Raw genomic sequence first — 109,209 nt, 5'->3', positions numbered from 1 at the left:
ACTCGAATTCGGCGCCGCGGGCGGCCTCGAACTCTACGCCCTGTTCTCCTACGAATCCCAGGACAGGTCGCTCGCTCAAATCCAGATGAACCTCATCGCCATATGCCTCGCGTTGAGCATGATGGTCGGCGTCGTCGTGTGGATGACGCTGCACGGCATCATCCGTCCGGTCGGAGCCGTGGCCGCGGCGGCCGAGACCTTCGCCGCCGGCGACCTCGACGCGCGCGTGCCGGTGACGCGCAAGGATGAGATCGGCTCGTTGCAGGACTCGTTCAACAAGATGGCCGATGCGTTGAACCAGAAGATCGACGAACTGGAGGAGGCGGGAGCCATGCAGCGCCGGTTCGTGTCCGACGTGAGCCATGAGCTGCGCACGCCGGTCACTACGATGCGCATGGCGTCCGATCTGCTGGAAAGCCGCAAGGACGACTATGATCCGATGACGCGGCGCACCGTCGAACTGCTGTCCGGTCAGATCAACCGCTTCCAGGACATGCTCGCCGACCTGCTGGAGATCTCCCGCTACGACGCCGGATACGCCGCGCTCGACCTGGTCGAGTCGGACATCCGCGAGACGATCGACGAAGCCGTCGACCAGGTGGACGGACTCGCCAAGGCCAAAGGCGTGCCCATCCGCACGTACCTGCCGAACATCGGCGTGCTGGCCTATTTCGACACGCGTCGCATCGTGCGTATCATCCGCAATCTGCTCGCCAACGCCATCGACTTCGCCGAGGACGGCCCGATCGAGATACGTCTCGCCGCCAACCGCAAGGCCTTCGTCATCTCCGTGCGCGACTACGGCGTAGGCATGTCGCGCGACCAGGTGCCGCACGTGTTCGACCGGTTCTGGCGCGGCGACCCTTCGCGCGCGCGCACCACCGGCGGCACTGGGCTGGGATTGTCGATCGCGATGACCGACGCGAAACTGCACCAGGGGACGATCCGCGTGCGCTCCGAGGAAGGCGAGGGCACCTGGTTCCTCGTCATGCTGCCGCGCGACCCCTCGCTCGGCGCGGTGCCCGACAACGAGATGCCGGTCGATTTCGAACGCGGCACTAGGGCGCTGCGCATCACCGGAGGATTCGGCATCGCGGACAACCGCAGCGCCGACTACGTCAAACGCGCGACGGATGGCGCGGTTGAATCGGCGGCGGATCCCGTGGCGGATCCCGCGACGACGCGCACGGACCCCACCGAGGGAGGAGACGAATGATGGCCGGTACCACCAGACGGATCCGCCACGTCGCTCGCATCGTCGCCGCCGTGGTGGCAGCGGCCCTCATCTGCGCCACCGGCGCATGTTCCAGTCCGATCGGACTGCCGACGGGCGGCGGCGTGCAGACGCTCTCGCCGGTCGAACAGCAGACGCAGCGCGTATACACGAGTCCGGAAGGCCCGACGGACGATGCCCAGCCGGAAAGCATCGTCGAGGGATTCTTCAACGCGATGCCCGCCGGCGTGCAGTCGGACGGCTACCGCGTGGCACGCCAGTTCCTCACCGCGCAGGCCGTTGACGCCGCCGGCCTCAAGGGCAAGGTCAAGATCATCACCATCGACGGTACCAAGAACGCCCTGCAGGCCCTCGTCGACGGCGATCTCTCCTACGTGATCGAGTACAACCCGATCTTCGGCAAGGAGACCGCGCAGGCCGTCAAGGACTACCTGGACGGCAAGGACGTCAAGTCCGACATCCAGATCGAGTCCAAGACCTTCGACGCCACCAGCGCCAAGGAAGCCCTGGATTCCAACTCCCGCGCCTACTGATTCAGGCTCCACGCCTCCATCAGTGATAATCGACAACCACACATGACCACAAGATGATGGTGTACGAGGAACGTTCCTCGTACACCATCATTCATGTGAGGCCGAAATATCACAAAACGGTAACAATCCCACTGTTCAAAGGCAACGAAATGACAGACAAAACCCCTATCGTCGTGATGAAGGGCATCACGATCGAGTTCCCGGGCGTCAAGGCCCTGGACGGCGTCGACCTGACGCTGTACCCGGGCGAGGTCCACGCTCTCATGGGTGAGAACGGCGCGGGCAAGTCCACGATGATCAAGGCGCTCACCGGCGTCTACAAGATCGACGCGGGCACCATCACCGTCGAAGGCAAGCCGCAGCAGTTCAACGGCACGCTGGACGCGCAGAACGCCGGCATCGCCACCGTGTACCAGGAAGTCAACCTGTGCACCAACCTCTCCGTGGGCGAGAACGTCATGCTCGGCCACGAGAAGCGCGGCCCGTTCGGCATCGACTGGAAGAAGACCCATGAGGCGGCGAAGACGTACCTCAAGCAGATGGGTCTGGAGCACATCGATCCGCACACCCCGCTGAGCTCGATCTCCATCGCCATGCAGCAGCTGGTCGCCATCGCCCGCGCCATGGTCATCAACGCCAAGGTGCTGATTCTCGACGAGCCGACCTCCTCCCTCGACGCCAACGAGGTGCAGGATCTGTTCGCCATCATGCGCAAGGTGCGCGACTCCGGCGTCGCCATCCTGTTCGTCTCCCACTTCCTTGACCAGATCTACGAGATCACCGACCGCCTGACCGTCTTGCGCAACGGCAAGTTCATCAAGGAGGTCATGACCAAGGACACCCCGCGTGACGAGCTCATCGGCATGATGATCGGCAAGTCCGCCGAGGAACTGTCCCAGATCGGTGCCAAGAAGGCGCGTCGCGCCATCGAACCCGGCGAGAAGCCGATCGTCGACGTCAAGGGCCTTGGCAAGAAGGGCACCATCAACCCGGTGGATCTCGACATCTACGCGGGCGAGGTCGTCGGCTTCGCCGGTCTGCTCGGCTCCGGCCGTACCGAACTCGGCCGACTCCTCTACGGCGCCGACAAGCCGGATTCCGGCGAGTACACGCTCAACGGCAAGCAGGTCTCCATCAACGACCCGGCCACCGCCCTGAAGAACAAGATCGCGTACTCCACCGAGAACCGCCGCGACGAGGGCATCATCGGCGACCTGACCGTTCGCCAGAACATCCTCATCGCCCTCCAGGCGACGCGCGGCATGTTCAAGCCGATTCCGAAGAAGGAAGCGGACGCGATCGTCGACAAGTACATGAAGGAAATGAACGTGCGACCGGCCGATCCGGATCGCCCGATCAAGAACCTCTCCGGCGGCAACCAGCAGAAGGTCCTCATCGGCCGTTGGCTGGCCACCCACCCGGAGCTCCTCATCCTCGACGAGCCGACCCGAGGCATCGACATCGGTGCCAAGGCCGAGATCCAGCAGGTCGTCCTCGACCTGGCCTCGAAGGGCATGGGCGTCGTCTTCATCTCCTCGGAGCTCGAAGAGGTCGTGCGTCTGTCCGACGACATCGAGGTCCTCAAGGATCGCCACAAGATCGCTGAAATCGAAAACGGCGACACCGTCTCGCAGTCGACCATCGTCGAGACGATCGCCAACACGAACGTGAAGAACTGAAAGGAGGGATGATGGCTGATAAGAAGCAAGCAGAAGAGAAGAACAACATCTTCAAGAAGCTGCTCTCCTCGAATATCACCGTCGAGGTGATCGCACTCATCCTGCTGGTTTTGCTGTGCACCGCGTTTGACCACGCGTTCCTCGCCCTGAGCTGGAACGACAACACCGGCGGTCTCGCCGGCCCGCTCATCACGATGCTTCAGGAATCCGCCCGATACCTGATGATCGCCACCGGCATGACGCTGGTCATCTCCACCGCAGGCATCGACCTCTCCGTCGGTTCCGTCATGGCGGTCGCCGGCGCCGCGGCCATGCAGGCCCTCACCAACGGCACCAACGTGTGGCTCGCCATCCTGCTGGCCCTCGTCATCGGTCTGGCCGTCGGCTGCGTCAACGGCGCGCTCGTCGCGTTCCTCGGACTCCAGCCGTTCATCACCACGCTGATCATGATGCTCGCCGGCCGTGGCCTCGCGAAGGTCATCACCTCCGGTGAGAACACCGACGCCTCCGCGGTCGCCGGCAACGAGCCGCTCAAGTGGATGGCCAACGGCTTCATCCTCGGCATCCCCGCCAACTTCGTGATCGCCGTCGTCATCGTGATCCTCGTCGGCCTGCTGTGCCGTAAGACCGCCATGGGCATGTTCATCGAGGCCGTCGGCATCAACCCCGAAGCCTCCCGCATGACCGGTATCAAGCCCAAGCAGATCCTCTTCCTCGTCTACGCGATCTCCGGCTTCCTTGCCGCCATCGCCGGCCTGTTCGCCACCGCATCCGTGATGCGCGTCGACGTGGTCAAGACCGGTCAGGATCTCGAAATGTACGCCATCCTGGCGGTCGTCATCGGCGGCACCTCGCTGCTCGGTGGCAAGTTCTCCCTCGCAGGCAGCGCCGTCGGCGCCGTCATCATCGCCATGATCCGCAAGACCATCATCACCCTCGGCATCGATTCCGCCGCAACCCCGGCCTTCTTCGCCGTCGTCGTGATCGTGATCTGCGTGATGCAGGCTCCCAAGGTTCGTAACCTGAGCGCCGAACTCAAGCGTAAGCGCGCGCTCAAGTCCTCTGAAAAGGCGGTGGCAGCATGACAAACGCTACGGCAACCCCGGCCAAGAAGGCCGTGAAGAAGACGCGTCGCATCGACGCGCAGATGATCCCGACGATCGCCGCAGTGGTGATCTTCATCCTGATGATGATCATGGGACAGGCGCTCTTCGGCACCTATCTCCGTCTCGGCTTCATCTCCACCCTGTTCATCGACCACGCCTACCTCATCATCCTGGCCGTGGCCATGACCCTCCCGATCCTCACCGGCGGCATCGACCTGTCGGTCGGCGCCATCGTCGCCATCACCGCCGTCATCGGCATCAAGATGGCCAACGCAGGTGTCCCCGCCTTCGTCGTGATGATCGTCATGCTGCTGATCGGCGCCGTGTTCGGCGTGCTGGCGGCCACCCTGATCGAGGAATTCAACATGCAGCCGTTCATCGCGACGCTGTCCACGATGTTCCTCGCCCGCGGTATCGCCTCCATCATCTCCACCGATTCGCTGACCTTCCCGGACAACAACAACTTCGACGTGCTCTCCAAGAGCATCACGATCATCGACCAGCCGAAGCTGAGCCACGATCTGTACTTCAACCTCGGCGTCGTGATCGCGCTCGTCGTTCTGGTGTTCGGCTACATCCTGCTGCACCACACCCGCATCGGCCGCACCATCTACGCGATCGGTGGCTCCCGCTCCTCCGCTGAGCTCATGGGTCTGCCCGTGAAGCGCGCCCAGTTCACGATCTACATCACCTCCGCGACCCTCGCCGCGCTGGCCTCGATCGTGTACATCGCCAACCTCGGCTCCGCGAAGAACACGGTCGGTGTCGGCTGGGAGCTCGACGCCGTCGCCTCCGTGGTCATCGGCGGCACGATCATCACCGGTGGCTTCGGCTACGTCCTCGGCTCCGCCCTCGGTGCCCTGGTCCGCTCCATCATCGACCCGCTGACCTCCGACTTCGGCGTCCCGGCCGAGTGGACGACCATCGTGGTTGGCCTGATGATTCTGGCCTTCGTGGTCCTCCAGCGTGTGGTGACCGCCGTCGGTTCGAAGAAATAGGCGATGGCCGGTCGGTGAGGCTCCGTTCCTGTGAGTTCGGATTCTCACCGGCCGGTCGGCCACCGGATTGAATCCCATAACCGAATACCGTGATAACTGAACATCGTGATAACTGAACATGGAGGTCGACGGGCGTGCCATCGGTGCCCCCGCAAGGCATTCCTCCTCGCCTCGAAGCAACGAGAGCTTCCAGCGGGGACCGTGCACGGTTCGTCCGTCGACATCCGCCTCTCTTTCTTCTTCTCCTTCCTTTCATCCGCGTGTGGCCCGTTCCGAATTGCTTCGGAACGGGCCACACGTGTTGTTGTCTGTTGTGGTTGTCTAGCCTGTACGGTTGCGATTCGACTCTTCCTCCCGCCGGCGGGAGGTGGCGCGCAGCGTCGGAGGGTGGTCACGGTCTGGAGGTGTTGATCTGGAGGTGTTGGTCGAGAATCAAGCGATTCGATATTCCGACCGAGCGGAATATCCATTGTCGTGCCTCGGTGGTTCACAACACCTCGGATGACGTGAACCCGGTGAGTTATCTCGCTTGGTGGGGCATGTCGCTTGGTGGGGCGTGTCGCTTGGTAGCCGCTGTATTCAGCCAGCGCCCGGCGTCAGAAATCCCGGGAATCGATGGCTTCGTCCGGGATTTCTGACGCTGAGAGGGCGTCAGCGTCAGAAATCCCGGAGAACGAGCCCATCATCCCGACAGCGGGACGCTGAGACGCGGTCAGCGTCACATATCCCGGACGATGGGGATAATCTCCGGGATTTCTGACGCTGGGGCGCTGCCCGCTGGAATGGCGTATCGCTCGCGGCGGGGTATCAGCTTCGGCGGGGTATCAGCCGCGACGGGCGCGGATGCGGAACGCCGCGGCGAGCGAGACCCACCCGATCACGCAGATCACGGTCATCGTGGCGAACACCCACTGGCCGCCCACCGCGGTCGCATGCATGAACTCCGCCGAACCCTCCGTGCCATGACCGGCTTGCGCGACCGCCAGGATCGTCGAGAACAGGGCGGTGCCGGCCGCTCCGCCGAATTGGAGCGCCGTGTTGAAGATGGCGTTGCCGTCCGGCGCGAACTGGCGGGGGATGGAGCTCAGGGCGCTCGTCATCACATTGGAGTTGCCGAGCGCGAAGCAGAATCCGAAGACGAAGTAGAAGCCGGCGAGCATCGCCGGGGTCAGGTGCAGCGCGAACGCGAACAACAGCACGGGGCCGAGCGTCGCCACGCCGAAGGGGATGAGCACGGGGCCGACCGCACCGAACCGGTCATACAGCCAGCCGCCCACGGGCGCGCACACGGCGCCGATCAGAGCGCCCGGCAACACCAGCGAACCGGCGAGGAACGCGTTCGTGCCGAGTCCCAGCTGCGCCACGTTGGTGATCACATAGCCGAATCCGATCGACACGATCGGCATCACCAGATAGGCGACCAGATGCAGCAGCACGACCGGGTCACGCAGGATGCCGAGTCTGAGCAGCGGCGAGAACGCGCGTTTTGTCAGCCAGCAGAATGCGGCCAGCGCGGCGAGACCGACGACGACGCTCACGATGGCGACCACAGCCGCGCGCGTCGAGGAGCGTCCGGCCACGGCGGCGCTCACCGCGACGCCGGCCTGATTCAGTCCCAGCACCATGCCGACGAGCGCCACGACGATCGTCACGACCTGGAACGGGTCGAGGTATGCCGCCTCGGTGGGGGACTTCTGCTCGATGCACAGCATGCCGAGCAGCAGCGCGAGCAGGATGAACGGCACGGCGATCACGAAGATCGCACGCCACGGCAGAATGGTCGTCACCGCGCCGCCGACGGTCGGCCCGATGGCCGGCGCGACCGTGATGACCAGGGAGCCGACGCCCATGAGACGACCGATCTTGGAACGCGGCGACTGTTCGAGGATGATGTTCATCATCAGCGGCGTGGCGACTCCCGAGCCGATGCCTTGGATGATGCGGGCGACGATGAGCAGCGGGAACGCGTGCGCGACGACCATGATGACCGATCCGATGAGCGCCAGCGCGACGGCCGCCACGAAGATTCGCTTCAGCCGGAATCGGCGTTTGAGGAACGACGACATCGGCATCGTCGCCGCCACGGTGAGCAGGTAGATCGTGGTGATCCACTGCACGGTGGCCGTGTCCACGTGGAATTCGCGCATGAGCGCGGGGAACAGCACCGTCATCACCGTCTCGGTGAGGATGCCGATGAACGCGAGCGCGCCGGTCGCGATGATCGCGCCAATCAGCTTGACGGGAATCTTGTCATCCGGTGTATTCGGGCTCGCTGCTACTGCGCGATGCGTGTCCGTTGTCTTCTGTTGTACTGTCATTGGTTCTGCAAATCCCATAGTGATGCCGCATGCGCCCCGATTGCGGGCGCGGATGCGAATGGCCTGACTGTCCAGGAGGATGAAAAGCCGGCCCTGGCCGCACGGATTTGCGGAGAGCTCCCGGCGTGTGCAGTGTAGCGCGTCATGCTGGACAACACCGGGAGCGATGACTAGGGGTGACGCCCCCCTGAACCTGCTTATTCGCGCACGAGGCGGATGTGCTCGACGTCCTTGCGCTTGGAGCGGCGGAACAGGGTGAAGCGGTTGCCGATGGTCTGCACGACTTCGGCGCCGAGCTGGCCGGCCAGGTTCTCGGCGGCCTCCTTGGCGGTCAGTCCGGAACCGTCCTGCACGCTGAACTTGACGAGTTCGCGGTTCTCCAGGGTTTCGCTCGACTGCTTGACGAGCGCGTCGGTCACGTCGTTCTTGCCGATGTTGATGAGCGGCTTGATCGTGTTTGCCATGCCGCGCAGCTGCTTGATCTGCTTCTTGGTCAGTGCCATGTCGTTTCCTTCGTTGTTGTGATTGGTTGATGGGTTTCCTGATTCGCGTCTCTTCGACGCGGCTTCGCCGTCGCCGGTATCGTCGTCGTATCGGATTGTACCGGCAGGGTCAGGCGAGCGCCTTGCGGATGCGGTTCATGCTGGCCGGCTTGGGCGCGCCGAGCTCCTGCGCCCACAGGCTCACGTAGAACTCCTCCAACAGCCATTGCGCGTCCGTGGCCTTGCGCATGAGTTCCTCGTGCCTGGGGCCCGCGGGTTCGGCCTTCGCCTTGGCCATGGCCTTGTCGACGAGCTGTTTCGCCTCGTCCGCCTCCCACGCCCATTTCACGTCGCGGTTCTTGTCCGACTTGGCCTTGTTGAGACGCATGAGGTCGGCGTGCAGGTACCGTTCGATGTGCCGCAGCGAGGCCGGGGGAGCGGCGCCGATGAACCCGGGGTAGACGAGCGTGGCGATGTGTTCGCGGATCGACTGGAGCACGGAGAGCATCGGCAGGTCCGCCTTGCCGGACACCGCCTTGTCCACTTCCGCGTAGCGTTTGAGGATCGCGATCACGTCGTGCGCCACCTGATAGACGGTGTCCTCGTACACTTCGCGCACGTCGAGCACCGCGTTGGCCAGCGCCTCGTCGTCGGGCAGACGGTCCACGTCGGGCAGCAGCCGTTTGACGGCCGCGAGCTGCAGGTCCTCGACGAGCGCCTTCGTCGACTTGTAGGGGGCGGCGGCGAGCATGAGCGCCTCCGTGCCGAGCCAACGCGACGAGACGCGTTCGTCGGGGAGCTTCAGCGCGTCGAGCGCGCCCCGCCACAGCATCGACGCACGCGACTCGGTGGTCGCGCCCGCCTTGTGCAGCAGGTTCGCCTGTTCGACGAGCTTGCCCTGGCCGGCGGCCTGGTCGGCCTTCCGCCGTACGGCCTTGCGCGCGGAGACCTGCGCCTCCTGTGCGAATTTCACCTGCAGTGCCTTCAGATCCTTGCCGGTGCCGAGCGTCTTGACGGCGTTCCTGCTGCGTCTGCGTCCTCGGCGGCCGTCGCCGCGCCCGGAACCGCGCCCGTCGTCCAGCGGCTGTTCGACCGCGAACGTCATCCTGAGGTACGGGGAGAGCCGTTCGACGAGCTCCGGCCCCAGCACTTCGGGGTGGATCTGTGCGCCGACCGTTTCGATCGCGGCGCGCGTGAACACGTGCGCGAGATCCGGCCACGCGGCGCCTCCCGCCGCTCCCGCGATGCCGCCGGTGCCGTCCTCCACCGCGTCCTCCGGCGGCAGGTTCGGCTTGCGCTGCGAGCCGGAGCCGGGCAGGTCCGGGTAATGCTCGTCGATCCACGCGCGGATCTTGCGCGTCGCGTCGGGCGCGGGCACGAACTGGACGCGCAGCTTCTTCGGCAACGCCTTGATCATCGCGAGGATGAGCTCGTCGAGCAGGCCGGGCACGTTCCACGTGAACTGTTCGGGCGTGACGCGCGAGAGCGCCTTCAACGGCACGTGCACGGTGACGCCGTCCGCCTTGTCGGACGGGTCGTACACGTAGCTCAAACGCAGGTCGATCGGCTGGCCGTCGGTGCCGAGCGTATGCCAATGGTCCGGATAGTCGTCGAGGCTCACCGATTCGGCGGACTGGAGACGCTCCACCTTGCTCGGGTCGAAGTCGAGCATCGTCGGATGCGCGTCATGCTCGCCCTTCCACCATTTCGCGAGGGCGGCGACGCTCGTCACGTCGTGCGGGATGACCGCGTTGTAGAAGTCGAACAGGTCCTCATCGGATACGGTCTCGGCGATCTGGCGCGTGCGGTTCGCGTCGTCCGCCGCGTCCTCCAGCTGTTTGAGATTCTTCGTGACGAAGTCGTCGTAGCTGAACCGCTGCTGGATGTCGCCCTCCACGAGTCCCTGACGCAGCAGGAAGTCGCGCGCCTCCAACGGGTTGATGCGGCCCCACTGCACGGTGCGGTCCTGCACGATCGGCAGACCGTAGAGGAGCACGCGCGCGGTCGCCACGGCCGAGCCGCGCGAACCGGACCAGTGCGGCTCCGCGTACGTGGTGCGCGTGAGCGTACCGGCCAGCGGCTCGGCCCACGCCGGGTCGATGACCGCCGAATACCGGGCCCACAGGCGCGACGTCTCCACCAGTTCGGTGGACATCACCCAGCTGGGCGTCGACTTGGCGACCGCGGAGGCGGGGAACAGGGCGAAATGCGTGCCGCGCGCGCCCAGATAGTCGTTCTTCGACATCTTCTGCGCGCGCTTCAGGGCCCTCGCCCTTGCCGCGCCCTTGAGGTGCGCGTAGTCGGAGGCCTTCGGCTCGCGCACCACCTGCATGCCCATCATCGACAGGAGTCCGGCGAGCATCGACTTGTGGATGCCTTCGGCGTCCCACGAGCAGCACATCGAATGTGCGGCCTGCTGGTTGATCGGCAGCTGCCGGATCTCCAGCCCCGCGCGCGAGGCGGGCAGAGGGTCGCCCACCTTGAATTTCATCTCGCGGCACATCTGTGTCAGCTGGGCGACCAGATCCTTCCACTGGCGCATCCTCAGCCAGCTGAAGTACTCGGTCTTGCAGATGCGGCGCAGCGCGTTGTTGCTCGGATTGCCGTCCGCTTGGAACACGCGGTCCCAGATGTTCAGGGCCGTGAGGAAGTCGGAGGTCGGGTCGGCGTAGCGGTTGTGGATGCGGTCCGCCTCCTCGCGCTTCTCGTCCGGGCGTTCGCGCGGGTCCTGCAGGCTCAGGAACGCGACGACGACGAGCACCGCGGCCAGCGTGTTCGGCGACGTGGTGCGCGCCGCCTCGATCACCATGCGTCCGAGCCTCACGTCGATCGGGATGCGCGCCAATTGGCGGCCGATATGCGTGAGCGTCACCTCGCCGCGCTTCCTCGCCACAGCCTTCAACTCGGTGAGCTCGTTGAAGCCGTCGGAGACGGCCTTCACGTCCGGCGGGTCGATGAATCCGAAGCCGGTCACGTCCTCGGCGGTGCGGGCCACGCCCACCGACAGCATGTGCAGCACGACCGCGCCGAGCGAGGTCCTGAGGATCTCCGGCTCGGTGAAGCGCGGGCGAGTCTCGAAGTCCTCGCGCGAGTAGAGGCGGATCGCGATGCCGTCCGCCACACGGCCGCATCGGCCGCTCCTCTGGTTGGCGCTCGCCTGGCTGATCGGCTCGATCGGCAGGCGCTGCACCTTCGCCGTCTTCGAATAGCGGGAGATGCGCGCCGTGCCCGGGTCGACCACGTAGCGGATGCCCGGCACGGTCAGCGACGTCTCCGCCACGTTCGTCGCGATGACGATGCGCTGGTGCGTATGCGCCTCGAACACCTTGTGCTGGTCGGCGGCGGAGAGCCTCGCGAACAGCGGCATGATCTCGATGGCGTCCGCGCGGCGCATGTCCTCGGCGCGCGGGCCGTAATGATGCCGCAGCGCCGCCTCGAATTCGTGGATGTCGCGCTCGCCGGACGCGAACACGAGGATGTCGCGCGGGCCCCGCTCGTGCGAGGAGTGGATGACGAGCTCGGCGCAGGCGCGCGCCACGGCCGTCGGCATGTCGGTGATGCCGTCGTCCTCATACGACGAGTTCGCGTTGCGCCCCGAGCCGCGGCCCCCGCGCGACGGGCCGTCGTCCTCGCCGGCGATCGCGTTCGCCAGCTCCTCGTAGTCGGCGTCTCCGGGCCTGGCGCCCGTCGCGAAGCCCGGCACCTCGCGCATCAGCGCGGGCGCCGTGCCGAGCGGCTCGTAGACGACCTGCACCGGGTAGGTGCGTCCCGACACCTCGATGACCGGCACCTTCTCATGCAGGGCGCGTTCGAAATGCTCCTGGAACTTCTCCGAGTCGATGGTCGCGGACGTGATGACGAGCTTCAGATCGCGGCGCTTGGGCAGCAGGGCCGTCAGGTATCCGAGCAGGAAGTCGATGTTGAGGCTGCGCTCATGCGCCTCGTCGATGACGATCGTGTCGTAGCGGCTCAGCTGCGGGTCACGTTGGATCTGCGCGAGCAGGATGCCGTCGGTCACGACCCTCAGACGCGTTTTCGGCGAGCTTTCGTCGGTGAAACGCACCTGATAGCCGATCTCGTCGCCGAGCCGCACGCCCATCTCGGAGGCGATGCGCTCGGCGACCGTGCGCGCGGCGATGCGGCGCGGCTGCGTGTGCACGATCTGCCTGCCGTGCGTGCCGCGCCCCAATTCCAGCAGGATCTTCGGCAGCTGCGTGGTCTTGCCCGAACCGGTCTGTCCGGAGACGATCACCACCTGGCTGTGACGGACGGCGTCGGCGATCTCGTCGCGCGCCGCCGAGACCGGCAATTCCGCTGGATATTCGAAACGCATGCTGCTGGGCTGACTTCCTACTGGTCGTTACTTTCGCAAAACCTCAATGATACGGAATCCCTTGGAGCTCGCGTATTTGCCCACCGCATAACCCTCGCCGAGCGCGTCTGCCAGCCACGGGATCAGCGAATCCGAGCCGAGGTTGCGCTGCACGACCAGATACGCGGCGCCCGTCCCCGGCTTCAGGCGCGGCAGCCACGCCATCAGCAGCGTGTGCAGCGCCTCCTTGCCGATGCGGATCGGCGGGTTCGACCAGATCGCGTCGAACATGAGATCGTCCGGCAGCGTCTCGCACACGTCGAGCGGCTGGTCGGCGAGCGGCGCGCCATGCGCGTCCGTCGCCGTCACATGCACGTTCGCCGCACCGTTGCGACGCGCGTTCGACGCGGTCAGTTCCAGCGCGCGTTCGTTGACATCCACCGCCCACACGCGCGCCTCGGGCGATTCGGCGGCCAACGCCAGCGCGACCGGGCCCCAGCCGCAGCCGAGATCGAGCAGATCGCCGGTCTCCGGCGGTTCCGGCGCCTGCCTGAGCAGCACCGACGTGCCGAGATCCACGCGCGAACCGGAGAACACGCCGTTCGACGTCTCCACGTCCGCCTCGTGGCCGCGCAGGGTGACGTGCATCGTGCGACGCACGTCCTTCGACGTCGGTTCCGCCGCGAAATACTGTTCCGCCATGATGTCCTTCACACTCCTTACCGCCCCGACGTCCGCGTCGCGCGGCGCCCGGACCATCCGTACGATGGTGCGCATGCCGGCGCATGTCACCTCAATGATGATAATAAGGACCATAACGCAATCGAGGAACCTTCCGACGGACCAGAGGTGACATTGAGCAGCAGCCCCGCAACCCATGAATCATCGCATGACGGACGCATCGACGAGGAAGGCGTCGTGACGGGCGGAGGGGGAGTGCTCGCCGAATCCTCCGAGGTGCTGCTCGACGAGGGGAACGGCGCCGGTTGGGCGGAACGCCACGACGAGGCGTGGGAGGAACGCGAGTCGCGCAACCAGCTGAAGCACGTCGCCGGCTTGGGCGAACTCAAGGACGTCACCGAGGTCGAATACCGCAAGGTGCGCCTCGAACGCGTCGTGCTCGTCGGCGTGTGGTCGAGCGCGAAGACCACGCAGGCCAAGGCCGAGGAGTCGCTGCGCGAGCTCGCCGCGCTCGCCGAGACCGCGGGCGCCGAGGTGTGCGACGGCCTGCTCCAGCATCGTCTCAAGCCGGATGCCGCCACCTACGTGGGTTCCGGCAAGGCGCGCGAGATTGCTGACATCGTCGCGCGCGAGGAGGCGGACACGATCGTCGTCGACGACGATCTGCCGCCGAGCCAGCGCCGCGGACTCGAGGACGCCGCCAAGGTGAAGGTCGTCGACCGCACCGCCGTGATCCTCGACATCTTCGCCCAGCACGCCACCAGCCGTGAGGGCAAGGCGCAGGTGGAGCTCGCCCAGCTCGAATACATGCTGCCGCGACTGCGTGGCTGGGGCGGGTCCCTGTCGCGTCAGGCGGGCGGCCGTGCGGCCGGCGCGGACGGCGGCATCGGCTCGCGAGGCCCGGGCGAGACGAAGATCGAGATGGACCGACGCGTCATCCGCACGCGCATCGCCCGCCTGAAGCGCCAGATCCGCGAGATGGCGCCCGCCCGCGAGGTCAAGCGCGGCTCGCGCCGGCGCTACGGGCTGCCCACCATCGCCGTCGTCGGCTACACGAACGCGGGCAAGTCGTCGCTGACGAACCGGCTCACCGGATCGACGGAACTCGTCGAGAACGCGCTGTTCGCCACGCTCGACACGGCCGTGCGCCGCGCGAAGGCGCGCGACGGCCGCCTCTACGCCTACGTCGACACCGTCGGATTCGTGCGCCGTCTGCCCACGCAGCTCGTCGAGGCGTTCAAATCCACGCTGGAGGAGGTCGCCGAGGCCGACGTGATCCTGCACGTCGTCGACGGCTCCCACCCGGACCCGTTCTCGCAGATCGATGCGGTCAACGAGGTGCTGTCCGGCATCGACGGCGCCGAATCCATCCCGCGCGTCATCGCGTTCAACAAGGCCGACATGTGCGACGAGGCCACGCTGGAACGGCTCGCCGCGCTCGAACCGGACGCGCACATCGTCTCCGCGTTCGACGGCCGCGGCGTCGACGCGCTGCGCGACGCCGTCGAATCGCTGCTGCCCGTGCCCAACGTGCACGTGGACGCGCTCCTGCCGTACACGGCTGGCGCCCTGCTGTCGCAGGTGCGCGAGTACGGCCACGTCGGGAGCGTCGAATGGCGCGACGACGGCGTGAGGGTCGTCGCCGACGTCGACGCGCATCTCGCGGCGCGCATCGTCGCCGTCGCCGTCGACTGACGCGCGGCGCGGCGGCGTGCGGTGTCGCGCCGACGTCCAGTGTCTCCATGACACGCGATGTGACTTTGCCCACATGTGTCGCGCGATGTGCGTGTGAGCGGTAACAACGTTGACGTTGCAAGGAAATCGTCAACCATCGTTCGACGCGTCGTCACGTAATGCGAGTACATTGGTAGCCGTTGGTTGAATGATGCCCGGCAACGGGCATTGACTCTAAGAGAGGTTCATTAACATGGCTGAATTGGTCAACAAGCCCACGAAGCTCGCTGTCATCGGCGCCGGCGCCGTCGGCTCCACCCTCGCGTTCGCCGCCGCCCAGCGCGGCATCGCCCGCGAGATCGTCCTCGAGGACATCGCCAAGGAGCGCGTCGAGGCCGAGGTGCTCGACATGCAGCACGGCTCCAGCTTCTACCCGACCGTCTCCATCGACGGCTCCGACGATCCGGAGATCTGCCGCGACGCCGACATGGTCGTCATCACCGCCGGCCCCCGCCAGAAGCCGGGCCAGTCCCGCCTCGAGCTCGTCGGCGCCACCGTCAAGATCCTCCAGGCCATCATCCCGAACCTGGTCAAGGTCGCCCCGAACGCCATCTACATGCTCATCACCAACCCGGTCGACATCGCCACCCACGTCGCCCAGAAGATCTCCGGCCTGCCCGAGAACCAGGTCTTCGGCTCCGGCACCAACCTCGACTCCGCCCGCCTGCGCTTCCTCATCGCCCAGCAGACCGGCGTCAACGTCAAGAACGTCCACGCCTACATCGCCGGCGAACACGGCGACTCCGAAGTCCCGCTGTGGACCTCCGCCACCATCGGTGGCGTCCCGATGCTCGACTGGAACCCGCTGCCGGGCCACGAGCCGCTCGACGCCGCCACCCGCGAGCAGATCCACCAGGACGTCAAGAACGCCGCCTACAAGATCATCAACGGCAAGGGCGCGACCAACTACGCCATCGGCATGTCCGGCGTCGACATCATCGAAGCCGTCCTCAAGGACTCCAACCGCATCCTGCCGGTGTCCTCCATGCTCAAGGACTTCCACGGCATCTCCGACGTGTGCATGTCCGTCCCGACCCTCATCAACCGCACCGGCGTCAACACCGCCATCAACACCCCGGTCTCCGACAAGGAGCTCGCGGCCCTCAAGCGCTCCGCCGAGACGCTGAAGGAGACCGCCGCCCAGTTCGGCTTCTGATGAAAAACCGTTCTACGGAGCGTTCTCTGCGTTGCGGAGAGTTCGACGTACCTTCGTACGCCTTCACTCTCCGCGCCTTGAGACCGCACGCGTAGAACGTTTTTTCATGAAATAACCCCTGTACGGATGCCTTGTGGCCCGTGCAGGGGTTGTTCTTTTTCGCTCCCGCTGGCGGGAGCTGTCGGCCGGAGGCCGACTGAGGGTGGTTGGCGGTCCGCTACTCGTGAAGGGACTCGTCGGAGGGGGAGTCGTAGCCTTCCGGCTCCAGTTGGAACGTGGTGTGCGGAACCGAGACGGGGAAATGCTCGCGCAGGCAATCCTGCAGCTGTTCGAGGACTCCCGCCGCCTGCTCCATCGTCATGCCCTTCTCCACCACCACATGCGCCATCAGGAACGGCATGCCCGTCGACACGGTGCTCGCATGCAGGTCGTGCACCGCCACCACATGCGGCACCTGTTCCAAGTGTTCGCGCACCTCGTCCAGATCCAGACCCTCCGGCGTCTCCTCCAACAGCACATGCATCGCCTTATGCAGCAGCGAGACGGCACGGGGGATCATCATCAGGGCGATCACGCCGCCCGCCACCGCGTCGAAGCCCATCCAGCCCGTCGACATCATCACCAGGGCGGACAAGACCACCGCCACCGACCCCAACGCGTCGTTCATCACCTCAAGGAACGCCGCCTTCATGTTCATGTTGTCGCCTCGCTGCGAGGCGAGAATGAAGATCGACGCCACATTCGCGGACAAGCCCAGTACGCCCACGAACAGCAGGAGGTTCACGTCGTCGATGCCGTGCGCGGCCCCGCCGAACAGGCGCATGCCCGCCTCCACCAGCGCATACACGCCCACGATGAGCAGCACCACCGCGCCGGCCGCTGCGGTCAGCACCTCAAGCCGCGCCCAACCCCATGTGCGCGTGCTGCTCGGTCTGCGAGCCATCAACACCGCCGTCACCGTCGAGGCGATCAGCACCGACATGTCCGTCAGCATATGGCCGGCGTCCACCAGCAGGGCAAGGGAGCCGGTCAACACCGCGGCCACCACTTCCACGACGAACACCGAAGCCGTCACCGCCAACGTGGCCGTGAGCCTACGACGGTGGGCCGCCGCCTCGCCGCCGGCTTGCCGCACCGCGGCCGAATCCTGCGCATGATCGTGAACCATGACGTGACACCTCGCTTCCATCGGTCCCACGCAGGTGAGACCGTTTCTCACTACCATTCCCGGTAGCGCCCGAAAACACGAGGACCCCGGCGCTCTGCCGGGGTCCATGACGATGACGACTATAGCACGCGATTCCTCACGCAGGCGGGAATCGCCTTGGCGGGGCGCGGCGATGAACGACGGCCGCGTGGGTGTGTCCGCCGCTACAGGCGACGCAGCACCGTGACCACGCGCCCCATGATCGTCGCATGAGTGCCGTCGATCGGCGGATAGGCCGGATTATGCGGCATCAGCCACAGATGACCACCCTCGCTGCGGTACGTCTTCACCGTGGCCTCGCCGTCGAGCAGGGCGGCGACGATGTCGCCGTTCACCGCGTCATGCTGTTCGCGGACCACCACGAAGTCGCCGTCGCAGATGGCGGCGTCGACCATCGAATCGCCATGGACCTCCAGCATGAACAGGTTGCCTCCCGGCCCGGTGAGCCGTTCGGGCAGGCGCATCACGTCCTCGACATGCTGCTCCGCGGTGATCGGCACGCCAGCCGCGATGCGGCCCACCAGCGGCACGTCACGGGATTCACGCACCGAAGCGGGGAACGGCACCACCACCGGAGCGCCCTCGCCATCGACGGCGGACTCGGGTGCGGGTGTCGTGCCGATGCCGCCGGCGGTCGCGCCGGAAGTCGTCGCGGTCGCCGGAGAAAGGATTTCGATGGCGCGGCCCTTGTTCGCATTGAGGCGGATGAAGCCCTTCTCCGCCAAGGTCTGCAGTTGATGTTTGACCGATGACGGGCTCTTCAGGCCGGTCGCCCTGCCGATGTCCCGGAAGGAGGGGGAGAAGCCGCGCTCGTTCTGGTAGTCCCTGATCGCGTCGAGGATCATTCGTTGACGTTCCGTCAGGTCGCGCTCGTCCGGCTGCCCGGCGTCGCGGGGGGTGAACGGGATCGTGCTCATGGCGCACTCCTTTCCATCGTGATGGTGCAAGCATAACGCGGATTCGAACAAACGGCAAAACATATGTTCGACACGGCGGGTTGCGCGAATCGAACATCCGTGCAACAATCAATACAACTGTTCGATAAAACATCTGTTCGAAAGAGGTGGTCGTCATGGTGAGGGCGATGAGGCGAATGGTCGTGCTGGTGATGGCGATGGTCGCGGTATGGGTGGTGGTCGGCGTGTTCTCGTCGCCGAAGCAGGCGACCGGCGCCTCGACGCCGGTGGAGGTGACGAGCTACACGGTGCAGCCGGGCCAGTCGCTGTGGACCTATGCGGAGATGATCACCCCGGAGGGCGGCGACGTGTCGGCGTCGGTCGACGAACTCAAGCGCCTGAACGGCATGGACGGCACGCAGGTGCGGGTCGGGCAGCGCATCATCGTGCCGGAGGAACCCGACGAGACGGGAGGTGAACGGTGACGTGCATGTCCGGTGGCGGGCGGGGCTCCTCGGATGGCGGGCGGGGCTTCGGGGCGGCGGCGCGCGCGACGGTGAGGCGCCGGCCCGTGCCGGAGATGGGTGCCGCGGCGCGTCGAAACCCCGTCCGCACGGCGTGCGGCGTGGGTCACGCTATGGTTGATGGTATGCATTGCCCGTATTGTCACCATGCCGAGACGAAGGTCATCGAGACCCGCGTCAGCGAAGACGGCTATTCGATTCGTCGTAGGCGCATGTGCCTGCATTGCAATAAGCGGTTCACCACATTGGAGACCACCACGCTGCTGGTGGAGAAGCGGTCGGGGAGCCTGGAGCCGTTCAACCGCGACAAGGTCATCTCCGGTGTGCGCAAGGCCTGCCAGGGGCGTCCGGTCAAGGAGGACGACCTGAGGAAGCTCGGCCAGCGCGTCGAGGAGGACCTGCGGTCCACCGGGCAGGCGCAGGTCACGTCCGACGAGGTCGGCAAGGCCATCCTCAAGCCGCTGAAGGAACTCGATCAGGTCGCCTACCTGCGGTTCGCCAGCGTCTACCAGAACTTCGAGAACCTGTCCGACTTCCAGCAGGCGATCGACGCGCTCAAGGAGGAGTAAGAAGAAGGAATTGAGTATCCATCCTCGCGGATGCCCGTAGGGGAATCAATGCCCGTAGGGGAGTCAGGAGGACGGAAACCTGAACGACGATGGCCCGCGGACGGACATACCGTCAGCGGGCCATTCATTATACGGGCGCGGGGATGCCGAGAACCCCCCGCCGGATCAGGAGATCACGCGCATGCGGATCGTGCCCTCGATGGAGCGCAGGGCCTCCAGAGCCTCCTTGGAGGGACGCTGGGACACGTCGGTCACCACGTAGCCGAGTTCGCCTTCGGTGCCGAGCGACTGGGCGGCGATGTTGATGTTCTCCTCGCCGAGCACGCGGTTCACATGGGCGAGCACGCCCGGCAGATTCGCGTGCAGGTGGGCGATGCGCGCCACGCCACGGTTCGCGCCCAGATTGATCTGCGGCAGGTTCACCGACAGCGAGGTCGATCCCTTCTCCCAGTAATCCTCAAGACGCTGCGAGACGAAGTGGCCGATCGCCTCCTGCGCCTCCAGGGTCGAACCGCCGATGTGCGGGGTGAGGATCATGTTGTCCTCGTCGGCCAGCGCCGTCTCGAACGGGTCGCCCGTCTTCTTCGGCTCCACGGGGAACACGTCCACGGCGGCGCCGGACAGGTGCCCGGAATCCAGATGCTGCTTCAACGCGCCCAAATCGGCGACGAAGCCGCGCGAGGCGTTGATGAAGATCGCGTCCTGCTTCATGTGGGCGAACTGGTCCTCGCCGAAGAACCCGGTGTTCGATTTGCGGCCGTCCACGTGAATCGTCACCGCGTCCGACTGTTCGAGCAGCTCGTTGAGCGTGGCGCAACGGTGCGCGTTGCCGAGCGCCAGCTTCTCCTCCAGATCGTAGAACACGACGCGCATGCCCATCGCCTCGGCGAGCACGCTCAGCTGGGAGCCGATGTTGCCGTAGCCGATGATGCCCAGGGTCTTGCCGCGCACCTCATGCGAACCGGTGGCGGTCTTGTCCCACACGCCGTGCTTGAGATGATGCGTGTGGGCGGGGATGCGGCGCATCAGGCAGATGATGTCGCACAGCACGAGCTCCACGACGGATCGCGTGTTCGAATACGGGGCGTTGAACACGGCGATGCCCTGTTCGCCCGCGAAATCGAGGTCGACCTGGTTCGTGCCGATGCAGAAGCAGCCCACCGCGGAGAGGGTCGGGCGCGCCTCGAGCACGCGGCGCGTCACATTCGTCTTGGAGCGCACGCCCACCACGTCGACGCCGTCCAGCGCGTCGATGAGCTCGTCCTCGCTCAAGGCCCCCTTCATCGTCTCCACTTCGAACCCGTGATCGCGCAGCGACTTGGCCGCGTCCGGGTGAATGTTCTCCAGTAACAGTGCTTTAGGCATGCTTCCCACCTTAGAGTTCCAAGTCCTTTTCGTCCAATGAGGTTCGAACGATGGCCAGACGCTGCGTCGGACGCGTCATCGCCACATACAGGTCGGCGGCGGCGACCAGACGGCTCGGTGCCTCCTGATCGATGAGCCCGGGCTCGACGAGCACGACCGCATCGTATTCGAGTCCCTTCACCGTCTCGGTGCCGCATACGTCCACCTGACGATCCCACGGCTCCTGCGCGGCGAGCCGTTCCGCCTCGGCGGCGCCGAGCACGTCGCGCAGGGCGGCATCCATCGCGTCGCGCAGTCCGGGCAGCAGCGCGTCGGCGGCGATCACCGCCACGCGGCCCGTGCCGTCTTGGGCGACGAACCGTTCCGCCAGTCCGGCGGCCTCGCGCGCCGCCGCCGCGCACAGTTCGCCGCGCGAGGCGACCGTCAGGCGGAACACGGAGCCGGGGATGCGGCGCACCGCGTGCACGGTGGAGATGTAGAGCCCCTGCGCCTCGGCGAACCGTCCGGCGAGATCCGACACCTCCTGAGGGTTGCGGTAGTCGATGGTCAGCTCGTTCAAATCCCAGCGGCCGCGGCCGAACAGGCGGTTCATCGTCTTCGCCCACGAACGGGTGCCGCCGAGCGCGCTGGTCTGCGCCACATCGCCCACGATCGTGAACGAGCGCGACGGGCAGCGGCGCATGAGCATGCGCCAGTCCATGGCGGTGAGCTCCTGCGCCTCGTCGACGACGACGTGCCCGTACGTCCATTCGCGGTCGCGGCCGGCGGCCTGCGCGGTCGCCTCGGCGTCCGAGCCGTTGATCTGGTCGAGCAGCATCTGCGAGGTGACGAGGCCCGTGCCGATGCCGTTCTGGGCGAGCGTGTCCTGCGCGAACCGCAGCTGCTCGGCCTGCGCGGCCTCCTCGCGGCGTCGACGCGACGCGAGCTTCGGATCGTCGCCGAGCAGCTCCAGCGCCTCGTCGAGCAGCGGCACGTCCGAGCGGGTGATCGGCGCCCCCTTCGGTCGGGTCAGTTCGGCCACCTCCTCGTCGCTCAGCCATGGGGCGTAGCGGCGTAGTTTCGCCGGCTTGGAGAACATGTCGTCGATGAGCCACATGCCGTTCATCGGCAGCCAGGCGAGGTTGAGCGCGACGCGCACCTTGTCGTTCATGCGCAGCAGGGAGACCACGCGGTTGACCTCGTCCTGGTCGGGCGTGTAGTCGAGCTGCTCCTCGTAGCGGATGCGCATCGCGGAGATCATCGACTTGACGAACGTCTCGCGCGCCTTGTTGTGCGGCTGTCGGGTGCGTTTGGCGTCGGCGATCGCCTGTTCGACGTCCGTGGCGAGCATCGGCACCGGCATACCGTTGATTTGCACGACCGGCAGGTCGGCGGGCACGCGTTCGCGCGCGGCGACGGCGTTGCGCACCGCGTTGGCCATGCGGTGGTCGCCCTTGAGCCATGCGGCGCGCGGCGAATCCACGGCGGTGGCCTCGACGCCGGGGATGAGGTCGCCGATGGTGCGCGAGACCACGCCGGTCTCGCCCAGCGAGGGCAGCACTTGGTCGATGTAGTGCAGGAACGTCGAGCTGGGGCCGACGACGAGCACGCCGGAACGTTCCAGCGTGCGGCGGTGCGTGTACAGCAGGTAGGCGGCGCGGTGCAGCGCCACCGCGGTCTTGCCGGTGCCGGGGCCTCCCTGCACGACGACCGCGCGGTCCATCGCCGAACGGATGATGTGGTCCTGCTCGGCCTGGATGGTGGCGACGATGTCGGTCATCTTGCCGGTGCGCCGGGAGCTCAGCGAGGCGAGCAGGGCGCCCTCGCCGGTCAGCGTGCCCGACTTCGACGCCTCGCCGACCTGATCGGAGTGGATGTCAAGCACCTCGTCCTCCAACGCGACCACGTCGCGGAAGCTCAGCGTGATGTGGCGTCGCATCACGATGTCGCCGTGATGCGACGGCGTTGCCTCGTAGAACGGACGTGCCGCCTCGGCGCGCCAGTCGGTGAGCATCGGCACGTGGCGGTCGTCGGACAGGCCGATGCGGCCGATGTAGCGTCGGCCGCCGGTCCTGTCGTCGAGACGCCCGAACACGAGACGGTCCTCGACGGCGCGCAGCTGCGTGAGCCGGTCCTCGTACATCGTGGCGAACGAGTCGCGTTCGGTGCGCTGCGTCGGCGAACCGTGCGATCCCGCGGCCCGCACGGCGTCGAGACGCTGCCTGGCCTGGGCGCGCAACGCGTCCAGACGGTCGTATGCGCGGCTGACCGCGTGCTGCTCCTCCTCGATCTGCGAGGCGTAACTCGACATGTGTTCCGAATCCCCTGTTCTGGTTCCTGAAAACTTGAGTATTCCAATCTACTCCACACCCCGAACGTGGCCGGCGGGTCGGTCCGGGGACGAGGTGAATTCCGGGTGAATTCGTCCTTGGTGCGTAGCCGGAGCGCCTCGGAGGTCCGTAACCCGCCGAAAAAGCGCGAATTGTGTGAGTGCGTGGGGAAAAATGGGGGAAAGTGGGGTAGAGTGGGGAAGCAGTGTGGTCGGAGTGTGCCCGGATGGTGTGCGAAGGAGGTGGGGCGGATGGCCGGCGAGACCGTGAACGGTATGCAGGAGGAGGGATTCGGCCCCGCCCAGTCGGGCCAGGGATACGCCGGATACCAGGGATACCCCTATCCGGGCTACCCGATGTACCCCGCCATGGGCATGCCCGGCCAGATGCCGATGGGGCAGGGCGCCGCGATGCCGGGGGCTCAGACACCGGCGGAGGGCGCGTCTCCCGTCGCTCCGCCTCCCGCGGCCGCGACGCCGGCGCAGCCCGCGCCGATGGGCCTGCCGCCGCTCATGCTCGGCACCTACACCCCGAAGATTGACGCGAAGGGCCGCATGGCCCTGCCCGCCAAGATGCGCGCGCAGCTCGGCACCGGGCTGGTCATGGCGCGCGGGCAGGAACGCTGCGTGTATCTGCTGCCCGCCATGGAGTTCCGTCGCATCGCGATGCAGATTCAGCGCACGTCGATGGGCGACAAGGCGGCGCGCGACTACCTGCGCGTCTTCCTGTCCGGCGCCGTCGACCAGGATCCCGACAAGCAGGGCCGCGTGCTCGTGCCGCAGATGCTGCGCGACTACGCGAACCTCGGCAGCGACATCGTCGTGATCGGCGTCGGCACGCGCGCCGAGATCTGGAACCGCGAGGCGTGGGAGTCCTATCTCGCCGACAAGGAGCAGGGGTACGCCGACATCGCCGACGACGTCCTGCCGGAGGTGGGACTGTGAGCGCGACGGCGGGCCGGAGCCATACGGATATGGACGAGACCATCGAACGAAACGAACGAACCAACGGAACGGAGACCGCGACGACGGTGAACCACGAACGATCCAAGGAGCAGGACATGGCCGACACGGGCGACATGAACGCCGCGACGGGCGAGACGAGGGATCCGGCCGCGATCCATCAGCCGGTCCTGCTCGACGACTGCGTGCGACTGGTCACCTCCGGCCTCGCCAAGACCGCTCATCCGGTGATCGTCGACTGCACGCTCGGTCTCGCCGGCCACGCCACCGCGTTCCTCAAGGCGGCGCCGAACGCCCGCCTCGTCGGCATCGACCGCGACGCCGAGGCGCTCGCGCTCGCCACCGAACGCATGGGACGCGAGGGGCTCGCCGACCGGTTCATCCCCGTGCACGCGGCCTTCGACGAATTCACCGAGGCGCTCGACGCGCACGGCATCGGCCGTGTCGACGCCGCCTTCATGGACCTCGGCCTGTCGAGCCTGCAGATCGACGAGACCGACCGCGGCTTCTCCTACTCCCACGACGCCCCGCTCGACATGCGCATGGACGTGAGCCAGCCGCTCACCGCCGCCCGCGTGCTCGCCGAATACGACGAACGCGAGCTGACGCGCATCTTCCGCACCTACGGCGAGGAGAAGTTCTCCAAGCCGATCGCCCGCGAGATCGTCAGACGCCGGCAGGAGCACGGCCCGCTGACCACCTCCGCGCAGCTCAACTCGCTCGTCGACGAGGTGATTCCGAAGGCGCACCGTCCCGCCGGGAACCCGGCGAAGCGCGTCTTCCAGGCGTTGCGCATCGAAGTGAACGGCGAACTCGACAAGCTCGCGCGCACCCTGCCACAGATCGCGCTGCGGCTCGGCGCCCACGGCCGGATCGTCGTCGAGTCCTACCACTCGCTGGAGGACAAGACCGTCAAATCCTTCATGGCGCAGGGGCTCAAGGCCGACGTGCCGCCCGACATGCCCGTCGTCCCGCCGGACGCCCGCCCGTTCTTCAGGGAACTGACGCGCGGCGCGCTTAAAGCCGACGAGGCGGAGATCGCGGCGAACCCGCGATCCGCCTCCGTCAGGCTGCGCGCCGTCGAACTGGCGAGACCGCTGCCGGAACGCATCATCGAACGATTCGAACGGGACATGCGCCCCGACGAAACCGCACATGGCGGACGTGGAACGAACGCCCGTCGCAGGCGCGGAGGGAGGAACTGACATGGCCGCATCGGCACGTACCGCGCGCTCCACGAGCGCATCCCGCCGTCCCGAACCGGCGTCCCGTCCCGCGTCCCGTCCCGAACTGCGCGTCGTCGACGGCGGAGCGGACGCCCGAACCGGGTTCGCGGCCGGCTTCGGCCGGTTCATGACCTGGGTGAGGACCCGGTCCGCACCGACCGTGCATATCGTCGTCGCGGTCGCGTTCCTCGCGTCCACGCTGATCGGCGCGCTCATGCTGCGCACGCAGATGGTGTCCAACGCGTTCGAGACCTCCCAGCTGGAGACCTCGATCAGCCGTCTCACCCAGGACGTGCAGGACGACCAGGCGAAGCTCGACCAGTTGGAGGCGTCGCTGCCGCAGAAGGCCAGCGACATGGGCATGGTCCCGCAGTCCGGATCCGTGACCATCGATCTGAACGGATACCAGGAGCCTCAGGAAGGCGGCCAGTGATGAAGAAGCGATTCCAGGCGTTCACCCGCGCCCACGGGCTGGACGGTTTCATGGTCAAGAGCCTCGCCGTGGCCTTGGTGCTCGCCGTGATCGCCGCCATATGCCTCGGCCGTCTCGCCTGCGTGCAGCTGCTTGAGGGCCGCGCCACCGCGCAGGCCGCGACCAACGCGCGCACCGCCAAGATCGTCTCCAGCGCCAACCGCGGCAAGATCCTCGACGCGAACGGCACCGTGCTCGCCCAGAGCGTCGAACGCTACAACATCATCGGCGTGCCCGACTCGGCCACCTCGTTCACCCCGGTCGCCTGCGGCTCCAAGCAGGCGGAATCCCTCGGCTACTGCCATGAGATCGACGGCAAGCCGGTCGGCGCGACCGGCGCGGCCGCCGTCGCGCGCCTGCTCGCCCCCATCCTCAAGATGGACGCGATGGAGCTCGGCGCCATGCTCAACGGCACCGGCCAGTACGTCGTCATCAAGAAGGACGTCACCCCGCAGGTCAAACGCCAGATCGACAAGCTCGGCCTGTACGGCATCGTCTACGGCGAACTCAGCAGCGAACGCGTCTACGCCGAGAACACGCTGCTCGGCTCCCTCCTCGGCGGCGTCAACGACGAGGGACGCGGGGCCGCCGGCCTCGAACAGACCCTCGACAAGACGCTGAGCGGCACCGACGGGTACACCGTCTACCAGCGGGGCAACGGCGGCGAGGTCATCCCCGGCACCGTCACCGAGTCGAAGGACGCGGTCAACGGCAAGGACGTGACCCTGACCATCGACGCCGACGTGGACTGGTATGTGAAGAAGGTGCTCACCGAAGGCGTCAAATCCAGCAACGCGCAGTGGGGCATCGCCGTCGTCCTGGACACGCAGACCGGCGGCATCGTCGCCCTGGAGGACTCCGACCAGATCAAGGCCGGCTCCGACGAGGCGAAACTGTCCGTCTCGCGCGCCGTCAGCCAGACCTTCGAACCCGGCTCCATCGGCAAGGTGCCGGCGCTCGCCGCGATCCTGCAGAACGGCGCGCACAAGATCACCGACAAGTTCACTGTGCCCTACGAGTACACGAAGAGCAACGGCCAGAAGTTCCACGACGCCGTCGAACACGAGACGAAGCATTGGACGCTCGCCGGCATCCTGCAGAACTCGTCGAACGTGGGCATGGTCATGGCCTCCGAGAACGTGACCTCGCAGCAGCGCTACGACATGCTCACCAAGTTCGGCATCGGACAGCCCACCGGCCTGAACCTGCCCGGCGAGTCGCAGGGCGTGCTCGGCACGCCCGAATCGTGGGACGGCCGCACGAAGGACACGATCCTGTTCGGTCAGGGCTACACGGTCAACGCGCTGCAGCTGACGCGCGCCGTGTCGGTCATCGCGAACGGCGGCGTCATGCGCCAGCCGTCGATCATCAAGTCCGTGACCGACGCGGACGGCCACGTGACCGACGAGACGCACGGCGAGGCGACGCGCGTCATCGACGAGGGCGTGTCGAATGAGATCAAGAACGCGATGGAGTCGGTCGCCGAGGAGTACAAGAACACGGCGAGCGTGAACGGCTACCGCGTCGCGGCGAAGACCGGCACCGCCGAGGTAGTAGGTTCCACGGGCCAGCTCACCTCGATCATCGCCGACTTCTCCGGCATCATCCCCGCCGACAATCCGCGCTACGTCGTGACCGTGGTCATGCTCGACCCGGACGGCATGTATGGTGGTACCACATCCGGCAAGCTGTTCGCGCAGATCGGTGAATTCCTCATGCAGAAGTACGAGGTGCCGACCTCGACGCCGCGCACGGATGCTATTCCGGTTGAGTGGTAGGACACGGGCGAAAGGGAGAATATGAGCGCAGTGAGCGAGTCCATCATGCAGCGCATGACACTCGGGCATCTCGTCGAACACTACGGTTGGGAGCTGGTGCCGCCGTTCGCGAAGTCCGTGACCGTCACCTCGCTCGCCGACGACGTCGACTCGGTCGTCCCCGGCGCGCTGCTGTGGTCCGAACAGGACCTCGACGTGGAGACGCTGCGCCGCGCCCGCCGCAAGGGCGCGTACGCGGCCATCGTGCCCGAGACCACGCGCGCCAACCTCCCCGAAGCGCCCGACATGCCGATCCTGTACGCGACGCCCACCGACGAGGAGCTCGGCACGCTGGCCGCGCAGATGGCCGGCAACCCGTCCAACACGCTCGCCGTGTTCGCCGTGAGCGCCGGCACCCCCTCGGAGAGCGTCGCGGTGGTCGACAAGCTCGCCAAATTCCTGCACATGCTCGGCAACCCCGTGGGCGTGATCAGCGTCGGCGGCTCGTACTCGCTGGAACGCCGTCTCGACCTCGACTATCCGCTCGGCGTGCTCGACCTGCAGCGCACGCTCGCCGTGTGCGCGGAGGACGGCGCCGCGGCCGTGGTCATCGCCATGGACGATCTGACCGTCGCCGCGCACGCGCTCGAATCGGTCAGCGTCGACGTGTTCGGATCCGAGACGCCGGCACCCGCGAACGCGGACCGCGCCGTGATCGAACGCATGCAGGACGAATACGGCTTCCGCGCCGACGAGCAGATGCGCGTGACCAGCCGCACCGAGGAGTCGGACACGCTGGCACGGCTCGCCACCACCGCCGACACGGACGAGGAACGGCGCCGCCTGTCCCTCGCCATCGCCATGGTGCTCGCGGCGGGCGTGCGGCGCAACAACATCAGGAACGCGCTGCGCGTGGCCGGCGACCTCAACTAGCGCGGACGGATACACAGGACCACATGGGAAACAACGAACGACGGAGGATTGAAGGTTTGACGGACAGCACAATGATGCCGATGACCATCGCGCAGATCGCCGAGGCGACCCACGGACGCATCGTCCCGCCCGCGCAGGGCGCGGTGCCGGAAGGCGCGGTCGCGCGTCACACGGTCAGCGATTCCAGGCAGGTCGGCGAGGGCAGCGTGTTCGTCGCCATCAAGGGTGAACGCGTCGACGGCCACGACTACGTGACGCGCGTGGGCGCCCAGGGCGCCGTCGCCGCGATCGTCGACCACGAGATCGCCGGCGCCGACGTCACGCAGATCGTCGTCGACGACACGGTCGCGGCGCTCGGCGCGCTCGCGAAGCGCAACATCGAACTGCGTCGTGCCACCGGCGAGCCGTTCACGCTCATCGGACTGACCGGATCGGTCGGCAAAACCACCACCAAGGACCTGCTCAAGACGCTGCTCGCCACGATGGGCGAGACCGTCGCCCCGGTCGGCTCGTTCAACAACGACATCGGCCTGCCGCTCACTGCGCTCACGGTGGGGGAGACCACCCGCTACTTCGTCGCCGAAATGGGCGCCAACCACGTCGGCGAGATCGCCGGACTCACGCGCATCGCCCCGCCGGACATCGCCATCGTGCTCAAGGTCGGCGTCGCCCACCTCGGCGAATTCGGCTCCGTCGAACGCATCGCGCAGGCGAAATCCGAGATCGTGCACGGCCTCGTGCCCGGCGGCACGGCCGTCCTCAACGCCGACGACGCGCACGTCGCCGCCATGGCCGCCATCGCGCCCGGCGACGTCCTGTGGTTCGGCGTCGACCCGGCCCACGCCGGCGAGGACGCGCTCACCGCGCGCGACGTGACCTGCGACGCGACCGACCGCGCCTCGTTCACGCTCGTCGCCGCCGACGGCCGGGAAGCGCACGTGACGATGGGCATCCCTGGCGCGCACAACGTGATGAACGCGCTCGCCGCCGCCACCGTCGCCAGCCGGCTCGGCATGGACCTCGACGCGATCGCCGCGACGCTCGGCGAGCAGAAGCGCATCAGCCCGCACCGCATGGCCGTCTCCACGGTGCGCAAGGGCGACGCGGAGTTCACGCTCATCGACGACTCGTTCAACGCGAACCCGGATTCGATGAAGGCCGGCATCGACGGCCTCGCCCGCTGGGGCGCCGGCCGCGAAGCCGAACCCTACCGCGTGGCCGTGCTCGGCGCGATGCTCGAACTCGGCGGCGACGAACAGGGCCTGCACCGCGGCATCGGCGAGTACGCCGCACGCGCCGGCGTCGACCGGGTCATCGCCGTCGGCTCGCCGACCGACCCGGAGTTCGACGCGCTCGCCGCCTCGATCGCGCAGGGCGCGACGCAGGCGGGCATGGACGCGGCGGCCGTCGCCCAGGTGCACGACACCGAAGCGGCCGACGCGCTCGTGCGTGCCGCCGCACGGGAGCATGCCGGCACCGTCGTGCTGCTCAAGGGGTCGCACGCCTCCGGACTGAGCGCGCTCGCCGCGCGCTGGACGCCGGACGCGTGACGCCGGCACGGGTCCGGGACATACGGGAGAACGCCGGGATACAGACCCCGGCGAGGGAACAGACAGAACAAAGGAACAGCAAGTGATCGCGCTCATCATTGGAATGCTCGTGTCGTTGGTCGTCATGTTGGCCGGCACGCCGATGCTCATCCGCCTCGTGCACAAACTGCACTACGGCCAGTACATCCGCCAGGACGGCCCGCAGTCTCATCTGGTCAAGCGCGGCACGCCGACGCTCGGCGGCGTCGTCATCAACCTCGCCATCCTGCTCGGCTGGGCCGCCTCCGCGCTCTACCGCTACCTGCACAACGGCGACGCGCCCTCCTGGTCCGCGGTGCTCGTGCTGTTCGCCATGCTCTCCATGGGCCTGCTCGGCTTCATCGACGACTTCGCCAAGGTGCGCAAGAAGCAGAACGAGGGCCTGACCGTGCGCGGCAAGTTCATCGGCCAGTTCATCTTCGCCACCATCTACGCGGTGCTCGCGCTCCTCATCCCCACCAAGAACGGGTTCCCGAGCGCGCAGGCCGGCATGAGCTTCATCGAGAAGCCGTTCCTGAGCTTCGACTTCGCCGGCCGCGCCGTCGCCATCGTCATCTTCGTGATCTGGGTGAACTTCCTCATGGCCGCGTGGACGAACGCGGTGAACCTCACCGACGGCCTCGACGGCCTCGCCGCCGGCTCCTCGATGATCGCGTTCACCGGCTACGGCGTCATCGCGTTCTGGGAGAGCTACCACTTGAAGGGCGCCGGCCACTACGGCTTCGCCTACGGCGTCTCCGACCCGCTCGACCTCACGATCATCGCCGTGTGCGCGGCCGTCGCCTGCATCGGGTTCCTGTGGTACAACACGAACCCGGCCGAGATCTTCATGGGCGACACCGGCTCGCTCGCGCTCGGCGGCCTGTTCGCCGCGCTCTCCATCGCCACGCACACCGAGTTCCTCGCCGTCATCATCGGCGGTCTGTACGTCATCGAGGCGATGAGCGACGTCATCCAGGTCGGCTACTTCAAGGCCACGCACAAGCGCGTGTTCAAGATGGCGCCCATCCACCACCACTTCGAGCTGTGCGGATGGCAGGAGTCGAAGGTCGTCGTGCGCTTCTGGATGATCGAGCTCATGTTCGTGCTCATCGGCCTCGTCGTTTTCTACGGCGACTGGGTGACCCGTTCCGGCCTACTGTTCGGCTGATCCGGGCGCATCCCGGCGTATCCGGAAGGTTTCCCGGACCAGGCCTTCCCGCGTAACATTCGATTGGAATAATGCCGCTGGAACCGAGGCCGCCCGTCGCGGCGCCGCGGACATCATGCGGACATCCTAAGGGGGATCAAGTCATGGACATCACAGGAAAGACCGTCGTCATCGCCGGACTCGGCGTGTCGGGCACGTCGCTGGCCGAGGTGCTGCGGGAGCGCGGCGCGCACGTGATCGGCGTCGACGAGCGCAAGCCGGAGGCGGACCTCCACTCGTTCGACGCGATCGACTGGGATACGGTCGACTACGTCATGTCGTCGCCCGTGTTCAACCCGCGCACGCCGTTCGTGCTCGAGGCGCAGCGCCGTGGCATCCCGGTGATGAGCGAGGTCGAGTTCGCGTGGCGCCTGCGCGTCGACTCCGCGCACACCGGCCGTCCCGCCGGCTGGATCGGCATCACCGGCACCAACGGCAAGACCTCCACCACCGAGATGACCTCCGCGATGCTCACCGCCTGCGGTCTCGACGCGCCGTGCGCCGGCAACATCGCCTCCGGCAACATGGCGATGTCGCTGTCGCGCTGCGCCACCAATCCCGCGCACGACGTGCTGTGCGTCGAACTGAGCTCGTTCCAGCTGCACTTCACCGATTCGCTCGCGCTCGACTGCGCCGCCATCACCAACATCGCCGACGACCATCTCGACTGGCACGGCGGCCGCGAGAACTACGCCGCCGACAAGGCGAAGGTGTTCCACGGCGTCAAACGCGCGCTCGTCTACAACGCGGACGACGCGCTCGTCACCGCCAAGGCCGAGGCCGCCGAACCCGCGGAGGGGTGCCTCAAGGTCGGGTTCACGCTCCACGAGCCCGAGGCCGGCCAGATCGGCGTCGCCGACGGCTGGATCGTCGACAGGAGCGGCGTCGCCGGCGGCGAGCCCGGCGAGACGACGCGCATCGCGCCCATCGCCGAATTCACGCATCTGACCGAACCCGACGGCACCATCTACCCGCATCTGCTCGCCGACGCGCTCACCGCGCTCGCGCTCGTGCTCGGCTACGGCGCCGACAAGGCGAAGGCGCTGGAGGCGCTGAAGGCGTTCCATCCGGGCGGCCACCGCATCGAGACCGTCGCCGCCACCGCCGCCGACGCGCAGGGCCGCACGATCCGCTTCGTCGACGATTCGAAGGCGACGAACGCGCACGCCGCCAACGCCTCGCTCACCAGCTTCGCCGACGGCTCCGTCGTGTGGATCGCCGGCGGTCTCGCCAAGGGCAGCCGGTTCGAGCATCTCGTCGCCGACCGCAAGGCCACGATCAAGGCGGCCGTCATCATCGGCAAGGACCAGCGTCCCATGCTCGACGCGTTCGCCGCCTCCGCGCCCGACACGCCGCTCACCGTCATCGACCCCGAGCCGAACGGCACGGTGATGGATCGCGCGGTCGAAGCCGCCGGCGCCTACGCCGAGCCCGGCGACGTGGTGCTCATGGCGCCCGCCTGCGCGTCGATGGACCAGTTCGTCTCCTACGCCGACCGCGGCAACCGCTTCGCCGACGCCGCCCGCCGCTGGGTGAAGGCGCATGGCGAAGACTGACCGCGACAACCCCGGCATCCGCAGCCTGTTCAACCCGCTGTGGTGCTATCACGGCTTCCGCATGTCCGTGCTGGGACTGAGCGTCTTCGGCGTGATCATGGTGTTCTCGTCGTCCGCCGTCTCCTCGGCGTCGGAGGGCAAATCGCCGTTCACCGATTCGCTCGGCCAGGTCGTCGTGTGCGTCTGCGGCCTGGTGGCCGGCGTGATCGTCAGCATGCTCCCGGTGGAGTTGTACAGGAAGTCCGCGCTCGCCGTCATGGTCGGGGCGCTGGGTCTCCAGGCGCTCACCCTCACGCCGCTCGGCGTCGGCCAGTACGGCAACAACGGCTGGATCGCCGTCCCCGGCACGTCGGCCACCTTCCAGCCGGCGGAGGTCACCAAGCTCGCGTTGTGCGTGTGGATGCCGTCCGCGCTCATCGCCGCGCGCCGCATCCTCGGCGACCACGCCCGTCGTGCCACGTGGAAGGAGGTGGTCTCCGCCTATCGTGGCGTCATCATCGTGTACGGCGCCGCTCTGCTGCTCGTCATCGGAGGCAAGGATCTCGGCACCGCGATGATCGTCATGCTCATCGGCTTCGTCTCCATGCTCGTCTCCGGCTTCCCGGGCGGCAAGCTCGCCGTGATCGCCGGCGTCGGCATCGCCGTCGTGGTCGCATTGGTCGCGTCCAGCCCCAACCGTCGCGAACGCGTGCTCGCCGCATACTCGCAGTGCACGGCCGCCGACGCGCAGGAGATCTGCTACCAGTCGATGCACGCCCGCTACGCGATCGCCTCCGGCGGGTTCCTCGGCGTCGGACTCGGCAACTCGCGCGAGAAATGGAACTACCTTCCCGCCGCGCACAACGACTTCATCTTCGCGATCATCGGCGAGGAGACCGGATTCGTCGGCTGCGCGATGGTGATCCTCATCTTCGTGATTCTCGGCTGGTGTCTCCTGTTCAGCGCCATGCAGGCGAAGGACCGCTACAGCGCGATCGCGCTCATGTGCGTCGCCACATGGTTCGTCGGGCAGGCGCTCGTCAACATCGGCGTCGTCGTCGGCATCTTCCCCGTGTTCGGCGTGCCGCTGCCGTTCGTCTCGTCCGGCGGCTCGTCGATGCTCGCCTGCCTGATAGCCTCCGGATTCGCCGCCGGGCTGATGCGCCAGCAGCCGCAGATCAAAGCGGACACGTCCCGCCTGTAGCCGCCGCCCGCGGCCTCGCCGCGCGATCGGCGCCGGTCGCGCGGGCCGTTTCTCGCGCGTCGCCGTCGGGCGGACCACGCGCATGACTATGCTCGTTACCCATGAAGCATATCGTCCTCGCCGGCGGCGGCACCGCCGGACACGTCAACCCGCTGCTCTCCGTCGCCGACGCGATCCGGGGAATCGAACCGGACGCGAAGGTGACGGTCGTCGGCACGGCCGTCGGGCTTGAGAAGGATCTCGTGCCCGCCGCCGGATTCGAACTCGACACGATTGAGAAGGTGCCGTTCCCACGCCGCCCTAACCTCTACATGCTGCGGTTCCCCGCCAAATGGAAGGCGGAGACGCGCAAGGTGCGAGGCATCCTCGAAGCGCGCGAAGCCGACGTGGTCGCCGGATTCGGCGGATACGCCTCCGCGCCCGTCTACGCGACCGCGCACCGCATGGGCCTGCCCATCGTCATCCACGAGCAGAACGCGCGCGCCGGCATGGCCAACAAGCTGGGCGCCCGCTGGGCGGACTTCATCGGCACCGTGTACGACGGCAGCGGGCTGAAACCCGGCAAGGGCGGAAGCATCGAACGCGTCGGCCTGCCGCTCAGGCCCGCCATCGCCTCGCTCGTGCGCGAACTGGAGAAGGACCGCGCCGGGGCCCGACGCCGCGCGGCCGCCGAACTCGGCGTCGACCCGGATTGTCCGCTCGTGCTCGTCACCGGCGGCTCGCTCGGCGCGGTCAACCTCAACCGCGCGGTCGCCGCCGCCGCGGGCGACATCCTCGCGCACGCGCAGGTCGTGCATCTCACCGGCCGCGGCAAGGCGGACGAGGTGCGCGACCTCGTCGGCGTCAACGCGGGCGAGAACCATCTCGCGGGCCTGCGCTTCAACGACGGCGACGCGGCCGGCGACGGCGACTATCACGTCGCCGAATACCTGGAACGCATCGACCTCGCGTTCGCGTGCGCCGACCTCGTGATCTGCCGTTCCGGCGCGGGCACCGTCGCCGAGCTCACCGCGCTCGGCCTGCCCGCCGTCTACGTGCCGCTGCCCATCGGCAACGGCGAACAGCGGTTCAACGCGCAGCCGGTCGTCGACGCGGAAGGCGGCGTCATGGTCGCCGACGCCGACATGACCCCCGTATGGGTGCGCGAACACGTGCCCGCGTTGCTCGCCGACCCGGAACGCCTCGCCGCGATGGGCGCGAAGGCTTGGGAGTACGGCATCCGCGACGCGGCCGACACGATGGCGCGCCGCATCCTCGCCCTCGCCGGCACCGGACGCGAATAGGTCCGGCTAGGTCCGGCTAGGTTTCGGCTAGATCCGGCCGCAAGTAGTCCGGCCGCCGGTCGCTTGAGTAGACCGGCACGGCATATCCGACCATAATGGAACAGGCCCGTCCCCGCGCGATCGCGGCCGGGCCGGAGATTTTTCCCACAAGGAGCACGTTTCGTGAGCGCAGACAGCACATCGTCCATCATCCTCGACCCCGCACGCGCGGCCTTCTCTCCGGAGGAGACCACCGACGCGTTGGGGGCCACGCACTTCATCGGCATCGGCGGCGCCGGCATGTCCGTCCTCGCGGAGATGCTCCACGAGCGCGGCGTGAAGGTCACCGGCTCCGACCGCGAACGCAGCGCCAAGACCGATCGCCTCACGTCGCTCGGCATCGCCGTCGCGTTCGGCCAGAAGGCCGAGAACGTGGCCGACGCCGACACCATCGTCTATTCGAGCGCCATCAAGCCCGACAATCCGGAGATCGTCGCCGCGCACGGCTCCGACAAGCGCATCGTCCACCGCAGCGACATCCTCGCCCTCCTCATGCACGGCAAGCGCGCCGTCACCGTGGCCGGCGCCCACGGCAAGACCACCACCAGCTCGATGCTCGCGCACATCCTCGAACACTGCGGCGAGGAGCCGAGCTACGCGATCGGCGGCTCCATCCAAGGCCCCGACGGCACCACCATCGACGGCGGCCACGTCGGCGCGGGTGCGGCGCTCGTCGCCGAAGCCGACGAATCCGACGGCAGCTTCGAGAAATACCGTCCCGAAATCGCGATCATCACCAACTGCGAGGCCGACCATCTCGACCATTACGGCGACGAGGCGCACTACCGCGCCGCGTTCGTCGAACACGCGGGGCACGCGACCGGCCACGTCGTCATCTGCGCCGACGACGCCGACGCGCTCGCCGTGTTGCGCGCCCTCGCCCCGACCGTCGCCGCGCGCGCCATCGCCTACGGCACCGCCGACCCGGCCGAGGCCGGCGACCTCAACGGCGCCGCCTACGTGCACATCGAATCGGAGAACGAGACCGCCGGGACCGGCACCGAACACTTCACGCTGCATCTGCCTGAAGCGGTGACCGGCGGCGAGCCGATCGACCAGCCGGTCACGCTCGCCGTGCCCGGACTGCACAACGCGCGCAACGCGGCGGCCGCGCTCTCCGCCGCCGTGCTGCTCGGCGTCGCGCCGACCGACGCGGCCGACGCGATCGCGTCGTTCCGCGGCGCCGCACGACGCTTCCAGGTCCGTGGCGTCGTCAAGCAGGTCACCGTCGTCGACGACTACGCGCATCACCCCACCGAGATCGCCGCGCTGCTCGACGCCGCGCGCCGCCGCTACCCGCAGTCGACGATCCGCGTGCTGTTCCAGCCGCACCTGTTCAGCCGCACGAAGTTCTTCGCGCGCGAGTTCGCCGAGGCGCTCGCCAAGGCCGACGACGTGATCGTCACCGGCGTGTTCCCGGCGCGCGAGAAGCAGGAGGACTTCCCGGGCGTGGGACCGCTCACCATCGTGCGCGAATCGCAGGGCATGACCGGCGTCGAATTCCGCGCCGTCGACGACATGAACCTCGCCGCCCGCATGATGGCCATGCGGGCGCATCACGGCGACGTCGTGTTCACCGTGGGCGCCGGCGACATCACCGAGATGGACGAGGTGATCCTGCACGCGCTCGAAGCCCACCGCGAAAGCTGCGAGTGATGGCGGGACGCGTCGTCAGGTCGGACGGCGACAAGCCGGCCGCCGCCGGGGCCGGCAGGAGCTCCGGGGCCGGCAGGGCCGCCGGGGCCGGTAGAACCGGTAGGGTCGCCGGATCGTCCGCATCCGCGGGTGCCGAATCCTCCGGCAGGTCGCGGCGCGTCGCCGGCACGAGCGTCGAACGCGCGGGCGCGGCGGGACGGCGCAAGACCGTCTTCGGACGCGGCTCCGAATCCGCCGTCGGACGCGGGGGAGAGGCGCCCCGCAAACCGCGGCGCATGGTCGGCGAGGCCGGATCGCGCGAACCGGTGTCCCGCTCCGAACCGGGGCAGTTCGTCGACGCGCGCCGGCTCGCCAGCGAGGATCTCGTCGCACGGACGCTGCAGGAGAACTCCGGCACGCTCGGCCTCGCCACGCGCCCCAAGGTCGTCGACTTCAAGGCGCGCGCCAAGGAACGCAGGCGCGTGGGCGCGCGCATCATCGCGCTGCGCGTGGGCGTCGCGATCCTCGTGACCGCCCTGCTCGTCGGATTGGGGTGGCTGCTGTTCCTCTCGCCGGTGCTGCGGCTCGACGCCTCGCAGGTGACCGTCTCCGGCGCCAACGAGTGGGTGAGCGAACGGCAGGTGCGGCAGATCGTCGACGGACAGACCGGCAAGTCGCTGCTGCTCGTCGACACGAACGCGATGACCGACGAGATGACCGCCATCGCCGGCGTCAGTCGGGCGGAGGCGGTGAAGAAGTACCCGCACGGGCTCGCCGTGACCATCAAGGCGCAGCGTCCCGCGGCCATGCTCAAGGAGAAGGGCTCGGACGCGCTGACCGCCGTCGATGCGAAGGCGCGCGTCCTGAACTCGGTCTCCGCGAATGTGTCCGTGGCAGGCGTGCCGGTGATCGACGTGGGCGACGTGGACGCCGGGCTCAAGAGCCGGGCCGTCAAGGAGACGCTCACGATACTCGACTCGCTGCCCGAATCGCTGCGCAAGCAGATCACCAAGGTGACCGCCAAGACGCAGGATTCCGTGACCACCGAACTGAACGGCGGCGAGCACGTGATCGTGTGGGGCAACTCGTCGGAGCTCAAGCTCAAGAAGGCCGTCGTCGACAAGATCCTGTCCGATCCGAACGTGATCGGCGACAAGACCCAGGTCGACGTGTCCGCGCCGCTGAGGCCGGTGCTGCGCTGACAGCGTAAGCGCCGGATTCGTTTGCGATAGGCGGCGGCCGGGTGTACTCTGAAAAGTCCGGCCGCAAGACCGGAGCTTGATAATTCAAGAATGGGGTCGATCGGTTTCGACGGTGACCTGTTCGTCGCAGGGAAGCGTGCCGAGAACGCCGGGTCCGCTCGTGGATGCCCCCGGCAAAAGAATAAGTGCTAAATCTAACCGCACTGAGTTCGCTCTCGCTGCCTGAGCTTCGCGCCAGGATTAACCAGTGAGCAGCCGCTCCGCTCACTCCTCCTCGTCCTTGGGGGGATGCTGAGCGTCGTTTAGAGGACTTGCTGATGTGATCGAGTCACGGGGTCGCATCGGGACTTTCACTGCGAATATGCCCGCCAACGGTTGTCCGCGACATAGTTGGGAGCAGAAAAACCGCCGCATGGCCAGCGGACTACGCACGTAGAAGACTGAGGGTACGGTCACCGGACCGGGGTTCAATTCCCCGCGACTCCACCACACGAAAGCGCCGCTCCGAAAGGGGCGGCGCTTTTTCGTTGCAATACCAACGTTTTTCCCTGATTTTCCAAGTGTTCCGGGATGGGGAGGGAAAGACGTAACACAGCCTGAAACGTCCATCCGACACCTATCATGTGTGGTAGTTGGTGTGGTAGAAAACCACGCCGCCGGACGCGACGATGGAGGAGCGATGCCGAAACGATTCGGGGCCATCCGATTCAAACCCAACAAGACCACCCCCAAATACATCGAGGCCAGCTACATCACGCCCGCATGGGCGTTCAGCGAATGGCCCGGCCTCAAGGAACGCCAATACGCGAACTTCGACCCGGACGACGAGGACGGCGCACGCGCATGGCTCCGCAAGGCGCGCATCAGCATCGAGGCCGGATCATGGCAGCCCGAAAGCGAGACCAGACGCGACCAAGTCCGCAAATCCATCACCCTCGCCACCTACTTCGACCAATGGATCACGACCCGCCGCACCAAACAGGGCACACCACTGGAGGCCGGCACCCTCTACCGGATCCGCAAGGACGCCGAAAACCACATCCTCCCGTACTTCGGCCGCATGCGCCTGACGGACATCACCACCAGCGACATCGACCGCTGGTGGGCAGGCCTCGACCACACCCAGACCGCCATGTGCATCAACGCGCTCAAAACCCTCAAAGCCATCCTCAACAGCGCCGCCGCACCCGGACGCGACGGCGAAACCCCGCTCATCGCCGAAAACCCCTGCCGCATCACCACGCCCCGCCACCGCCGCGACCACGAGACCATCCCCGCCACCATCGACCAGGTCAAGACCATCCACGACGCCATGCCCGAACGCTACGCGCCCGCCGTCTACCTGAGCCTCTTCTGCAACGGCCTGCGCATCGGCGAGGTATGCGCGCTCCGCCGCCGCGACATCGACCTCAAGAACCTCACCCTCCACATCCGCGCCAGCCGCAAGACCATGGACAAGACCGCCCTCACCGGCAAACCCAAAACCGCCAACAGCGTGCGCGACGAAGCCATCCCACCCCAATTCGCCCCACTCCTCAACGACCTCCTCGACCAAATCCCCGACGACCCCGACGCCTTCGTCTTCCCCGCCATCCGCCACCCCGACCAGCCCCTCCACCCCAACACCCTCCGCAAATGGTTCAAAACCGCCCGCGAAACCGCCGGACGCCCCGACCTGCGCTTCCACGACCTACGCCACACCGCCCTCACCCTCCTCGCCGAACACGGCGCCACCCTCAAGGAACTCATGGCCGCCGCAGGCCACAGCGACCCCGAAACCGCCATGCGCTACCAACACGCCACACAAACCCGCACCCGCGCCCTCGCCCGACAGATCGGCCAACTCATCCCCACCACCGACACCACCCCGACCGACACCGACGACAACGGCGACGAAATCACCCGGCTCAAACGACGACTCGCCGCGCTCGCCGCCGAAAACCAACGCCTCACCCAACAACTCAACCAACAATGACGAGACCTCCCCGGCGCTCGCCGATGCGGGCGCCGGGGAGGTCTTCGCTTATTCCTTGGGGTGCTTGCGTGGCCGTCCGCCGCCGACCCCACGTCCGGGGCGGTTCCGGTTCCACTCGTCGATCGTCTCGGGGAGCCATCCGCGCGTGCGGCCTATCAGCGCGTCCGGCTCGGGCAGCCTGTAGCCGGCGGCGCTCGCGTTCTTCACGCCGATGCGTTCGGCGACCTCGGCGATGCTGAGATATCTAGTCGTCATCCCTGTCCCTTCCCGCCAGCCAGCCGAGCGTGCCGGCGCAGAGGGCGAACACGCCGCCGGCGGCGTCGTGCGACGTGACGGCGATGACGAATCCGACCGCTCCGAAAAGGAGCGAGAACAGTCCTGCCTTGTCTTTCATGGTGGTCCATGGCTAGTCTTGGAGCGGGGGCTTGCGGTCCCGGATAGGTGCGGAATCCGGGACCGGCCCCTCTTCTAGCGCCTCCTTCGCCGTTTGCGCGGCGGTTTCGGCTTCTTCGGCTCGTCATGCCTGCTCATGACGAAGATCGCGACCGTGGCGATGGGCGCGAGGGTCGCGCCAAGTCCCTTGAGGAACTCGCCGATGGCGTTGAGCAGCTCCGTGACCTGTGCCATGCTCACCTCCTTTCCCGTGTTCCGTTGATGATTCTATTATAGAATATCTATATAAGATATGCAAGTCGTGGCGACGGCGACACGCCGAAGACCTCCGCACCCTGCCGCCTACTCTGTCCACGGTTTCGCGAGAATCGAAGATAAGACGTTTTGCGACATCGCGGAATGTCGTGTAAATTGTTCAGATTCCGCCGAACGCAATCGAAAGGAGGCGGCCATGACCATGACCGATGCCGGCGTGAAGCCCATCCCGGTGTACGCGCCGCCCGCCGACGGAAAGCCCCGCAACGCGGTGGACGCGAAATGGATGAAGCTGCACCGCGCCGCCCTGCATTACATGGACCGCCGGGCCGAGGCCAAGGCGAAGGAAGCTGATCCGCATGACGGCGTTGAAGCTCGTCATTGAGCGCGAATGTTCTAGTGATCACCGGTTCGCGCTGAGACGCTTCGTCTGCTGTGAACCGGGAGGCCCGGAATGGGCCATGGATCCGCAACGCTATATCCGTGGCCTCAACGTGCGCAGGCAGCCGTCCGACATCACCCGTACCCTCCTCGTCGTGGCCGGCGCGGACCGGTCGCAGGACGACGTAGTGGGATTCAGTGAATACGGGGTGGCCGTAGAGACGACGCCCGAACATGAAGGCGTCTATCAGATCGCCTACATCGCCACCGCGCTGAAAACACGCGGAACCCACCTCGGCGACCTGATGCTCTCCGCGGTCCTGATGCACATCAGCGACGACGCATGGCGCTTCAACCGCACCCCGCTCGTATTGGCCCAAGTCGACCCGCGCAACAAGCCCAGCATGCAACTGTTCTCCAGATTCGGCTTCACTGACGAAGGCCCGGACCCGGACGACACGGAATACCGCATCCTCGCCCTGGAATTCACCCCGCAGGAACACGGCCCCTACCTGGCAAGCACGTTGGCATACTTCTGACATCCAAGCTCCTTCCCCGCCCCGGCGCTCGCCGACGTGGGCGCCGGGGCGGTTCCGTCTATTCCCTGGGATGTTTGCGCGGCCGTCCGCCGCCGACCCCGCGGCCGGGGCGGTTCCGGTTCCATTCGTCGATCGTCTCGGGCAGCCATCCGCGCGTGCGGCCGATGGTCGCGTCCGGTTCGGGCAGCTTGTAGGCGGAGACCGCGGCGGTGCTGATGCCGAGTCGTCTCGCCACGTCGGTGACGCCGAGGTATTCAGTGGTCATCGCGGCCTCCGTTGTCGAATCCGAGATGAAGACAGTCGAGGCCGGCCGCGACCGCGAACAGCGCGGTGATCCACGGCTGTATGCCGCCCACGGCGCAGGCGGCCGCGATGATGGCGAACGCGAGTCCGCCGATGCCCTGTGTCTTGCGTTTCATGGTGGTTTGCGGGATGATTGTGGGGCCGAAGCCCCGGATTCTAGGCCTATCCGGGACTTCGGTCTGTCACTTCTTGGGCTTGTCGCGTTCGTCGCGCCATTTGATGATGTCGAACGCCAGTTTGGCGGCTTCGACGATCACGGCCCCGATGGCCGCGACGGCGAGAATGAAGTCGTTGCTCATCCCGCTTCCTCCTTTCGCTCTTGAGTTGTGGCGTCGGTCTTCCGTGCCGACATAACTATATTAACATAGATAATAAAGATATGCAAGTCGGGACAACGACGACACGCCGTCGTCTCCACGCCGAAGAGTTGAATGGACGCCAAAAGGAGGAACGATGGCCGAGAAAATCGTCGGAACCGGCATAACACCGACTACGGTCGCCAACAGCATCCTCCGTCGCGCCTTCCGCGATGATGTTCAGGTGACCCCCATGAAGCTCCAGAAGCTCCTCTTCTACGTCACCTGCCTGTACCAGAGAAACACGGGCAAGAGACTGCTCACCGAGTCCTTCCAGCCATGGCGCTACGGCCCCGTATGCCGTAGCGTATACGACGAATTCAAAGGCTTCGGAGGCAAGCCGATCACGCGATACGCACAAGATGCGCTAGGCAACGCCACCGCGGTGGACGAGTCCAGCAGCGAACCGTTCCGCAAGGCGCTGAACCTCGTATGGCTGACATTGGGAGGGAGAAGCGCCGTAGAACTTTCCCGCATGACCCACCGCAACGGTTCCGCATGGTCGCAAGCCATAGCCGCCGAGAAACCATTCATCAGCAACACCGCAATGGCCGAAGACCACACATTCGACGAAGAGCTGGGAATCTGAAACATGAATCAGAACGAAGACATTCCCCTCGACGCATCCGTCGATCTGCCTCCGGAGGGATATGAATCCACCGACGCAGACGACAACATCAAAACGGAACCCATCAACCCCAAAGACAAGCACAACTGGGAAGTCGAGAACTTCAAGAACAGCACGGCCTTCATCATCGTCGCCTTCTGCCTCCTCATGGTCGCGATCTTCACCGGCGTGCAATTCACATGGACGGGCTCCAAATACGGGCATGAAACCATCTCCAGCGCAATCGACGTATTCAAGCTGATCGCCACCACCGCACTCGGCTTCCTATTCGGCCGCAATTCGAAATAGGAACCACCCCGGCGCTCGCCGATGAGCAGCCGGGAGCGGTCTCGTCGTTCGCCTTGGTCAGGCGTCCTGCAGGGCGCTGACGCGTTGGAGGCTGACGCCGGTGACGGTGGCGACGTCGCGCACGGTCAGTCCTTCGCCGCGCAGGGTGGCGACGGTGCTGCGGGCGAGGCGCGAGGCCTCCTCCTGCGCCTTGCGGGCGGCGTCGCGCTTGGCGAACAGGTCGTCGACCATGCGCTGGGTGGTTTCGTCGAGCTGCGGGTCGATGGTGACGTCGCCGACATCGACGCCGAGCAGGTCGGCGGCGTCACGCACCGTGGCCTCGACCTGGTCGAGGCGTCGCGCCTGGGTGAACAGGCCGGGAATCTCGGGCACTTCGACGGCCCACCAGCCGTCCGCGCGCCGGCAGACGGCGGTGGCGTTGACGGGATCGCTCATTTCATGTTCCTTTCGATGTATCGCAGGATGCCCTTGGCGGTGAGCTCGTTGACCTCGCCGGGAGGCGGACTGCAGGTCATGGCTCCGATTCGTCGTATGTCTGTTCCGAGAGAGGGCCGGTGCGTCGGATGTAGTCGGCCATGCCCGGGACGGTGAAGGCGATGAAGCCGCGTTCCGGCGAATACGCGAGACCGGCTTCTATGATTCCCTTGCGTGCGCGCGCCACTTCGGGTACGGGACGGTGCAGCTTCTCGGCGACTTCCGCGGAAGAGCAGGTGTCCTTGCCGACCGACGCCATGGCGCGCATATATTCACGCTCCGATGGACGGGCTCTTTGCCATCGTGACTCGTAGAGCCCGTTGTCCAAGGCGGCGCGGGCGACCGGTTCTCCCGCGCCCACCGCAGAACGGGGTATGGGGGACGAATCCGCGGCCTCGAACGCGGCGGAACCGTATGCCTGGATGAAATAGGGGTACCCCTGCGACAGTTCCACGAGTCGGTCCAACGCCGCGTCCTCGAATCTGCTGACCCTGCTGATCGTCTTCACGTAGCAGTCGCGCGTTTCGTTCTCCGGCAGTCTGCCGATTTTCCGGTACTCGAACAGACGTTCCGCGTAGGAGCGGGATTTCGTGAGCACGCCCGGCAGGTTGGGTAGTCCGGCGGCGATGACGTAGAACGGCAGCCCGTCCTGTCCCATCGCGTGCTGCAGGCCGATGATGGTGCCCATGAGCTCCGCCGGCATCTCTTGGAATTCGTCGATGAAGAGGAACAGGCCGGACCCGTCGTGTTTGAGTTCGGTGCAAAGCTCTTCAACCATCATCTCCAGACGGAACGAGTCCGACGACGGCGTCTCGTCCTCGGCGCCGGGTTTCAGTGTGGCTTGAATGATGCCGATGTTGGCCGAGATGCTGTCGATGTGCCGCAGCACGGCGAGGAGCCTGTCGCGCAATCCTTCGTCGCGTTGTTTGAGGACCGCCTTGGAGATGCCTTCGAAGATGGCCGCGTAGTCATGCCCGGAGTCCGTGGTGGCTTCCATGCGGATGGCGAGGAGCCCGCGATTGATGACCATGTCGCGCATCCTGAGGAGGAGAACCGTCTTGCCCATCCCACGCAGACCGCTGTATACGAGCCCACGGCTGGTGTATCCCGCCTTCGTTCTGGAGATGATGCGGTCCATGATCTCAAGCTCGTGCTCACGGCCGGCGAGATCCTTGGGCGGGCGACCCGCTCCGGGAGCGAACGGGTTCAACCCGTGCATGATGGCCCGAGTTTCGTTGTCCATGAAGACCTCCTCGCACTGTTTATGCAAATTAATGCACGCAACTACACGATAATGCATAAAAATGCATGCGACTACGTTTCGTTCACTCCCTTGATGTGGTCATCTCATTCGGCTTGTCGGAACGGCGCTGCCTCCGGCACGCACCCCATCCTCTTCCCTGATCCTGTCGGCCCACGCGTCGATGTCGATATCCTCGCGCTCGCCGGCGAGCGCGGCTGGGGTGTCGGTGGAATCCACCATGGGCGCTCCCTCGATTAGTTGCGAGGGTTTGAGTGACCATAGCAGGCACATACGTTCGATATCTCCGAGGGCCCATTCCTTTTCGTCGTTGATGCGCTCGCGGACGTAGGTGGGGCCCCTATGTATGGCCTTTGCGAGATCGCGTCCTGACATTCTGCGCATGCCTAGCTGGGCTCGTATGCCTCGGCTGACTTCTAATGCGAATCCGCTTACTCCAATGCTGTTTCTACCCATGCTCTTCATTCTATGGCGTAAATAAGCCGTAACGCGCGTGAATCCGCCTATAAGTCCGATGGGTCAGAAAATTGGGCGTAATTACGACACGCCCGGTGGGCGTATCTGATTGACCTTGAGCGTAATTACGCCCATAATGAGAATCGTCAGACAGCAACGGAAAGGACGGACGGAGATGGACAGCAGGACGGAGACCAAGGCAGGGACCTGGATGGACACGGCGAGGCCGGACGGGATGAGCACCGGCGACTGGGACCGGTACCTGCGGAAGGCGATGCGCGAGACGCAGGAGACGCGCCGGAGGCTCGCCGCCCACTGGCGGGCGCTGACCGGCCTGCCGGTCCCGGTCGTCCCGGCCGGCGTCCTCGCCTGACCCGGCCACGGGCGGCGAGCGCCGCCGCCCGACCCCATCGCGTCTTATCGAAATCTCAACTGGAAGGAAATGTCATGGCAACATCCGCGCTTGAGGAGTGCTTCAGAGAAAGAGCCCGTGCGGTCCTCGCATCTCAGGGGATGACGGTCTCCGCGTATGCGGAGAGGACGGGCCAGACGTTCGACATGGCCCAGAAACGGCTCAGCGGCAAAATCAGGTTCTCTATCACCGACCTTGCTCGATTCGCGGAAGTTACCGGTTACAAGCCATCCGAACTACTCGACGACGCGTTCGTGTTGAAGCCGTCGTCCGCGCTCGCCGGCAAGGGGGTGGAGTGATGACGCTCAATCTTAACCATGAGGACCTTGAATTGATCCGCACGGCGGTCGACGAACTGGAACACTTCGTCGGCCGCCGCACGGACGCCCCTCTCGCGGACGGCGGTGACGAGCCCGTGAGCGTGGACGAGTACACGAAATCCCACTCCCAGCTGTTCGGACTGGTCAAGAGCGCCATGCGCGACGTATTGGCGGAGCATGACGCCTCGGACGAGGAGATGAAGATCATCCTCGAACGCATCGAGAACGCCACGCGCCGCCTGAAAAAGGAAATCGGATCATCGACTCAGCTTGTCGCCAAGCTCCTCGATGGAGAACGCGATGCTCGACGCGGCCCCATCATTCGCATGGAACCCCTCGGCGAGGAACGCGAGACCTTGGCAGAGGCATCGCATCCTTTCGTCCGAGTCGTCGGCCGTGGCGGCGGCGTCGAAACGCTTCTTCGCATCGAGGAACGGATGTGGACTTCCCATATCATCACCTCCCTTCTTTGCGTAGGCGGTGCGCTCATTATCGCACGGCAGCTCGCCGGCAAGGGGGTGGCGTGATGAGTGCGAACGAGGTCATGTTCGGGATTTCGATGGTGCTGTTCCTGCTGGCGGGCGTGCGGACGGTCCACGCGAGGATCCTTGAGCGGAGGACGGAGCGCGACCGGCGGCGAGCAGAGCTTCGGCCCGCTCCTTCACCGTGGTCAGATCCACCGTCTGGCCCTCAGGCAGGTCCTCGTAGTCCCTCGTCAACGCGCGGAGCCTCCATCTCGCTCGGCCCGGAATGTTCGGACCCGCGGGGCGTGTTCCGTCCGCTGCGCGTCTCCACCGGGCGCGGGACGTTCGTGGTCCGCTGCGACCACTGGGCGTTGCGCCGTCTCGCCCTACTGACCGCCCCGTATATGGTCGGCGAGACGGACGAGCAGCTGCGCGAGCTTGACCCGCCAGCCGTGCCCGTCGTGCTCTCCTACAGGCGGTTCCGTCGGCTCGTCCGCTCCGGACGGATCCTCGTCGAACATCGCGTCGATCTCGTCGTCCGTGACGTGGGTGAACGAGATCGTGCCGCGCGCGGTCAGCACGACGGTCATGATGCCGGCGGCGGTGGCGACGACCGTGGCGAGCGCTTCGACGCCGCTCCATCCGGGCCATCGGAACAGCTGGTCGAGGAGTTGGAACACGTGCATGCATCCGACTCTAGCAAGGGGGTGGCGTGATGGTCGACCTGCTGCAGGACACGGCGATCATCTGCCTCGCCGTCTGCCTCATCATCCAATCCCATACCATCCGCCGGCTCGACCGCATGCGCCGCACCCTGTCCGACGCGGTCGACGGACTGCTCGCCGCGGTCCGCGCGGTCAACGACACGGACAGGAAACAGAACGAGGCGCTCGCCGCCCTGACGGACGCCATGAGACGAAAGGAGGCGCGTCATGGACGCGCATGAGTATGGGCGCCATTGCAGCGGCTACCGGAAACCCGATCCTCGCAGGTGGGAACGCTGGCCGTACACGACAAGGGAGACGTTGCTGCTCGCCATTGCCGTGGCCGCGTCGTTCGCGTGGCTGATGACCCACGACGGTCTCCTGCACCCGGTCGCGAACACGGTCGCCCTGGTCGTGTACGCGCTCGCGGGCGGTCTGCTGCTCCTGCCCTGCGCCGTCCGCGCGCTCGCGCTCGCAGGTTTCCCGTCCCGCATGGATGGGGGAGAGGGGGCGGGCGATGAGCGCCGGTGACTTCACGCCCGTGTGGGCCAACCTCGCCGAGGCGTGCAAGCTGCTCGGCATGGGGCCGGCGAGCGTGAAGAAGCTCGGCCGCGAAGGCGTGCTCCGCTTCACCTTCGCCGCAGGCCAGTACCGGTTCAAGGTCGCCGACATCGAACACCTGGACGAGCGGATCGCCCAGCACGCGCGCGACAAGGACGCGGGCCCGCGCCGCCGCAAGGGCCGGTAGGACACCCACAGGGGGCCGTCCGAATCGGCCCCGGCCCACAAGGGCGCGCGTCAACGCCACCCCCATGCCGTCCGCAACCCGCGGCATCGGGGGAACGAAGGCCGGAAAGCGATACGGAGCGGCCGGCCTGCGCGCGCCCCACCACACCACACCAGTCTCACGAGGGAGGAGACCACCCATGGCAGGGGAGACCCTACTGACGATCGTCGGCAACCTGACCGCCGACCCCGAACTACGCACCATCTCGACGGGCGCGACCGTCTGCTCGTTCACGATCGCGTCCACGCCCCGCACCTACGACCGCCAATCCGGCCAATGGCAGGACGGGCAGGCCCTGTTCATGCGCTGCAGCGCGTGGCGCGACCTCGCCGACCATTGCGCGCAGAGCCTCAGGAAGGGCATGCGCGTCATCGCCCGCGGCACGCTCCGCCAGCACTCCTACCAGACGCAGGACGGGCAGAACCGCACCGTCATCGACATGACCATCGACGACATCGGCCCCTCATTGCGCTACGCCACCGCCGCCGTCGCCCGCCAGCAGACCGGCCACGCCGGCCGCACCGGCAACGGATACCAGAACGGCTACCAGAACGGCTACCAGGGCGGGGCCGGCTGGCAGGGCGGGGCCACGCAGACCCCGCCGCAGGACCCGCACAACACGCCCGAAACCGACCCATGGGCCGAAGGCGGCACCACGTTCGGCGCAAGCGACGACTACCCGCCCGCCCAGGACGACCCCGAATTCTAACCGCACCCGCCACACGGAAAGGAACACGCATCATGGCCTCGAAATACACCGACGCGGAACTCAAGGAACTCTACTATCTCGCCCTGTCCGAAGGCCTCGACCAACTCGACCCCGGCGAGAAACGCGCCGTCACCCGCTGGTGCCAACGCACCCACCACCCCCGCCCCGGAATCGAACCCACGGCCACGCCCGCGAGCGCGCCCGCGGATCCCGTCATCGCCGGGGATTCGGGATGGAAGGTGGTCGCCGCCGCGCCCGTGGACTCCGGGCCGCGCGTGGTCGTGGAGCGTCGTGTGGACACGCCGGCTGGCACCTCGTTCGTCGACGCGGCCGAACCCGCGCGGCCTGACCTTGACCCCGAACCTGAACCTGAACCCGCACGACCCGAACCCGCGCCGGTGGACGGCGGGGAGCTGCCGGAGGGGTGCGAGTTCCTGGGCTCGTGGCCCGAGGATGCGGAGGACGGGACGAAGAGGCTGACGCGCTCGCAGCTGATCGCCCGCGTGCTCATGGCGCATCCGGGCATGCCGGCGGTGATCGCGCGCGGCCAGTCGCGCAAGCAGGCGCTCGACATGCGCTCGCGCCTGCACTCCGGCAAGTTCAAGGCGTATCCGGGCGGACGCGCTTGTTGGCGGTGCGGCATCGCCCCCGACCGGGAGCGTGCGGGCCGGTACGTGGTCGTCCTCGAATACCGGACGGACGCGGAGGCGACGCGATGAGCGGCACGGACAACGGGGGACGCGCCCTCGACCTGGTCATCCCCGGCACGCCCATCACCAAGGGATCCGTCACCCCGTACACGGGCGGGCGCGGCAAGGCGCTGAACGTGGACCGTCGGACCGGCGAATGGGAGGAACGGGTGCGTGTGATCGCGCTCGCCGCCCTGCACCGCGCCGGGTTGGAGCCGTATGACTGTCCGGTGGAGATCCGCGGGGAGCTGCGCATGCCGTCCCCGCGCGCGCCCCGGTTCCCGCTGCCGGCCACGCAGGCGGCGAAGCGGGCGGGCGGCGGCGATCTGGACAAGCTGCTGCGCGCCCTGGGCGACGGATTGCAGCGGGTCAACAGCAGGCATCTGGGCAAATGCCGCGACGGGGTGCTCGCGGACGACAGCCGGATCGTGCGCTGGGACGTGGCGAAACTGTACGCCGCGCCCATGCGCCCCGCCGGCGCGTATTTGACCATCATCCCCGTCACCGACCCCGTCCTGTTCGACCTCGACCACATGTGGCGGCCCATGACCCCGGAGGGCGACATGCAGCTTTCGGCCGCGTCCCCCGTGAACGGGGACGGCACGGTCAGCGTCAGCCGTCTCGCCAGCCTCCACCATTTGGACGGAGGCATGCGATGAGACCGATCACGTTGACCCTGACCGCGACGATGCGCGAGATCCTCGCCACGCTCCTCAACCCGTACAGCACGCTCACCGTCGGCTCGAACGATTCGACCGCGTTCCGCCGGCTCGAAGCGCACGGGCTCATCCAACCCGACATGTCCGGCCTGTGGGCGCTCACCGGCCCCGGACGCGCCATCGCCAAGCAACTCAGAAAGGAGCAGGCATGAGCATCGAACTCGTCGCCCGCGCCAAGAAGACCAAGCTCCACGGGGACAGCACCGCCAAACTCCTCCTCATCGTCCTCGCCGACTACGCCAACGACGACGGCATGGCCTGGCCTTCCGTCGCCACCATGGCCCAAGAGGTCGAGAAAAGCGAACGCAGCATCCAACTCCTGCTGCGCAAACTCGAGAAGACCGGGCTGATCCGCAAAGGCGACCAGAAACTCGTCGGCAAATACGCCAAAGGCCGCCGCCCCGTCGTCTACAAGCTCTTCCCCAAGAAAACCAAGAGCGAAAACCCCGACGAAGCGCACCATGACGCGGAAAACAGGGGTGAAACAGACTTCACCCCCGAAACCCGCTTCACCGGTGAAACAGACTTCACCCCACAGGTGAAACCAGCTTCACCCCACGGGCGAAACCCACTTCACCCCACGGGTGAAACCCACTTCGCTTTAGGGGTGAAACCCACTTCACCCAAACCGTCACAGGAACCGTCAATAGAACCGTCAAGGGAGAGTACGCGCGCGAGCCAGACCGAAAACCCGACCAAGACCGACGACCCGCGCACCGGCATCGACGCCAGCGGGTACACGCCCGACACGGACCCCGACGCCACCGCGCTCGCCGCCGAACTCCACCTCGACGTCGAACACGTGTTCGACGACTTCCGGGACTGGGCGCGCGACAAGGGCATGACCAGCGTGGACTGGCCCGCCGCGTTCCGCCGGTGGATGCGCCGCGAGGCCCAGTACCGCGAGCGCGACACCGGCGTGTACGGGGCCCCGGCCACGGACGCCGGCGGCGGCGCGGCGGGGGAGCGGGATGTGCGTTCGCGCGCCCGCCGCATCCTCGACACCAGCACCCGCATCAAAGCCGCGCTCGGCGACCGCCGCCACGCGCCCGAGTGGATCGCCCAGGTCGCCGACATGCTCGCCGACGGCATGGAGCCCGCCCGCATCGTCGAACTCCTGTGCGAGGCGGCCGCGGGCATGCCCCCCGTCGACGACCTCGACACGATCGCATGACCACCCCACGAAAGGAACCACCAATGACCACCACCAATCCGCCCATGCCGAGGCCCGACATGCTCCTGTGGCTCGACCTGGAGGCCACCGGACTCGGCGAAGGCGCGCGCATCCTCGAGACCGGCATGCGATGCACCACCATGGACGCGAGCCGGGAGACCGACCGGCTGTCCGTCGTCCACCACATCGACGGCCGCCAGCTCATCCGCATGGAACTGCCCGCCATGCGCATGCACCTCGACAACGGACTGCTCGCCGAATGCGAGGCCCAAGGCCTCGGCGAGCCTGACGCCGCCGATCTGATCGTCCGCTTCGTGACCGGCCTCGCCGCCCGGTACACGCTCCACCTGGCCGGCACCAACCCCCAGTTCGACCACGTGCGCCTCCTGTCATGGCTCGCCGTCATCGACACCGACATGTACGTCACCGTCGACGACTGCCTCCACTACCGGCGCCTCGACCTCACCGGCCTGCGCCTCGCACTCCAGGCCCGAGGCCACCACCCCTACGCGAGCGGCTACCACGCCCGCCACCGCGTCGACGACTGCCTCGACAGGGACATCCACGACTACCGGCGCTACCTGTCGCTCATCCCACCCGCAAGCCGCCACGACCCCACCGGCACCGACCATGAAACCGAGTAGCCATGCCAGTCCGGATCCTCGGCGAGAAGACCGGCAACTACACGCCCGCCAAACCCGCCACCCATCCCCGCCGCACCGACCCCGCCACACTCCGCCTCATGCTCGCCATGACCGACGACATCAACCGCTACCGGCAAGGCGACCCCCACCGCCAACCACACGAGACCATCAACCACAAGGAGGAAACCGAATGAGCAAGAAGAAGAACCAGAAGAACCGTTGGAACGGCAGGCAGGAACCGCCCGCCGGATTCAAACCGGGCAGCGACATGCCCATCGCGCTGCTCGCGGACGGGCACATGCTCGACCTGTCCCACCCCGACGCCTTCAACCTCGTGGTCAACTTCCTGCCGCCGGGGGCGCTCGGATGCGTCACCGTCGCCTGCCTCCAGATGCGCCCCGGGGAAGGCAACGCGTTCTGCTGCGTGAGCGAGGACATCGACGAGAAAAGCCGCGTCAAATTCGCCGGATTCCTCGAAACCATCGCCAAAGGCCTACGCCACGCGAAACCCGGCGACATCGTCATCGAGGAAACCCCCCGCGCCGAGGAGGACGACGAATGAGCAGCGCGAGGATCTACACGCAGGCCGACCTCGCGGAAGCGCTCCGCCACTGGGCGGACCACGTCACGCTCGCCGCCATCGAAGACACCCCGCCCGAAGCGTGCGCCCGCTACGTGTACGAACACTACGGGCTCGAAACCGACACCACCTTCCTCGACGAACCGGCGCACACGGAACCCGGCCTGTGCGCCCGATGCGGCGACTACGACCCGAAACTCACAGGCGGACTATGCCCCGTATGCCAGGAGACCGGAGGCCGACGGTGAACGTATGGGACCTAATCTGCCTGCTCCTCGCGGTCGCCGTATTCCAATCGACGCTCATGGTCTCCACCGTCGTGTGCATGACCGCCCTCCACCGCGTGTTCGACTGGAACCCGTTCACCACCCGCCGCACACGCGCCGGCAACGAGGGAGAAAAAAGGGAGACCCAGAAGGGAGAAAGTGGGAGAAACCAATGAGCACCGACGTTGACGACATCCGCGAATACCTGAAACGAAGCATCCACCGGATGAGCCTCGTCATCCTCGACGCGGACGACTACACGCCATTGATGAGGTCGGCCCAGGCGAAACGGGACGCATACAGGAACGTCCTCAACTACATCGACAAGAAGCAAAGGAGAACACAATGAACACCGACATCAACGAACTCGTCAAGACCGCGCTCGCCGCCGGCGCGACCCTCACCATCAACCTCACCATCATGCCCGACGGCCAGACCACGGACGACGCCGCGGGCGGGACGGGAGCATCGGCGAGCGCCGGCGGCGAGATGCGCGGCCTGCCGGACAAGCCGGGCCTGTGGCGGGATCGCGAGGGCGACATATGGCTCGTGGCCACGCTTGACGGGCGGCTCGTGCCGTGGCTCATGCGCGCCGGCGGCGCGTGGGACATGCCGCAGACCGCGTGGGACATGGACGACCCCGATTTCGCGCGTACCGCGCCGTTCACGCGCATCCACATGGAAGGAGACAACGAATGAGCATCCGCCACCCGTTCAAGGACTGGAGCGTCGAAAGCACGATCGGCCTCTTGGCCATCATCATCACGATCACGCTCGTCACGGGCGTCGTCGGCATCATCGGCGTCGCGTTCACCACCCTGACCACGCCCGAACCAGCGCAGACCGTCACGCAGGAACGCATCGTGACCGGCGACGTCAAACGACTCTGCCTCGTCATCAAGACCGGAGACCACGTCGACGCCGTCAGCTGCCAGCTCATCGACGACATCACCGGAGGCATGGAATGAGCATGGACCCCGCGCTGGAGGAATACATCGAACTATGCCGCGCATCCGGCCACCACGCACGGTTCGCCTGCGAGCGCTGCCACCGTCGTTTCCCGTGGCTGTGCCGTGACGGCCTGTGCCGCCGCTGCCACCGTCTGGTCCTCGCCGAGGGGCTGGTGTCGGGCGGCACCGTCAAGACGCTCAGGGACGCGGAGCCGCCCATCAGTGTGCGTGGTATGAGCGAGTACTGCGGCAACGGGCACAAGTGGACGCCCAAGACCACGCGGTGGCGCTACCGGGATCGTGGTGGCCGGCACGGGCGCGGCTGGGAGCGCGACTGCCTCCTGTGCAAGGACATGGCCGACAAGGCCCGCATGCACAAACCCGGCAGGCGTGGCAGCAACGTCATGGTCAACGTCACCAAAAACGGTACCGGATGGATCAGCGGCCACTCCGGAGGAAAGGACTACTCATGACCGCCATCGCCTACATCCACAGGCTCCCGACATCCTACAGCGAGCGCAACGTGCGCTGTCCCGAGTGCGGGCGCATCAACAGCGTTCCCACCAACCGCATCGGCACGGGCTGGACGAAACGCTGCTGGGGTTGTGGCACACCATTCCGCGTCGAATACAAGGAGGACGACCAATGACACTCACTTTCGAACCGGACTATTGGGCGATGGCCCGCGAATGGCATTGCCCGCAATGCGGCAGGCCACTGCGCATGACGCACACCCGGCAGAACCACACCGGCCGCGACAGCTACCGGATCCGCTGCACGGACCCGCGCCACTACCTCGGCCCATGGAAAGCCACGGAGCAGGCCGCCTACATGGCGGCGAAGGCGCAATTGGACGGGGAGACGGCATGAACGCGGTTACGCGCTCGCTGATCCTGCGCAAGCACGCGCAAGGCTATAGCGCCACCGAGATCGCCCATGCCACGCGCCTGCCGCTCGACGAGGTGCGCGCCGTGATCGCCGCGGGCGACGGCCGGCCGCGTCCCGCCCGCACGGTCGAGTCCATCCCGCCGCCCCTGTTCGACGACCAGTAAGGCAAAAGAAGGAAAACAAGCGAATCGTTGGAACCACGCCGTTCCCGCCACCATACGGGACGACACGGATCCAACGAGGCAAATAACAACGTATCAAAACGTATCAAAACGTATCAACGCATCAAAAGCGAAACCCCCCACCCCCGGACGGGAGTGAAGGGCGTGCCCTGAACAAGCATCTATAGTACACCTGTTCGACCGGAGGGTTTCGCCTTGACCACCACACCCACCCAACAACTCACCGACCAGCTCACCCGACTACGCGACCTCCGGCAACCCCTCGACCAACTCGCCACCAAAACCATCCACATCGGCGACCACACCAACAGCGGACACACGACAGCGGCGAGCGCGCCCCTGCCCATCAACCTCGGCGCCTTCCAACTCGTCCAGGACATCGACGCCTACACACGCCGGCTCGTCCACCTGCTCCACCTGCACCCCACACGCGACATGGACGGCCACGACCTCATCAAAGGCGCGCTCGCCAACCGCACACGCCTGGACATGCTCGACTCCGACACGTTGACCGCGCTCGCCGGCGGGGCGCGTGATCTTGTGGGGCGGGCGCGGCTGTTGTTGTATCCGCCGGAGGGGACGCGCATGGTCGGCTGGTGCCCGCGGTGCGTGCGCGAGCTGCGCTGCGACGAACAGGAGATCGCGGGCGGCTGGGTGCCGTGCCCCGGATGCGGCGGGACGTGGCGCATCAAGGATCTGCATACGCTGGCCATGCAGCGGTTGCATGCGCGGGGTGTGAAGGGCACGCCCGCCCAGTTGTCCCGGCTGTTGAAGCCGTGGGGGATCGACATCAAGGCGGCGACGATCCGGCAATGGGTCAGGCGCGGCGTCATCACACCGGTCACGCGGGATGGGGGAGCGCCCGTCATCCTCGTCTGGGATGTGTGGGCCGCGCATACGCGCCTCGCCGGATACGAGCGCGCGCGACGCAGGCGGACTTGACAAAACCCGACTGTCACGCAATCATTGCCTATAGTGGTCATTTCCATGCCATGGCATCGGGGATGACGCAGGCGGCCATCGTGCGGGTTTTCTCCGATGCGGTGGCCGCGCGCATATGGGAGGCTCCCCGATCGGGCGGCGCCGGGTCCACACCGGCGTCGAATCATGTCCTCCCGCCAATGGCTTGCGTGCCTGAGGGGACGAAAGGGCCATCGCCGCGAGGCGAGGGAGCGGTACCGCAAATAGACCGGTGAGGTCGGGCCGCCGCGGATTCGAATCCCGCCCAAGCCACCATGCGCCGCGCCGCCGCTTTCGGTTGGCGCTGACGGCGACGCGACGCACCGCAATCGTTATGATTGGCGTATGCCAACCGACAACAAGCATGAAAGCCGACTGCGCGCGGCGAGACAACGCGCCTTCGACTACGTATCCGAACAGATGGAGCGCATCGACGCCTGTCCCGTGTGTCATGGGAACGACTGGGCCATACCGGACTCCACGTATGTGCTCAGGGAGGTCACGGCCGACGGGTACACGGAGAACGTGTTTCCTCTCGTGCTCGCCACCTGCCGTTCATGCGGATACGTGCTGCTGTTCAACGCGTCCATGGCGGGCACCGTCGACGACTGGCATTTCGACAAGGACGCCCGGGATGCCGTCGACTAGAAGAATCTCCCAATACAGGACGAACGTCATCCTGCCGGACAATGAGGAGGCGACGCCCATGCGAGTCATCGACCTCGACCATCTCAGAAGGGATATCCGGCAGATTCCCGACGGGCAAGGCAAATTCGACAACGCGTTCTGGGGGTTCACGGGCCTCGGCGCGCCACTCGTCCTCCAGGACATCCCCGCGATCATCCACGGAGGCCATGCCGGCTTGGACCTGTACGTCGGCATCCTGTGCGTGTGCGTGGCGGTCGTCTTCGCGCTCTTCGGACGGAAGGCGAAAAAAGACCGTGACGCCGCGATCGGGAGGATCGTGCAGAACATCGAGGACTTCAGCAACGGCGCGCTCGACAGCGACCCGGAACCCGCCGCTTCCCCGAACGATTACAGGACGCCATTCTGACACGGATCAGCGGCAAAACCCACTGACCCCACATCCAACGCCCCGCCAGCGTGCGGGGCCTACCCATATCCACGGGAAGGAACGCCATGGACGGACCGACGTTGGATCTGCTCGTCTGCGACCGGCATCACACCATGCTCGCGGAGATGGACGGATTGCCCGTGCCCATGCGCGCCAGCCCGGACGGACACCCCATCGTCCAGAACCTCACCCCCGTCATGCGGCACGCATGCGACGCGTTCATGAAAGCATGGGAGGAGGCGTGCAGTGAGCGGCCGCCACGGCAACCCCAGACGAGGCAAGGGCAAGGCCTACAGGCGTGACCAGCTATGCCGGCGCGTGTACGCCCACTACGACACCTGCTACATCTGCGGCCGCCCCGTCGACAAGACACTCCCATGGCCCGACCCATGGAGCAAGACCGTCGACGAGACCATACCCGTCGCACGAGGCGGCAGCGCACTCGACTGGGACAACGTCAACCTCGCCCACAACTGGTGCAACCGCATCAAAGGAACCCACACGCTCGCATGGGCTCGCCGCGAGGTCGCACGACTCCTCAACGCCGACACGGCGAACACGAACCACACCACGGAACCGCGCATGAAGGCCACATCGATGCCATTGACGACAAGCGGCGACTGGTAGACCCACGGGGAGGCACCCGGCCCCGGCCGTCCATCCGACCCTCGGGCGCAGTCAGAATCTCTCCCCACGATTCGTAACCGTTAACCGTTAACAGCGCCGCCGGCCGTTAACGCCCGTTCCCGGAGGAGGCCGCCATGCCCGTGAGGACCTGCGCGCACTGCGGCAAGCCCCTCGACCCGAACCAGTCCGCGAAGGCGAAGTACTGCTCCGCGTCCTGCCGCGTGCTCGCCTGCCGCGAACGCAGAAAACACGGCACGCCCCCGAAACGGAAGCCGGAACCCAAGCCGGAGCCGGCACCCCAGCTCAACAGCCGCGACTTCGACCGGATGATGGACGGCAGTATCGAGGACGACCTGCGCCACGCGCGCGACCGGCTGAAGCAATACCTGGACGATCCGGCGACCCCGGCGAACGCGATATCGAACATCGTCGCCCGCTACGTCGCCGTGTGCGAGAAGCTCCACGACATGGCCGGCGGCGACGACCTGCTCGCCGACCTGACCGACGACACAAGCGAGGTGAACGCGGATGCCGGAACGTCGATTGTCTGAGATCGCCCAGCACCTCAACCAGCCGAGCGGCATCGTCTCCAGCGACTTCACCCGGTTGAACCGCGTCGCCCTCAAGGCCGGCATCCACTACGACCTGTGGCAGCAGGGACTGCTCTACCTCCTGTTCGCCCGCCGCCAGGATGGCAGATACGCGTGCGGCGAGGGCGGCACCGTCGTCAGCTCATGCCGCCAGATCGGCAAGACGTTCACGCTCGGCACCGCCATGTTCCTCACCTGCATCCTCAAGCCCGGACTCAAGGTCATCTGGACCGCCCACCACACGAGGACCAGCGACGAGACGTTCGCCGACCTGTGCGACCTCGCCAAGAACAAGCTCCTCGGCCGCCGCGTCGAACGCATCCGCCGCGCCAACGGCCAGCAGGAGATCACGTTCCGCAACCACAGCCGCATCATGTTCGGCGCCCGCGAGAACGGCTTCGGCCGAGGCCTCCACAGCGTGGACGTGGAAATCTTCGACGAGGCCCAGATCCTCACCGTCCGCGCCCTCGACAACATGCTCCCCATCGTCAACACATCACCCGACCCGCTCGTCGTGTTCCTCGGCAACCCGCCCAAACCCGGCGACCAAAGCGAAGTGTTCGAGGAGAAACGCCGCGCCGCGCTCGCCGGCACGGACGGCATGGTGTACGTCGAGCTCGCCGCCGACAGGGACGCCGACCCCGACGACCGCGGCCAATGGGCGAAGGCGAACCCGTCGTATCCGAAACGCACGAGCGAGACCGCCATATTGAGGATGCGCAACCTCATGGCCGAAGACAGCTTCCGCCGCGAGGCGCTGGGCATCTGGGACGAGACCGCGGCCCACCGGGCCATCGACCCCACGCAATGGGAGCAGGCCGCCGTCGACGCGGAACACGTCGACAAGACCGGGCTCGTCGGCTACGCGCTCGACATGAGCCCCGACCGGTCGACGCTCGCCATCGGCGGCGCCATCCGCCACCCCGACGGAGGCATCCACGTCGAACTACGCGAGTTCAAGGCCACCAAGCAGGCCGGCAGCATGTGGGCCGTCGACTACATCGCCGACCACTGGCCCAAGACCGCGAGCGTCGTCATCGACGGCCAAAGCCCCGCCATGGCGTTGCTCGCCGACCTCAAGGCCCGCCACGTGCGCCCCATCGTCACCAACGCCAGCGACATGGGCCGCGCCTGCGGCCTGTTCCTCGACCTGCTGCGCGACCACAAGCTCACCCACCTGCCCGACAAGGACGCGCCCGCCCTCGCCCAGGCCGTCGCGAACGCCACCACCCGCAACATCGGCCAATCCGGCGCGGTCGGCTGGAACAAGATGGGCGGCGACATCGACATCAGCCCCCTCGTCGCCGTCACGCTCGCCGCCTACGGCACCACCATCACCAAACGCAACCCCAACAGGAGACAGGAGATGATGATCTGATGGCCAGCGACGAAATCGTGGCCGCCGCCGGCGGCAAACCGTTCCTCGCCTCGAACACGCTGCCCACGGCGCGCTCCATCGCGTCCGTGGACGAATCGGATTGGGACGTCGTCGAAGACCTGCTCAAAACATGGCGCGACAAGATGGGCGGCAACGTGCTGCGCGGCCTCTACTATTCCGCCCACGAGAACCTGAGGAACTTCGGCATCGCGATCCCCGAGAACATCAGCCGCGGATACTGGGCCCCGGTCGGGTGGCCGGCCAAGGCGGTACGCTCCCTCGCCGACCTGAGCGCCTTCGAGGGGTTCAGCGTCGACGGCGGCACGTCGGACGGATTGGCGTCGGACGTGGCCGCCCTGTTCGAAGCGAACTCGCTCGACTCGATGGTCTCCCAGACCATCGTGAGCGCGTACACGCACTCGTGCGCGTTCCTGACCGTCAGCATCGGCGACGACGGGCGCGCCAAGATCACGCCCCGCTCCGCCGACTGGTCGTCGGCCATCTGGGACACGTACAACAACCAGATCAACAGCGCCATGACCATCACCGACGCCGACCGGGACGGCACCATCACCGGGTTCAACGTATGGCTGCCCGACAAGGTGTACATCTGCCGCAAAAAGGCTGCCGGCTGGCGGGCGGAACCCCAGATTACGAACTACGGGCGGCCCAGCGTGGTCGCGTTCTCCTACGACCCGCAGCTCAACAGGCCGTTCGGCCGGAGCCGCATCAGCCGGCCCGTGATGAGCCTGACCGACGCCGCGTTCCGCACCATCCTGCGCATGGAGGGCAACGCCGAATTCTACGCCGCACCCAAACTCTGGTTCCTCGGATTGGACCGGGACGCGCTCGGCAAGGACGTGTGGAAAAGCCTCATATCGTCCATCAACGCGGTGTCCCGCGACGTCGACGACCAGATACCCGAACTCAAGCAGGTGTCCCAGGCGTCGATGCAACCCCACTCCGACATGCTCAAGACCCTCGCCATGATGGTCGCCTCCGAAACGAACCTGCCCGTCAACGACCTCGGCATCACCATGGACAACCCCGCCAGCGCGGAGGCCATGGCCGCCGCCGAACGCAAACTCTCGCGCGAGGCCGACCGGCAGAACCGCCTCTTCTCCCGCGCCCTCAAGGACGTGGCCGGCATGGCCCTCGACCTCGACGACGAGACCATGGCCCGCGTCACGCCCGTCTGGGCGCCCACCCGCGAAGTGTCGGACGCGGCGCGCGCCGACTACTACGCGAAGGTCGCCGGCGTCAACCAGGACTTCGCCGACAGCGACATCGGCCTCATGAAGGCCGGTCTCACGTTCGGCGAGATCCGATCCTTCCGCGCCTACCAGCAAAGGAAACGCGCGCAGGACCATATCGACCAGATCCGGCAGCAGGTAGCCGCAAACAGGCAGGAGGGTCCCGATGGCCAGTCCGAATCTCCCGCCGCTGTCGGACGACAAGCGCCGGGAACTGGAAGCGACGCTGGGACAACTGACCAAGGGCTATCAGGATGACCTCGAAGCGCTCGCCGACGCGGCCTCGTCCGCCATCGAACATGAGCACGGCCGCCCGGACCCGGACCTGACCGGCATCATGCGCGACTACGCGCGCGACGCCAGCCAGTACGCGAACAACTACTACGCCAACGTGCGCAAGGCCTACGAGGACGCGTACGGGTACACGTTCGAGGACTACGCGACCGGCGACGTCTACGACCCCGACCATACGCTCTACCGGATGGTCGGCGGCTTCAACGGCAACGACTACAACGGCCTGAACTACACGCAGCTCAAAAACGGGCAGTCCCGCGCCGGACTGACCGTGGACGACCTGTGGCCGAGCCTTAAAAACGTGGACGACGCGATGCAGTGGGCCGCGGACATGGTGCACGCCTCCGCCCGCTACACCATGGAATACAACCTCGCCCACGACCCGACCGGACCACGCTGGGCGCGAGCCACCGGAGGCGCGAAACCATGCGCGTTCTGCGTCATGCTCGCCGGACGCGGCTTCGTCTACCACAGCAAGGACAAGGCGATCTTCGGCGGGAAACTGCATGACGGACGATGCCATTGCACGGCGATCCCCGGATGGAGGGGCGATGTACTCACGCCGTCGCAGCAGCGATGTCGCGACATGTATAGGGCCGGGGTGAAGAAGACCGGAGGATCCACCGACGAGAACGCCGTCACCGTGGCCATGAACCACCTCTTTCCCGACGAACTCAGCGGAGGCGTCTATGACCTGTCCGCCGAATGGCCCGACGATGTCCGCAACATCAGCAGTCGAATCTGGACGCACATCCTCGAAGGAGACCCCAACGGCAACGGAGGACACGCATCATGGTCGAAGAATCCCGGAAAAACGAAATTCCCCGACGACTGGGATGAAAAGAAGATAAAATGGGCCGTAAAAGAAACCATAGTTGATCCTGATGAGGATAAAGACGGCCAACGTCCAAATAACCGTGAAATGGTGAAGGACATCGAAGGCGTAAGGATTCTTGTCAGATTGACTAAAAAGAAGAACGGGTGGCGCGTTAATACAGCATTCCCGGATGCCAAGGACAAGAAAGGATTGAATACCTGAAAATGCCAACACAGGAACAATATCAGTCCATGTGCCGTGTTTTGTCGCCTATCGTTCATTCATCCATGAAGGAACAGCATTGGGAAAGCGCAAACGCATGTTTCCGTGCCGGAGAATACTACGAGTGCATGCTGGATCTTCTCTGGGTCGCGATCGCTATTAATTCACCACGCGATACGGTGATGGACGCTTTTTCCCTTGTGCTTGACGAAGACAAAGAGCAGTTTCGCCAACCACTGAAAGAACACGCCTACGCATAAAGGTGAACACAATTCCCCAACCACCCGCACGGGTGGTTTTTTTATGCCCGAAACGGGCCCCACATCAACATCCATAGGAGGAAACACATGGCCGAGGAAGCCAACACCGCCGACCAGTCGCAGGACGCGGGCAAGCCGCACGGCGAATCCACGCCCACGGATTGGGAGGCGAAATACCGCGAGGTGCTATCCCACTCGCGCGAGTGGGAGAAACGCGCCAAGGACAACAAGGCCGCGGCCGACGAGCTGCAACAGCTCAAGGAATCGCAGATGAGCGAACAACAGAAGGCCGAAGCCAAGACCGCCAGGCTCCAGAAGGAGCTCGACCAGCTCAAGGCCGAGAAACAGGCCAACGAATGGCGCTCGCAGGTCGCCGCCGAAACCGGGTTGCCGTCGAACCTCATCGTCGGTGATTCGCTCGAAGCGATGCAGGAGCATGCGAAGGCCATCGGCGAGTACGTGGCCTCGCAGTCCGGTCGTAGGCTCCCGCAGGTGTCCGATCCCGGCAGGCAGCCGAACCGTGCGCCGAGCGACCTGCAGCAGTTCGCGTCCAGCGTGTTCTCCAACTGACCATCATCCACATACCATCCACCAACCCCGTAAGGAGACCATATCATGGCTATTTTCGGTACCGGCGGCATCAAGGCGATGCCGACCCAGATCGCGGACGGCATCGTCGACCAGGTGCAGTCCGGCAGCGCCATCGGCGTGCTCTCGCAGCAGAAGGCGATGCGTTTCGGCGAGACCAGCATCGTCACGTTCGAGAACCGCCCCCGCGCCGAGTTCGTCGACGAGGGCGCGCAGAAGTCCTCGACCACCGGCACGTTCGGCGTGGTCAAGACCGTGCCCCACAAGACGCAGGTCACCATGCGCTTCGACCAGGAGGTGCAGTGGGCCGACTCCGACTACCAGCTCGGCATCATCAACAAGCTCGCCACCGAAGGCGCGAAGGCGTTGTCCCGCGCGCTCGACCTCGGCGTGTTCTACCGTCTCAACCCGCTGACCGGTAAGCCGGTCACCGCGTGGACGAACTATCTGGACGCGACCACCAAGCGCGTGACGCGCACCGCCAGCCCTGACGTGGACGTGGAGCAGGCCATCGGCCTGATTCTCAACGACAAGGAAGGCTGGGACGTCAACGGCATCGCCATGAGCCGCGAATTCGCGTTCAGCCTCGCCACCCTCAAGGACACGCAGAAGCGCCCGCTCTATCCGGAGCTCGGCTACGGCGTGACCATGAACAGCTTCAAGGGCATCCCCGCCTCGGTGACCACCACCGTCAACGCGCCCGAGTTCACCGCCCCGGCCGAGGGCGAGAACTACACGGTGCCGAAGGTCGGCGCCATCGTCGGCGATTGGAAGAACGGCATCTACTGGGGCGTGCAGCGCAACCTGCCGCTCGAGACCATCACCTACGGCGACCCGGACGGACAGGGCGACCTGCGCCGCAACAACCAGATCGCCCTCCGCTTGGAGATCCTGTACGCCTGGTACGTCTTCACCGACCGCTTCGCCGTGGTCGAGGGCGACGCGCCCACCGGCAAGGCGGGCAAGTGATGGGTCAGGCAGTCGAATTCCACCACCTGGCAAGCGGCGTCACGAACGACGCGCACCAGGCGGTCATCGAGACGCAGTTCCTCGACGCGGACGGCAATCCCATCGACATCGCCGGCGGTTCCACGCCGGCGGCCGGTTCCATCACCTCGGACATGCTCGCCGCGGGCGCGGTGAACACGGCCGCGATCGCCGACGGCGCGGTCACGGCGGCGAAGCTCGCGAAGGGCGTGGTCCCGGCCGCGTACACGCTGCCGGCCGCCACGGGCGCCGCGCTGGGCGGCGTGAAGCAGGGCGTGGCCGTGCCGAACGTGGCCGCGGACGCGGACGCGGCGGCGCTGGCGTCCGCGTTCAACGGGCTGCTCACCCAGTTGCGTGCGGTCGGCGTGATCGCCCCCAAGTAAGGGAGGCAAGCCATGACGGACGACAATCCCACGCCGGCCCCGCCGTTCGCGCTCGTCTCCGACCTCGAATCCCGGTGGCGCACGCTGTCCGGGGGCGAGCGTGTGACGGCGGGCGTGCTCATCGGGGACGCGTCGGACAAGATCATGACCGACTGCCCTCTGTGGGCGCAGGCGTCCCCGGCGACGTTGAGGCGCGTCACCTGCCAGATGGTCAAACGCGCCATGCTCAACGCCGACCAGGCGGGCGTGTCCCAGGGCACGCAGACCGCGAACGGGTTCAGCGAATCGCTCAGCTACTCGAACCCGGATGGGGACCTGTATCTGACGAAGTCGGAGAAGCGTTCGCTCGGCGTGGGCGTGCAGCGCATGTGGAGCATCGACATGGCCAGCGGGGAGGCGAGCGTATGACGCGCATGCACGGGGAGACCGTCACCGTCACGTACCGCGTCGACACCGGCGAGCGGGACGGGGGCAACAATCCCGTCTGGCGGGAGGAGACCGAACGCGTCGATGATGTGCTCGTCAAACCGGGCGCCGACTCGAACGCGTCGGACTCCACACGCCCCGAAGGCGTGACCGTCGCGCTCACGTGCGCGTTCCCCCGCGCATGGCCGTACCGGCCACTCAGGGGTGCGATCGTCACCGTGCGCGGCCACGACTACCAGGTGGTCGGCGACCCGCTGCCCGCCGACGGCGGGCTCACGCCCACCCGGTGGAACCTGCTCGCCGAACTCACCGACACCAGGGGGTGATCATGTCCGGAACGGTGAAACTCAACCTCGGCCAGTTCACGGCGATGCGCCGCGACGCGCGCACCCTGGGCGCCATCAACGCGGAGGCAGACCGTCTTGCCGCCCGCGCCAACTCCATGGGCGCGGACACGCACGCGGGCACGCCCGTCTACGAGGCCGCGCGCGCCATCCCCTCCCGGGTGGGCGCGGTCGCGCTCGTCTCGACCGCGAACACCGCCGCACGCGTCGACAACGCCGCCCACAACACGCTCGCCAAGGCGCTCGGCACAGGAGGCGGCTGATGGAACCCGTGGAGAAGACCGTCATCGACTGGCTGAACGCCGACCCGGAACTCAAGGACTGGCCCGCGTCGATGGACGTGCCCGCCGCCTCGACCGCCGCCCGCCCCACCCGGTTCATCACCGTCGAACGCACCGGCGGCACGGAGGAATGGTTCCGCAGCCTCCCCCTCGTCGCCGTCCAAGTATGGGGCACCTCATCCTACGAGGTCGCCGACACGGCCACACGCCTCGTCCTGCCCCGCCTCAAACGGCTCGTCGAACTCGACCCGGTCGCCGACGTGGACGTGACAGGCATGACCCATTTCCCCGCCCCCGACGGACGGCCCCGCTACCAGATACTCATCCAACCCACCATCAAGGTGAACCTGTAAGGAAGGAAACCCATCATGGCCGAAACGAACGACGCGACCAACGTCAGCCTCGGCAAGTTCAAGATCGGCGGATACGCGTACTGGGCGCCGTCGACCGCACCCCTGCCCACGGACGCGACCACCCCGCTGCCCGCCGACTACAAGCTGCTCGGCTATTTGAACGAGGACGGCGTCACCCTGTCCACCGACACCGACAACACCGAAGTCAAGGACGCGAACGGCAGCACCGTCCTCAAGGTCATCAGCAGCTACGCGGAATCCGCCCAATTCGTGCTCCTCGAAGTACTCCGCGCCGAAGCCGCCAAACTCCGCTACAACACGGACAACGTCGACGGCGCGGACAAGCAGATGACCATCAAGCACTCCATGCCGTCCGACGAGACGTTCCGCCTCGTGTTCGAACTCGTCAAGACCGGCGGCGTGCTCGACCGCTTCGTGGCCGGCCTCGCCTCCCGCGCCGAATTCGGCGACCGCCAGGAACACGCCGGCGACGCATCCGCCTACGACGTGACCTGCGCGCTCAACGACATGGGCGACGGCGTCACCAGCATCGAATACATCTCGAAGCCCGCCACCGGCGACACCACCGGCGACGGCAAGGAGGGCCAGCAGTGAGCACGCCGAAGCAACCGCAGGACCACAAGCCCAAGAAAGGGCCCCGCACCGTCACCGTGCAGGACGTGACCGTCACCGTCGACCCCGACGTGTTCGACGACCTCGACGTCCTCGAAATGCTCTACCGCATCCAATCCGCCGACGAGGACGGCGGCGACGATTCGGACGCGCTCGCCATCGTCCCGTTCCTCATGCGGATCCTCGGCCCCTCGTACAAGCCGGCCAAGGACGCGCTGCGCGACCCGGACACGGGCCGCATCCCCCTGGAGAAGGTGGGCGCGTTCCTCGGCGACCTCATGGGCAAGCTCGCCCCAAACTCCTGACGCTCGTACACCTGCTGCACGAATGCCCCGACGCGCTCGGGGCGGACATGCGGCGCGTGTACGGGCTCGACCCCGCAACCCTATGGGCGGGCGGCATACGCCCCCTCGACTACGCGGACCTCGCGGCGAACCTGCCCGACGGAAGCATGGTGTGGCGGCGGCTCGACTCGCCGCGCGCCTGGACGACCGCCGAATACCTGCTCGCCGCGCAGGTCGACCAGCTCAACCTGTGGATGTGGGCCAACAACGACCCACGCAAACGCGGCGACAGGCCCGACCCCCTGCCCCGCCCCGGCACCGCCGCACGCCGCGACGCCGCGACGCATGAACCCCGCGACCGCGACGCGGACGGCAGACCGACGCGCACGATACGCCCCGAACCGATGACCGTGGCCGAATTCGAACGGTTCCGCGCCCAACGCTTCGAGGACGTGACCGCGCGAGCCTACCGTCCCCACCCCGCCGGCGACGGCGAATAACCGAAGAGAGGAGCCGACATGGCCTACCAGCTCGCCCAGGCATACGTGCAGATCGTCCCCTCGATGAAGGGCGTCGGCAAGGCCATCGAAAGCGCGTTCGCCGGCCCCGCCAAAAGCACCGGCCAGAAGGCCGGCGACGAGGCTGGCGGCGGCTTCTCCGCCGGCTTCGGCTCCAAGATCAGCTCCGGCCTGGGCACGAAGCTCGGCGTGGTCGCCGGCATCGCCCAATCCGTCGCCTCCACCGCGCTCGACGCGTTCGCCGGCCTCAGCTCCCAGATCGTCGAAGCATCCGACTCGGCGCAGAAGTTCGCCAGCACGCTCGACTTCGCCGGCGTAAGCACCGCGGAAATCAAGAAGCTCACCGCCTCCACGCAGGAATACGCCGACAAGACCGTGTTCGGCCTCGCCGACATCCGCAACACCACCGCCCAACTGGCCGCCAACGGCGTACCCAACTACGACAAGCTCGCCGAAGCGGCCGGCAACCTCACCGCCGTCGCCGGCGGCGGCTCCAACGAATTCAAAAGCGTCGCCATGGCGTTGACGCAGACCGCCGGCGCCGGCAAACTCACCACCGAGAACTGGAACCAGCTCACCGACGCCATCCCCGGCGCGGCCGGACGCCTCCAGGACGCCATGAAGAACGCGGGCGCCTACACCGGCGACTTCCGCGACGCCATGGCCAAAGGCGAGATCACCGCCCAGGAATTCAACGACGCGCTCCTCCAACTCGGCATGAGCGACGTCGCCAAGAACGCGGCCACGTCCGCCACCACCATCGAAGGCGCCACCGGCAACCTCGAAGCCGCCGCCGTCAAACTCGGCAGCACGTTCCTCGACTTCCTCAAACCCGCCATCACCGGCACCATGGGCGCGGCCGCCGACGCGCTGACCTCGGCGACCGACGCGATGGCCGGGGCGCTCCCGTCCATCGGCAACGCCGCGCGGAACATCGGCGACAGCTTCCTGAGCGAGTTCAAGGACGCGTTCAGCCCGGACGGCCTCATGCAGGCGTTCACGGACGCGTTCGCCCCGTTGCGGAACGCGTGGAGCATCATCCAGCCGCTCCTTCCCGACATCGCCGGCAACCTCGGCGAATACTACGGGAACCTCGCCTCCGGATTCTCGGACGCGTTCGGCGGCATCGTGTCCGCCGTGTCCGACATCGTCGGCGCCATCGCCCCGTTCGCCGCCCAGTTCGTGGACATGTGGACGGGAGTGGCCGCGTCGGTCAGCCCCGCGTTCGCCACGATCGGCAAACTGTTCGGCGACGTGTTCTCCCAGATCGGCGACACAGTGTCCGGCCTCGTCAGCGAGGTCGGCCCGCCGGTCATGCAGTTCGTCAACCAGCTGGCCGGCGTCATCCAGGCGAACATGCCGACCATCCAGAGCATCATCGGACAGGTCGCCGACACGGTGCGAGGCCTCCTGCCGACCATCCAGCAGCTGGCCGACATGTTCGTGTCCACGATACTGCCCGCCGTCACGCCCCTGTTCGACGCGGTCTCCCAGTTCGTCTCCTCGGTGCTGCCCCCGCTGCTCTCCGCCATCCAGCAGATACTGCCCATCGTCACGAGCGTCGCCCAGACCATCATGACGAACATGATGCCCGTCATCCAAGGCGTCATGACCACCATCAACGGCATCATCACCGTCCTCACCGGCGTCATCACGTTCATCACCGGCGTGTTCACCGGCAATTGGGGCATGGCATGGCAAGGCATCCAGACCGTGTTCTCCGGCATCTGGGAGTACATCAAGGGCATCGCCTCCACCGCCGTCGCCTACGTCACCGGAGCCATCGACAGCGGCGTCGCCGTCCTGTCCGGCGCATGGAACGCCGCATGGACCGCCATCGGCACGTTCTTCTCCGGCATCTGGGACGGCATCAAATCCGCCGCCTCCACCGGCATCGACAACGTGGTAAACACCGTGTCCGGCATCAAGGACAAGATCACCGGATTCTTCTCCGGCGCCGGCACCTGGCTGAAAGACGCGGGCGCCGCCATCATCAAGGGCCTCGCCGACGGCATCACCAGCATGGCCGGCAAGGCCGGGGACGCGGTCAAGGGCGTGCTCGACAAGATCGCCTCGTTCATCCCGCACTCGCCCGCCAAACAGGGCCCGTTCTCCGGACACGGCTGGACACCCTACTCGGGCCGCGCCATCGTCACCGGCCTCGCCGAAGGCATCACCGCCGCCACACCCACCGCGCTCGACGCGATCGGCGGCAGCATGGCCGCCATCAACGCCCGCCTCACACCCACGCCCACCGACTACTCGCTCACAGGCGGCATGACCGGCGGCGCCGACGGCCTCCGCAACACCGCCATCCAACCCCGCAACACCAACGTGCAGGTCAGCATCGACGCGTCGGGCACCGACCCGGACGTGCTGTTCGCCATGTTCGGCGCGCGCACCGAGGCCGCCGTCAACGCGTGGGGCTGACCCCGGAACCATGGGAAGGAGATGACACGTGCGCATCGACATCACCGCCGACGGCGTCGAACCGCTCGTCCTGACGGCCACGCGCACCGGCGACCGCGGCAACATATGGCTCGTCCAGGACGGTCTCGACGGCTGGTACGGCACCCCCAAACCCAACGAGAGCGCCACCAGCGTCCCCCAACGCGACGGCGGCTACTGGCCCAGCCGCCTCACCAGCGCCAGCCGCACGCTCACCGTCAAGGGGGCCGCCGCCGGCCTGAGCGCCGTCGAGACCGCGCATCTCCGGGACCGCGTGTGCGCGCTCGCCTGCCTGCCGTTGACGGTCACGGTGCACGACGCGGCCGGCGCGCGTTCGGTCACGGGCTTCCTCGCGGACGACCCGGAGCCGAGCATGTTCGCCACGGAGCACGCGTTCCGGTTCACGCTCGTCATCAGCTGCCCGGACCCGTTCAAGTACGGGCGGCCGGTCGTGTGGCGCCAGTACAAGGCGGGGCTCATCCACGTGGCGAACGCGGGCAACGCGCCCTCATGGCCGCTGCTGCGCTCGACGGGGGCGACGAGCTTCGACATCACGTTCCAGGGCAGGCGCGTCTCGTGGAAGGGCGCGGCCGCCCCCTTGGAACTGGACTTCACCGACATGATCCCCTCGCAGGGGACCGTGTCGCACGACGACGCGTTCCAGATACCGCCGGGCGCCTGGGACCTGACGGTCGCGCAGGCGGGCAGCCCGGACATCAGCATGACCGTGAGCCCCGCATGGAGGTGAGAGCATGACGGACCGGCTGGCCGCGCTGACCGTGCACGCGTGGGACATCACCACCGGCAGGCATCTGGCGCGCATCCCCTACACGGCGTGCTCGTGGTCGGACTCCATCTCGGAGCCCGGTTCGATGAGCGTGGACATCGTCTTGAACGAGGTCACGGAGCGCATGGACGAGGCCGGCGTGGGCGTGTACGCCATGCTGCGCCCGTGGCGCGTCATCCTCAGCGTGCAGCGCGGCCCCGGCATGGTCAAGCACGCGGGACCCGTCACCTCCCGCGAATGGGATCCCGTGGCCCGCAGGCTCAGCCTGTCGTGCGGCGGCGGATGGACGCTGCTCGGCCGCCGCCTCGTATTGAACCACAACCTCGACCGGAGCTTCCGGGACGGGGACGTGCTCGTCGACGACGAGCATCCCGCCGGCGACTGGCTCCTCCACCTGACCGGCAGCTACTCGGACATCGCGCGCGGGCTCGTCGCCGAAGCCATGAAATGGGGCGCGCTGCCCATCGCATTGCCCGCCGTGACGGGCGGCACCTACGAACGCAACTACGGCGGCTACGACCTCGCCACCACGGCCGACCGGCTCAGCGACCTCGCCGGACTGGAGGACGGCGACGAGATCCGGTTCACGCCACGCGTCATACAATCGGACGCGGGCGACCGGCTCGAATTCCTCCTCCAATCCGCACGCGAGATCGTGGACCACGAATGGCGGATGAACGCCGCCGCCCCCGGCCAACGCTGCTACTTCACCAAATACGGGGAGGACGGGGCGCCCCTGACGACCGACGTGTGGGCGGCCGGCGGCAAGGACGACGACAAGACCGTCATGGCCCGCCGCAAAGGCTCGACCCTCACCGCCCAGGGCTGGCCCGTCATGCAGACGGCCGACAAAAGCCACACCACCGTCAGCATCCTCGCCACATTGCAGGCATACGCCGCCAGTCAGCTCGCCGCCGGCGACCGGGATTCGGAGTCGTTCGCCCTGAAGGCCGGCGAGGAATGGGACATGCACGTGGGCGACCACATGGACGTGCGCATCAGCGACCTGCTGCTCGGCGACCGGTCGTTCGCGTTGAAGATCACCGACGTGTCCGGCTCCGCCGACTCGGACTGGATCACCCTGCAGGCCAGAAGGAGGACGTGATGGGCTTGTACAAGCCGGGCCGCCTGGACCCGTTCGCGAACCAGCAGCGGCGCGAACGCGAACGCGACGCCGCGAACATGGAGGCCAACCGGCCCACCGGCACCGAACTCGGCCAGATCACCCGCAAACTCCAGGAGATCACCGCCGAACTCAAACGCCAGCAACAGCAGCTGGAGGAGCAGCAGAAGCAGCTCGCGAGCATGCTCGCCACACTCCAATCCCAGCAGAACACGCTCAACGACACCGTCAACCGACTCCAGGACGCGGTCAACAACATCAGATCGATGCAATCCACGCTCCAATCCCAGCAATCCTCCCTACAAGCCCAGCAGAACACGATCAACGCGCAGCAACAATCCATCCAATCCGCGCTCGCCGGCGTCCAGTCGAACTACGGGAAGATCAAGACCGCGCTCAACTACTGCTACCTGCAGTTCGGCTCGATCAGCAGCTACGTGTCCGGCTACAAGCCGATGACGCCTCCGAGCATCTAGACGGAAAGGGGAACACGATGACCACCATCACGCAGAACGTCGGCCGCGGCGACATCCTCCTGCACCGCGGCGTATCCGAACGCGTCGGCGTCCAGTGGACGCAGGACGCGGGCGACGGACAAGGCTACCGGCCGGTCGACATGGACGGCTGGACCGGCGTGTTCCGCATGAGCGGCCCGCTGGGCGACGTGTGGTTCGAGACCGACGACGTGAGCCTCGACTCGCGGGGCGTGGCCGCGGTCATGCTCGCCCCCGGCACGTTCGACGGCGACGAGTGGGCGGGACGCACGGACGGCGAATGGCGGCTCACCGCCCGGAACCCCCTGTCGGGCGGCGTGGAGCTGCTCGGCTGGGGCCACTACCACCTCGAACTCTAGAAAGGAGACTCCCATGGCCGACCAGATCATCGACAGGAAGACCGTCGGCATCCCCGGCCCGCAGGGCAGGCAGGGGCCGCAGGGCGAGAAGGGCGACACCGGCGACCGCGGCCCGCGCGGCGAACAGGGCATCCAGGGCCCCAAAGGCGAGCGTGGCCCGGAAGGCCCGCAGGGCCCGCAGGGCGAAAGCGGCATCGCCACGCAGGTCAACGGCCTGTACATGCTCGCCGTCGACCCTGCCGGGAACCTGTACGCCTACTACGACGACACGAACACGCCGCCCCCGTTCGAGTACGACGCGGCGACCGGCAGCCTCTACTACGACTTCGACGACGCCACCAACACCACGGAAGGAGACTAGCCCATGGCGACCAAACGCATCCTGCTCGGCAACGTGAAGGGCCCGAAGGGCGACGAGGGCCCGCGGGGCATCCAAGGGGAGAAGGGCGAGACCGGGGAAACCGGGCCCGTGCCCGGCCCCACCGACCTGTACAAGGGCGCCCACCCGGTCGGCGACCTCATCGCCAACACCACCGGCACCGATCCCGGCACCCTCTACGGGGGCACGTGGGCGCGTCTGCCGTCCGCCGCCGCCCATGTGTGGCGGCGCACCCAGTGAAAGCGAGGCGGATATGACCACGCTGGGAAGGGCCGCGCTGCTCGCCGCGGACCTCATCATCATCGCCGGCGCGTCCAACCGGTTCCGACTCCAATGGGCGCGCCGCGTCCGCGACGACACCGCCACGGACGACGCCGACTCGGACGATGCCGGCTGCACGCTCACCCCGGTCGACCTGACCGGCTGGACGGCGCGCATGCAATTGCGCCGCGACGACGAGCTCATAGCCGATCTGAGCGACCTCGTCGCATTGGACGCGGCCGGCCACGTGACCGTCGCCATCGACCCGGAACGCTCCACCGCGATGGATCCGGGCACGTGCCGCTACGACCTGCTGCTCGCCGCCCCGGACGGCACGGTCACACGGTTCATGGCGGGCGTCGCGCTCGTCGAACCCGCCGTCAGCAAGGAGGCCGCATGATCCGCACGCTCGACGGATGCTCCTGTTCGGACACGGTGCTCGTCGTCGAGGACACCGTCGCCGGCGGCACGCACATCACCTACGCGATCGACCAAGACATCGACAACCTGTTCCAACCACCCACCACGACAGATAAGGAGGAACACGATGGCTGAATCGAAGGTCATCGACCTCGACCGGCTCGCCCGGTTCAAGGAGAAACAGGATGCGGCCAACGAGGCCAAATTCGCGTTGAAGGGCGAAGGCGGCGGCATCGCGACCGCGGACAAGGCGGGCATAGTCAAGCCCGGCGGCGACTTCGACATCACCGCGGACGGCACGCTCTCGCTCTACTCGAAGATCAACGTCACCGCGTTCACGTGCACGCCGTCGCAGGCGGAACGCGGCGCGACCGTCGCCGACGTGACGCTCGCATGGAGCGTCAACAAGACGCCCGCCACGCTGACGCTCGACAAGGACGCGCAGGACACGGCCAGCAAGGGGACCACCCTGAAGGCCGTGAACCTGACCGCGAACAGGACATGGACGCTGACCGCGACCGACGCGCGCAAGGCCACCGCGTCGCGCACCGCGGGCGTCACGTTCTACGACAAGCGCCACTGGTTCACCGGAGCCTACGACGCGGACGGCGTGACCGACGCGGTCCTCAACGCGGCCACCGGCGAATACGCGACCGCGCGCGCGAAATCGTTCACGCTGACCGCGGGAGAGGGCCAGTACATCTACTACGCGTTCCCCGCCTCGTGGGGCACGCCCACGTTCAAGGTCGGCGGCTTCGAGGGCGGCTTCGGCCTGCTCAAGACGTTCGACCACGTGAACGCGTCCGGCGGCACGGTCTCCTATGCCGTCTGGAGGTCCACGAACGCGAACCTCGGCAAGACCACCGTGGAGGTGAGCTGACATGGCAATCGAACTGATCGACACGCTCGCGCCGAAGAACAACGGCGCGTTCCCCATGGTCAACGCGAAGGACGTGGACGTGGACGGCACCCGACTGCCCCAGAAGCTCGCCGAACTCGCCGCCGGCGCGGGCGTCGAGGCCGCCACCGAGGACGACATCGCGAACCTGTTCAACACCACCGACACCACCAACACCACCAAGTAACCGGAAAGGGACCATCATGGCATCCAAGTTCATCAACCTCGACAACCTCGCGTCCTTCCTCGCGAAGCTCAAGACCCTGTTCACCACCACCGAACAGGCCACCGACATCGCCAACACCGCCGCCGGCACCGCCCGCAACGGCGCCGTCGACGACGTGAAGAAGCTTGGCTACCAGACCGCCGCCGACGTGACCAAGACGCTCGACGGCAAGGGCTACCAGACCGCCGAACAGGTCGACACGGCCATCGCCGCGAAGGGCTACGACACCACGGCGTCCGTCGACAAGAAGGTAGCGGACGCGAAGAGCGAACTGCAGAACTCGATCGGCTCGGCCTTCCATCCGAAGGGCTCCAGCGCGTTCGCCGACCTGCCCACCACGGGCCGCGCCGTCGGCGACGTGTGGAACGTGACCGACGCGTTCACCACCACCGACGACTTCGTGGAGGGCGCGGGCAAGAACTACCCGTCCGGCACGAACATCGTGCTCGTCAACGTCACCACCGGCGAGGGCGCGGACGCGACCACCACCCCCAAGTGGGACGCACTGTCCGGCGTGACCGATTTGAGCGGCTACATGCTCAAATCGGACATGACCCCCGCCACCGACGCCGACATCGACGGCCTGTTCGCCTAAGGGAGCCCCCGGATGGCGAGCACGTTCGTCACGCTCGAAGGGCTCGCACGCGCGGTCGACCGCCTCCTGGGCATGTTCGACACGTCCAAGAGGTTCCTGGCCGCGCACCCGCCCGGCAGCATCCACACCACCACCAGCGGCCTCAACCCGTCCGACCTGTACGGCGGCCGCTGGCGGCACATGCCGTCCACCGGCGAACACCGGTGGCTCCGCCTCGAAGACGACACGGCCACACAGGACGGGGACGGCGACGCGTTCCTCGACGCGTGGCCCGTCGGCTCGATCATGCGCACCACCGGCCTCGACCCCGCCAGCGTGGGCGGCCGGTGGGAGCGCCGCCCCGACATCGACGCGCACGCCTGGCAGCGCGTCGGCTGACCATCCTCCAACCCAAGGGAAGGACACTCATGGCATACAACATCATCAACGGGTTCACCGGCCTGCCCCACGTCGGCGCCGGACACCTCGCCACCCTCGCCAAAGCGCTGCTCGGCGACGCGCACGTGCTCGACTGGGGCGACAGGTTCGCCTGCACCATCTCGACCGACGGACGCACCGCGACCATCGGCACCGGCGCGCTCAACATGGGCGAAGGCTGGCTCCCGTTCAGCGACGAGCCCGTCAAACTCGCGATCGACGCGGGAACCGCCGGACAGAAACGCAACGACCTCATCGTCGCCCGCGTCAGGAAGGACGGCGGCGACCTCAACCTCGGCGGCATCCAATCGTTCGAGCTCGCCGTCGTCAAGGGCGCGAACACGACCGGCACACCCACCGACCCCAAGGACACCGCCACGAACACCGACTCGTACCCGCTGTGGCGCATCCCCCTGGACGGCGTCACCGTCGGCACGCCCGTCGCCCTGTACAAGACACTCGCCACCCTCGCCACCGTGGGGGATTCGCTAACCCAGATCAATACGGCGCAGCTCAAGATGCCGTACAGCGACCGGACGATCGCCCTGACCCGCGTGGGGCGCATGGTCGTCGCGAGCGCGTACATCACGCTCAACAGCAGTTTTTCAAACGCCAGCAACCAGTCCGTCACCGAGACGATCCCCGCAGGCTTCCGGCCGATGCCCGACATTGGAGGACTGCTGCACGGCAGCGACAACACCGGTGCCATCAGCTTCTACCTGTGGGGCAACGAGGACGGCAGCATGCGCCTGAACGGCACCGGGAATGCCGGCCGTTTCGTCGGCATCTCCGGCTGCTGGATCGCCGCGTAGACGAAACCTAAAAACCAGCGGAAAGGGGTCTCATGGACGAGATCATCACCAGCGTGACGGCGAGCCTCATCGTCGCCGCGGTCAGCGTCGTCTGTGGATGGCTCGTCGGCCGGCTCAGACAGGTGAGCCGCGACGTCGCCGCCGAACGCGAACGACGCGAACGCCGCGAGGAGATCGTCGACGGAGCACTGCGCGCCCTCCTGTTCGACAAGCTCGCACGCCTCCACGCCGACACCGTCGAACAAGGCAAACCCGCCGGCGTGGAGGTCAAGCAACGCGCCGACGTCGCCTGGAGCGCCTACCGGGCGTTGAACCCCGACGACACGCTCGACGACGGCACCGCCGCCCACCTCCACGCCGAGATCATCGACGTGCACGCCGCGGGAGACCCCGAATGACACCCGAAACCCAGCCAACGAAAGGAACGACCATGAGCAACACCATCGGAGCCGCCGACCACAAGGCCACGGACACCACCACCACGATTCCGGGTCTGACCGCGGAGCGCACGAAATCGATCATGCTGCTCCTCGTCCAGCTGTTCAGCGTGCTCCAGACCGGCCTGAGCATCGCGGGGGTCGCGGCACTCCCGTTCACCACGGACCAGGTGTCGACCGCGATCACCGGCGTCATCGCCGTCGTCTCGTCCGTCTGGGCGTGGTGGCGCAACAACAACATGACCGGCGCCGCCATGCAGGGCCAGCAGATCGTCGACGCCGTCAAGCTCGCCCAATCCACCGGCAACGCGGCGGACATGCCCGGCGAGGTCGTGCCCATGAGCGAGACGCTCGCCGACCCGGACACCGGAACCTCCACCGTGGAGTAGCCATGGTGCAGATCAAGGAGGAGATCGTCAACCAGGGGCACGGGTACCTCAGCCCGTCCCTGTTCGCCGTCCACAGCACGGCGAACCCCGGCGCCACCGCCCGCAACCACAGGGATCTGTGGAGCCGCGGCTACGACTACGCGGTGCACCTCACGTCCGACTGGACGGAGGCGATCCACTGCGTGCCCTACGACCGGCTGTGCTGGCAGGTCGGCAACGGCAACGGCACATGCGAGGGCATCGAGATCTGCGAGGCCACCAACGCGTCGGACTTCTGGAAAGGTATTGAAATCGCCGCCGACGTGATAGCGCAACGATTGCGCGCCCACGGTTGGGGCGTGGACCGCATGCACCCCCACCAATGGTTCGCCCAGGTGTACGGCGGTTCCGACCACACCGACCCCATCCCGTACTTCACCCGCTACGGCTACACGTGGCAGGCGTTCGTCCAACTCGTCCAACAGAAGCTATCCGGCGTCACGGCCGGGCAGGAGGTAGACATCATGGCAGGCATGATGATCCGCAACGACGACACCGGCGTCATCTGGTACTGCGAGCCCGGCAAGGGCCGCACCGCCCTCACCCACGTCGACCAGGCCAACCTGCTCCAACAGGCAGGCGTGCCGTTAATCCACGCCAACAGCCGAGCCCCATGGTGGGCCCGCTTCGACCAGATCGACGCGCTCGTGCGCACCACCATGAAGAAACTCGGCGTCTAAGCCGAGTGAGCCGACCCGACCCCCGACAGGAACCGCCCCGCCCCCCACCGCGCACCGCGGGTGGAGGCGGGGCGGTTTCGTCGTCTAGAATGGGAAGGGACGACACCCGAGGCGAGACGGGAGCCATCGGGGGAGTCTTCTAAATGCGCACTCCCGACACGCCGGACATGTGGTAAAACATGTGGTAGCAAGACGTGCGAAGCTCTAAAATCGGCGGAATATAGCGGAAAACCCGTGGTCGTTTTCAATTCCCCGCGACTCCACCACACGAAAGCGCCGCTCCGAAAGGGGCGGCGCTTTTTCGTTGTCCGGCGAATCGTCGGAGGACTCGTGCGTCAGGCCTCCTCGTGCCAGTGCGGGTTCTGACCGAACGTGTAGCCTTCCGGATTGTCCATCGCGGCGATGTCGCGCATGTCCTGCTCGTCGAGCGTGAATCCGGTCAGGTCGAGGTTCGCGCGCTGGCGTTCGCGGTGCATCGACTTCGGAATCGCCACGTCGCCCAGCTGGATGTGCCAGCGCAGGATCGCGGCGACGGGGGAGACGCCGTGCTTGGCGGCGATGCGCGTGATCGTCGGATCCTTGAGCATCTGGTTGGCGCGTCCCAGCGGGCTCCACGCCTCGGTGATGATGCCGTGCGCGTCGTCGTAGGCACGCTGCTCGTTCTGCTGGAAGAACGGGTGCAGCTCCACCTGGTTGACCGCGGGCGTCACGCCGGTGGCGCGGATGAGCAGGTCGATGTGACCGGGCAGGAAGTTGCTCACGCCGATATGCTTGACGATGCCCTGCTTCTGCGCGTCGACCAGCGCCTGCCACGCCTCCACGAACTGACCCTGCGACGGGTTCGGCCAGTGGATGAGGTACAGGTCGATGTAGTCGAGGCCCATGCGCGCCACCGACTCCTCGATGGTCGCGCGCGCCTGGTCGTACTGGTGATGGCGTCCGGGCAGCTTCGACGCGACGATGATGTCCTCGCGGGGCACGTCGGATTCGCGGATCGCCTTGCCGACCACGCCCTCGTTCTCGTAGTTGAACGCCGAATCGATGAGACGGTAGCCGACCTCGAGCGCCGACTTGATTGCCTCCACGCCGGCGAAACCGTTCACCTTGTACGTGCCGAAGCCGATGGCCGGCAGTTCCAGCCCGTCATGCGCGCGACGCACGGGGATGGCCGGAGGATCGAGCAGTGTTGCCATGAGGGTTCCCTTCATTGGTCATATGGTCATATGGTGCAGGCGAATCCGCCGCATCTCCACCAACTCTACGCGCGTTCCGCCCGTCCCCGCTCCCGGATTCGCGACACGCCGAAGCCATGTGACATGGGTCTCAAACGGAGTCGGGCATTCGGATGAGCGGTGGCGGATAATGGCGGTATGGATGTCGAAATGCATGGGAATGACGTGCTGAAGATCGCCATCGCGCAGTTCACGGTGACGGAAGAGCCGGCCGCGAACCTTGAGACCATCGAGGGATACGCGCGGCGTGCGGCGGAAGACGGTGCGCGGGTGCTGCTTCTGCCGGAAGGACTGATTGCGCGTGACGACGGGGATTCCTCGTATACGGCGCGCATGGCGCAGCCGCGGGACGGGCCGTTCGTCACCGGATTGCGTCATGTCAGCGAACGGTACGGCGTCACTCTGATGGGCACCGTGCACGTGCCGGCGAAGGGGGCCGCATCGCGCACGATCGACGAGCATATGGCAGTGGAGAGCGGAGTCGGCGCGGATGAGCCGAAGGCTGTGCGACGGCGGGTATCCAACGTGTTCGTCGTCATTCGCGGCGGCGAAATCGCCGCGACCTACCGCAAACTCCACCTGTACGACGCGTTCGCGGAACGTGAATCCGATACGGTCGAGCCGGGCGATGCGCTCCCGCCGATCGTGGATGTCGACGGATGGCGCATCGGCGTGATGACCTGCTACGACCTGCGGTTCCCCGAGACGGCGCGCTCGCTGGCAGTGCGCGGAGCGGACGCGATCGCGGTTTCGGCCGCATGGGTGCGCGGCCCGCGCAAGGAACGCCATTGGGAGCTCATGACCTCCGCCCGCGCGTTGGAGAACACCTGCTATGTGCTCGCATGCAGCGCGACGGGCGCGAGGACCATCGGACTGAGTCGCGTCATCGACCCGCTTGGTGAGGTCGTCGCGGCGGCGGGCCCGCAGCCGTCGCTCATCACCGCCGAACTACGTCGCGATGTGCTCGCCTCCGCGCGTCGCTCGCTCCCTGTCCTCGCCAACCGCCGTTTCACCGATCCGTCACTGGCCTAGTCTCCGGTCCCACGGCAGCCATCCGTGCTTTCAGCTTCTTCCATCCGACGGCATGTCGAGCGCAGCGGCGCGCGGGGCATCATCGACATGCCCATGGAACCAGTCGGCGACGCGGGTCTCGCTCACTGGTTCCAGATTCCACGCGTCGAGGCCCACGTTGAGCGCCTCCGGACGGGCGCCTTCGGGCGAGAGCTGATGCGTGTGCCCGTAGAGGAGCCGATGCCCGTCGAACGGCAGCGCCTTGTCGCGGAACCGCACGGCGTCGTCCGGCCATCCGTAGCCAAGATCCTCACGATACGGGAAATGCGACAGATTCACGGTTTCGACCGCTTCCGGCCGGGCAGTGTCGAGCCCGGCGAGGTCGACCGTGCCGTTCGGTTCGATCGATGCGAATAGGTTGCGGGCGGGACGGTCGTCCAGCCACCAGTCGTCATGATTGCCGATTACCGCGTGCAGGTGCCGGCAGTGCAGCTGCCTCAGGCAATCCTTGAGATGGTTGACGGACGTTCGGAATCCGATGTCGCCGAGAATCCACAGTTCGTCGTCCTCGTCGACCAACCGGTTGATGTTCGCGACGATGGCCTCGTCATGCGCGTCCGTGTCGGCCGCCGTGTGGAACTTGAGCCGTGAATCGTCGAGTACGACGCCCTTCGCCCAATCCTCGGCGGCCTTGCGCCCCTGCTCGGCAAGCAGCGCCGCATAGCGCGTGCGGCCGGGATCGAACCTCGTGAATCCGCGCAGCACGCTCACCAGCGGATGCCCGAAATGCGTGTCGGTGGTGAAATACCTCATATGCGTGTTCCTTCCTTGGAATGGATTATGGTACCGGCATCGGTCATGGGGCGTCCCGGCGAGGAACGCCGGCTTTGAGCAGTTTCATCGTCAACGGTGTCTTCCGCATGACGTCGTCATAGTTGAAATGGACGATTTCGCGTGCGCCTGCGCGCTTCAGGGCCTCATCTCGGCGGCGTTCGTTCGCTACGATCTCCTGAATGCTTCGATTATCGGTCATGTCGGGATCGATGTATTTGCGTGTGCCGTCGTATTCGCCGACGACCGTCGCGCCATCCGCCAGCGTCCATACGAAATCGGCTCGGTATTCCGCTCCGGTCTGCGGGTCCCTCACCGGCACCTGAAGGCGCGGCGTGGAGAATCGTTCCTCGATCATCGTTCCGCGTGCCAACGATTCCCGCCGTTCTCGCTTTTCGCGTTCACATGACGCAGCAGACGCAGGGCCGAGCGTGGATCGGCGTGCATCCGGCCGAGCGCGTCAAGCACGTCCTCGGCGGTGGTCCCCTTGGCGAACGCCGAATCGAAGAACGGCAATGCGAAACGGAACTCATGTGAGCCGGCGCAGTCGAGCAGCGTCATGGCGGGCGGCAACAGGAACAGCCCCGTCTCCTCGTGTTCGATCCGCGTCGTCGCCGTCTTCGGCACATAGACGCGTTTCAGATGACAGTCGGGACGGTGCGTGCCATGATCCGATGTGGCAATCGTCACGGAACCGTCGTGCAGACACCATTGGTGTTCGAATCCGTAGGCCACCGCGGCGACGAGTCCGCCGAACACCCATGTGCGATGGGCCTGCGCGAGCGTGCGGGCGATGTGCATCGTGCGCTCCGGAGGCTTCAGCCCGTTCCAGTACATGGTCTCGGCGTACAGCGACGGAATACCCGGATAGACGCGTGTGAAATCGCCGACTTTCGCGCGTCTGCGCAACGCCGCCTGCTCGGCCTCGTTGCGGGAATACGCGCACCTGCCTGCGCGTTGGGCGTCCGCCATCAGCTTCGTCACCGTTCTATGCGTTCTCATGGTTCGACCGTAGCCGATTCGCGTTCCATGGAAGGGGACCGAGCGCCCCTTGTGGTCGGAGCCCTGTTCCTCGGCGTGTCGGCTACGGGAATCGGCGGAATCAAGCCGATTTGTGCGCAAGGTGTTCGATGTGGATAACCGTGGTGGCGTCGGATTCCGGGAACCCGCATCCCTGCCGTGGCGGTAGCCGGTTACCACTGTCGGTGTGTCGCAGCAGGTGCGCCACACTACATCGGGTGCGCCGCGCTACTGCTGATGTGCCGCAGCTGGTGTGCCGCTGCTGGTGTGTTGCCGGTGCGCTGCTGGCGTGAGCATTGCCGTTGGCATGCGGTACCGTCGCGGTCGCGTCGCATCGTCGCCGGCATGCAGGGTAATGTCGGTGGGACTTACCTTCCCTTCCGTCGGTTCCGTGCCAAGGATGGCACGGCTTCTCTGTTTGAAGACCGCCCTGCGTCGGTTCCGTGCCATGGGTGGCAGAGAGACGACGCTAGGAAGGAAGTGAGCATCGGTTGCGCGCCATCCTTGGCACGGAAACGACGGTGTGGGCTTTCTTAGCGCCGTTTCCGCGCCACGCGTGGCACAGCTCCGACGCTGAGAGGCCTCTCGGCGTCGTTCCCGGCCAGTAGGTGGCACGCATACGACGCCGCTGGCGGGAAGTGACGCGGAAGGGAAGGGTTGCCCGGTGGTGAGCGGGTGAAAGAGGCGTCCGGTGGCGAGTGGGCGAAAGGGGCGTTCAGTGGTGAGTGGGCGAAAGAGGTGCCCAAGTGGTGAGTGGGCGGGGAGGGGCGTCTGAAGATGTGGAGCGGTAGAGCAGCCCCTGTTGCAGGGAGTTAGTGGTGAGTGGGTGAAAGAGGTGCCCAGTGATGAGTGGGCGGGAGGGCTGTCTGGCGATGTGGAGCGGTAGAGCAGCTCCTGTTGAAGGGAGCCAGTGGTGAGTGGGTAAAAGAGGTGCCCGTCGATGAGCGTCCGCCGATGAGCGGCGGCCGTCGATGCGCGGCCGTCGATGCGCGGCCGGTGATGCGCGGCCGGCGAACGGATGGCGCATGACGGCAGGGGGTCGGCTATCATTGTGGGGTTTGGGCATGTGAAGGCCGTACAGTCGGCCCGGACGGGGAAACCACCCGGACAGGGAACCCACCCGGATGAAGAGCTACTTGGACGGGAAGCCCCCGGACGGAGAGCCCTCGTCGGGAGGTTCCCGTCCGGGAGCCCCGGCCGCGGGCGGATCCGACGGCCAGCCGGCCGCGGCACGGCAACGGCACAGAAGAACAAGCAGGAGCAACAGGAACCATGTCATTCGAGCATCCGAACAGGAACAACGAGACCATCCAGGACGTCGAGCTGGACATCATGAGCCGTCCGCCGGAGCACAACACCACGAATCTCGATCTGGACCGCATGAACCTGATGCTCGACGTGCTGGGGCACCCGGAGGAGTCGTTCCGCGTGATCCATGTGACCGGCACCAACGGCAAGGGCTCCACCGCGCGCATGGCCGAGGCCATCTGCCGCGCCTACGGCATGCGCACCGGCCTGTACACGTCGCCGCATCTGGAGAAGATCAACGAGCGCATCGCCATCGACGGCCAGCAGCTCTCCGACGACGATTTCATCGACGCGTGGGATCAGATCAAGGACCTCGTCGCGCTTGTCGACCGGAAGATGGAGGAGCAGGGCAAGCCGCGCATGAGCTTCTTCGAGGTGCTCACCGCCATGGCCATCTGGAAGTTCGCCGACGCCCCGGTCGACGTGGCCATCGTGGAGGTCGGCATGGGCGGCGCATGGGACGCCACCAACGTGCTCGACGCGGACGCGGCGATCATCGGACCGGTCGACATGGACCACATGAAGTGGCTGGGCGACACCGTGGAGGAGATCGCCACCGAGAAGGCCGGCATCATCAAGCCCGGCTGCACCGCCGTCATCGGCCCCCAGCCGCACGAGGAGGCGGTCATGCCGATCATCGAGGCGGCCGCCGAACGCAACCATGCGAAGCTCGTGCGCGACGGCTATGAGATGGAGGTCATCAACCGTATGCCCGCCGTCGGCGGCCAGGTCGCCACCCTGTCCACGCCGCTCGGCACGTACACGGAGGTTCCGATCGCCAAGTTCGGCGAACATCAGGCGCACAACGCGCTTTCCGCGCTCGCCGCCTGCGAGGCCGTGATCCCCGTGTCCGGCGCGTTGGACGGCGACATCGTCGCCGAGGCGCTTTCCAGCGTGAGGATCCCGGGCCGCATCGAGCAGATCCGCACCTCGCCGACGATCATCGTGGACGGCGGACACAACGTGAACGCCGCCGAATCCCTGCGCGCCGCCATCGAGGAGAACTACCACTTCGAACAGCTGGTCGGCGTGGTCGCCATGATGGAGGACAAGCAGGTCGAGGAGTATCTCGGCGTGCTCGAACCGGTCCTGAGCCAGGTGGTCGTCACCGAGAACTCGTGGCGCGACCGCGTCATGTCCGCCGACGACCTGGAGAAGATCGCCGTCGAGGTGTTCGGTCGCGACCGCGTCGTCAAGGAGCCGGAACTGCCGGACGCGATCCAGACCGCCGTCAACATGGTCGACGAGGCGGACGAGCTGGGTGTCGGCTACGGTCACGGTGTGCTCATCTGCGGCAGCTTCGTCACCGCCGGCGACGCCCGCGAGATGCTCGAGGAGCATGCGAGCCCGATCATGAGGAAGGCGATGAGCATCCACCAGCCCGTCGTCGAGCCTGACGACGGCGACACGGACGCATCCGACATGGCCGACTCCGGTGAGGACGCCGGCGACGACGTGCTCGGAGGCCTGTTCGGCGGCGAGGCGCGGCCCTCCGCCGATTCCGCCACCGATACCGACAAGACCGAGTAAAGGACGACCAAGGGGTGTATCTCAAGGAACTGACGCTGCGCGGCTTCAAATCATTCGCCTCGGCGACCACGCTGCGCTTCGAGCCCGGCATCACCGCCGTGGTCGGCCCGAACGGCTCCGGCAAGTCGAACATCGTCGACGCGCTCACCTGGGTGATGGGCGAGCAGGGCGCGCGCAACCTGCGCGGCACGTCGATGGAGGACGTGATCTTCGCGGGCACGTCCTCCCGTCCGGCGCTCGGCCGCGCGCAGGTGAGCCTTACCATCGACAACACCGACCACGCGCTCGACATCGACTACACGGAAGTCACGATCTCGCGCACGATCTTCCGCAACGGCGGCTCCGAATACGCGATCAACGGCTCTCCATGCCGTCTGCTCGACATCCAGGAGCTGTTGAGCGACACCGGTCTCGGCCAGCAGATGCATGTGATCGTCGGCCAGGGCCGTCTCGACCAAATCCTTCGGGCCGATCCGGCCGGGCACCGCGCGTTCATCGAAGAGGCGGCCGGCGTCCTCAAACACCGCAAACGCAAGGAACGTGCGCTGCGCAAGCTCGCCAACACGGACGCGAACCTGCGCCGGCTCGACGACCTGCTCGGCGAAATCCACCGCCAGCTCGGACCGCTCGGCCGCCAGGCCCGCGTCTCCCGCCGCGCCGACGCGATCAAGGTCACGCTGCGCGACGCCCAGTCACGTCTCTACGCCGAGGACGCGGTCAAGGCGATGCGACGACGCGACCGTGCGCACGAGGAGCTTACAGCCGTCCGCGGCGACCTCAACGCCTTGCGCCGCGAACTTGCGCAGGTCAAAGTGCGCATCGAACAGGTGGAGGCGCAGGCCGGCGAAGCCGACCCCGCCATCGAACGGCTCGACCGGTCCTGGCATGAGCTCACGCAGCTGAAGGAACGCTTCGGCTCGCTCGCGGCGCTCGCCGACGAACGAGGCCGCGCGCTGTCCGCGGCCGTCACGCCGGAACGCGGCGAGGATCCGGACATCCTCGACCATCGCGCCGCGGAACTCGACGTGCAGGAGGCCGACGCGCGGGACGCGGAACAGGACGCACGACTCGCACTCGAACAGGCCACCGAGACGCGCGCCGCCGACGAACAACGTCTCGCCGGCATGCGACGCACGATCGCGGAAGTCGACCGCGCCTCACGTGAACGCGATGCGCGCGCCGCACGGATGCGCGAGCTCATCGCACGCGAGGAGGCCGCCGTCGAACTGGGGGAGAGCCGAGGCAAGGACCTCGCGGCGCAACGGGAATCCCTGCTCGCCCAGCAGCATGACGCGCGCACGCGGCTCACACGCCTGCACGAACAGGCCGAAACCGGCGGTGACGACGGGAACGTCGCGTTGGATGAGGCGCGCGCCGCGCTCGCCGAACGCCGTACCGCCCTGGACACGCTGCTCGCCGAACAACGCGACCTCCAGTCCGCGATCATCTCGCTCGACGCCAAATCCGAGGCGTTGAAGGACACGCTCGAATCCCGCGGCGACGCCGGCTCGCTCGAATCCGATCCGGACGTGACCGTGCTCGGGCGGCTCGCCGACCTCATCCACGTCGCCGACGGATGGGAGGAGGCGGTCGCCCATGCGCTCGACGGGTATGCGGGCGCGCTCGTCGTCCCCGACGACACGGCCATGCTCGCCGCCCTGCGCGCCGCCCGCGAACGCCGCATCGGCAAGGCCACGGTCATCAACGCGGGCGCCGCCATTCCGGATGCCGCGGGAGTGCCGGTCGATGCCGCGGGGAACGACGTCACGGAAAACGATGCAGCCGCCGGAACGCCGGCGCTCGCCGCGCTCGTCACCGCGAACCCGCATGCCGCGGATCCGGCGCTCGCCGCCCGCGTCGCCGCGGTGGTGCGCATGCTGCTCGCCGACACGGCCACGGCCGACCGGCTCGAGGACGCGCGGCGAATCCTCGCCGAAGGCAAGGCGACCCGCGCCGTGACGCGCGCCGGCGACATGCTGGTCGCGCATATCGCCGCGTCGGGCGGCTCCGGCTCAGCGCAAAGCGACTTGTCATTGGCCGCGCGCCGCGACAAGGCGCTGCGCCGGGCGAAGGAACTCGCCGCACGGCTCGAACAACTGGAGCCCAAGGTATCGCAGGCCCGTACCGCGCTCGCGCAGGCGTCGGCGAACGTCGAAGCGGAGACCCGGCGTCGCACCGAGGCGCGGATCAAGGCCGAACAGGCGCATCGTGAGACGCGCGACGTCCAGACGCGTCTCGACGGCGTCACGCGCGAGATCGCACGGCTCGACGAGCGGCTCGAAGCCGCACGCGGGGAGCAGGAGAACCATCGCATGCGGCTCGCCGACCTCAACGCCGCGCTCGCCGCGGAATCGGAGGGCGAGGCGGGGCGGCAGGACGCCGCTGGTCTCGCCGAACGCGCGCGCGAGCTCGAGACGGCGCTCGCCACGGCCCGCGACCAGGAGGTCGCTGCGAAGATCGCATGGACGGAGACGAAACGCAGGGCCGAATCGCTGCAACGCCAGTCCGCGCTCCTGCACACGCAGGCGCGGGAGGCGCGCGAACGCCGCGCACGGCTCGACAGGCTCGCCGAGGAACGCCGCGAACGCGCCGCACGAGTCCGGGCGGTCGCGCGGAAGGCCGGAGCGGCGGCCGCGAAGGCGGAACAGGCGGTCGCGAAGGTCGTCGCCGAACGCGACGGGCTCAGGGCCGCGGCCGCCGGGCGCAACGAGACGTTGCGCGAGCTGCGTGAACGCCGCAACGGGCTCGAACCGAAGGTCGGCGGGCTGGCGGAACGCGAGCACGCGCTCGACGTGGACCGCGAACGATACGCGGGCGAATACGCGCAGGTCGAACGCAAGGCGGGCGACGAACTCGGCATGAGCGTCGGGGAACTCGTCGCGGAATACGGTCCGGACCGGCCGGTGCCGGTGCTCGACGAGCACGGCAGACCGGTGCCCGTCGACGAGACCGCCGCAGCCGATGCGGACGGGACGAACGCGGACGGCGGCACCGACGATGCGGATGCTGACGGTGCCCCCGCCGCCATCCGCACCACGCCGTACGTGCGCGAGGAGCAGGAGCGACGCCTCGACAAGGCGAAACGCGACCTCGCCAAGCTCGGCAAGGTGAACCCGCTCGCCACCGAGGAGTACGAGGCGCTGGAGGAGCGCAACAAGTACCTGAACGGTCAGCGCGACGACGTGGCCCGTTCACGCGACGACCTCATGCGGCTCATCCACGACCTCGACGCGACGATGGTCGACGTGTTCCGCACCGCCTTCGACGACACCGCCAAGGCGTTCGAACAGGTCTTCGCGACCCTGTTCCCCGGTGGTACCGGACGTCTGCGGCTCGAACGTCCCGACGACCTGCTGTCGACCGGTGTGATCGTCGAGGCGAGCCCCGCCGGCAAGCGCGTCAAGCAGCTGAGCCTCCTGTCCGGCGGTGAACGTTCGCTGACCGCGCTGGCCCTGCTGTTCGCGATCTTCACCGCACGCCCCAGCCCGTTCTACGTGATGGACGAGGTCGAAGCCGCGCTGGACGACGTGAACCTCACGCGCCTGCTCGACGCGTTGAATGATTTGCGCGAGCACGCCCAGCTCATCGTCATCACGCACCAGCAGCGCACGATGTCGATCGCGGACGCGCTCTACGGCGTGACGATGCGCGCCGACGGCGTCACCGCCGTGGTGAGCCAGAAGCTCGACGGCGGTCTCGCTGTCGCCGACTGAGCGAGTACCGAACGAGTACCGAGCAAAGACGGAACAGCCCCTTCCGTCCGTCGGATGGAAGGGGCTTCGTCGTATCGGTGCCGTCGGAGGAGCCGACCGGCTCACGCCTTGCGTGACTCGCGCAGCGCCTTGGCGCGGGCGATCGTATCGTCTACGAGCACCGCCTGCGCGTCCACGATCGGCAGCTGCGGCATCGGGAACGCCTCGTTCAACACGGAGAGCTCGGTGCAGCCGAGGATCAGCGCGTCGGCGCGCACCGGTCCGGACGGGTCGAGCATGTCGCGCAGCACCGACTCGTAGCGTTCCAGATTCAATCCGCCGGCGCCCTTCACGTCGTCGTAGATGAGCGACGTGATGCGGTCCTGCAGCGCGTCGTCCGGCTCGACGAACTCGTAGCCCGCCTCCTCGACGGCCTGACGGTACACGCCCGCGGCGCGCGAGCCGAGCGTGCCGAGGAAGCCGACGCGCTCGCACGTGCCCGAAGGCGCGTGCGGGTACAGGGCGGCGAGGCGTGCGACCGCCCCGCGCGGCATGTGCAGGATCGGCACGGGGGTGAGCGCCTGGAAATGATCGTAGAAGTAGTGCGCCGTGTTGCAGGTGAGCACGATGAAGCTCGCGCCCATCGCGGTCGCCTTCTCGATGTCGTCGGCGAGCACCGGGAACGGGTCGTCGTCCGACTGGCCGGTGATGAACGCGGTGCGGTCCGGCACGGAGGCGTCGTTGAACACGACGTAGTCGAGGTACTCCTGGTCGCAGCGTGCGTGCGTGCCCTCGTTGACGAGACGCACGTAGCTTTCCGTGGCCAGCGAACCCATGCCTCCCAGCACGGCGAAGAACGGTCTTCTCACTTCAGTGCGCCCTTCTGTCGGAAGTACTTGGCGTAGCTCTTCTTGTAGATCGAGAACATGTGGCGGATCATCAGCCAGCGCAGCGGGTTCATGTCCTTCGCGTACTCGAGCGTGGTGCCCCAGTCGCCGGCCTTCATCATCGCCATGCCACGCGCCTTGTCCTCGCCTTCGGCGACGTAGTCGGTGAAAATCGAACGCGGGATCTCCAGCCACAGCTTCGAGCCGCGGCCGAACACGGTGTTCCCGTCGAACGGCGTGTCCTCGACGAGGTCGTCGACGAAGTACTTCGCCAGATTGAAGCCGTTGAGCGTGACGAAATAGCTGGAGCGGCCCTGGCGCAGGTTGATCTCGAACAGCTTGTACTCGCCGTCGCGCTCGTCGTACTTCATGTCGAAGTTCGCGACGCCCTCGTAGCCGATGTCCTCCAGGAACGCCTTGATGCGGTCGAACACGCCCTGGTTGAAGTCGGGGATGATGGCCGCGTAGTTGCCGGCGGCCACGGGGGAGGGGTCCTCGAGCAGCGGGTGGCCGAGGAACATCATGCGCACGCGGTGGTGGTGGTCCACGTAGGCGTTGAGCACGCGCATGCGCGAGTCGTCGCCGGGGATGAAGTCCTGGATGATCATCTCGGACTTGTAGCCGGCGTCGTAGGCGCGGCGGATCATCACGTCCAGCTCCTCGGGGCGCTCGAAGATGTACGCCTTACGGCGGCCCTCGAAGTCGATGTCGAGCCATTCGACCGAGTTGGCGGGCTTCATGGCCACCGGGTAGGAGAACGGCAGGTCCTTGTACGCGCCGAGCCTCACGTCCTCGGCGGTCACGGTCTTCGTCTTCGGATGCGGCAGGTCGTACTTTTCGCACAGCTTGTAGAACGTGGCCTTGTAGGCGAGCTCGCGCGACAGGCGGATGTCGAGCGTGTTGTAGACGAAGTACTTCCTCAGGTCGTCGCCGCACTGGCTCAGCAGGTTCGCGTACACGTCGCCGCAGGGGATGAGCAGCAGCGCGCGGTCCGGGTCCTCGGCCTTCATGCGCCGGCCGAGGTCGAGCATGAAGTCGCGGAACGTCACGAAGTTGTCGAAGTCGGGCACGATGTGCACGTTGACGATCTTGCTGAACTTGGTGGGGCTCAGCTGGAAGTACGCGTACGCGTCGGAGACGATGCCGTACTCCTCGTGGAACGCGCGGGCCATGCCGTACACGTTGATGTCGCTACCAAGCAGAATCGGTTGGAATCGGGTCATGGTTGCTCACCTTACTCCCTGCGCATGCCGTTCGAGCGCGCGCCGCACGACGTTCGCGTCGCCCGGCCACGCCACCGGCCTGCCGTCGATGATGTTGCGCGTCTCGTGGCCCTTGCCGATGACGAGCACGATGTTAAGCCTCCCGTGCTCGCGCGCGTCGGCGCGGGCCTCGTCGATGGCCGTCCCGATCGCCTGCTCGCGGTCGACGATCACCTTCGCCGTCGCGTCCGGGTCGGTCACGTGGGAGGCCATCTCCTCGGCGATCGCGCGCGGGTCCTCGAAGTTCGGATCGTCGGTGGTGAGGATGAACGACTTGGCGCGTCCCAGCGCGCCCTTGACGATGCCCTCGCGGCGGTCGATGGCTTTGCCGCCGGTCGATCCGGCGACGAGCGTGATGCGCGGGTCCCGTTCGCCGTACACGCGCAGCACCTCATCGACGACCGACTTGGTGGAGATGTAGTTGTGCGCGTAGTCCACGTACACGTGCAGGTTCTCGCCTTCGGTGAAGCGTTCCATGCGTCCCGGCACCTGCACGCGTTCGACGGCGCGCATCGCCGGGTCGTCGAACGGCACGCCGGCCTTCATCGCCAGCGTCATCGCGGTGCCCGCGTTGAGGAAGTTGAATTCGCCAAGCATGTCGAGCTCGAGCGCGACGGTCGTGCCGCCGCACGTCACGCGGATGCCGGTCTTGCGCGACGGGTCCACGGCGATCGTCACGTCGGCGGGCGTCGTGTGTCCGGTCGCCGGGTCGTCGAGCGCGAACGTCGTGACCGTCACGCCGGCGCGCCGCGCGTCCTCGCGCAGCAGGTCGGCGTGGTCGCAGTCGGCGCCGAGCACGAGCGTGCGCGAGTTCGCGATGATGCGGCGCTTGCAGTGGAGATAATCCTCGAACGTGGGGTGTTCGATCGGGCTGATGTGGTCGGGGGAGATGTTGAGGAAGGCGCCGACGTCGAAGGTGAGTCCGTAGACGCGGTTCACCTTGTACGCCTGCGAGCTGACCTCCATGACGAGGTATTTCATGCCGTTGTCGACGGCCTCGCGCATCATCCGGAACGCGTCGAGCGATTCGGGCGTCGTGAGCTTGGACGGCGTCCACGTACGCCCGTCGAGGCAGCAGGTGAGCGAGCTCATCATCGCCGCGTGGCCATGCGAGTATTCGTTGAGGATCGCGTGCGTGAAGTAGTCGGTGGTGGTCTTGCCTTTGGTGCCGGTGATGCCGATCAGGGTGAGCTCGTCCTGCGGGCGTCCGTAGAATTCGGCCGACAGCAGACTCATCGCCTTGTGCACATCCTCGACGATGAGGCCCGGGGCCTTCGTGCGGTCCGTGTAGGGGGTCTCGGCCACGTAGGCGCCGAGGCCGCGCCCGTCGATGCCGTCGAGGAACTCGGGCTTGAACCGTCCCTTGATGAACAGCAGCGCGCCGTCCGCCACCTTGCGGGTGTCGTAGGTGATGGACGGAATCGGATCGCTCGCGCCGGGAATCGTCGAGGCGTCCATCGTCCAATGGTTCCCGGCGACGATCTCGCGAAGCAGATGATGGTTATCCAGCAGCTTGGCCGCGGCGGCGAGGCTCAACGGCGAAGTCGTGGTGGGCATATGGTTCTCTCCCTAGTATCGAGTGGCGATGCGGGTCTCCCCGGCATCATCGCACGATACTACTCCACCGGCGTCTCACTTCGCCGCAAGCAGCCGTTCGACCACCCGGTCGTCGCCCTCGTACGGCACGTGCCTGTTGCGGTCCTTGATCCAGCGTTCGTCGCCTTTGCCGATGACGAGCACCACGTCCACGCGTTCCGGGTGCGCACGCGCCTCGTCCAACGCGTCGGCGATGGCGGCGGTGCGGTCGATGATCGTCGCGGCGGCGACGCGCGGGTTGGTCACGTGGGAGCGCATGTCGCGGCAGATGTCCTCGAATGGTTCGGTGTCGGTGTCCTCCGCGGTGAACACGAAACGCGCGATGCGGTCCTGCGCCGCCTCGACGATCTCCCGGCGGCGGTCGAACGCCTTGTCCCCCGCCGAACCGGCCACCAGCGTGACGATCGGATCGCGGCCGGCGTAGCGAGCGTCGACGAAGTCGAGCAGCGCCTTGACGGAGACGTGGTTGTGCGCGTAGTCGACGATGATGTCGGTGTCGCTCGCCGCGTCGCGGAAATGCTCCATGCGGCCGGATACGCGCGTCGGCTCCATCGCGTGCAGCGCGCCCGCCTCGTCGGCCGGCACGCCCGCCGCATGCGCGATGGCCACGGCGGCCAGCGCGTTCTCATAGTTGAAATCGCCGGCGAGCGCCAGCCGGTAGCCGCCGAGGTCGTGGCTGTCGAGGCGCATCGCGTAGGCGTCGTGGCCGTCGCCGGTCGGCCACGCGACGGCCGTGGCGGGCGCGTCGTCGTCGGCGGGTGCGGCGTCCAGCAGCGCGAATTCGGTCACGGGCACGCCGGCGGTGGCCGCGTCCTCGCGCAGCAGGTCGGCGTGGTTGGTCCGCGCGTTGAGCACCAGCGCGCGGCTGTTGTCCACGATGAGGCGTTTGCAGCGCAGATAATCCTCGAGCGAGGGGTGCTCGATGTCGCTGATGTGGTCGGGGGAGATGTTGAGGAAGGCGCCGACGTCGAAGGTGAGTCCGTAGACGCGGTTTACCTTGTACGCCTGCGAGCTGACCTCCATGACGAGGTATTTCATGCCGTTGTCGACGGCCTCGCGCATCATCCGGAAGGCGTCGAGCGATTCGGGCGTGGTCAGATCGGATTCGACGTAGGTGTGGCCGTCGAGGCAGTTGTCCACCGAGGAGAACAGGGCGCAGCGGCCGTCGGAGTGGGTGTTGAGCACGGCCTGCGTGAAGTACGCGGTGGTGGTCTTGCCTTTGGTGCCGGTGATGCCGATCAGGGTGAGTTGGTCCTGCGGGCGTCCGTAGAATTCGGCGGCGAGCAGGCTCAGCGCCTTGCGCGCGTCGTCGACGATCAGTCCGGGTGCGGCGGTGTGGGCGGACATGTCGGTTTCGGCGACGTAGCCGGCGAGACCGCGGTCGTCGCAGCCGTCGAGGAATTCGGGGCGGAATCGGCCCTTGCATACGAGCATCGAGCCGGGGGCGACCTTGCGGGTGTCGTAGGTGAGCGAGGCGAACGGTTCGTCCGCGCCGGGCAGCGCCGCGGCCGTCCTCGACCATCGTCCGCCGTGGATCACCTCGCGCAGCAGATGGTGGCGTTCGAGCAGTGCGGCGGCGGAGTTGAGGGTCAGTGCCATCGGTGTCGCTTCCTTTCGTGGCGGGGCCGTGCCCGCCGATCGTGTCGGTCGTAGCGGCCGTACGTTCCTGTACGGTCGGAAGGCCCGTGCCTCCCGTTCGGACGGCTCTACTGTGGGCGACGAATCTCAACGTCGACTGGGAGGTTGCTTGGATTCTACCGCCGGATATGCCCGGATACGCGGCCTGCGGCGATTACAATGGGCAATCGTGACCAGCGAGACGAAAGAGACGATGGCTCAGCGCCGCGCGCGCTTCGAGAAGCTCGCCATGCCCGCGCTCGACGCGCTCTACCGGCGGGCGATGCGCCTGACCAACGATCCGGACGATGCGCAGGATCTCGTGCAGGACACCTTCGAGAAGGGGTTCAAGGCGTTCGATTCGTTCACGCCGGGGACGAACTTCGAGGCGTGGATGACGACCATCGAACGCAACGCCTACTTCAACCAGTACGCGAAGGCGAAGCGGCGCCCGCAGCGGGCGAACGATACGAGCGGCGAATACGACGACTGGGACCTGTACGAGGCGTCCGAACATTCCTCGGACGGGCTCAAATCCGCGGAGGACGAGTATCTGGACGCGTTCGCGCCCGAGGAGATCATGCAGGCGCTGGCGAAGCTGTCTCCCGAACGGCGGCAGGTGTTCATCGACACGGCGATCGACGGCAAGACGTACCGGCAGGTCGCTGAGGAGCAGGGCGTCGCCATCGGCACGGTGATGAGCCGGCTCAACCGCGCGCGCACCCAGCTCAAGCACGAGCTCGCGTCCTACGCGCGCGAACACGGGTACGGGTCGCAGCTGCCGGCTAAGCCGTCCTCCGGCTCCGGTTCACCCTCGGCGAAGTCGGGGCGGGGGCGTGCCGGTTCACGCGTTTCCGGCGATAATGGAACCGTCAGGCGGGAATCCGCACAGGGAAAGGAGACGCGATGAGCCAGATGCCGGTGGAGCATGTGCGTCGCATCGCCGTCACCCGCACGTCGGCGGATGGCGTCGTCAGCCATACCGAGGTGCGCATCACCGAGACGCGCGTCGTCGACGTGGATTCCGCGGCCGATGCCGGTCGTGACATGGGCGATGTGGGGGAGTGCTTCGACCCCGCGACCTGCTGCTCCGAGCGGGAGCAGGCGATGATCGCCGCGTTGCGTGCCTATCTGCGGCCCGAATCGGCGCCGGAATGTCTCAAGGCGAGACTCAAGGCATGCCTCGACCACTGCTGCGAACAGTGAGCGGGTGCCTCGCGCGGGGCATGTGGGACTTCGTTCGCGATATCTCTCCCTCAGTCGGCTTCGCCGACAGCTCCCTCGTCAGAGGGAGCCGAACGAAGACGCGGATATGAGAAAACCCGCCGGGCCGTGAGGCTCAGGCGGGTTTTCCGCGTCTTGAACAGACAAGAATCAGGCGTTGGGGCGCTTGCCGTGGTTGGCGGCCTTCTTACGACGATCCTTGCGCTTACGTCCGCGCATGCCCATGATGGACTCCTTTACTGGAAAGATAAATAAGCCTTCGGCATTATGCCACAGGACGCGGACGCGCCGCAAACCGCGTTTCGGACGGGAGCCGGAAACGCGGTTCGCGGCGCGTACCGTGGCGAGATGGCGTCAGTCGATCTCGGCCTTGATGAACAGCTTCGTCACGCTGGACTCGCCCGGCTTGATCGCGATGAGGTCCTTGCCGGTGTTGAACGCGTTCGCGTAGGCGGTCTGCGGCTCGACCGCGGTGCCCGCCGGATGCTTGGACGCCGGGAAGCCGGTGCCGGTGCACACCTGGAACGAGGTGACCGTCTCGTCGCCGCCCACGTGGACGGTCAGGCCGTCCGGGCGGTGGAACACGGCGGTCGTGGTGCCGTCGGCGGCGTGCTCGACGTCCGTCCACGCGTCGTCGTACGGCTGCTCGGTGATCAGACGCGGCTCGCGGAAGTCGTACTTCGTGCCGTCCACCGGTTCGGTGCCGGTCGGGATGAGGTTCTCGTCGACGGTGACGTGCGTGCGCGCCGGCACGGTGAGCGTGCACTGCGCGTTGTGGCCGTCGATCTCGTCGCCGTAGCCGTTGAAGCCGTTGTCGAGCCACGGGTGGATGGCGAGCGCCCACGGGGCGTCGACGTCGCCGTTGTTGGCGGCCTCGACGGTGACCTTCAGGCCGTCGTCGGTGAGCTCGTGCGTCGCGGTGACGGTCACGTCGAACGGGTAGCCGAGCAGGAACGGCACGCGCCAGGACTGGGTGACGGAGTTCTCGGTGAGGGTCTCCAGCTTCCAGAAGGAGCGGTAGCCGTAGCCGTGGATGGCGGTGTTCCTGTCGTGCTCGTCGATCGGCAATTCGTAGGTCTTGCCTTCGAAGGTGTAGACGCCGCCTTCGATGCGGTTCGGGAACGGCACGAGCAGCTGGCCGTGGCAGCAGGTGACGGGGTCGTCCGGTCCGAGCGGGACGATCACGTTCCTGCCCTTGTAGGTGACTTCGCGCATCGTCGCGCCCAGTTCGGTGATGACGGCCTTGTAGTCGCCGTGGGTGATCGTGTACTGCTGCCCCGTGCGCGGGGGAAGGTTCTTGGCCATATATCTCACTCCAGAGTGAATATGAAGTTGTTTGCGGTGTGCGCGACAACGTGCGTTATCGCTAACACGTCCAGTCTAGCGTTATTTTCACGTCACGCGCCCGTGCGTCTCCCGCGAATCGCGCGTCGCAGGTCGCCGGCGGTGCGGTAGAGTGCATGCGTAACGATTGCGGCGCGGGGCGCGCCGATGCCCGAGACGATCGAGAAAGGTCCCTGATACCCATGGCGAAACGCATCGTATTGGCCGATCCGCGCGGATTCTGCGCCGGCGTGGACCGGGCGATCCTCACTGTGCGCACGATCCTCAAGGGTTCGCACGGCGCGCCGGACGGCGATCTGCCGCCCGTGTACGTGCGCCGGCAGATTGTGCACAACAAGCATGTGGTCGAGGATCTCGCCTCGCAGGGCGCGGTGTTCGTCGAGGAGCTGGACGAGATCCCCGACGAGGCCGCCGCCGCTGGCGTGCCGGTCGTGTTCTCCGCGCACGGCGTGTCGCCCGCCGTCAAGGCGGAGGCGAAGGCGCGCGGGCTCAACGTGGTGGACGCCACCTGTCCGCTCGTCGCCAAGGTGCACCGCGAGGTGCTGCGGTTCGCGCGTTCCGGCTACGAGATCGTCTACATCGGTCACAAGGGCCACGACGAGGCGGTCGGCGTCGTGGGGGAGGCCCCGGAGCACGTGCATCTGATCGAGCACGAGCGCGACGTCGAGGGGCTGGACTTCACGCCGGACACGAAGCTCGTGCTCCTGAGCCAGACCACGCTGAGCGTCGACGAGACGGCCGGCACGATCGCCGCGCTGAAGGCCCGCTTCCCGTGGATCGAGATGCCGCCCAGCTCGGACATCTGCTATGCGACCTCCAACCGCCAGGCCGCCGTCAAGCTCGTCGCCGAACGCTCCGGATGCGTCGTGATCGTGGGGTCGGCGAACTCGTCGAACTCCGTGCGCCTTGTCGAGGTCGCACAGGAGGGGCTGGGGGAGCGCGGCCGCGCCCACCGGGTCGACGACGCCGGCGACCTCGACCCCGCATGGTTCGAGGGCGTCGAGGCGGTCGGCGTCTCCTCCGGCGCGTCCGTGCCCGAGGAGTACGTGGACGGCGTGATCGCCGCGCTGCGGGAACTCGGCTACACGGACGTCGAATCGGTGGAGACCACCAAGGAGACGATGCACTTCGTGCTGCCTGCGGAACTCCGCAGGCAGCCTTCGCGGTAAACCGCTCACTTCGCCTACGGAAAGCCCACTGGGCTTTCCACCATACGGCTCAGTACCATACGGCTCAGTCTGCGGAACTCCGCAGGCGATAGGATTCTCCGGCGGCGATGCACAGGACCGTCACATCGCGTTGGTAGGGTATTGGCAGTCGAAATCAACCCCGAGGAGATGGAATACCTTATGTGCGGAATCGCCGGATTCGTCAACGACGACCCGATCGACGTCAAGTGCCCGGTCATCAAGCGGATGACCGACATCATCGCCCACCGCGGACCCGATTCGGAAGGCAAGTACGTGGACGAGCACGTGGCGCTCGGCCACCGGCGCCTGAGCATCATCGACCTCGGCGGCGGCCAGCAGCCCATCTACAACGAGGACGGCAACCTCGTCATCACGTTCAACGGCGAGATCTACAACTACCAGCCGCTGCGCGCCCAGCTCATCGAGGCCGGGCACACGTTCACCACCGAATCCGACACCGAGGTGCTGCTGCACGGCTACGAGGAGTGGGGCGTCGAGCTGCTGCAGAAGATCCGCGGCATGTTCACCTTCGTGATTTGGGACAAGACCAGGAAGGAGCTGTTCGGCGCGCGCGACCACTTCGGCATCAAGCCCTTCTACTACGCGAAGATGAACGGCACGTTCATGTACGCCTCCGAGATCAAGAGCCTGCTGCAGCACCCCGACTTCGTCAAGGAGCTCAACCGCGAGGCGCTGAAGCCGTACATGACCTTCCAGTACCCGCCGTTCGCCGAGACCTTCTTCAAGGGCGTGTTCAAGCTGCCCGAAGGCCACTACTTCACGTACCGCGACGGGAAGATGGACATCCACCGCTACTACGACGAGCGCTTCCGCGAGTCGGACGTGACCCTCGACCACCTCGTCGACACCATCGACGACACGGTCATGGGATCCGTCAAGGCCCACCAGATCGCCGACGTGGAGGTCGGCTCGTTCCTCTCCTCCGGCGTGGACTCCAGCTACGTGGCCGCCGTGGCCCGACCGCAGCACACGTATTCGATCGGCTTCGGCAAGGGCACCTACAACGAGAGCCAGCAGGCCGGCGAACTCGCCGAGATCCTCAAGCTCAACAACACGGCCGAGGCACTGACCGACGAGGAGGCGTTCAGCGCCTTCCCGCAGATCCAATGGCATCTCGACGAGCCCGACTCCAACCCGAGCTGCGTGCCGCTGTTCTTCCTCTCGAAGCTCGCCGCGCACGACGTCAAGGTCGTGCTCTCCGGCGAGGGCGCCGACGAGCTGTTCGGCGGCTACATCGACTACGGCGTGCACACGAAGTCGAAGGTCATCAAGGTCGTCACCCGCTGGCTCACCCACCTGCCCGCCGGAGCCCGCCACGCCATCGCCCGCTGGTGCAAGGGCAAGACCTTCCACGGCGCATGGCACCTGTACGCGAACCTCGCGCCCGCCGAGGAGAGCTTCATCGGCCAGGCCCGCGTGTTCGAGGAGTCCGAGTCCGACCGCATCCTGAAGCCCGCGTACCGCAAGGCGCCCAGCGTGCAGAGCATCGTCGACAAGACCTACGCCCGCATCGAGGGCAAGGGACTGAGCGAGCTCAAGAAGAAGCAGTACCTCGACATGCACCAGTGGATGCCCGGCGACATCCTCCTCAAGGCGGACAAGCTCACCATGGCCCATTCGCTCGAGCTGCGCGTGCCGCTGCTCGACAAGGTGCTCATGGGCGTCGCCGAACAGGTGCCCACCAAGTGGCTCATCAACGACGAGAACACCAAGTACGCGTTCCGCCAGGCCGCCGGCCGCCACCTGCCCGAGGAGTGGAAGAGCCGCGAGAAGCTCGGCTTCCCCGTGCCGATCAAGAAGTGGCTGCGCGAGGAGAAGTACTACAAGCTGGTGCGCTCCGTGTTCGAGCGCGATTACGTGAACGAGTTCTTCGACCAGGACGCGATCCTCAAGATGCTCGACGACAACTACGCGGGCAAGACCGACGACCGCCGCCGCATCTGGACCATCTACACGTTCCTCACCTGGTACGACGTGTACTTCGTGCACGACGGCTCCAAGCCGGCCGTGCTCGACCTGGGCGACTGAGCGCCGTTCATCGGAAGGCTTGACCGCGACCGCGGTCAAGCCTTCCGGCTATCATCAGTGCGGTTTGTGTGCACACACAGGTTGGACCAATCCATGCTGTCCATACTGTCGGGAGGGCGGCGCGCGGGACAGGCCCCGCGCCGCGCGGTTACGCGACAAGAACAAACAGAATCAATCAAGAGAGGTTTCGATGGCGGTTCGCGGTGATATCCGTAATGTGGCGATTGTGGCTCACGTCGACCACGGCAAGACCACGCTGGTGAACGCGATGCTCCAGCAGTCCCACGTGTTCAACGAGCGCGAGGAAGTGCCGGATCGCGTGATGGACTCCAACGATCTGGAACGCGAGAAGGGCATCACCATCCTCGCGAAGAACACGGCCGTCGAGTACACCGGCCCGCTGGCCGCCAAGTACGGCCACCCGGAGGGCATCACCCTCAACATCATCGACACCCCCGGCCACGCCGATTTCGGCGGCGAGGTCGAGCGCGGCATCTCCATGGTCGACGGCGTCGTCCTGCTCGTCGACGCCTCCGAGGGCCCGCTGCCGCAGACCCGTTTCGTGCTGCGCAAGGCGCTCGAGGCGAAGCTGCCGGTCATCCTGTGCGTGAACAAGGTCGACCGTCCGGACGCCCGCATCGAGGAGGTCGTCGGCGAGACCTCCGACCTGCTGCTCGGCCTGGCCGACGACGTGCAGCACGAGGGCATCGACCTTGATCTCGACCAGCTGCTCGAGATGCCGGTCATCTACTGCGCCGCCAAGGCCGGCTACGCCTCCGCCAACCAGCCGGAGAACGGCGGGCTGCCGGACAACGACAACCTCGAGCCGCTGTTCGAGGCCATCATCTCCAACATCCCCGCCCCGGAGTACGAGGAGGGCGCGCCGCTGCAGGCCCACGTCGCCAACATCGACTCCTCCGACTTCCTCGGCCGTCTCGGCCTCGTGCGCATCTACAACGGCACGCTGGAGAAGGGCAAGACCTACGGTCTGAGCCGCGTCGACGGCTCCATCGAGAACTTCCGCGTCGCCGAGCTGCTGCGCACGCAGGGCCTCGAGCGCCAGCCCGTCGAGTCCGCGGGCCCCGGCGACATCGTCGCCGTCGCCGGCGTCAACGACATCATGATCGGCGAGACCATCGTCGACCCGAACGACCCGAAGCCGCTGCCGCTCATCCACGTCGACGACCCGGCCATCTCCATGACCTTCGGCGTCAACGACTCCCCGCTGGCCGGCACCGAGGGCAAGGACCACAAGCTCACCGCCCGCATGATCAAGGACCGCCTCGACCGCGAGCTCATCGGCAACGTGTCCATCAAGGTGCTGCCCACCGACCGTCCGGACGCTTGGGAGGTCCAGGGCCGCGGCGAGCTCGCCCTGGCCGTGCTCGCCGAGCAGATGCGCCGCGAGGGCTACGAGCTGACCGTCGGCCGCCCGCAGGTCGTCACCAAGAAGATCGACGGCGTGGTCAACGAGCCGATGGAGAACACCACCATCGACGTGCCCGAGGAGTACATGGGCACCGTCACCCAGCTCATGGCCGACCGCAAGGGCCGCATGGACGGCATGACCAACCACGGCTCCGGCTGGGTGCGTCTGCAGTTCACCGTCCCGTCCCGCGGCCTCATCGGCTTCCGCACCGCGCTGCTGAGCGCCACCCGCGGCACCGGCATCTCCTCCTCCATCTCCGCCGGCTACGCGCCGTGGGCCGGCCAGATCACCATCCGCCAGAACGGCTCGATGGTCTCCGACCGCCAGGGCGTCGCCACCCCGTACGCCATGCAGCGCCTCCAGGCGCGCGGCAACTTCTTCGTCGAGCCGCAGTCCCCGGTGTACGAGGGCCAGGTCGTGGGCGTGAACAACAAGCCCGACGAGCTGGACGTGAACATCACGCTCGCCAAGCACATGACCAACATGCGCTCCTCCACCGCCGACGTGCTCGAGACGCTCACCCCGCCGATCAAGATGAGCCTCGAGGAGTCCCTCGACTTCGCGAACGAGGACGAGTGCGTCGAGGTCACCCCGGAGTCCATCCGCGTGCGCAAGATCATCCTCGGCCGCGAGGACTGGTACAAGTGGCGCGCCAAGCAGCGCCGCCAGAACGCCGCCCAGCAGGGCAAGTGACGAAGTGACGCAGCACGTGAAGACCACGGCCGACTCCGACGAGCGGCCGTGGTCGCACCGGTTCGGCCCGTTGGGCCGGACCGCCGTCACGCTGCTCGCTGGCGCGGGCGCCGCGTTCGTCGGCACGCTCGCGCACCGCATGGGCGCGGCCGTGAACATCCCCTACGGGCTTCTGCTCGCGTTCCTCATCGTCGCCCTGTCCACCTATTGCGCCCGCGCGCGCCAGGGCGTGACCGGCCTCGCCCTGCATCTCATCGTCTCGTCGGCCGTCGCATGGGGTCTCGCCCTGTTCGGCGGCCCGGGCGGCGACACGCTCGTGGTCGCCGGCTTCAGCACGCCGACCACGTTCTTCAGCCAGCACGCCGGCTACATCTGGCTGTACGGCGTGATTCTCATACAGGTCGCCATGCTGGTCCTGCCCGCATCATGGTTCCGCATCCCCGCCCCGAAAGGCGAATGACGGTACAGTGGTGTCCTATGACACGCGAAACCCTGTTCTATCTCGGGCCGGAAGGCACGTTCACGCATCAGGCGGCCATGGAGGCCGCCGCGCAGCTCGCGGATGAGACGGCGGGGAAGACGGGCTTCGACCTCGTCCCCCTGCCCGACGTCCCCGCCATCATGGAGGCCGTCCGCTCCGGCCGCGGTCTCGGCGTCATCGCGTGGGAGAACAACGTCGAAGGCTACGTCGTGCCGAACCTCGACGCGCTCATCGACGCGGGCGACGTCGCCGGTCTCGCGCGCGTGCGCGTCGACGTCGCGTTCGACGCGTTCACGCGACGCGGCGACGACCCGTTCGCCGCGCGCGACGCCGCCGGAACCGTCTCCGACGCGGATTCCGGCGTGATTCCCGTCAGCGCGCACCCGCACGGTCTCGCCCAGTGCAAGCGCTTCATCGTCGACCATCATCTGACGCCCACGCCCGCATCGTCGAACGCGGCCGCCTGCCGCGACCTCGAGCCGGGAGGCGTCGCGCTCGGGCCGCGCATCTGCGGCGAACTCTACGGGCTCGACACGCTCGCCGCACGCGTGCAGGACTTCGCGGGCGCGCACACCGACTTCCTCGTCCTCGGCAGGCGCGACGACGTGCGCGCGTCGAACGACCGCGCACGCGCGCGCGACACCGACTTCGAGACGATCATCACGTTCATTCCACTCGTCACCGGCCCCGGCGTCGTCGCCAACGTGCTCGACATCCTGCGTGACGCGGGACTCAACATGACGAGCTTCATGTCCCGTCCGATCAAAGGCGACGACGGCACGTACAGCTTCATCGACACGCTCGACGCCGCGCCGTGGGAGCCGCGCTTCCGCGACGTGCTCGCCACGCTCGCCGCGCACGGCATCTGGCTGAAGACGCTCGCCGTCTACCCGCGGCGCGAACGCTCCAACCCGCCCGTCGAGGCGTGGCGGCTGCCGCAGGGCGGCGTGCACCTCGACGCGACGCGCATCAGCGACGACTGGCGGGAGACCGAGACCACGAGAAGGGAACTGCTGTGGTAGACACGACCATCACGACCGCTACGACCGCCGGCCAATCCGCGCATGCGTCCGCCGGGCCTATCGGCATCATCGGACTCGGCCTGATCGGCGGCTCGCTCGCCCGCAGACTCGTCGCCCGCGGCATCGACGTCGTCGCATGGAACCACCGCCCCCACCCGTACGCCGAGGCAGAGAAGGCGGGCATCCGCTGCGTGCCGACGCTCGACGCGCTCATCGCCGCACGGCCCTCGACGATTATCCTGTGCAATCCGCTGAAGGCGATGCCCGCCATCCTCGCCGTGCTCAAACCCCTGATCGACGGAACCCCCGGCCTCGACGTGACGCTCACCGACGTGGGCAGCGTCAAGGGCATGGTGCGCGACCAGGTGAAGGCCGCCGGGCTCGGGAGCCGCTACGTGGGCGCGCATCCGATGGCCGGCAACGAACTGTCCGGCTGGGCGGCCGCCGACCCGCACCTCTACGACGACGCCCTGTGGGCCATCACCGTCGACGGGACGACCGACTACGCGCGCTTCCTCACCGTCGCCTGGCTCATCACCGCCGGCGTCGGCGACCGGGTGATCGTCCTCGACGACGACACGCACGACAGGGCGGCCGCGCTCATCAGCCACATGCCGCACGTCGTCGCCACGGCGATGGTCAACACGCTCGTCGCCAGCCCCGACCGCAACATCGCGGCCGCGCTCGCCGCGGGCAGCTGGCGCGACATGACGCGCGTCGCCCTGACCGACCCGGACCGCACGCGCGCCATGGTCGAGGAGGACGCGGAGAACGTCGAACGGCTGCTGCGCGACGTGGCCGCACGGCTGCTCACGGTCGCGAACCTGCTGCACGACGAGCGGGACGAGCGCGACATCGCCGTCGAATCACAGTCGCGGACCGACATGCTCGGCTTCTTCGCCGAAGGCCAGCCGTTCCGCGACTACAAGGCCGCCCAGCGCGCCATCGCCGCGCAGACCGCGCCGGCGGGGGAGCGGCATCCATATGAGACGGTCGAACTGCGCATCGACCCGACCGGCGACTGGCGGGGCGAACTACTCGCCTCCGCGCGACGCGGCGAGCACATCATCGCCTTCGACGGTCCCGGCGCCGCCCGTGCCGAAATCCGTTCCGCCGTGTGATCGGAGTTTCCCTCCCCGGGAGGGGAGGGTGCCGGCACCGCCGGCGGGTGGGGTGCCCGGGTCCGTCGTCTCCTGCCCTACGGCCTTGTCCGCGGCCGCTCCGGCACCGGTTTCAGCGTGGCGATCGTGTCCGCGTCGATCGCCACGTGCTGCTGCGGGCGTGAGCCGTTCGCGGCCGCGTCGCGCGACAGTTCGAGCGTGCGCCCGTCCCAGCCGAGCACGTGGCCCACATAATCGCGGAACTTGGTGCGCCCGTCGGTCGGATCCACGCCTTCGATGACGCGCACGACGATGCGTGCGCCCGACGGTATCTGTCTCGGCAATGCCATGATGCCCTCCCCAAACGGCGTTGTTTCGGCGGCCGCGGCCATTCGCGCCGCCCGGTCTTTCCACTGTACGCGCGTCGCCCGTCCGCCGCGCGTACCGACATGCCGTCAGTCCGTCGCCACGGCGTCGAGCACCGGCACCTTCAATGCGCGTCGAGCCGGCGGCAGCGCGGCCACGATGCCTACGAGGATCGACGCGGCGAGGAACACGCCCAACTGCCCCCACGGGATCGACAACCGTTCCAAGCCGTTCGACGCATACACCTCGCGGATCACCGCGCCCGCCGCCACGCCCACGACCACGCCGAGCAGCGTGCCGAGCATGGCGATCAGCGACGCCTCGATGGCCAGCATGCCGCGCACCTGGCCGCGCGACGTGCCCACCGCGCGCAGCAGGCCGATCTCGCGCGTGCGCTCCGACACGCTCAGGGCGAGCGTGTTCACGATGCCGAACACGGCGATGACGATGGACAGGGCGAGCAGCGCGTACAGGATGATGAGGATCTGGTCGACCATCGTGGACATCGAGGATTTGAACTCGTCGCGGTCCTGCACGTTGATCACGTAGAACGGCTTGACCGCCTTGACGAGGCGCTTCTTCACAGTGGCCGTGTCGGCGCCGTCGCGCGCGTTGACGAACAGCATGATGGTGAACATCGTGTTCTCGTTGTTCACCCGTTCGGCGAGGTCGTCGTTCATCAGCACCATCGACCGGTAGACGGAATTCTCGATGATCGCGCCGACCTTCACCTTCACATGCGTGGTCTCGGTCGTCGTGCGCACCAGCGTGGACGGGTCCACGTCCGCGGCGTCCTCGGCCGCCCGCCGCGCCTCGTCGGCCTTGGCCTGCGCGCCGTCCGCGTCGCCCGCTGCGGCGAGCTGCTGCGCCTGGGCCGTGAGGTCGGCGGTTTTCGCCTCCGCCTGCGCCCGGTAATCGGCCTGCGCCTTCGCGGTGGCCTCTTCGTCGACGACGACGCGTCTGCCGTTGACACGCACCGTGTCGCCGACCTTCCAGCCGTTGTCCTGCGCGACGGTGAGGCCGACGACGAGCTCCCCGCTTTTAAGCGCCCCGTCCGCGTCGCCCGCATTGGTCACGGGGGCGAACACCTTGGAGAACAGGGACGGCTGCTCGGCGAACGTCATCGCCTGTGCCGCGTCCTTGCCCGAACCGTAGGTGACGCCCATGAGCATGCGGCTTTGCGACACGGAGGCCACGCCCTTCGTCTTCCTGATCGCCGAGACCGCATCGTCGGGGATGCGCCCCGAGGACGCGGACATGGCGGTGAAATCGGATTTGAGCCCCGTGTCGACGATGCCGGCGACCGAGGCCTTCGCCGAGGAGGCGACCACCGCCAGGCAGCTCACGATCGCCACGCCGACGAACAGGGCGGCCGCCGTGTTCGCGGTGCGTCGTTTCTGCCGTGCGAGATTGCGCGTGGCGAGGCGTCCGGTCACCGGGAACACGAGCGCGGGCAGCCAGCCGAGCACCGTGCCCGCGGGGGCGACCAGCGCGGGGGAGAGCACGATCACGCCCACGACGATCAACGCCGCGCCCGCGCCGAGCGGCCAGCCCGCGCCCACGCGTTCCGCCAGCGCGTTGAGCGGCGCGAACGGCGTGGGATCGCCCGTGTCGCCGGCGCGTGCGACCGCCACGCAGTACGCCCAGCACGCCGCGCCGAGCACGACCATCGCGACGCCGGCGACGCCACGCGGCAGGACCGGCTTCTCCGGGTTCACGGTCTCGTTCATCGCCTGGATGGGCGGCGCGGTCGCGGCGCGGCGTGCGGGAAGCGCCGCCCCGACGAGCGTGACGGCCAATCCGACGGCGAGGCCGACGAGCATGTCCGTGGGGCCCGGCGTCGCGGCGCCGGTCATCGGCGTGCCCGCCTGCGCGAGGCCGAAGACGATGAGGCGCACCATGCCCCAGCCGAGCGCGATGCCCGCGCCCGAACCGACCAGGCCGAGCAGCAGCGCCTGCACGACGACCGTGGAGAACACCTGGGCGGGGGAGGCGCCCACCGAGCGCAGCAGCGCATAGCGGCGCATCGATTCGCGCACGATCATCGAGAACGTGTTCGCGATGATGAACGAGCCGACGAACAGCGCGATGACGCCGAAGATGAGGATGAGCGGCTGGATGAAGCCCAGCTGGTCCTTGATGGACCGCGAGTATTCGTCGCGCAGCCGGTCGCCGGTGATCGCCGTGGCCTTCGACCCCTTCGGCAGCGCCTTCCTCACGCGCGCGGCGAGTTCGCGCTGCTGCGCGTCGTTCAGCGGGCCGCCGCCGTCGGCCGAACCGTACACGGTGATGTACTGCGTGACCCCGATCTCGCCGGTCTTCTCCTGGACGACCTCCCTGGCCACCGACGGGGCGAGCCCGATGATGATCGCGCCCGCCTGGGAGACGTCGGTGTCGAACACGCCGACCACCTTCACGTCCTCGGGTCCGGACGGGTAGACGAGCTTCGTCGTGTCACCCACCCCGAGGCCCGCCGTCTTGGCGGTGAACGCGTGCAGGGCGATTTCATGCCGGTTTCTCGCCCACCGGCCGTGCTCCAGCCGGGCCGACCTCCACGTCCCCTTTTCCAGACCGATGCCCATCGTCGGCGAGCCCATCGAGGAGACCGCGTTGCCGTCCTTCGCGACGAGCACGAGCGTGCCGGACGTCGAATAGGTGACCCCGGCCCTCGCGACGCCCGCGACCTTGGCGACGTCGTCCACGAGCGAGACGTCGATGTCGTTGTAGGTCTTCAGGGACGAGGACGAGCCGTCCGAGCCGGTCGCCGTCGCCGCGGAGGCGTCGTCCTTCCTCTCCGCGACGCCGCGCACGTACACGTCGGCGTCGGTGTTCGAGCCGAGCATCTGGTCCACCTGGTCGTTCATCATCTCGCGGAAGCAGAACGAGCCGACCACGAAGGACACGCCGAGGGCGATGGCGATGATCGACATCACGAAGCGCGGCAGGTGCGCGCGGGCGTCGCGCAGGCCGATGCGGATCATGCGCCGGCCCCCGCGCCATGCGCGTCCGCCGCCTGCGCGGGACCGTTCTCCCGGTCCTCGTCGCCTTCGGTGGCGAACACGTCGAGGATCTTCTCGTAGGAGGGGTGCCTCAGGTCGCGGGTGATGCGCCCGTCGGCGAGCACGAGCACGCGGTCCGCGTACGAGGCGGCGCGCGGGTCGTGCGTCACCATCACGATGGTCTGGCCGTACTCGTGCACCGAATCCTTGAGGAAGCCGAGCACCTCGCGGCTGGAACGCGAGTCGAGGTTGCCGGTCGGCTCGTCGGCGAAGATGACCGACGGCCTGGCCATGATGGCGCGGGCGCAGGCGACGCGCTGCTGCTGGCCGCCGGACAGCTGACTGGGACGGTGCGACAGGCGCGGGCGCAGTCCAGTGACGTCGACGACCTTGTCGAACCAGGCGCGGTCGATGGGCCGTTTCGCGATCTGCAGCGGCAGCAGGATGTTCTCCTCGGCGCTCAGCGTGGGCACCAGGTTGAACGATTGGAAGATGAACCCGATCCGCGTGCGGCGCAGTTTCGTGAGCTGCCGCTGGTTCATCGACGAGACCTCGAGCCCTTCGACCACCACGCGGCCCGAGGTGGGCGTGTCGAGGCCGGCCATGCAGTGCATGAGCGTGGACTTGCCCGATCCGGACGGGCCCATGATGGCGGTCATCTCGCCACGCGTGAACGAGACGTTCACATGGTCGAGCGCCACCACCCGCGCGTCGGCGTCCCCGTAGGCCTTCGTCAGGTCGATGGCCCGCGCGACCGCGTCCGGCGCCGTCCCCGGCCCGTCGTCGACCCTGTCCTTCAGCGCCGCCACCGATGCGGCCGAATGTCGTGCCATCTTGCCCCGTTTCCCCGTGTTGCGAACGGTTATAGTCTATCCGAAGGCGGCCGTCGGGCCGCCGGCCGCCGCGGGCGGCCCGGGAGACAGGGAAAGGGGACCCCATGCGGTTCGACGGTCAGCTGCGCGCGTTCCTGGCGTTCCTCGGCGCGAACCGCGGCCTGAGCGCGAATACGCTCAAGGCGTACGGCGCGGATGTGGGGGAGTGCCTGCGTCTGCTCGAGACGCTCGGCGTCGAGGACCTCAACGAGGTGACGCTCGAGGACCTGCGTGCGTGGATGGCCCGCGAATCACGCTCGCACGCCCGTTCCAGCATGGCCCGCAAGACCGTGTCCGTGCGCCGTTTCTTCTCGTGGGCGCGCGATCACGGGGTGACGGCCTCGGACCCGGCGGCGATGCTGATGACGCCGAAGATCCCCGACACGCTGCCGGCCGTGCTCACCGAGTCGCAGGCCGAGAAGCTGATGGACACGGCCGACGACGATGCGCGCGCCGGCGGCCCCGGCGCGGTCGCGGACGATGACGCCGGG

128 protein-coding genes, 1 tRNA gene and 1 other RNA gene (1 of these 130 only partly in view) are annotated in these 109,209 nt (G+C 66.9%); 100 read left to right on the top strand and 30 right to left on the bottom strand.

Annotated features, from left to right (window positions below; translation table 11 throughout):
• From mtrB to fruG, 5 genes are all read left to right on the top strand, one after another.
• Window positions 1-1,216 carry the 3' portion of an MtrAB system histidine kinase MtrB gene (gene mtrB, locus BSTEL_RS04760; RefSeq protein WP_084686112.1) on the top strand. Its footprint begins 551 nt before the window's first position, so the window shows 1,216 of its 1,767 coding nt (coding positions 552-1,767); its start codon lies off the left edge, out of view; its stop codon occupies window positions 1,214-1,216.
• Window positions 1,213-1,767, top strand: a complete 555-nt coding sequence (locus BSTEL_RS13100; RefSeq protein ID WP_476574990.1) for an LpqB family beta-propeller domain-containing protein — start codon at window positions 1,213-1,215, stop codon at window positions 1,765-1,767. The genes mtrB and BSTEL_RS13100 overlap by 4 nt, the downstream gene beginning before the upstream one ends.
• 149 nt (window positions 1,768-1,916) lie before the next feature.
• On the top strand, window positions 1,917-3,446 hold the full coding sequence (gene fruK, locus BSTEL_RS04750; RefSeq protein WP_034527738.1) for a fructose ABC transporter ATP-binding protein FruK: 1,530 nt from the start codon (window positions 1,917-1,919) through the stop codon (window positions 3,444-3,446).
• Between the two features lie 11 nt (window positions 3,447-3,457).
• On the top strand, window positions 3,458-4,531 hold the full coding sequence (gene fruF / locus BSTEL_RS04745; RefSeq protein ID WP_034527726.1) for a fructose ABC transporter permease FruF: 1,074 nt from the start codon (window positions 3,458-3,460) through the stop codon (window positions 4,529-4,531).
• Window positions 4,528-5,550 (top strand): fructose ABC transporter permease FruG, encoded by a 1,023-nt coding sequence (gene fruG, locus BSTEL_RS04740; protein WP_034527724.1) that lies wholly within the window; start codon window positions 4,528-4,530, stop codon window positions 5,548-5,550. The genes fruF and fruG overlap by 4 nt, the downstream gene beginning before the upstream one ends.
• A gap of 824 nt (window positions 5,551-6,374) precedes the next feature.
• On the opposite strand, the gene BSTEL_RS04735 is transcribed toward fruG, so the two are convergent.
• From BSTEL_RS04735 to BSTEL_RS04720, 4 genes are all read right to left on the bottom strand, one after another.
• Window positions 6,375-7,868 (bottom strand): MDR family MFS transporter, encoded by a 1,494-nt coding sequence (locus tag BSTEL_RS04735; protein ID WP_051922853.1) that lies wholly within the window; start codon window positions 7,866-7,868, stop codon window positions 6,375-6,377.
• A 197-nt stretch (window positions 7,869-8,065) separates the two neighbouring features.
• On the bottom strand, window positions 8,066-8,371 hold the full coding sequence (locus BSTEL_RS04730) for a YhbY family RNA-binding protein (protein ID WP_034527722.1): 306 nt from the start codon (window positions 8,369-8,371) through the stop codon (window positions 8,066-8,068).
• Window positions 8,372-8,480: 109 nt separating this feature from the next.
• Window positions 8,481-12,683 carry a DUF3418 domain-containing protein gene (locus BSTEL_RS04725; RefSeq protein WP_034527719.1) on the bottom strand — a complete coding sequence of 1,401 codons (4,203 nt, stop codon included), beginning with the start codon at window positions 12,681-12,683 and terminating at the stop codon, window positions 8,481-8,483.
• Between the two features lie 27 nt (window positions 12,684-12,710).
• Complete coding sequence (locus BSTEL_RS04720; protein WP_034527877.1) at window positions 12,711-13,364, bottom strand: class I SAM-dependent methyltransferase; 654 nt, start codon at window positions 13,362-13,364, stop codon at window positions 12,711-12,713.
• Window positions 13,365-13,562: 198 nt separating this feature from the next.
• Here BSTEL_RS04720 and hflX point away from each other — a divergent pair, with 198 nt between their 5' ends.
• Both hflX and BSTEL_RS04710 read left to right on the top strand, forming a co-directional pair.
• Window positions 13,563-15,038, top strand: coding sequence for a GTPase HflX (gene hflX, locus BSTEL_RS04715; RefSeq protein ID WP_034527876.1), 1,476 nt, complete (start codon window positions 13,563-13,565; stop codon window positions 15,036-15,038).
• Between the two features lie 232 nt (window positions 15,039-15,270).
• Window positions 15,271-16,233 (top strand): L-lactate dehydrogenase, encoded by a 963-nt coding sequence (locus BSTEL_RS04710; protein WP_034527717.1) that lies wholly within the window; start codon window positions 15,271-15,273, stop codon window positions 16,231-16,233.
• Window positions 16,234-16,450: 217 nt separating this feature from the next.
• Here BSTEL_RS04710 and BSTEL_RS04705 read toward each other — a convergent pair whose 3' ends face one another.
• Together BSTEL_RS04705 and lexA are read right to left on the bottom strand one after the other, a co-directional pair.
• Complete coding sequence (locus BSTEL_RS04705; RefSeq protein WP_034527715.1) at window positions 16,451-17,401, bottom strand: cation diffusion facilitator family transporter; 951 nt, start codon at window positions 17,399-17,401, stop codon at window positions 16,451-16,453.
• Window positions 17,402-17,604: 203 nt separating this feature from the next.
• Complete coding sequence (gene lexA, locus BSTEL_RS04700; RefSeq protein ID WP_034527714.1) at window positions 17,605-18,357, bottom strand: transcriptional repressor LexA; 753 nt, start codon at window positions 18,355-18,357, stop codon at window positions 17,605-17,607.
• A 167-nt stretch (window positions 18,358-18,524) separates the two neighbouring features.
• Here lexA and BSTEL_RS04695 point away from each other — a divergent pair, with 167 nt between their 5' ends.
• The gene (locus tag BSTEL_RS04695; protein ID WP_238567628.1) at window positions 18,525-18,821 is read left to right on the top strand and encodes a LysM peptidoglycan-binding domain-containing protein; all 297 of its coding nucleotides are present in this window, start codon (window positions 18,525-18,527) and stop codon (window positions 18,819-18,821) included.
• Window positions 18,822-18,985: 164 nt separating this feature from the next.
• Window positions 18,986-19,429: a transcriptional regulator NrdR gene (nrdR, locus tag BSTEL_RS04690; protein ID WP_034527710.1), complete on the top strand. Its 444-nt coding sequence runs from the start codon at window positions 18,986-18,988 to the stop codon at window positions 19,427-19,429.
• Window positions 19,430-19,594: 165 nt separating this feature from the next.
• Here nrdR and serA read toward each other — a convergent pair whose 3' ends face one another.
• Complete coding sequence (gene serA, locus BSTEL_RS04685; protein ID WP_034527706.1) at window positions 19,595-20,794, bottom strand: phosphoglycerate dehydrogenase; 1,200 nt, start codon at window positions 20,792-20,794, stop codon at window positions 19,595-19,597.
• 10 nt (window positions 20,795-20,804) lie between these two features.
• Complete coding sequence (locus BSTEL_RS04680; protein ID WP_034527704.1) at window positions 20,805-23,084, bottom strand: HelD family protein; 2,280 nt, start codon at window positions 23,082-23,084, stop codon at window positions 20,805-20,807.
• Between the two features lie 513 nt (window positions 23,085-23,597).
• Between BSTEL_RS04680 and mraZ the strand changes: the two genes are divergently transcribed.
• The 14 genes from mraZ to BSTEL_RS11395 all read left to right on the top strand — a co-directional run bounded on the left by mraZ (window position 23,598) and on the right by BSTEL_RS11395 (window position 40,104).
• The gene (mraZ, locus tag BSTEL_RS04675; RefSeq protein ID WP_034527873.1) at window positions 23,598-24,047 is read left to right on the top strand and encodes a division/cell wall cluster transcriptional repressor MraZ; all 450 of its coding nucleotides are present in this window, start codon (window positions 23,598-23,600) and stop codon (window positions 24,045-24,047) included.
• Window positions 24,048-24,181: 134 nt separating this feature from the next.
• A complete protein-coding gene (gene rsmH / locus BSTEL_RS04670) occupies window positions 24,182-25,270 on the top strand; it encodes a 16S rRNA (cytosine(1402)-N(4))-methyltransferase RsmH (RefSeq protein WP_051922858.1) in 1,089 nt (362 codons plus the stop codon).
• A gap of 1 nt (window position 25,271) precedes the next feature.
• A complete protein-coding gene (ftsL, locus tag BSTEL_RS04665) occupies window positions 25,272-25,724 on the top strand; it encodes a cell division protein FtsL (protein ID WP_034527701.1) in 453 nt (150 codons plus the stop codon).
• Window positions 25,724-27,541, top strand: a complete 1,818-nt coding sequence (locus tag BSTEL_RS04660; protein ID WP_051922851.1) for a peptidoglycan D,D-transpeptidase FtsI family protein — start codon at window positions 25,724-25,726, stop codon at window positions 27,539-27,541. Before ftsL ends, BSTEL_RS04660 begins: the two co-directional genes overlap by 1 nt.
• Window positions 27,542-27,562: 21 nt before the next feature.
• Window positions 27,563-28,453 (top strand): hypothetical protein, encoded by an 891-nt coding sequence (locus tag BSTEL_RS04655; RefSeq protein WP_034527699.1) that lies wholly within the window; start codon window positions 27,563-27,565, stop codon window positions 28,451-28,453.
• 71 nt (window positions 28,454-28,524) lie between these two features.
• Window positions 28,525-30,003, top strand: a complete 1,479-nt coding sequence (locus BSTEL_RS04650) for a UDP-N-acetylmuramoyl-tripeptide--D-alanyl-D-alanine ligase (RefSeq protein WP_034527697.1) — start codon at window positions 28,525-28,527, stop codon at window positions 30,001-30,003.
• A gap of 82 nt (window positions 30,004-30,085) precedes the next feature.
• On the top strand, window positions 30,086-31,192 hold the full coding sequence (mraY, locus tag BSTEL_RS04645) for a phospho-N-acetylmuramoyl-pentapeptide-transferase (protein ID WP_034527694.1): 1,107 nt from the start codon (window positions 30,086-30,088) through the stop codon (window positions 31,190-31,192).
• A 143-nt stretch (window positions 31,193-31,335) separates the two neighbouring features.
• Entirely contained in the window at window positions 31,336-32,787 is a 1,452-nt protein-coding gene (gene murD / locus BSTEL_RS04640; protein ID WP_034527691.1) for a UDP-N-acetylmuramoyl-L-alanine--D-glutamate ligase, read from the top strand.
• Window positions 32,774-33,970, top strand: a complete 1,197-nt coding sequence (locus tag BSTEL_RS04635; RefSeq protein WP_084686111.1) for a peptidoglycan glycosyltransferase FtsW — start codon at window positions 32,774-32,776, stop codon at window positions 33,968-33,970. Before murD ends, BSTEL_RS04635 begins: the two co-directional genes overlap by 14 nt.
• A gap of 101 nt (window positions 33,971-34,071) precedes the next feature.
• A complete protein-coding gene (locus tag BSTEL_RS04630; protein ID WP_034527689.1) occupies window positions 34,072-35,253 on the top strand; it encodes a UDP-N-acetylglucosamine--N-acetylmuramyl-(pentapeptide) pyrophosphoryl-undecaprenol N-acetylglucosamine transferase in 1,182 nt (393 codons plus the stop codon).
• Between the two features lie 162 nt (window positions 35,254-35,415).
• The gene (gene murC, locus BSTEL_RS04625; protein ID WP_034527687.1) at window positions 35,416-36,948 is read left to right on the top strand and encodes a UDP-N-acetylmuramate--L-alanine ligase; all 1,533 of its coding nucleotides are present in this window, start codon (window positions 35,416-35,418) and stop codon (window positions 36,946-36,948) included.
• The gene (locus BSTEL_RS04620; RefSeq protein ID WP_084686110.1) at window positions 36,948-38,129 is read left to right on the top strand and encodes a cell division protein FtsQ/DivIB; all 1,182 of its coding nucleotides are present in this window, start codon (window positions 36,948-36,950) and stop codon (window positions 38,127-38,129) included. The genes murC and BSTEL_RS04620 overlap by 1 nt, the downstream gene beginning before the upstream one ends.
• Before the next feature lie 92 nt (window positions 38,130-38,221).
• Window positions 38,222-38,618: a transfer-messenger RNA gene (gene ssrA / locus BSTEL_RS11735) on the top strand.
• 190 nt (window positions 38,619-38,808) lie between these two features.
• A complete protein-coding gene (locus tag BSTEL_RS11395) occupies window positions 38,809-40,104 on the top strand; it encodes a tyrosine-type recombinase/integrase (protein WP_051922850.1) in 1,296 nt (431 codons plus the stop codon).
• 48 nt (window positions 40,105-40,152) lie between these two features.
• On the opposite strand, the gene BSTEL_RS04610 is transcribed toward BSTEL_RS11395, so the two are convergent.
• The 3 genes from BSTEL_RS04610 to BSTEL_RS12425 all read right to left on the bottom strand — a co-directional run bounded on the left by BSTEL_RS04610 (window position 40,153) and on the right by BSTEL_RS12425 (window position 40,731).
• The gene (locus tag BSTEL_RS04610; RefSeq protein WP_034527684.1) at window positions 40,153-40,359 is read right to left on the bottom strand and encodes a helix-turn-helix transcriptional regulator; all 207 of its coding nucleotides are present in this window, start codon (window positions 40,357-40,359) and stop codon (window positions 40,153-40,155) included.
• A complete protein-coding gene (locus BSTEL_RS12430) occupies window positions 40,349-40,498 on the bottom strand; it encodes a hypothetical protein (RefSeq protein ID WP_169741212.1) in 150 nt (49 codons plus the stop codon). Before BSTEL_RS12430 ends, BSTEL_RS04610 begins: the two co-directional genes overlap by 11 nt.
• Window positions 40,499-40,572: 74 nt before the next feature.
• Window positions 40,573-40,731, bottom strand: coding sequence for a hypothetical protein (locus BSTEL_RS12425; protein WP_169741211.1), 159 nt, complete (start codon window positions 40,729-40,731; stop codon window positions 40,573-40,575).
• 217 nt (window positions 40,732-40,948) lie between these two features.
• Between BSTEL_RS12425 and BSTEL_RS04605 the strand changes: the two genes are divergently transcribed.
• Together BSTEL_RS04605 and BSTEL_RS04600 are read left to right on the top strand one after the other, a co-directional pair.
• Entirely contained in the window at window positions 40,949-41,137 is a 189-nt protein-coding gene (locus BSTEL_RS04605) for a hypothetical protein (protein WP_034527682.1), read from the top strand.
• Complete coding sequence (locus BSTEL_RS04600; RefSeq protein ID WP_238567626.1) at window positions 41,112-41,672, top strand: GNAT family N-acetyltransferase; 561 nt, start codon at window positions 41,112-41,114, stop codon at window positions 41,670-41,672. The genes BSTEL_RS04605 and BSTEL_RS04600 overlap by 26 nt, the downstream gene beginning before the upstream one ends.
• 58 nt (window positions 41,673-41,730) lie before the next feature.
• Here BSTEL_RS04600 and BSTEL_RS04595 read toward each other — a convergent pair whose 3' ends face one another.
• Both BSTEL_RS04595 and BSTEL_RS12085 read right to left on the bottom strand, forming a co-directional pair.
• A complete protein-coding gene (locus BSTEL_RS04595) occupies window positions 41,731-41,937 on the bottom strand; it encodes a hypothetical protein (protein ID WP_034527679.1) in 207 nt (68 codons plus the stop codon).
• The gene (locus BSTEL_RS12085) at window positions 41,927-42,091 is read right to left on the bottom strand and encodes a hypothetical protein (RefSeq protein WP_156963160.1); all 165 of its coding nucleotides are present in this window, start codon (window positions 42,089-42,091) and stop codon (window positions 41,927-41,929) included. Before BSTEL_RS12085 ends, BSTEL_RS04595 begins: the two co-directional genes overlap by 11 nt.
• Before the next feature lie 337 nt (window positions 42,092-42,428).
• On the opposite strand from BSTEL_RS12085, the gene BSTEL_RS04590 reads away from it, so the two are divergent.
• Together BSTEL_RS04590 and BSTEL_RS04585 are read left to right on the top strand one after the other, a co-directional pair.
• The gene (locus BSTEL_RS04590) at window positions 42,429-42,920 is read left to right on the top strand and encodes a Panacea domain-containing protein (RefSeq protein ID WP_034527677.1); all 492 of its coding nucleotides are present in this window, start codon (window positions 42,429-42,431) and stop codon (window positions 42,918-42,920) included.
• Window positions 42,921-42,923: 3 nt separating this feature from the next.
• Window positions 42,924-43,247, top strand: a complete 324-nt coding sequence (locus BSTEL_RS04585; RefSeq protein ID WP_034527675.1) for a hypothetical protein — start codon at window positions 42,924-42,926, stop codon at window positions 43,245-43,247.
• 57 nt (window positions 43,248-43,304) lie between these two features.
• Here the strand turns inward: BSTEL_RS04585 and BSTEL_RS04580 are convergent, their stop codons facing one another.
• The 3 genes from BSTEL_RS04580 to BSTEL_RS04570 form a co-directional block, all read right to left on the bottom strand.
• Complete coding sequence (locus BSTEL_RS04580) at window positions 43,305-43,682, bottom strand: type II toxin-antitoxin system HicB family antitoxin (RefSeq protein ID WP_034527673.1); 378 nt, start codon at window positions 43,680-43,682, stop codon at window positions 43,305-43,307.
• A 76-nt stretch (window positions 43,683-43,758) separates the two neighbouring features.
• Window positions 43,759-44,964: an ATP-binding protein gene (locus BSTEL_RS04575; RefSeq protein WP_034527672.1), complete on the bottom strand. Its 1,206-nt coding sequence runs from the start codon at window positions 44,962-44,964 to the stop codon at window positions 43,759-43,761.
• Window positions 44,965-45,063: 99 nt separating this feature from the next.
• Window positions 45,064-45,204 (bottom strand): hypothetical protein, encoded by a 141-nt coding sequence (locus tag BSTEL_RS04570; RefSeq protein WP_156963159.1) that lies wholly within the window; start codon window positions 45,202-45,204, stop codon window positions 45,064-45,066.
• Window positions 45,205-45,613: 409 nt separating this feature from the next.
• Here BSTEL_RS04570 and BSTEL_RS04565 point away from each other — a divergent pair, with 409 nt between their 5' ends.
• The 3 genes from BSTEL_RS04565 (at window position 45,614) to BSTEL_RS04555 (ending at window position 46,697) form a co-directional block, all read left to right on the top strand.
• On the top strand, window positions 45,614-45,811 hold the full coding sequence (locus BSTEL_RS04565; protein ID WP_034527667.1) for a hypothetical protein: 198 nt from the start codon (window positions 45,614-45,616) through the stop codon (window positions 45,809-45,811).
• A gap of 74 nt (window positions 45,812-45,885) precedes the next feature.
• Complete coding sequence (locus BSTEL_RS04560) at window positions 45,886-46,149, top strand: helix-turn-helix domain-containing protein (RefSeq protein ID WP_034527664.1); 264 nt, start codon at window positions 45,886-45,888, stop codon at window positions 46,147-46,149.
• Window positions 46,149-46,697: a hypothetical protein gene (locus BSTEL_RS04555; protein WP_034527661.1), complete on the top strand. Its 549-nt coding sequence runs from the start codon at window positions 46,149-46,151 to the stop codon at window positions 46,695-46,697. Before BSTEL_RS04560 ends, BSTEL_RS04555 begins: the two co-directional genes overlap by 1 nt.
• Before the next feature lie 323 nt (window positions 46,698-47,020).
• On the opposite strand, the gene BSTEL_RS04550 is transcribed toward BSTEL_RS04555, so the two are convergent.
• On the bottom strand, window positions 47,021-47,320 hold the full coding sequence (locus BSTEL_RS04550) for a hypothetical protein (RefSeq protein WP_034527659.1): 300 nt from the start codon (window positions 47,318-47,320) through the stop codon (window positions 47,021-47,023).
• Window positions 47,321-47,349: 29 nt separating this feature from the next.
• Between BSTEL_RS04550 and BSTEL_RS04545 the strand changes: the two genes are divergently transcribed.
• From BSTEL_RS04545 to BSTEL_RS04275, 58 genes are all read left to right on the top strand, one after another.
• Window positions 47,350-47,580 carry a hypothetical protein gene (locus BSTEL_RS04545; RefSeq protein WP_034527657.1) on the top strand — a complete coding sequence of 77 codons (231 nt, stop codon included), beginning with the start codon at window positions 47,350-47,352 and terminating at the stop codon, window positions 47,578-47,580.
• Window positions 47,567-47,869: a hypothetical protein gene (locus BSTEL_RS04540; RefSeq protein ID WP_034527655.1), complete on the top strand. Its 303-nt coding sequence runs from the start codon at window positions 47,567-47,569 to the stop codon at window positions 47,867-47,869. The genes BSTEL_RS04545 and BSTEL_RS04540 overlap by 14 nt, the downstream gene beginning before the upstream one ends.
• On the top strand, window positions 47,856-48,086 hold the full coding sequence (locus BSTEL_RS04535; RefSeq protein ID WP_034527652.1) for a helix-turn-helix domain-containing protein: 231 nt from the start codon (window positions 47,856-47,858) through the stop codon (window positions 48,084-48,086). The genes BSTEL_RS04540 and BSTEL_RS04535 overlap by 14 nt, the downstream gene beginning before the upstream one ends.
• Window positions 48,087-48,264: 178 nt before the next feature.
• On the top strand, window positions 48,265-48,834 hold the full coding sequence (locus tag BSTEL_RS04530) for a single-stranded DNA-binding protein (protein WP_034527650.1): 570 nt from the start codon (window positions 48,265-48,267) through the stop codon (window positions 48,832-48,834).
• 32 nt (window positions 48,835-48,866) lie between these two features.
• The gene (locus BSTEL_RS04525) at window positions 48,867-49,553 is read left to right on the top strand and encodes a hypothetical protein (RefSeq protein WP_034527647.1); all 687 of its coding nucleotides are present in this window, start codon (window positions 48,867-48,869) and stop codon (window positions 49,551-49,553) included.
• Entirely contained in the window at window positions 49,550-50,182 is a 633-nt protein-coding gene (locus tag BSTEL_RS04520; protein WP_034527645.1) for a RusA family crossover junction endodeoxyribonuclease, read from the top strand. Before BSTEL_RS04525 ends, BSTEL_RS04520 begins: the two co-directional genes overlap by 4 nt.
• Window positions 50,179-50,394, top strand: a complete 216-nt coding sequence (locus BSTEL_RS04515; protein WP_034527642.1) for a hypothetical protein — start codon at window positions 50,179-50,181, stop codon at window positions 50,392-50,394. The genes BSTEL_RS04520 and BSTEL_RS04515 overlap by 4 nt, the downstream gene beginning before the upstream one ends.
• Window positions 50,391-51,416: a helix-turn-helix domain-containing protein gene (locus BSTEL_RS12705; RefSeq protein WP_238567625.1), complete on the top strand. Its 1,026-nt coding sequence runs from the start codon at window positions 50,391-50,393 to the stop codon at window positions 51,414-51,416. Before BSTEL_RS04515 ends, BSTEL_RS12705 begins: the two co-directional genes overlap by 4 nt.
• Window positions 51,417-51,439: 23 nt before the next feature.
• Window positions 51,440-52,060, top strand: a complete 621-nt coding sequence (locus BSTEL_RS04500; RefSeq protein WP_051922849.1) for a 3'-5' exonuclease family protein — start codon at window positions 51,440-51,442, stop codon at window positions 52,058-52,060.
• Between the two features lie 2 nt (window positions 52,061-52,062).
• Window positions 52,063-52,254, top strand: a complete 192-nt coding sequence (locus BSTEL_RS04495) for a hypothetical protein (protein WP_034527640.1) — start codon at window positions 52,063-52,065, stop codon at window positions 52,252-52,254.
• Window positions 52,251-52,622 (top strand): hypothetical protein, encoded by a 372-nt coding sequence (locus BSTEL_RS04490; protein WP_034527637.1) that lies wholly within the window; start codon window positions 52,251-52,253, stop codon window positions 52,620-52,622. The genes BSTEL_RS04495 and BSTEL_RS04490 overlap by 4 nt, the downstream gene beginning before the upstream one ends.
• Window positions 52,619-52,888 carry a hypothetical protein gene (locus BSTEL_RS04485; protein WP_034527635.1) on the top strand — a complete coding sequence of 90 codons (270 nt, stop codon included), beginning with the start codon at window positions 52,619-52,621 and terminating at the stop codon, window positions 52,886-52,888. The genes BSTEL_RS04490 and BSTEL_RS04485 overlap by 4 nt, the downstream gene beginning before the upstream one ends.
• Window positions 52,885-53,082: a hypothetical protein gene (locus BSTEL_RS04480; protein WP_034527633.1), complete on the top strand. Its 198-nt coding sequence runs from the start codon at window positions 52,885-52,887 to the stop codon at window positions 53,080-53,082. Before BSTEL_RS04485 ends, BSTEL_RS04480 begins: the two co-directional genes overlap by 4 nt.
• Window positions 53,079-53,255, top strand: a complete 177-nt coding sequence (locus tag BSTEL_RS12080; RefSeq protein ID WP_156963158.1) for a hypothetical protein — start codon at window positions 53,079-53,081, stop codon at window positions 53,253-53,255. Before BSTEL_RS04480 ends, BSTEL_RS12080 begins: the two co-directional genes overlap by 4 nt.
• Complete coding sequence (locus BSTEL_RS04475) at window positions 53,252-53,605, top strand: hypothetical protein (protein WP_034527631.1); 354 nt, start codon at window positions 53,252-53,254, stop codon at window positions 53,603-53,605. Before BSTEL_RS12080 ends, BSTEL_RS04475 begins: the two co-directional genes overlap by 4 nt.
• On the top strand, window positions 53,602-53,874 hold the full coding sequence (locus BSTEL_RS04470) for a hypothetical protein (protein WP_034527629.1): 273 nt from the start codon (window positions 53,602-53,604) through the stop codon (window positions 53,872-53,874). Before BSTEL_RS04475 ends, BSTEL_RS04470 begins: the two co-directional genes overlap by 4 nt.
• Entirely contained in the window at window positions 53,871-54,329 is a 459-nt protein-coding gene (locus BSTEL_RS04465) for a hypothetical protein (RefSeq protein WP_156963157.1), read from the top strand. Before BSTEL_RS04470 ends, BSTEL_RS04465 begins: the two co-directional genes overlap by 4 nt.
• Window positions 54,326-54,505, top strand: coding sequence for a hypothetical protein (locus tag BSTEL_RS04460; protein ID WP_034527625.1), 180 nt, complete (start codon window positions 54,326-54,328; stop codon window positions 54,503-54,505). The genes BSTEL_RS04465 and BSTEL_RS04460 overlap by 4 nt, the downstream gene beginning before the upstream one ends.
• Window positions 54,502-54,726 carry a hypothetical protein gene (locus tag BSTEL_RS04455; protein WP_034527623.1) on the top strand — a complete coding sequence of 75 codons (225 nt, stop codon included), beginning with the start codon at window positions 54,502-54,504 and terminating at the stop codon, window positions 54,724-54,726. Before BSTEL_RS04460 ends, BSTEL_RS04455 begins: the two co-directional genes overlap by 4 nt.
• Complete coding sequence (locus tag BSTEL_RS04450) at window positions 54,723-54,908, top strand: hypothetical protein (RefSeq protein WP_034527621.1); 186 nt, start codon at window positions 54,723-54,725, stop codon at window positions 54,906-54,908. The genes BSTEL_RS04455 and BSTEL_RS04450 overlap by 4 nt, the downstream gene beginning before the upstream one ends.
• Window positions 54,909-55,121: 213 nt before the next feature.
• A complete protein-coding gene (locus BSTEL_RS04445) occupies window positions 55,122-55,868 on the top strand; it encodes a hypothetical protein (protein WP_034527619.1) in 747 nt (248 codons plus the stop codon).
• A 181-nt stretch (window positions 55,869-56,049) separates the two neighbouring features.
• Window positions 56,050-56,162: transfer RNA gene (locus BSTEL_RS12075), tRNA-Arg, on the top strand.
• A 69-nt stretch (window positions 56,163-56,231) separates the two neighbouring features.
• Window positions 56,232-56,534 carry a hypothetical protein gene (locus BSTEL_RS04440; protein ID WP_034527618.1) on the top strand — a complete coding sequence of 101 codons (303 nt, stop codon included), beginning with the start codon at window positions 56,232-56,234 and terminating at the stop codon, window positions 56,532-56,534.
• On the top strand, window positions 56,521-56,940 hold the full coding sequence (locus tag BSTEL_RS04435; RefSeq protein WP_156963156.1) for a hypothetical protein: 420 nt from the start codon (window positions 56,521-56,523) through the stop codon (window positions 56,938-56,940). Before BSTEL_RS04440 ends, BSTEL_RS04435 begins: the two co-directional genes overlap by 14 nt.
• Window positions 56,941-57,026: 86 nt before the next feature.
• Complete coding sequence (locus tag BSTEL_RS12305; protein WP_034527614.1) at window positions 57,027-57,263, top strand: hypothetical protein; 237 nt, start codon at window positions 57,027-57,029, stop codon at window positions 57,261-57,263.
• Window positions 57,208-57,588, top strand: coding sequence for an HNH endonuclease (locus tag BSTEL_RS04425; protein ID WP_034527613.1), 381 nt, complete (start codon window positions 57,208-57,210; stop codon window positions 57,586-57,588). The genes BSTEL_RS12305 and BSTEL_RS04425 overlap by 56 nt, the downstream gene beginning before the upstream one ends.
• A 134-nt stretch (window positions 57,589-57,722) precedes the next feature.
• The gene (locus tag BSTEL_RS11390) at window positions 57,723-58,139 is read left to right on the top strand and encodes a hypothetical protein (protein ID WP_051922848.1); all 417 of its coding nucleotides are present in this window, start codon (window positions 57,723-57,725) and stop codon (window positions 58,137-58,139) included.
• Window positions 58,117-59,556, top strand: coding sequence for a terminase (locus BSTEL_RS04415; RefSeq protein ID WP_034527612.1), 1,440 nt, complete (start codon window positions 58,117-58,119; stop codon window positions 59,554-59,556). The genes BSTEL_RS11390 and BSTEL_RS04415 overlap by 23 nt, the downstream gene beginning before the upstream one ends.
• Window positions 59,556-61,067, top strand: a complete 1,512-nt coding sequence (locus BSTEL_RS04410; RefSeq protein WP_034527611.1) for a phage portal protein — start codon at window positions 59,556-59,558, stop codon at window positions 61,065-61,067. The genes BSTEL_RS04415 and BSTEL_RS04410 overlap by 1 nt, the downstream gene beginning before the upstream one ends.
• Window positions 60,976-62,142: a VG15 protein gene (locus BSTEL_RS11385; protein WP_051922847.1), complete on the top strand. Its 1,167-nt coding sequence runs from the start codon at window positions 60,976-60,978 to the stop codon at window positions 62,140-62,142. Before BSTEL_RS04410 ends, BSTEL_RS11385 begins: the two co-directional genes overlap by 92 nt.
• Before the next feature lie 65 nt (window positions 62,143-62,207).
• Entirely contained in the window at window positions 62,208-62,402 is a 195-nt protein-coding gene (locus BSTEL_RS04400) for a hypothetical protein (protein WP_156963155.1), read from the top strand.
• A gap of 87 nt (window positions 62,403-62,489) precedes the next feature.
• The gene (locus tag BSTEL_RS04395; protein WP_051922846.1) at window positions 62,490-62,972 is read left to right on the top strand and encodes a capsid assembly scaffolding protein Gp46 family protein; all 483 of its coding nucleotides are present in this window, start codon (window positions 62,490-62,492) and stop codon (window positions 62,970-62,972) included.
• A 45-nt stretch (window positions 62,973-63,017) separates the two neighbouring features.
• Complete coding sequence (locus tag BSTEL_RS04390) at window positions 63,018-63,959, top strand: phage major capsid protein (protein ID WP_034527601.1); 942 nt, start codon at window positions 63,018-63,020, stop codon at window positions 63,957-63,959.
• Window positions 63,959-64,360 (top strand): head fiber protein, encoded by a 402-nt coding sequence (locus BSTEL_RS04385; RefSeq protein ID WP_034527592.1) that lies wholly within the window; start codon window positions 63,959-63,961, stop codon window positions 64,358-64,360. The genes BSTEL_RS04390 and BSTEL_RS04385 overlap by 1 nt, the downstream gene beginning before the upstream one ends.
• Window positions 64,361-64,372: 12 nt before the next feature.
• On the top strand, window positions 64,373-64,768 hold the full coding sequence (locus BSTEL_RS04380) for a Gp19/Gp15/Gp42 family protein (RefSeq protein ID WP_034527590.1): 396 nt from the start codon (window positions 64,373-64,375) through the stop codon (window positions 64,766-64,768).
• Window positions 64,765-65,112 (top strand): hypothetical protein, encoded by a 348-nt coding sequence (locus tag BSTEL_RS04375; protein ID WP_338010571.1) that lies wholly within the window; start codon window positions 64,765-64,767, stop codon window positions 65,110-65,112. Before BSTEL_RS04380 ends, BSTEL_RS04375 begins: the two co-directional genes overlap by 4 nt.
• A gap of 2 nt (window positions 65,113-65,114) precedes the next feature.
• Entirely contained in the window at window positions 65,115-65,393 is a 279-nt protein-coding gene (locus BSTEL_RS04370) for a hypothetical protein (RefSeq protein ID WP_034527835.1), read from the top strand.
• Complete coding sequence (locus BSTEL_RS04365) at window positions 65,393-65,764, top strand: hypothetical protein (protein WP_034527588.1); 372 nt, start codon at window positions 65,393-65,395, stop codon at window positions 65,762-65,764. The genes BSTEL_RS04370 and BSTEL_RS04365 overlap by 1 nt, the downstream gene beginning before the upstream one ends.
• Before the next feature lie 15 nt (window positions 65,765-65,779).
• Entirely contained in the window at window positions 65,780-66,379 is a 600-nt protein-coding gene (locus tag BSTEL_RS04360; protein ID WP_051922845.1) for a phage tail tube protein, read from the top strand.
• A complete protein-coding gene (locus BSTEL_RS04355; protein WP_034527585.1) occupies window positions 66,376-66,702 on the top strand; it encodes a hypothetical protein in 327 nt (108 codons plus the stop codon). Before BSTEL_RS04360 ends, BSTEL_RS04355 begins: the two co-directional genes overlap by 4 nt.
• Window positions 66,703-66,749: 47 nt before the next feature.
• Window positions 66,750-67,181, top strand: a complete 432-nt coding sequence (locus BSTEL_RS04350; protein ID WP_238567624.1) for a hypothetical protein — start codon at window positions 66,750-66,752, stop codon at window positions 67,179-67,181.
• Between the two features lie 18 nt (window positions 67,182-67,199).
• A complete protein-coding gene (locus tag BSTEL_RS11380; RefSeq protein ID WP_051922844.1) occupies window positions 67,200-69,629 on the top strand; it encodes a tape measure protein in 2,430 nt (809 codons plus the stop codon).
• Between the two features lie 28 nt (window positions 69,630-69,657).
• Entirely contained in the window at window positions 69,658-70,395 is a 738-nt protein-coding gene (locus tag BSTEL_RS04340; protein ID WP_034527571.1) for a hypothetical protein, read from the top strand.
• Between the two features lie 4 nt (window positions 70,396-70,399).
• Window positions 70,400-71,539: a hypothetical protein gene (locus BSTEL_RS04335; RefSeq protein WP_034527559.1), complete on the top strand. Its 1,140-nt coding sequence runs from the start codon at window positions 70,400-70,402 to the stop codon at window positions 71,537-71,539.
• Window positions 71,539-72,033: a hypothetical protein gene (locus BSTEL_RS04330; protein ID WP_034527557.1), complete on the top strand. Its 495-nt coding sequence runs from the start codon at window positions 71,539-71,541 to the stop codon at window positions 72,031-72,033. Before BSTEL_RS04335 ends, BSTEL_RS04330 begins: the two co-directional genes overlap by 1 nt.
• A 17-nt stretch (window positions 72,034-72,050) precedes the next feature.
• The gene (locus BSTEL_RS04325; protein WP_034527555.1) at window positions 72,051-72,410 is read left to right on the top strand and encodes a hypothetical protein; all 360 of its coding nucleotides are present in this window, start codon (window positions 72,051-72,053) and stop codon (window positions 72,408-72,410) included.
• A 13-nt stretch (window positions 72,411-72,423) separates the two neighbouring features.
• The gene (locus tag BSTEL_RS12555; RefSeq protein WP_051922843.1) at window positions 72,424-72,771 is read left to right on the top strand and encodes a collagen-like protein; all 348 of its coding nucleotides are present in this window, start codon (window positions 72,424-72,426) and stop codon (window positions 72,769-72,771) included.
• 3 nt (window positions 72,772-72,774) lie between these two features.
• Window positions 72,775-73,029: a hypothetical protein gene (locus tag BSTEL_RS12550; protein WP_051922842.1), complete on the top strand. Its 255-nt coding sequence runs from the start codon at window positions 72,775-72,777 to the stop codon at window positions 73,027-73,029.
• A gap of 13 nt (window positions 73,030-73,042) precedes the next feature.
• A complete protein-coding gene (locus BSTEL_RS04315) occupies window positions 73,043-73,450 on the top strand; it encodes a hypothetical protein (protein ID WP_034527548.1) in 408 nt (135 codons plus the stop codon).
• Complete coding sequence (locus BSTEL_RS12420; protein WP_169741210.1) at window positions 73,447-73,605, top strand: hypothetical protein; 159 nt, start codon at window positions 73,447-73,449, stop codon at window positions 73,603-73,605. Before BSTEL_RS04315 ends, BSTEL_RS12420 begins: the two co-directional genes overlap by 4 nt.
• The gene (locus BSTEL_RS04310; RefSeq protein ID WP_034527545.1) at window positions 73,598-74,350 is read left to right on the top strand and encodes a hypothetical protein; all 753 of its coding nucleotides are present in this window, start codon (window positions 73,598-73,600) and stop codon (window positions 74,348-74,350) included. Before BSTEL_RS12420 ends, BSTEL_RS04310 begins: the two co-directional genes overlap by 8 nt.
• A 1-nt stretch (window position 74,351) precedes the next feature.
• A complete protein-coding gene (locus BSTEL_RS04305; protein WP_034527542.1) occupies window positions 74,352-74,555 on the top strand; it encodes a hypothetical protein in 204 nt (67 codons plus the stop codon).
• Between the two features lie 16 nt (window positions 74,556-74,571).
• Window positions 74,572-75,189, top strand: coding sequence for a hypothetical protein (locus tag BSTEL_RS04300; RefSeq protein ID WP_034527540.1), 618 nt, complete (start codon window positions 74,572-74,574; stop codon window positions 75,187-75,189).
• A 12-nt stretch (window positions 75,190-75,201) separates the two neighbouring features.
• Complete coding sequence (locus BSTEL_RS12485) at window positions 75,202-75,567, top strand: hypothetical protein (protein WP_193788488.1); 366 nt, start codon at window positions 75,202-75,204, stop codon at window positions 75,565-75,567.
• A gap of 29 nt (window positions 75,568-75,596) precedes the next feature.
• A complete protein-coding gene (locus BSTEL_RS12700; protein WP_238567623.1) occupies window positions 75,597-76,418 on the top strand; it encodes a hypothetical protein in 822 nt (273 codons plus the stop codon).
• A gap of 32 nt (window positions 76,419-76,450) precedes the next feature.
• Window positions 76,451-76,816: a hypothetical protein gene (locus BSTEL_RS04285; protein ID WP_034527538.1), complete on the top strand. Its 366-nt coding sequence runs from the start codon at window positions 76,451-76,453 to the stop codon at window positions 76,814-76,816.
• A gap of 32 nt (window positions 76,817-76,848) precedes the next feature.
• Complete coding sequence (locus BSTEL_RS04280; RefSeq protein WP_084686108.1) at window positions 76,849-77,244, top strand: phage holin; 396 nt, start codon at window positions 76,849-76,851, stop codon at window positions 77,242-77,244.
• 2 nt (window positions 77,245-77,246) lie between these two features.
• Complete coding sequence (locus BSTEL_RS04275; RefSeq protein WP_034527536.1) at window positions 77,247-77,963, top strand: peptidoglycan recognition protein family protein; 717 nt, start codon at window positions 77,247-77,249, stop codon at window positions 77,961-77,963.
• Window positions 77,964-78,298: 335 nt separating this feature from the next.
• Here the strand turns inward: BSTEL_RS04275 and BSTEL_RS04270 are convergent, their stop codons facing one another.
• Window positions 78,299-79,147 (bottom strand): aldo/keto reductase, encoded by an 849-nt coding sequence (locus tag BSTEL_RS04270; protein WP_156963169.1) that lies wholly within the window; start codon window positions 79,145-79,147, stop codon window positions 78,299-78,301.
• A gap of 198 nt (window positions 79,148-79,345) precedes the next feature.
• On the opposite strand from BSTEL_RS04270, the gene BSTEL_RS04265 reads away from it, so the two are divergent.
• Window positions 79,346-80,227: a nitrilase-related carbon-nitrogen hydrolase gene (locus tag BSTEL_RS04265; protein WP_034527530.1), complete on the top strand. Its 882-nt coding sequence runs from the start codon at window positions 79,346-79,348 to the stop codon at window positions 80,225-80,227.
• Between the two features lie 30 nt (window positions 80,228-80,257).
• On the opposite strand, the gene BSTEL_RS04260 is transcribed toward BSTEL_RS04265, so the two are convergent.
• From BSTEL_RS04260 to BSTEL_RS04255, 3 genes are read right to left on the bottom strand one after another with little or no spacing between them, the layout of a single operon-like run.
• Window positions 80,258-81,019, bottom strand: a complete 762-nt coding sequence (locus tag BSTEL_RS04260; RefSeq protein ID WP_034527529.1) for a metallophosphoesterase family protein — start codon at window positions 81,017-81,019, stop codon at window positions 80,258-80,260.
• Window positions 81,020-81,062: 43 nt separating this feature from the next.
• A complete protein-coding gene (locus tag BSTEL_RS12695) occupies window positions 81,063-81,395 on the bottom strand; it encodes a CTP synthase (protein WP_238567622.1) in 333 nt (110 codons plus the stop codon).
• The gene (locus BSTEL_RS04255; RefSeq protein WP_238567621.1) at window positions 81,392-82,039 is read right to left on the bottom strand and encodes a hypothetical protein; all 648 of its coding nucleotides are present in this window, start codon (window positions 82,037-82,039) and stop codon (window positions 81,392-81,394) included. The genes BSTEL_RS12695 and BSTEL_RS04255 overlap by 4 nt, the downstream gene beginning before the upstream one ends.
• Before the next feature lie 1,290 nt (window positions 82,040-83,329).
• On the opposite strand from BSTEL_RS04255, the gene BSTEL_RS04250 reads away from it, so the two are divergent.
• Together BSTEL_RS04250 and smc are read left to right on the top strand one after the other, a co-directional pair.
• Window positions 83,330-84,895 carry a bifunctional folylpolyglutamate synthase/dihydrofolate synthase gene (locus BSTEL_RS04250; RefSeq protein ID WP_084686107.1) on the top strand — a complete coding sequence of 522 codons (1,566 nt, stop codon included), beginning with the start codon at window positions 83,330-83,332 and terminating at the stop codon, window positions 84,893-84,895.
• 14 nt (window positions 84,896-84,909) lie between these two features.
• Window positions 84,910-88,608, top strand: coding sequence for a chromosome segregation protein SMC (gene smc / locus BSTEL_RS04245; RefSeq protein ID WP_034527526.1), 3,699 nt, complete (start codon window positions 84,910-84,912; stop codon window positions 88,606-88,608).
• Window positions 88,609-88,709: 101 nt separating this feature from the next.
• Here the strand turns inward: smc and BSTEL_RS04240 are convergent, their stop codons facing one another.
• From BSTEL_RS04240 to BSTEL_RS04225, 4 genes are all read right to left on the bottom strand, one after another.
• Complete coding sequence (locus BSTEL_RS04240) at window positions 88,710-89,456, bottom strand: aspartate/glutamate racemase family protein (protein WP_034527523.1); 747 nt, start codon at window positions 89,454-89,456, stop codon at window positions 88,710-88,712.
• Window positions 89,453-90,697, bottom strand: a complete 1,245-nt coding sequence (locus BSTEL_RS04235) for a carboxylate--amine ligase (protein ID WP_034527520.1) — start codon at window positions 90,695-90,697, stop codon at window positions 89,453-89,455. Before BSTEL_RS04235 ends, BSTEL_RS04240 begins: the two co-directional genes overlap by 4 nt.
• Before the next feature lie 6 nt (window positions 90,698-90,703).
• Entirely contained in the window at window positions 90,704-92,293 is a 1,590-nt protein-coding gene (locus tag BSTEL_RS04230) for a UDP-N-acetylmuramoyl-L-alanyl-D-glutamate--2,6-diaminopimelate ligase (protein WP_034527517.1), read from the bottom strand.
• Between the two features lie 75 nt (window positions 92,294-92,368).
• Window positions 92,369-93,931, bottom strand: coding sequence for a UDP-N-acetylmuramoyl-L-alanyl-D-glutamate--2,6-diaminopimelate ligase (locus BSTEL_RS04225; RefSeq protein WP_034527514.1), 1,563 nt, complete (start codon window positions 93,929-93,931; stop codon window positions 92,369-92,371).
• Between the two features lie 232 nt (window positions 93,932-94,163).
• Here BSTEL_RS04225 and BSTEL_RS04220 point away from each other — a divergent pair, with 232 nt between their 5' ends.
• Both BSTEL_RS04220 and BSTEL_RS04215 read left to right on the top strand, forming a co-directional pair.
• Window positions 94,164-94,859 carry a sigma-70 family RNA polymerase sigma factor gene (locus tag BSTEL_RS04220; protein WP_084686106.1) on the top strand — a complete coding sequence of 232 codons (696 nt, stop codon included), beginning with the start codon at window positions 94,164-94,166 and terminating at the stop codon, window positions 94,857-94,859.
• A complete protein-coding gene (locus BSTEL_RS04215; RefSeq protein WP_034527513.1) occupies window positions 94,856-95,155 on the top strand; it encodes a hypothetical protein in 300 nt (99 codons plus the stop codon). The genes BSTEL_RS04220 and BSTEL_RS04215 overlap by 4 nt, the downstream gene beginning before the upstream one ends.
• Before the next feature lie 168 nt (window positions 95,156-95,323).
• On the opposite strand, the gene BSTEL_RS12980 is transcribed toward BSTEL_RS04215, so the two are convergent.
• Both BSTEL_RS12980 and BSTEL_RS04210 read right to left on the bottom strand, forming a co-directional pair.
• Window positions 95,324-95,398 carry a 50S ribosomal protein bL37 gene (locus BSTEL_RS12980; protein WP_003817083.1) on the bottom strand — a complete coding sequence of 25 codons (75 nt, stop codon included), beginning with the start codon at window positions 95,396-95,398 and terminating at the stop codon, window positions 95,324-95,326.
• A 129-nt stretch (window positions 95,399-95,527) separates the two neighbouring features.
• On the bottom strand, window positions 95,528-96,478 hold the full coding sequence (locus BSTEL_RS04210) for an aldose 1-epimerase family protein (RefSeq protein WP_034527510.1): 951 nt from the start codon (window positions 96,476-96,478) through the stop codon (window positions 95,528-95,530).
• Between the two features lie 221 nt (window positions 96,479-96,699).
• Between BSTEL_RS04210 and BSTEL_RS04205 the strand changes: the two genes are divergently transcribed.
• From BSTEL_RS04205 to BSTEL_RS04180, 6 genes are all read left to right on the top strand, one after another.
• Window positions 96,700-97,686, top strand: a complete 987-nt coding sequence (locus tag BSTEL_RS04205) for a 4-hydroxy-3-methylbut-2-enyl diphosphate reductase (RefSeq protein ID WP_034527508.1) — start codon at window positions 96,700-96,702, stop codon at window positions 97,684-97,686.
• 180 nt (window positions 97,687-97,866) lie between these two features.
• On the top strand, window positions 97,867-99,756 hold the full coding sequence (asnB, locus tag BSTEL_RS04200) for an asparagine synthase (glutamine-hydrolyzing) (RefSeq protein ID WP_034527506.1): 1,890 nt from the start codon (window positions 97,867-97,869) through the stop codon (window positions 99,754-99,756).
• Between the two features lie 190 nt (window positions 99,757-99,946).
• Window positions 99,947-101,878: a translational GTPase TypA gene (typA, locus tag BSTEL_RS04195; RefSeq protein ID WP_034527503.1), complete on the top strand. Its 1,932-nt coding sequence runs from the start codon at window positions 99,947-99,949 to the stop codon at window positions 101,876-101,878.
• Window positions 101,879-101,882: 4 nt separating this feature from the next.
• Window positions 101,883-102,338: an alcohol dehydrogenase gene (locus BSTEL_RS04190; protein ID WP_238567620.1), complete on the top strand. Its 456-nt coding sequence runs from the start codon at window positions 101,883-101,885 to the stop codon at window positions 102,336-102,338.
• Between the two features lie 17 nt (window positions 102,339-102,355).
• On the top strand, window positions 102,356-103,381 hold the full coding sequence (locus tag BSTEL_RS04185; RefSeq protein WP_034527502.1) for a prephenate dehydratase: 1,026 nt from the start codon (window positions 102,356-102,358) through the stop codon (window positions 103,379-103,381).
• Window positions 103,382-103,389: 8 nt separating this feature from the next.
• Window positions 103,390-104,502: a prephenate dehydrogenase gene (locus BSTEL_RS04180; protein ID WP_084686116.1), complete on the top strand. Its 1,113-nt coding sequence runs from the start codon at window positions 103,390-103,392 to the stop codon at window positions 104,500-104,502.
• Between the two features lie 77 nt (window positions 104,503-104,579).
• Here the strand turns inward: BSTEL_RS04180 and BSTEL_RS04175 are convergent, their stop codons facing one another.
• The 3 genes from BSTEL_RS04175 to BSTEL_RS04165 form a co-directional block, all read right to left on the bottom strand.
• Window positions 104,580-104,831, bottom strand: a complete 252-nt coding sequence (locus tag BSTEL_RS04175; RefSeq protein WP_034527796.1) for a DUF6725 family protein — start codon at window positions 104,829-104,831, stop codon at window positions 104,580-104,582.
• Window positions 104,832-104,936: 105 nt separating this feature from the next.
• Window positions 104,937-107,828: an ABC transporter permease gene (locus tag BSTEL_RS04170; RefSeq protein WP_034527499.1), complete on the bottom strand. Its 2,892-nt coding sequence runs from the start codon at window positions 107,826-107,828 to the stop codon at window positions 104,937-104,939.
• Window positions 107,825-108,679 (bottom strand): ABC transporter ATP-binding protein, encoded by an 855-nt coding sequence (locus tag BSTEL_RS04165; protein ID WP_051922841.1) that lies wholly within the window; start codon window positions 108,677-108,679, stop codon window positions 107,825-107,827. The genes BSTEL_RS04170 and BSTEL_RS04165 overlap by 4 nt, the downstream gene beginning before the upstream one ends.
• A gap of 104 nt (window positions 108,680-108,783) precedes the next feature.
• On the opposite strand from BSTEL_RS04165, the gene BSTEL_RS04160 reads away from it, so the two are divergent.
• Window positions 108,784-109,209: site-specific integrase (locus tag BSTEL_RS04160; RefSeq protein ID WP_162178977.1), on the top strand; the 426-nt coding region annotated here is incomplete at its 3' end.

Origin of the sequence: Bifidobacterium stellenboschense, from assembly GCF_000741785.1 — a bacterium.
GTDB classification, from domain to species: Bacteria; Actinomycetota; Actinomycetes; order Actinomycetales; family Bifidobacteriaceae; genus Bifidobacterium; species Bifidobacterium stellenboschense.
Note: the sequence above shows the minus strand (reverse complement) of the source record. Positions and strands in the feature narration are given on the sequence as shown.

Excerpts from the sequence above, each read along its gene's own strand:
- BSTEL_RS13100 (WP_476574990.1), top strand. The coding sequence starts at position 1,213 with ATGATGGCCGGTACCACCAGACGGATCCGCCACGTCGCTCGCATCGTC.
- fruK (WP_034527738.1), top strand. The coding sequence starts at position 1,917 with ATGACAGACAAAACCCCTATCGTCGTGATGAAGGGCATCACGATCGAG.
- fruF (WP_034527726.1), top strand. The coding sequence starts at position 3,458 with ATGGCTGATAAGAAGCAAGCAGAAGAGAAGAACAACATCTTCAAGAAG.
- fruG (WP_034527724.1), top strand. The coding sequence starts at position 4,528 with ATGACAAACGCTACGGCAACCCCGGCCAAGAAGGCCGTGAAGAAGACG.
- BSTEL_RS04735 (WP_051922853.1), bottom strand. The coding sequence starts at position 7,868 with ATGACAGTACAACAGAAGACAACGGACACGCATCGCGCAGTAGCAGCG.
- BSTEL_RS04730 (WP_034527722.1), bottom strand. The coding sequence starts at position 8,371 with ATGGCACTGACCAAGAAGCAGATCAAGCAGCTGCGCGGCATGGCAAAC.
- BSTEL_RS04725 (WP_034527719.1), bottom strand. The coding sequence starts at position 12,683 with ATGCGTTTCGAATATCCAGCGGAATTGCCGGTCTCGGCGGCGCGCGAC.
- BSTEL_RS04720 (WP_034527877.1), bottom strand. The coding sequence starts at position 13,364 with ATGGCGGAACAGTATTTCGCGGCGGAACCGACGTCGAAGGACGTGCGT.
- BSTEL_RS04710 (WP_034527717.1), top strand. The coding sequence starts at position 15,271 with ATGGCTGAATTGGTCAACAAGCCCACGAAGCTCGCTGTCATCGGCGCC.
- BSTEL_RS04705 (WP_034527715.1), bottom strand. The coding sequence starts at position 17,401 with ATGGTTCACGATCATGCGCAGGATTCGGCCGCGGTGCGGCAAGCCGGC.
- lexA (WP_034527714.1), bottom strand. The coding sequence starts at position 18,357 with ATGAGCACGATCCCGTTCACCCCCCGCGACGCCGGGCAGCCGGACGAG.
- BSTEL_RS04695 (WP_238567628.1), top strand. The coding sequence starts at position 18,525 with ATGAGGCGAATGGTCGTGCTGGTGATGGCGATGGTCGCGGTATGGGTG.
- nrdR (WP_034527710.1), top strand. The coding sequence starts at position 18,986 with ATGCATTGCCCGTATTGTCACCATGCCGAGACGAAGGTCATCGAGACC.
- serA (WP_034527706.1), bottom strand. The coding sequence starts at position 20,794 with ATGCCTAAAGCACTGTTACTGGAGAACATTCACCCGGACGCGGCCAAG.
- BSTEL_RS04680 (WP_034527704.1), bottom strand. The coding sequence starts at position 23,084 with ATGTCGAGTTACGCCTCGCAGATCGAGGAGGAGCAGCACGCGGTCAGC.
- mraZ (WP_034527873.1), top strand. The coding sequence starts at position 23,598 with ATGGGCCTGCCGCCGCTCATGCTCGGCACCTACACCCCGAAGATTGAC.
- rsmH (WP_051922858.1), top strand. The coding sequence starts at position 24,182 with ATGAACGCCGCGACGGGCGAGACGAGGGATCCGGCCGCGATCCATCAG.
- ftsL (WP_034527701.1), top strand. The coding sequence starts at position 25,272 with ATGGCCGCATCGGCACGTACCGCGCGCTCCACGAGCGCATCCCGCCGT.
- BSTEL_RS04660 (WP_051922851.1), top strand. The coding sequence starts at position 25,724 with ATGAAGAAGCGATTCCAGGCGTTCACCCGCGCCCACGGGCTGGACGGT.
- BSTEL_RS04655 (WP_034527699.1), top strand. The coding sequence starts at position 27,563 with ATGAGCGCAGTGAGCGAGTCCATCATGCAGCGCATGACACTCGGGCAT.
- BSTEL_RS04650 (WP_034527697.1), top strand. The coding sequence starts at position 28,525 with ATGATGCCGATGACCATCGCGCAGATCGCCGAGGCGACCCACGGACGC.
- murD (WP_034527691.1), top strand. The coding sequence starts at position 31,336 with ATGGACATCACAGGAAAGACCGTCGTCATCGCCGGACTCGGCGTGTCG.
- BSTEL_RS04635 (WP_084686111.1), top strand. The coding sequence starts at position 32,774 with ATGGCGAAGACTGACCGCGACAACCCCGGCATCCGCAGCCTGTTCAAC.
- BSTEL_RS04630 (WP_034527689.1), top strand. The coding sequence starts at position 34,072 with ATGAAGCATATCGTCCTCGCCGGCGGCGGCACCGCCGGACACGTCAAC.
- BSTEL_RS04620 (WP_084686110.1), top strand. The coding sequence starts at position 36,948 with ATGGCGGGACGCGTCGTCAGGTCGGACGGCGACAAGCCGGCCGCCGCC.
- BSTEL_RS11395 (WP_051922850.1), top strand. The coding sequence starts at position 38,809 with ATGCCGAAACGATTCGGGGCCATCCGATTCAAACCCAACAAGACCACC.
- BSTEL_RS04610 (WP_034527684.1), bottom strand. The coding sequence starts at position 40,359 with ATGACGACTAGATATCTCAGCATCGCCGAGGTCGCCGAACGCATCGGC.
- BSTEL_RS12430 (WP_169741212.1), bottom strand. The coding sequence starts at position 40,498 with ATGAAAGACAAGGCAGGACTGTTCTCGCTCCTTTTCGGAGCGGTCGGA.
- BSTEL_RS12425 (WP_169741211.1), bottom strand. The coding sequence starts at position 40,731 with ATGGCACAGGTCACGGAGCTGCTCAACGCCATCGGCGAGTTCCTCAAG.
- BSTEL_RS04605 (WP_034527682.1), top strand. The coding sequence starts at position 40,949 with ATGACCATGACCGATGCCGGCGTGAAGCCCATCCCGGTGTACGCGCCG.
- BSTEL_RS04600 (WP_238567626.1), top strand. The coding sequence starts at position 41,112 with ATGACGGCGTTGAAGCTCGTCATTGAGCGCGAATGTTCTAGTGATCAC.
- BSTEL_RS04595 (WP_034527679.1), bottom strand. The coding sequence starts at position 41,937 with ATGACCACTGAATACCTCGGCGTCACCGACGTGGCGAGACGACTCGGC.
- BSTEL_RS12085 (WP_156963160.1), bottom strand. The coding sequence starts at position 42,091 with ATGAAACGCAAGACACAGGGCATCGGCGGACTCGCGTTCGCCATCATC.
- BSTEL_RS04590 (WP_034527677.1), top strand. The coding sequence starts at position 42,429 with ATGGCCGAGAAAATCGTCGGAACCGGCATAACACCGACTACGGTCGCC.
- BSTEL_RS04585 (WP_034527675.1), top strand. The coding sequence starts at position 42,924 with ATGAATCAGAACGAAGACATTCCCCTCGACGCATCCGTCGATCTGCCT.
- BSTEL_RS04580 (WP_034527673.1), bottom strand. The coding sequence starts at position 43,682 with ATGAGCGATCCCGTCAACGCCACCGCCGTCTGCCGGCGCGCGGACGGC.
- BSTEL_RS04575 (WP_034527672.1), bottom strand. The coding sequence starts at position 44,964 with ATGGACAACGAAACTCGGGCCATCATGCACGGGTTGAACCCGTTCGCT.
- BSTEL_RS04570 (WP_156963159.1), bottom strand. The coding sequence starts at position 45,204 with ATGGTGGATTCCACCGACACCCCAGCCGCGCTCGCCGGCGAGCGCGAG.
- BSTEL_RS04565 (WP_034527667.1), top strand. The coding sequence starts at position 45,614 with ATGGACAGCAGGACGGAGACCAAGGCAGGGACCTGGATGGACACGGCG.
- BSTEL_RS04560 (WP_034527664.1), top strand. The coding sequence starts at position 45,886 with ATGGCAACATCCGCGCTTGAGGAGTGCTTCAGAGAAAGAGCCCGTGCG.
- BSTEL_RS04555 (WP_034527661.1), top strand. The coding sequence starts at position 46,149 with ATGACGCTCAATCTTAACCATGAGGACCTTGAATTGATCCGCACGGCG.
- BSTEL_RS04550 (WP_034527659.1), bottom strand. The coding sequence starts at position 47,320 with ATGCACGTGTTCCAACTCCTCGACCAGCTGTTCCGATGGCCCGGATGG.
- BSTEL_RS04545 (WP_034527657.1), top strand. The coding sequence starts at position 47,350 with ATGGTCGACCTGCTGCAGGACACGGCGATCATCTGCCTCGCCGTCTGC.
- BSTEL_RS04540 (WP_034527655.1), top strand. The coding sequence starts at position 47,567 with ATGGACGCGCATGAGTATGGGCGCCATTGCAGCGGCTACCGGAAACCC.
- BSTEL_RS04535 (WP_034527652.1), top strand. The coding sequence starts at position 47,856 with ATGAGCGCCGGTGACTTCACGCCCGTGTGGGCCAACCTCGCCGAGGCG.
- BSTEL_RS04530 (WP_034527650.1), top strand. The coding sequence starts at position 48,265 with ATGGCAGGGGAGACCCTACTGACGATCGTCGGCAACCTGACCGCCGAC.
- BSTEL_RS04525 (WP_034527647.1), top strand. The coding sequence starts at position 48,867 with ATGGCCTCGAAATACACCGACGCGGAACTCAAGGAACTCTACTATCTC.
- BSTEL_RS04520 (WP_034527645.1), top strand. The coding sequence starts at position 49,550 with ATGAGCGGCACGGACAACGGGGGACGCGCCCTCGACCTGGTCATCCCC.
- BSTEL_RS04515 (WP_034527642.1), top strand. The coding sequence starts at position 50,179 with ATGAGACCGATCACGTTGACCCTGACCGCGACGATGCGCGAGATCCTC.
- BSTEL_RS12705 (WP_238567625.1), top strand. The coding sequence starts at position 50,391 with ATGAGCATCGAACTCGTCGCCCGCGCCAAGAAGACCAAGCTCCACGGG.
- BSTEL_RS04500 (WP_051922849.1), top strand. The coding sequence starts at position 51,440 with ATGACCACCACCAATCCGCCCATGCCGAGGCCCGACATGCTCCTGTGG.
- BSTEL_RS04495 (WP_034527640.1), top strand. The coding sequence starts at position 52,063 with ATGCCAGTCCGGATCCTCGGCGAGAAGACCGGCAACTACACGCCCGCC.
- BSTEL_RS04490 (WP_034527637.1), top strand. The coding sequence starts at position 52,251 with ATGAGCAAGAAGAAGAACCAGAAGAACCGTTGGAACGGCAGGCAGGAA.
- BSTEL_RS04485 (WP_034527635.1), top strand. The coding sequence starts at position 52,619 with ATGAGCAGCGCGAGGATCTACACGCAGGCCGACCTCGCGGAAGCGCTC.
- BSTEL_RS12080 (WP_156963158.1), top strand. The coding sequence starts at position 53,079 with ATGAGCACCGACGTTGACGACATCCGCGAATACCTGAAACGAAGCATC.
- BSTEL_RS04475 (WP_034527631.1), top strand. The coding sequence starts at position 53,252 with ATGAACACCGACATCAACGAACTCGTCAAGACCGCGCTCGCCGCCGGC.
- BSTEL_RS04470 (WP_034527629.1), top strand. The coding sequence starts at position 53,602 with ATGAGCATCCGCCACCCGTTCAAGGACTGGAGCGTCGAAAGCACGATC.
- BSTEL_RS04465 (WP_156963157.1), top strand. The coding sequence starts at position 53,871 with ATGAGCATGGACCCCGCGCTGGAGGAATACATCGAACTATGCCGCGCA.
- BSTEL_RS04460 (WP_034527625.1), top strand. The coding sequence starts at position 54,326 with ATGACCGCCATCGCCTACATCCACAGGCTCCCGACATCCTACAGCGAG.
- BSTEL_RS04455 (WP_034527623.1), top strand. The coding sequence starts at position 54,502 with ATGACACTCACTTTCGAACCGGACTATTGGGCGATGGCCCGCGAATGG.
- BSTEL_RS04450 (WP_034527621.1), top strand. The coding sequence starts at position 54,723 with ATGAACGCGGTTACGCGCTCGCTGATCCTGCGCAAGCACGCGCAAGGC.
- BSTEL_RS04440 (WP_034527618.1), top strand. The coding sequence starts at position 56,232 with ATGCCAACCGACAACAAGCATGAAAGCCGACTGCGCGCGGCGAGACAA.
- BSTEL_RS04435 (WP_156963156.1), top strand. The coding sequence starts at position 56,521 with ATGCCGTCGACTAGAAGAATCTCCCAATACAGGACGAACGTCATCCTG.
- BSTEL_RS12305 (WP_034527614.1), top strand. The coding sequence starts at position 57,027 with ATGGACGGACCGACGTTGGATCTGCTCGTCTGCGACCGGCATCACACC.
- BSTEL_RS11390 (WP_051922848.1), top strand. The coding sequence starts at position 57,723 with ATGCCCGTGAGGACCTGCGCGCACTGCGGCAAGCCCCTCGACCCGAAC.
- BSTEL_RS04415 (WP_034527612.1), top strand. The coding sequence starts at position 58,117 with ATGCCGGAACGTCGATTGTCTGAGATCGCCCAGCACCTCAACCAGCCG.
- BSTEL_RS04410 (WP_034527611.1), top strand. The coding sequence starts at position 59,556 with ATGGCCAGCGACGAAATCGTGGCCGCCGCCGGCGGCAAACCGTTCCTC.
- BSTEL_RS11385 (WP_051922847.1), top strand. The coding sequence starts at position 60,976 with ATGGCCAGTCCGAATCTCCCGCCGCTGTCGGACGACAAGCGCCGGGAA.
- BSTEL_RS04400 (WP_156963155.1), top strand. The coding sequence starts at position 62,208 with ATGAAGGAACAGCATTGGGAAAGCGCAAACGCATGTTTCCGTGCCGGA.
- BSTEL_RS04395 (WP_051922846.1), top strand. The coding sequence starts at position 62,490 with ATGGCCGAGGAAGCCAACACCGCCGACCAGTCGCAGGACGCGGGCAAG.
- BSTEL_RS04390 (WP_034527601.1), top strand. The coding sequence starts at position 63,018 with ATGGCTATTTTCGGTACCGGCGGCATCAAGGCGATGCCGACCCAGATC.
- BSTEL_RS04385 (WP_034527592.1), top strand. The coding sequence starts at position 63,959 with ATGGGTCAGGCAGTCGAATTCCACCACCTGGCAAGCGGCGTCACGAAC.
- BSTEL_RS04380 (WP_034527590.1), top strand. The coding sequence starts at position 64,373 with ATGACGGACGACAATCCCACGCCGGCCCCGCCGTTCGCGCTCGTCTCC.
- BSTEL_RS04375 (WP_338010571.1), top strand. The coding sequence starts at position 64,765 with ATGACGCGCATGCACGGGGAGACCGTCACCGTCACGTACCGCGTCGAC.
- BSTEL_RS04370 (WP_034527835.1), top strand. The coding sequence starts at position 65,115 with ATGTCCGGAACGGTGAAACTCAACCTCGGCCAGTTCACGGCGATGCGC.
- BSTEL_RS04365 (WP_034527588.1), top strand. The coding sequence starts at position 65,393 with ATGGAACCCGTGGAGAAGACCGTCATCGACTGGCTGAACGCCGACCCG.
- BSTEL_RS04360 (WP_051922845.1), top strand. The coding sequence starts at position 65,780 with ATGGCCGAAACGAACGACGCGACCAACGTCAGCCTCGGCAAGTTCAAG.
- BSTEL_RS04350 (WP_238567624.1), top strand. The coding sequence starts at position 66,750 with ATGCGGCGCGTGTACGGGCTCGACCCCGCAACCCTATGGGCGGGCGGC.
- BSTEL_RS11380 (WP_051922844.1), top strand. The coding sequence starts at position 67,200 with ATGGCCTACCAGCTCGCCCAGGCATACGTGCAGATCGTCCCCTCGATG.
- BSTEL_RS04335 (WP_034527559.1), top strand. The coding sequence starts at position 70,400 with ATGACGGACCGGCTGGCCGCGCTGACCGTGCACGCGTGGGACATCACC.
- BSTEL_RS04330 (WP_034527557.1), top strand. The coding sequence starts at position 71,539 with ATGGGCTTGTACAAGCCGGGCCGCCTGGACCCGTTCGCGAACCAGCAG.
- BSTEL_RS04325 (WP_034527555.1), top strand. The coding sequence starts at position 72,051 with ATGACCACCATCACGCAGAACGTCGGCCGCGGCGACATCCTCCTGCAC.
- BSTEL_RS12555 (WP_051922843.1), top strand. The coding sequence starts at position 72,424 with ATGGCCGACCAGATCATCGACAGGAAGACCGTCGGCATCCCCGGCCCG.
- BSTEL_RS12550 (WP_051922842.1), top strand. The coding sequence starts at position 72,775 with ATGGCGACCAAACGCATCCTGCTCGGCAACGTGAAGGGCCCGAAGGGC.
- BSTEL_RS04315 (WP_034527548.1), top strand. The coding sequence starts at position 73,043 with ATGACCACGCTGGGAAGGGCCGCGCTGCTCGCCGCGGACCTCATCATC.
- BSTEL_RS12420 (WP_169741210.1), top strand. The coding sequence starts at position 73,447 with ATGATCCGCACGCTCGACGGATGCTCCTGTTCGGACACGGTGCTCGTC.
- BSTEL_RS04310 (WP_034527545.1), top strand. The coding sequence starts at position 73,598 with ATGGCTGAATCGAAGGTCATCGACCTCGACCGGCTCGCCCGGTTCAAG.
- BSTEL_RS04305 (WP_034527542.1), top strand. The coding sequence starts at position 74,352 with ATGGCAATCGAACTGATCGACACGCTCGCGCCGAAGAACAACGGCGCG.
- BSTEL_RS04300 (WP_034527540.1), top strand. The coding sequence starts at position 74,572 with ATGGCATCCAAGTTCATCAACCTCGACAACCTCGCGTCCTTCCTCGCG.
- BSTEL_RS12485 (WP_193788488.1), top strand. The coding sequence starts at position 75,202 with ATGGCGAGCACGTTCGTCACGCTCGAAGGGCTCGCACGCGCGGTCGAC.
- BSTEL_RS12700 (WP_238567623.1), top strand. The coding sequence starts at position 75,597 with ATGGCATACAACATCATCAACGGGTTCACCGGCCTGCCCCACGTCGGC.
- BSTEL_RS04285 (WP_034527538.1), top strand. The coding sequence starts at position 76,451 with ATGGACGAGATCATCACCAGCGTGACGGCGAGCCTCATCGTCGCCGCG.
- BSTEL_RS04280 (WP_084686108.1), top strand. The coding sequence starts at position 76,849 with ATGAGCAACACCATCGGAGCCGCCGACCACAAGGCCACGGACACCACC.
- BSTEL_RS04275 (WP_034527536.1), top strand. The coding sequence starts at position 77,247 with ATGGTGCAGATCAAGGAGGAGATCGTCAACCAGGGGCACGGGTACCTC.
- BSTEL_RS04265 (WP_034527530.1), top strand. The coding sequence starts at position 79,346 with ATGCATGGGAATGACGTGCTGAAGATCGCCATCGCGCAGTTCACGGTG.
- BSTEL_RS04260 (WP_034527529.1), bottom strand. The coding sequence starts at position 81,019 with ATGAGGTATTTCACCACCGACACGCATTTCGGGCATCCGCTGGTGAGC.
- BSTEL_RS12695 (WP_238567622.1), bottom strand. The coding sequence starts at position 81,395 with ATGATCGAGGAACGATTCTCCACGCCGCGCCTTCAGGTGCCGGTGAGG.
- BSTEL_RS04255 (WP_238567621.1), bottom strand. The coding sequence starts at position 82,039 with ATGAGAACGCATAGAACGGTGACGAAGCTGATGGCGGACGCCCAACGC.
- BSTEL_RS04250 (WP_084686107.1), top strand. The coding sequence starts at position 83,330 with ATGTCATTCGAGCATCCGAACAGGAACAACGAGACCATCCAGGACGTC.
- BSTEL_RS04235 (WP_034527520.1), bottom strand. The coding sequence starts at position 90,697 with ATGACCCGATTCCAACCGATTCTGCTTGGTAGCGACATCAACGTGTAC.
- BSTEL_RS04230 (WP_034527517.1), bottom strand. The coding sequence starts at position 92,293 with ATGCCCACCACGACTTCGCCGTTGAGCCTCGCCGCCGCGGCCAAGCTG.
- BSTEL_RS04225 (WP_034527514.1), bottom strand. The coding sequence starts at position 93,931 with ATGGCACTGACCCTCAACTCCGCCGCCGCACTGCTCGAACGCCACCAT.
- BSTEL_RS04220 (WP_084686106.1), top strand. The coding sequence starts at position 94,164 with ATGGCTCAGCGCCGCGCGCGCTTCGAGAAGCTCGCCATGCCCGCGCTC.
- BSTEL_RS04215 (WP_034527513.1), top strand. The coding sequence starts at position 94,856 with ATGAGCCAGATGCCGGTGGAGCATGTGCGTCGCATCGCCGTCACCCGC.
- BSTEL_RS04210 (WP_034527510.1), bottom strand. The coding sequence starts at position 96,478 with ATGGCCAAGAACCTTCCCCCGCGCACGGGGCAGCAGTACACGATCACC.
- BSTEL_RS04205 (WP_034527508.1), top strand. The coding sequence starts at position 96,700 with ATGGCGAAACGCATCGTATTGGCCGATCCGCGCGGATTCTGCGCCGGC.
- asnB (WP_034527506.1), top strand. The coding sequence starts at position 97,867 with ATGTGCGGAATCGCCGGATTCGTCAACGACGACCCGATCGACGTCAAG.
- typA (WP_034527503.1), top strand. The coding sequence starts at position 99,947 with ATGGCGGTTCGCGGTGATATCCGTAATGTGGCGATTGTGGCTCACGTC.
- BSTEL_RS04185 (WP_034527502.1), top strand. The coding sequence starts at position 102,356 with ATGACACGCGAAACCCTGTTCTATCTCGGGCCGGAAGGCACGTTCACG.
- BSTEL_RS04175 (WP_034527796.1), bottom strand. The coding sequence starts at position 104,831 with ATGGCATTGCCGAGACAGATACCGTCGGGCGCACGCATCGTCGTGCGC.
- BSTEL_RS04170 (WP_034527499.1), bottom strand. The coding sequence starts at position 107,828 with ATGATCCGCATCGGCCTGCGCGACGCCCGCGCGCACCTGCCGCGCTTC.
- BSTEL_RS04165 (WP_051922841.1), bottom strand. The coding sequence starts at position 108,679 with ATGGCACGACATTCGGCCGCATCGGTGGCGGCGCTGAAGGACAGGGTC.